The organism is Pseudomonas sp. FYR_2 (genome assembly GCF_043106425.1).
Taxonomy (GTDB): domain Bacteria; phylum Pseudomonadota; class Gammaproteobacteria; order Pseudomonadales; family Pseudomonadaceae; genus Aquipseudomonas; species Aquipseudomonas monteilii.
This window is the reverse complement of the sequence record NZ_JBICMM010000012.1, coordinates 506,949-615,443: the sequence shown is the minus strand read 5'-3', so window position 1 is coordinate 615,443 and position 108,495 is coordinate 506,949. Positions and strand designations below refer to the sequence as shown.

Sequence of the window (108,495 nt, the reverse complement as noted above, 5' to 3'; positions counted from 1 at the left end):
TTGAATTTCAAGGAGTTTTTCGTTCCGATGTCGCTGGAAGTGGGGCGCATTATAAGGGGATTCGAAAGCGCGTCAACCCTTAATTTCAAGAAACCTTAACATCGCTGAAAAGCAAAGCGGGGCGGCCTGGCGGCCACCCCGCTTTTCAATAGCATCACGCGCCTCTAGAGCACGCCTGCATCGCGCAAACGTTGCACCTCACCCGCTTCCAGCCCCAATACCTCCTCAAGCACCACCTCAGTGTGCTCACCCAGCAGGGGAGGAGCCCGTCGATACTCCACTGGCGTCTCCGACAACCTTATAGGGCTGGCCACCTGCGGCACGCTACCCGCCAGCGGATGCGCAATGCTCACCGCAAGCCCCCGCGCCAGCACCTGGGGATCCTGGAACATCTGCGCCAGATCATTGATAGGCCCGCACGGCACGCCGGCAGCCTCCAACTGGCTAACCCATTCGGCTGTTGTCTTGAATACCGTGGCCTGGCGGATCAGTGGAATCAGCTCAGCCCGGTTGGCCACCCGCTGCTTGTTGGTCACGAAGCGTGGATCGTCCGCCCATTGCGGCTGCCCAGCCACCTCTGCAAACTTGCGAAACTGGCCATCGTTGCCCACGGTAAGAATGAAGTCGCCATCCGCCGTTGGGAAATCCTGGTAAGGCACGATATTAGGATGCGCATTGCCCAAGCGGCGAGGCGGGTTACCCGTCGTCAGGTAATTCATGGCCTGGTTCGCCAGGCAGGCCACCTGTACATCGAGCAGCGCCATGTCGACATGCTGCCCCACCCCGGCCTGATCCCGGTGGGCGAGGGCAGCGAGCATCGCCACCGTGGAATACAGCCCGGTAAGGATGTCGGTAAGCGCCACACCCACCTTGACCGGCCCTGCACCTTCCTCGCCCTCCGGGCGGCCGGTCAGGCTCATCAGCCCGCCCAGCCCCTGGATCATGAAATCGTAACCCGCACGCTTGGCGTAGGGCCCGGTCTGGCCAAACCCCGTGATGGAGCAATAGATAAGCTGTGGATTAACCGCCTTCAGGCTCTGGTAGTCCAAACCATAAGCAGCCAGACCGCCCACCTTGAAGTTCTCGATGACGATATCGGACTTGGCTGCCAGCTCACGCACCAGGCGCTGCCCCTCAGGCTGGGTGAAGTCGATGGTCACCGAGCGCTTGTTGCGGTTAGCCGACAGGTAATAAGCCGCCTCGCTGGTATTGTCACCCGCAGCATCCCTCAGGAAGGGCGGGCCCCACGCGCGCGTATCGTCACCACTGCCTGGACGCTCGACCTTGATCACGTCAGCGCCCAGGTCAGCGAGAATCTGGCCAGACCAAGGGCCGGCCAACACGCGCGAAAGGTCCAGCACCCGCAGATGTGATAGCGCGCCCATGGGCTGGCTCCTTATTAATAGAAGGCCTGGATACCGGTTTGCGCACGCCCCAGGATCAATGCATGCACATCGTGCGTGCCTTCGTAGGTGTTGACCACCTCCAGGTTGACCAAATGACGGGCCACGCCGAACTCGTCGGAGATGCCATTACCACCCAGCATGTCACGCGCCATGCGGGCAATATCCAGCGCCTTGCCGCAGGAGTTGCGCTTCATGATCGAAGTGATCTCCACCGCAGCCGTCCCTTCGTCCTTCATGCGCCCCAAGCGCAGGCAGCCCTGCAGTGCCAGGGTGATTTCGGTCTGCATGTCGGCCAGCTTCTTCTGGATCAGCTGATTGGCAGCCAGCGGGCGACCGAATTGCTGGCGATCCAGCGTGTACTGACGCGCAGTGTGCCAGCAGGCTTCCGCAGCACCCAGCGCCCCCCAGGAGATGCCATAACGGGCTGAGTTCAGGCAGGTGAACGGACCTTTAAGGCCGCGCACATCCGGGAAGATGTTCTCTTCGGGCACGAACACATTGTCCATGACGATTTCACCGGTGATCGAGGCGCGCAGGCCAACCTTGCCATGGATAGCCGGCGCACTCAGGCCTTCCCAGCCCTTTTCCAGCACAAAGCCGCGGATATCACCGGCATCGTCCTTGGCCCAGACCACAAACACATCAGCGATCGGGCTGTTGGTGATCCACATCTTGCTGCCGGTCAGCCGATAGCCGCCATCGACCTTCCTGGCGCGGGTAATCATCGACCCTGGGTCAGAGCCGTGGTTAGGCTCAGTCAGGCCGAAACAACCGATCCACTCACCACTGGCCAGCTTGGGCAGGTATTTCTGCTTTTGTGCTTCGGTACCGAACTCATTGATCGGGACCATGACCAGCGACGACTGCACACTCATCATCGAGCGGTAGCCCGAGTCGATACGCTCCACTTCACGCGCAATCAGGCCATAGCACACGTAGTTCAGGCCGCTGCCACCATACTGCTCCGGGATGGTGGCCCCCAGCAGGCCGACTTCACCCATCTCGCGGAAGATCGCCGGGTCAGTCTGCTCGTGGCGGAACGCTTCAAGTACACGAGGGGCCAGCTTGTCCTGGGCGAACTGATAAGCGCTGTCACGCACCATGCGCTCTTCTTCAGTGAGCTGCTGATCCAGCAGCAGCGGGTCGATCCAGTTGAAGCTTGCTTTACCGGCCATGAGCGAAATCCTCGAAATAGGGGGCAGTTTCTTGTGCCTTTGAGCCTAGGCCTGATCGGCCGCCGGGACAAACGAGGATTGCGCACCAATTAGTGATAGTTTGTCACTTCGTAAATCGGCAAAACGCCATATTGACAGCCTTACAAGTGAGGTTGACGTACATGCGCCGCAAGATCCCCAGTACCGCTGCCCTGGTTTGCTTCGAGGCGGCAGCACGCAACGAGAGCTTTACCAAGGCCGCCCAGGAACTGGCCCTGACCCAGGGCGCCGTTTGTCGCCAAGTTGGCGGCCTGGAGGCCTTTCTCAATGTGGAACTGTTCCGCCGCTCGCGCCGCGGCGTGAAGCTGACCGAAGCCGGCCTTTCCTACAGCCGTCAGGTTGCCGCCCAACTGGACGCCGTGGAGCGCGATACCTTGTCTGTGATGGGCCAGCAGGGGGCCAGCGTAATCGAACTGGCGGTGGTGCCTACATTCGGCACTCAATGGCTGCTTCCGCGCCTCAAGGACTTCCAGCAACGCCAACCGGAGGTCACGGTCAACCTCACCAACCGAACCCGGCCATTCCTGTTCGCCGACACTTCGTTCGATGCCGCGATCTATTTCGGTGATGCCGACTGGTCCGGCACCCAGTCTCACCGGCTGATGGGGGAAAACCCGGTCCCCGTCTGCAGCCCGGCATTGCTGGCCGGGCAGGGCATGCTTGAAGCACAGCGCGTCGCCCAACTACCCCTGTTGCAGCAAAGCACGCGCCCCTATGCCTGGCGGCAATGGTTCGGCAGCTTGGGGATGAATGTGGAGCGCGACATGACAGGCCCGCGTTATGAACTATTCTCGATGCTCGCCCAGGCGGCCATCCATGAAATGGGGATCGCGCTGATTCCGCCGTTCCTGATCCAGCGCGAACTGGAGGAGGGTAGGCTGGTGGTCGCTAACAGGCATGCCCTCGATAGCGACAAGGCCTACTATCTGATGATTCCTGAGCGCAAGGTGGAGTCGGCATCACTACGCGCCTTCCGGGACTGGCTGGTAAGCCAGGCCCACGCCTACACCGCAAGAAAATGAGCAATGCGACAAGTTGACCCTGTAGTCAATTATTTTAAACACCTACAGATGTATGTATTTGTCGCATATGCGTAAACTGTTATGCAAGCCAGAAAATACCCTTTAACCCTGCTAAGCACGCGGGCTTGCGGGTTATTTTGCGACACTTACCGTGCCGTAAGCGAAATGACCGAAAAATTTTTGTTTTTTTCTCCTAATCTGCCAATAGCCCATGTTTGACGGGCTACAGCCTTATTACTGCGACAAGCGGTCACAGGGTGACTTGTAGTTTTAACTTCGTTTCGCTCCAGAACCGGTTGAAGGCCCCTTGGTTCGTCTGCAAAATGCTTCGCCCGCCCGGGAACTGGCGGATCGGCGCTCCACAGCCGCCCCAGCGCACCATCCGAAGTGTGCTGGCTTTTACAAAGACAAAAGGTCACCGCAGGAGAAAAGTCGTGCACATAGGTGTTCCTCTCGAGACGCAGACCGGTGAGACAAGGGTCGCTGCGACCCCGGAAACCATCAAGAAACTGATTGGCCAGGGCCATCAGGTCACCGTCCAACGGGGGGCAGGGCTTAACGCCGCCATTCCGGACAGTGCCTATGAGGCCGTGGGTGCTTCCATGGGGAATGCCGCCGACGCCTACGGCGCCCAATTGGTACTCAAAGTGGTCGCCCCCAACGACCAGGAACTGGCCCTGATCAACAGTGGCAGCCTTCTGGTGGGCATGCTCAACCCCTTCAACAGCGAACTCATCGGCAAAATGGCCGAACGCGGCATTACCGCCTTCGCCCTGGAAGCCGCACCGCGTACATCGCGGGCGCAAAGCCTGGACGTGCTGTCGTCGCAAGCCAACATCGCCGGTTACAAGGCTGTGTTACTGGCGGCCCATCACTACCCGCGCTTCATGCCCATGCTGATGACCGCTGCCGGTACCGTTAAGGCCGCGCGCGTGTTGATTCTGGGTGCGGGCGTTGCCGGCCTGCAGGCCATTGCCACGGCCAAGCGCCTGGGCGCAGTGATCGAAGCGTCCGACGTACGCCCGGCGGTGAAAGAGCAGATCGAGTCGCTGGGCGCCAAGTTCATCGACGTGCCCTACGAGACCGATGAGGAGCGCGAATGCGCCGAAGGGGTGGGTGGTTACGCCCGCCCGATGCCGGCCAGCTGGATGCAACGCCAGGCCCAGGCCGTGCATGAGCGCGCGAAGCAGGCGGATATCGTCATCACCACCGCACTAATCCCCGGCCGCAAGGCGCCGACCTTGCTCAGCGCCGAAACCGTCGCGCAGATGAAGCCCGGCTCGGTGGTCATCGACCTCGCTGCTGCCCAGGGCGGCAACTGTCCGCTGACGGTTGCTGACCAAGTGGTGCAGGAAAACGGCGTGACCATTGTCGGCCCGACCAACCTGCCAGCCCAGGTGGGTGCCGATGCCTCGGCGCTGTATGCACGCAACCTGCTGGACTTCATGAAGCTGCTGTTCGACAAGGACGGCGCACTGGTCATCAACCTCGAAGACGACATCGTCGCGGCCTGCCTCATGTGCCGCGATGGCCAGGTCGTCCGCAAGAACGGCTAAGGAGCACGACAATGGAAGATATGCTGATTTCCCACGGCATCTACAACCTGATCATCTTCGTGCTGGCCATCTATGTGGGCTACCACGTGGTCTGGAACGTCACCCCGGCACTGCACACCCCATTAATGGCGGTCACCAACGCCATCTCGGCAATCGTTATCGTCGGCGCCATGCTGGCCGCGGCCCTGACCGTTACCCCGGCAGGCAAGCTGATGGGCACCCTGGCCGTGGCCCTGGCTGCGGTCAACGTGTTCGGTGGCTTCCTGGTCACCCGCCGCATGCTTGAGATGTTCAAGAAGAAAGCCAAGAACGAGGGGCAGAAGTAAGCATGAGCATGAATCTGGTAACACTTCTGTACCTGGTTGCGTCGATCTGCTTCATCCAGGCGCTCAAGGGCCTGTCGCACCCGACCACTTCGCGGCGCGGCAACCTGTTCGGCATGATCGGCATGGGGATCGCCATCCTCACAACCGTCGGCCTTATCTATAAGCTGGGGGCAGAGCTTGCTACTGCCGGCATCGGCTACGTAATCGTCGGCCTGCTGGTTGGTGGTACCGCCGGTTCGATCATGGCCAAGCGCGTCGAAATGACCAAGATGCCGGAGCTGGTCGCCTTCATGCACAGCATGATCGGCCTGGCTGCGGTGTTCATTGCCATCGCCGCCGTGTTGGAGCCGCAGTCGATGGGCATCGTTGCCGCCATCAGCGACCCTATCCCTACCGGCAACCGCCTGGAGCTGTTCCTGGGTGCTGCAATCGGTGCCATTACCTTCTCCGGTTCGGTAATCGCCTTTGGCAAACTGTCGGGCAAGTACAAGTTCCGCCTGTTCCAGGGCGCACCGGTACAGTTCGCCGGCCAGCATAAGCTGAACCTGATCCTCGGCCTGACCACCATTGCCCTGGGCCTGCTGTTCACCTTCACCGGCCACTACAGTGCCTTCACCCTGATGCTGGTTCTGGCCTTCATCATGGGTGTGCTGATCATTATTCCGATCGGTGGCGCCGACATGCCGGTGGTGGTGTCGATGCTCAACAGCTACTCGGGCTGGGCTGCGGCCGGCATCGGTTTCTCGCTGAACAACTCGATGCTGATCATTGCAGGTTCGCTGGTCGGTTCGTCCGGTGCCATCCTTTCGTACATCATGTGCAAGGCGATGAACCGTTCGTTCTTCAACGTCATCCTTGGCGGCTTCGGCGGGGACACCGATACGGGTGCGGCGCAAGGCTCCAAAGAGCAGCGCCCGGTGAAGTCCGGCTCGGCCGACGACGCCACTTTCCTGCTCAGCAACGCCGACAGCGTGATCATCGTGCCGGGTTACGGCCTGGCGGTGGCCCGTGCCCAGCACGCGCTGAAGGAGCTGACCGAAAAGCTGACCCACAACGGCGTAACCGTGAAGTACGCGATCCACCCAGTGGCAGGCCGCATGCCCGGGCACATGAACGTACTGCTGGCCGAGGCCGAAGTACCTTACGACCAAGTGTTCGAAATGGAAGACATCAACGCCGAGTTCGGTCAGGCCGACGTGGTGTTGGTGCTGGGTGCCAACGACGTGGTCAACCCGGCGGCGAAGAACGATCCGAAATCGCCCATTGCCGGCATGCCGATCCTCGAAGCCTTCAAGGCCAAGACCATCATCGTCAACAAACGCTCCATGGCCAGCGGCTACGCCGGCCTGGACAACGAACTGTTCTACCTGGACAAGACCATGATGGTGTTCGGTGACGCCAAGAAAGTGATCGAAGACATGGTCAAGGCGGTGGACTGATACCCACGGCTGAAAACCAGCTGATATAAAGGAAGCCCCGGTCAGAATCTGCCGGGGCTTTTCTTTTATTGATCCGGATCAACGGCTCTACTTCAAGCCTTCTCATACGACCATGGTCGTGGGACGGCAATGGGCGAAATCTCTAGACTGCGCTGCAGTAGTTTCAGTAGCCCGAGATAACAATCCATGTACCGTGATCGTATCCGCTTGTCCTCCCTGCACAGCAAGGTAATGAGTGCGGCTGATGCCGCTGGTCTGATCGAGGACGGCATGACCGTCGGCATGAGCGGTTTCACCCGCGCCGGCGAAGCCAAAGCCGTACCGCATGCACTGGCCGAACGTGCCAAGCAGTCGCCACTGAAAATCAGCCTGATGACCGGCGCCAGCCTGGGCAACGACCTGGACAAGCAACTGACCGAGGCCGGCGTGCTGGCTCGCCGCATGCCATTCCAGGTCGACAGCACCCTGCGCAAGGCCATCAACGACGGCCAGGTGATGTTCATCGACCAGCACCTGTCGGAAACCGTCGAGCAACTGCGCAACCAGCAGCTGAAACTGCCGGACATCGCCGTCATCGAAGCCGTGGCCATTACCGAGCAAGGCCACATCGTGCCAACCACATCGGTAGGCAACTCGGCCAGCTTCGCGATCTTCGCCAAGCAGGTGATTGTCGAGATCAACCTCTCGCACAACCCCAACCTGGAAGGCCTGCACGACATCTATATCCCGACCTACCGCCCGACCCGCACGCCAATCCCGCTGGTCAAGGTCGACGACCGTATCGGCAGCACCGCCATCCCGATCGACCCGGCCAAGATCGTCGGCATCGTCATCAGCGACCAGCCGGACTCCCCATCCACCGTGCTGCCGCCGGATGACGAAACCCAGGGCATTGCCGACCACCTGATCAACTTCCTCAAAAAAGAAGTTGAAGCTGGCCGCATGACCAACAAGCTCGGCCCGCTGCAGGCCGGTATCGGCAGCATTGCCAACGCCGTAATGTGCGGCCTGATCGAATCGCCGTTCGAAGACCTGACCATGTACTCCGAAGTACTGCAGGACTCCACCTTCGACCTGATCGATGCCGGCAAACTGAGCTTCGCTTCGGGCAGCTCGATCACCTTGTCCACTCGCCGTAATGCCGACGTATTCGGCAACTTGGAGCGCTACAAGGACAAGCTGGTGCTGCGCCCGCAAGAAATCTCCAACCACCCGGAAGTGGTGCGTCGCTTGGGCATCATCGGTATCAACACCGCACTGGAGTTCGATATCTACGGCAACGTCAACTCCACCCACGTGTGCGGCACCAAAATGATGAACGGGATTGGTGGCTCGGGTGACTTCGCCCGTAACGCCCACCTGGCTGTGTTCGTCACCAAGTCGATTGCCAAAGGCGGCGCGATTTCCAGCGTGGTGCCGATGGTCAGCCATGTCGACCACACCGAGCACGACGTGGACATCCTGGTCACCGAGCAGGGCCTGGCCGACCTGCGTGGCTTGGCACCACGTGAGCGGGCACGGGCGATCATCGACAACTGTGTGCACCCAGACTACCGCGCTGCGCTGAACGATTACTTCGATCGTGCCTGCCAGCGTGGCGGCCATACCCCGCACATTTTGCGTGAAGCGCTGAGCTGGCACGAAAACCTGGAAGAAACCGGGCGCATGCTGGCGAGCTGATCAATTCGTGATCCGGAACAGCGTGTGCTGTTCCGGTCACGCTCCCTGTAGGAGCGGCTCTAGCCGCGAATACCGGCACAGCCGGTGCCATCCTGCTTGTCGCCTGATTCGCGGGCAAGCCCGCTGCCGCAACACTCTCACAATCATCATTAAAAACTGTTCTACTGTACTGGTATTTCTGCCAGTCCCTTCCTCGTGAAATCATCCTGTCAGCCAAAAATGCACCAATACCGTGCAGACCAGTACAGTTGCGCTTGTTTCGGGTGCAACAGTAGGGTTACACAGTTAACTGAGCCATCGTCTTTCAACTGAACTGTATCTACTGTTATGGACGACAGAGGAGGATCATTGGCATCAGTTAAATCACTACCTAATCCCGCCATAAGCGGAAGGATGAAGCATCATGGAACGTACCCTCAGTTCCGGTCTGGTTTTTGAAAGCAACGCCCAGCAATCCAACGCCTCGCTGCCGCTGCGCGCACTGTCTACCCTGCTGCTGTGGCAGCGCCGTATGGCTAGCCGCCGTCAACTGGCTCGCCTGGACGCCCGTCTGCTGGCCGACGCTGGTATCAGCGAGTCGCAACGTTACGAAGAGCTGAGCAAGCCTTTCTGGCGCTAAGCACCGGCTTGCCGGCTTCGGCCGGCACCGCGAATTCCCAAAACCCGTTGCAGGTAACTGCAACGGGTTTTTTGCATCCAGGCCGCATGCTAGAGCTTCTCTCAAACGAACAGGTACAGTTTTGATAATCCAAAAAACATATAGGTACAGTTTGTTGGCGCGCTTTTCATTAACATCCGGAAACACCGGCGCGTGATACGCTTGGCTTCACAGTCTGGTAGAACCCACTGTTAAAGTACCGTGACGAGCTGTGCGAGCGTCCGATAAGCAGAACCACCCGACCCTAGTCCAGGAGTCCACGATCATGTCCCGTAAATACCTGATTGGCGCCGCCCTGATGCTGAGCCTGGCCGGCACCGCAAACGCCACCAGCTTCGTTGTCACCACCGACGCCGTCGTTGGCGCGGTAGCCGCGTCCACCGATGCAACTTCCGATATTTCCTCCTCGTTCAAAGACGACAAGATCGTCAAGGCCGCCCGCGACGATGCCGCTGCCTTTGTTGGCAGCCATGGCGACATCCGCGGTGCCAAACTGGAAAGCGCCTTCTTGCACATCCGCTCGCAAGCACCCGCGTTGCAGGCCAGCGATGCCCAACTGGCCCAGGCCATCCTGGCTCTCTGACGCCAGCTGAGCCCTCTGGCTGTGCTGGTCACTACCAGCACAGTCATCCAGCCTTTGCGCCCCATCTTTCCAGCTGTTGTAGAGCCCATGCGTTATCTGTTGCCGCTGCTGTTTTCCGTTGCAGGCATGGCCAGCGCCCATGCCATGGATACCACCACGCAAAGCCTGGTCATTACCGGCTATGTCACCAGCCAGGTCACCACTGCACCCTTCGATCGCAAACTGGTCCGCCAGGCGCGCGACGATGCAGCGGCCTTCGTGGCCAGCGACGGCCAGATCCGCGGTGTGCGGCTGGAAGCTGCGCTGGAATCATTACGCCACAATTGTGCACGGCACGCCGTCGGCGATCTGGAACTGGCGCAGGCAATTCTCGTCCAATAACTACATCTGACTCCCTGTATTTTTCGGAGATGCTCCATGCGTAAACCGCTGATTGCCGCTACCCTCGGCATGCTGCTGCTGGCCGACCTGGCCCAGGCACAGACCCTGGTGGCCACCAGCAATATCATCGTGCGTGCCTTTGGCCGCTCGATCGACTTCACCTCGGACACCACCACCTCGATTCGCGACTCCAAAGTGGTGCGCGAAGCCCATGACGACGCTGCCAGCTTCGTCGCCAGCAACGGTGACATTCGCGGCGCCCAGCTTGAGGCGGCCTTCAACACCTTGCGCGAGCGCGTGCCAGAAGCGCGTGGCGCCAGCGACCAGGTACTGGCCGAAGCCATCCTCGCACTGTGAAACGCGTGCGTGCCTGGCTGCTCGGCTGCGCCCTGACGCTGCCCGGCACGCCCGTATTGGCCGACCTGCAGCTTCAGCTGCAGGCAACCGGCCTGGACCCGCAGCAAACCCAAGCCACCCAGGCCCTGCTCGATGAGGCCTTGGGCAAGCTGCCTCCCCGATTCAAGCAGCAGCTGGACCGCCGCGTGCGGGTCAGCTGGAGCGACAGCATGCCGGCGGATGCCTACGGCCAGGCATCGCTGGTGTCCACCCTTGAGCTCAATCGACGCCTGCTGCCCGGACTCACCGACGGCAGTGCTGCTACCGAACGCACCCACCGCCCCCATGGCACAGCGCGCGAAGAATTGCTGGCCACCGTGCTGCACGAGCTTACCCATATCTACGACCGTGCCCGCCTGTGGCCCACTGCCGAGCATTCGCTGATTGCCCGCTGCAAGCGCCAGCAAGGCACGCTGGGCAAAATCGGCCTGCCCGAAGCGTGCCGGGGCCAGGCCGAGCGCCGCTTCACCCTTAGCGACGACCCGCGCTTGCTCGACCTGGCGGGTTGGCAACAGTACGTAGGCCGTCGTGGCGAGCGCGAGCAGCACAATGGTCAGTTCGTGCGCAGCCCAGACAGTTATGAGCTGAGCAGCCCCAAGGAGTTTATCGCGGTCAACATGGAGTACTTCCTCCTCGACCCGAGCTACGGTTGCCGCCGCCCGGCGCTGAACCAGTACCTGCGCGAGCACTTCGGCTGGGCACCGCAACAGGACACCTGCGCCAAGGGCCTGCCGTTCATCAATGCCGGCAGCGACTTTGCCCGCCAGCCGCTGGGTGAAATCGACCCTGAGCGGGTCTATGAAGTGGACTACCTGCTGGCTGAAGCCAACCAGAACCTGGTCAGCCGCTGGGGCCACAGCATGCTGCGCCTGGTGATCTGCAAGCCGGGCCGCCCGCGCGGGCCGGACTGCCGCCTGGACCTCGACCAGAGCCTGGTGCTGTCGTACCGCGCCTTCGTCAACGATGTACAGCTGTCCAGCTGGGACGGCCTGGTCGGCAACTACCCCTCGCGGCTATTCGTGTTGCCGCTGGGCCAGGTAATCGACGAATACACCAAGACCGAGTTGCGCAGCCTTGCCTCAGTACCGTTGAAGCTCAGCCGCAACGAAATCGAGGAGCTGGTACGCCAGGCCGCCGAAATGCACTGGAGCTATGACGGCAACTACTGGTTCCTGTCCAACAACTGTGCCGTGGAGTCTTTGAAATTGCTGCGCAGCGGTACCGCCAACCCACGCCTCAACGACCTCGACAGCATCATGCCCAACGGCTTGCTGGCGGTGCTCAAGGGCAGGGGACTGGCAGACACCAGCGTGCTGGATGACCCGCGTGAGGCGCTGCGCCTGGGCTACCGGTTCGATTCCTATCGCGACCGCTACCAGGCCATGTTCGAGGTGCTGCGCAAACAGCTGCCGATCAAGCAGGCCCTGGTCGAAGACTGGCTGGCACTGGATGCCGAGCAGCGCCGCCCATGGTTTGCCAAAGCCGACCTGCGCACCAGCGCCGCGTTACTGCTGCTCGAACAGGCCAGCTTGCGCCGGCAACTGCTGCTGGCCCAGGACGAGGTCAAGCAGCGCTACCTGAATGCCGCTGCCTTGAAAGATGGCAGCGTCAGCAAGGCCGATGCGACCCTCAAGCAGATGCTCGCCAACAGCGGCTTTCTCAGCCGCCCGGCAGAACTGCTCGATGCCAAGGGCTACGGGCTGCCGCAGCCCGAGGAGCGCAAGCACCTTGAGCAGGTGAGCAGCGAACGCCAGGCACAGTTGTTGCGTTTGAGCACCAGCCTGGACAAAGAGGTGAGGGCGCTGCTGGAGCCGTCGCGAGCCAAGGAAATTGCGGCTGTCGAGGCCAACGTGAAGCAGATTGGCGAACATTTGCGGGCACTGCACAAGGCTGCGGGTGGCCTGCAGTTGTAAGTGTTGTCTCTACGGGCCTCTTCGCGGGCAAGCCCGCGAAGAGGCCCGCACAGGCTACACAAGGCCTAGAGATTTTCCTCTGCCTCCGAAGGCAAATCCTCATCCAGATGCAACCAAGGCAACCGGCTACCCACCCAGATATGCCGGTTGGCCCTGACCCGCTCCGGGTGATCCAGCGTCGCCACCGTCACATCGACCGTTTCCGGGCTATGGGTAGTCATCAGCGCCACATGCGCCCCGCACTGCCCACAGAAGTACCGGCTGCAACTGGCCGGCGCCACATAGCAGCTCGGCTCACCCGCCAACCACTGAAACCCGGAGCGGGGCAGGGTGAGCCAGGTCACTACCAACCCTCCGCTTACCCGCCGGCAAATCGAACAATGGCAGTGGGCGATGTCTGTCAGGTCACCCACCAGCCGGTAACGCAAGGCGCCACAATGGCAGCCCCCTTCGCTTACATACTGCATCACCTACCTCTCGTCGCCTTTGCTTCGGCGAAAGCTGGCTGAAAGCTTGCGCTCATAGGATAGCCCCCACTACCGGCACAAGACCGGTCAGCCAGGGCACCCGGTAATTGCCGAGCCCGGCCCAATCAACAACAACAATGGTGATTCTGATGTATTCCTGTGCCCGCCTTTCTGTAGCTCCCCTCCGCATGCTCCCTGCGCAGCGCCCGACGCGCTGATCCGCCCGAATCGACATTCCTTTCGCCGCGCCACGCCTGGAGTATTGCCATGCTGACCTTCCTCGGCTTTGCCATGGTCATCACCTTCATGTACCTGATCATGACCAAGCGCCTGTCGGCCTTGATCGCGCTGATTCTGGTACCGATCCTGTTCGCCGTGTTCGGCGGTTTCTCCGCCAAGATCGGCCCCATGATGCTCGAAGGCATCAGCAAGCTCGCGCCAACCGGTGTGATGCTGATGTTCGCCATCCTCTATTTCGCCTTGATGATCGACTCCGGCCTGTTCGACCCGGCCGTACGCAAGATCCTCAAACTGGTCAAGGGCGACCCGCTCAAAGTTTCTGTCGGTACCGCCGTGCTGGCCCTGGTGGTCTCGCTCGACGGTGATGGCGCCACCACCTACATGATCTGCTGCGCCGCCATGCTGCCGATGTACAGCCGCCTGGGTATGAGCCCGCGGATCATGGCCGGCCTGATCATCCTGGCCGGTGGGGTGATGAACATGACCCCGTGGGGTGGCCCGACCGCCCGCGCCGCCAGTGCCCTGCACGTAGACCCGTCGGACATTTTCGTACCGATGATCCCGGCCATGCTGTTCGGCGTGCTGGCAATTCTGGCCATCGCCTACATGTACGGTAAACGTGAACGTGCCCGCCTGGGTGAACTGCACCTGCCAACTGACGACATCGACCACAGCGAAATCACCGTTTCGCAGTACCCTGACGCGCGCCGGCCCAAGCTGCTGTACTTCAACGGTGCCCTGACTGCTGCCCTGATGGTCGCACTGATTGCCGGTGTGCTGCCGCTGCCCGTGCTGTTCATGATTGCCTTCAGCATCGCGATGATCGTCAACTACCCGTGCCTGCAGCAGCAAAAGGATCGCATCGCCGCCCACGCTGGCAGCGTGCTGGCCGTGACCGGGCTGATCTTCGCCGCCGGTATCTTTACTGGCATCCTGTCGGGTACCGGCATGGTGGATGCCATGTCCAAGAGCCTGCTGGCCGTCATCCCGGAAGCACTGGGCCCTTACCTGGCGGTGATCACCGCGATCGTGAGCATGCCGTTCACCTTCTTCATGTCCAACGACGCGTTCTACTATGGCGTGCTGCCGGTACTGGCCGAAGCCGCCAGCCACTACGGCATCACCCCGGTGGAAATGGCCCGTGCATCGATCGTCGGGCAACCGGTACACCTGCTTAGCCCCTTGGTGCCGTCGACCTACCTGCTGGTGGCCCTGGCCGGCATCGAGTTTGGCGATCATCAGCGCTTCACGCTCAAGTGGGCAGTGCTGGTATGCCTGTGCATAATGTTCGCCGCGCTGCTGATGGGCATTTTCCCGCTGTTCAGTAGTCTTTAATAAACACGTATTAGTCTGACGCGACGCGCCTCGACAGGGGCGCGTCGCCTTTATCGTTCGAAGGAAAACACATGGAATGGCTGACCAGCCCGGAAATCTGGGTTGCCTTTTTCACCCTTACCGCGCTTGAGATCGTCCTCGGTATCGACAACATCATCATGATCTCGATTCTGGTCAGCCGCATGCCCAAGCACATGCAGCCGCGCACCCGGATCTTCGGCCTGGCCCTGGCCATGGTCACCCGTATCATGCTGCTGCTATCGATTACCTGGGTCATGCGCCTTACCGCCGACCTGTTCGTGGTATTCGGCCAAGGCATCTCCGGACGTGACCTGATTCTGTTCTTCGGTGGCCTGTTCCTGCTGTGGAAAAGCTCGCAAGAGATCTACCACGGCCTGGAAGGCGAGGACGAAAACGCCGAGGAGCCGAAAGGTGCGGGCGGCAAATTCTTCTACACCATCATCCAGATCGCCATCATCGACATCGTGTTCTCGCTGGACTCGGTCATTACTGCGGTGGGTATGGTTTCCCACGTACCGGTGATGATTGCCGCCATCGTCGTTGCCGTGCTGGTGATGATGTTGTGCGCCGGCGCCATCAGCGATTTCATCGACAAGCACCCGTCGCTGAAGATGCTCGCGCTGTCATTCCTGATCGTGGTCGGTACCGTGCTGATCGCCGAAGCATTCGACGTGCATGTGCCAAAGGGCTACGTCTACTTCGCCATGGCCTTCTCGCTGGCGGTGGAGGCCATCAACATCCGCATGCGCACCGCCCTGGCCCGCAAGGAAGGCAAAGAGCATGACCCGGTGAAACTGCGCAAGGACATTCCGGGTCAATAAGACCAGGAAGCGCAAAACACAAAGGGCCCTTCGCAGGGCCCTTTTTCATGTCTGATCGGTTTCAAACACATGACAGCCATGCGAAGCTGGCGACAGCTGCGCAAAACAACTAAAGCTTTGAGTGAGCACCGAAAATTCTTCAAACGCTCACGTTTCTTTTCTTGGCCTACTGGGCCAGTGCAACAGGGGGCTTTCGCCATGCTGACCCTGCTCAACCTACTCTCGGCCGTGACGCTTCTGGTCTGGGGCACCCACATCGTACGTACCGGCATTCTGCGCGTGTTCGGCTCAAACCTGCGGCGCATCATCAGCCAGAACATGGACAAGCGCCCGCTGGCGTTCATTGCCGGCATACTGGTCACGGCCATGGTGCAGAGCAGTAACGCCACGGCCATGTTGGTCACGTCCTTCGTCGGCCAGGGCCTGATGGCCATGACCCCGGCCCTGGCGATCATGCTGGGTGCCGATGTGGGTACCGCGCTGATGGCCCGGGTACTCACTTTCGACCTGTCCTGGCTATCACCCTTGCTGATATTCCTGGGTGTGATCTTCTTCCTCTCGCGCAAGCAGACACGGGCTGGCCAGCTGGGCCGTGTCGGTATTGGGCTTGGCCTGATCATCCTGGCACTGGAGCTGATCGTGCAGGCAGCTGCGCCAATCACTCACGCCCAAGGCGTTAAAGTGCTGTTTGCTTCGCTGACCGGCGACATCATGCTCGACGCCCTGGTCGGCGCCATGTTCGCCATGATTTCCTATTCCAGCCTCGCCGCCGTGCTGCTTACCGCAACATTGGCCGGTGCCGAGGTCATCAGCCTGCCAGTGGCCATCGGCCTGGTGGTCGGTGCCAACATCGGTAGCGGGTTGCTGGCCTTTATCAGCACCAGCATGCAGAACGCTGCCGGGCGCCGCGTGGCGTTGGGCAGCTTGCTCTACAAGCTGATCGGCCTGCTGCTGATCATCCCTGTGCTGCACCCCTTGGTGGAGTGGATGGACTCGCTCAGCTTCAGCCCGCAAGAGCTGGTCATCGGCTTCCATCTGCTCTACAACACCCTGCGCTGCCTGCTCATGCTGCCCACGGTCAAACTGATGGGCCGGCTGTGCAACAGCCTGCTGCCCGAGCGGGAAAACGGCAACGGCCAGATCCGCCCGCGCCACCTCGACGCCTCGGCGCTGGAAACACCCAGCCTGGCGCTTGCCAACGCTGCCCGCGAAACCCTGCGCCTAGGCGATATCGTCGACAGCCTGCTTGAAGCCATGCTGGGTGCCCTGCGCGGCACCCAGACCGCCTTGCCACAGCAGGTTCGCGCCCTGGGTGAAGATGCCGAGGCCCTTTATAGCGCCATCAAGCTCTACCTTGCGCAGATGTCGCGCGAAGACCTCAGCGAGCAGGACAACCGTCGCTGGGCCGAGATCATCGAGCTGGCCATCAACCTCAAGCTCGCCTGCGACCTCATCGAGCGCATGTTGCGCAAGGTCCAGCAGCAGAAAACCAGCCAGCGCCGGGAGTTTTCCCAGGTGGGGCTGGAAGAACTGACCGGGCTGCAAGAGCAATTGTTAGCCAACCTGCGCCTTGGCCTGTCGGTATTCCTTAGCGCCGACCCGGAAAGCGCCCGTTTGCTACTCAAGGAAAAACGCCGTTTTCGCGCCCAGGAACGGCGCCTGGCGCATGCCCACGTCAGCCGCTTGCAGCGTAAGGTGGTGCAAAGCATCGAAACCAGTTCGCTACACTTGGAGCTGATCGCCGACATGAAGCGGTTGAACTCTTTGTTCTGCAGCAGTGCCTATGTGGTACTGGGCGGCTCCGACACCGGCGGGCTGATGCTCGACAGCGTGCCGGACGAAGCCCGTCTGCCGTGAATGCCTACCTGAGGACCGAAGCTCGCCCATGCGTTGCCTGATGTTCGTTTGCCTGCTGATCTGCAGCCTGCCCTCATTGGCCCTCGACCGCTCGCGGGTTGAGGGCTACCTGCTGCCCAACGGCCTGCAGGTCATTCTGAAAAACGGCTACGAACGCGACCATGTGGCGATTCGCCTGGTGGTCGGGGTGGGCCTGGACGACTTCAATTGCGAACAGAAAGAGCTGCCGCATCTGCTTGAGCACCTGCTGTTCAGCGGCATCGACGAAACCGGCGAGGGCGGCCTGGAAGAGCGCCTGCAATCGCTCGGCGGCGAGTGGAATGCCTACACCAGCAGCGCCGACACCACGTTTGTCATCGAAGCCCCCGCACGCAACCAGCGCAAAGTGCTCGACCTGCTGCTGGCGGTAATCCGCGACACCCGTATCGATGCCAAAGCCCTGGCCACCGCCAAGCGCATCATCGAGCGCGAGGATGGCGGCCACTATGGGCACCTGCAGCGCTGGCTCGACCGCCAGGATATCGGCCACCCTGCCAGTGACCAGCTGGCGACCGAGCTGGGCCTGAAATGCCCCGAGCGCTCCAATATCGACGACATGACCCTGGAGCAGGTACAAGCCTTGCGTGACCGCTGGTACGCCGCCAACAACATGACCCTGATCATGGTCGGCGGCCTCGATCGCTTGCTGCCAGCCTACCTGGAACGCACCTTTGGCGAACTGCCAGCCACCGAGCCGGAGGAACGCCGCAACCTGGAAAGCATCACCCATCAGGCCGAGCAGCGCCGCGACCTGACCCGGGGCTGGTTGGGCGATAGCGTCAAGCTGCATTGGCTGTTCATCGAGCCGGTGCTGGACAACGACCACCAGGCCACGCTCGACCTGCTGTCACGTTACATGGACTGGGCGCTGTACGACCAGCTACGCCTGCGCAACGGGCTGTCCTACGGGCCATCGGTGCAGCGTGAAAGCTTTGGCGATACCGGCCTGCTCAGCCTCAATGCCGACCTGGAACGCGATGACATCGACAAGGCGGTGAAGGTGATGCAGGCATTGTTCGAGCACCTGCGCAAGGAAGGCCTCGACCCGGACACCTTCGCCCGCGTCAAGGACGCCAGCGTTGCCAAGGAAAGCTGGAGCACCCAGGGCAACAGCGCCTTGGCCGACTACTACTGGGGGGCACTGAACGACTACACCGACGGGCGCTTTGCCAACCCGGTGCGCAAGTTGCGGCAGGTTAGCCTGGAGCAGGCCAATGAGGCGCTGAAGGCGTTGCTGAAGGAAGAGGGTTACTTGCGTATCGAGAAGCCATTGCTCGGCTATGACGAGCTGTACGGGCTGGCCGCCTTGCTGATGGGCCTGGTCCTGGCGGCGGGTCTGCTGCGTTGGCGACGGCATGGCCCTGAACGGCCCAGTGGTGCTACACGACAGCGGTGAATCGGCGGTATCCTTTTGCCAGTACCGGCCCTTTGGCGGGTAAACCCGCTCCCACAGGATCACCACAACCTCAAAACCTGTGGAGACTCTGTGGGAGCGGGTTTACCCGCGAAGAGGCCGGCACAGCCACCTAATCCTCTCCTGTTGCAGACCCAATGCCCCAAATCCCCCATATCGTCCAACGCATCATCGAACTGCTCAAACGCTACCCCGGCATCATCGCGCTCTGTGGTTTCCTCTCTGGTATCGGCAGTTTCATCCTGGTCGACCGCCAGGCCGGCCTGGCCAGCTGGGTAGCTGTGCTCATGCTGGTCAGCTGGGTCTGGCTGATGCTGGAGAACACCCTGACCGGCCTCTTCGCCCGCACCTTCAATCGCGAAATCCCGCAGCCGCTGCTGCGCTACGCGACGCAGATGATCCACCAGGAAACGCTGTTCTTCGTGCTGCCGTTCTTCTTCATCACCACCACCTGGAACAGCGGCCAGCTGGTGTTTACCGGTTTGCTCGGCGCCGCAGGCCTGATTTCGATCACCGACCCGCTGTACTACAAGTGGCTGGCGCCTCGGCGCTGGCTGTTCCTGGCGCTGCATACCCTGACATTGTTTGCCGCCCTGCTGACCGCGCTGCCGATCATCCTGCACCTGACCACCGCGCAAAGCTTCAAGCTGGCGCTGATCGCCGCCATGGCCCTGTCGTTCCCCAGCCTGGCCAGCAGCTTCCCGATCAACACCTGGCGGCGTGGCATCGCCCTGGTGCTGGTTACCCTGTCCGTGGGTGCCGGGGGCTGGCTGCTGCGTTCCTGGGTACCGCCGGCCACCCTGTGGATGACCGAAGTGGCGGTGAGCACCGAAGTGCTGAATCGCCAACCGGGCGACTCGCTGGACGAAATTGCTGCCAGCCGCATTCGCAACAGCGGCCTGTACGCCTACACCGCCATCAACGCACCACGCGGCCTGAACGAGCGGATTTACCACGTGTGGCAAAAAGATGGCAAAGAGGTCGACCGCATTGCCCTGGACATCCACGGCGGACGCAAGGAAGGCTACCGAGCCTGGACCCACAAGCAGAACTTCCCGCCAAACCCGGTGGGCAAATGGCAGGTGCGGGTGCTGACCGAGGATGGCCAGGTGATTGGCGTGCTGCGCTTCAAGGTGGTCGATGACGCACCGGCACAGTGATTGAAAGGGGGCCGCTTTGCGGCCTCCAAACCCAACAGACAGCACATAATCACCAAACAGCCCATGCCTGCTGCGCTATGATCAGCCCCTAAGCCTTAGCGCCGAGTCAATTGCATGGAGCCTATGACCCCCCCCAGCGCCACCCTGGACGCCAGCAGCCAACCGCCCTGCCTGCGCATAACCGGTGACTGGACCCTGGCGCACTACGCCAGCCTCAGGCGCGAGAGCGAGCAACTGCGCGCGCAATACCCTGCCGACACCGTCGCCGACCTCAGCCAGCTGGGCCGCCTGGACACTGCGGGCGCCTCGTTGCTGGCCGAACTGCTGGGTTCCGAGCGCCTGTCCCACTGCACCCAAGACCTGCCCGAAGCCAGCCGTGCGCTGCTCAAGAACGTTTACTGCTCGGTGCAGGACTACTGCATCCCGGTCAAGGAACCCGAGCGCAATGTGCTGATGTTGCTGCTGGAACGCATCGGCTGCGCCGTCGGCACGTTGTGGCAGGACAGCATGCAATTGCTGGGCTTTGTCGGCGTAATCCTCGAAACCTTGCTGCGTCGTGCCCTGCAACCACACCGCTGGCGCATTACCCCGGTTGTGGCCCACATCGAGCAGACCGGCCTGGACGCGGCTCCTATCGTCGCCTTGCTGACCTTCCTGGTGGGGGCGGTGGTGGCCTTTCTCGGCGCCACGGTGCTGGCCGACTTCGGTGCAACGGTCTTCACGGTCGACCTGGTGGCATTCTCGTTCCTGCGCGAGTTCGCCGTGCTGCTCACCGCCATCCTCATGGCCGGCCGCACCGCCAGCGCGTTCACCGCGCAGATCGGCTCGATGAAGGCCAACGAGGAAGTCGACGCCATCCGCACCCTGGGCCTGAACCCGATGGAACTGCTGGTGGTTCCAAGGGTACTTGCACTGCTGATCTCACTGCCACTGCTCACCTTCGTCGCGATGATTTGCGGCATTGTCGGTGGCGCAGTGGTATGCGCCCTGACGCTGGATATCTCACCGGCCATGTTCCTGTCACTGCTGCAAAGCGACATCGGCGTGCAGCACTTCCTGGTGGGCCTGGCCAAGGCGCCGTTCTTCGCCTTCCTTATTGCGGCCATCGGCTGCCTGGAAGGCTTCAAGGTCAGTGGCAGCGCCGAGTCGGTAGGCGCGCATACAACATCGGCAGTGGTGCAGTCGATTTTCGTGGTCATCGTGCTGGACGCGGTGGCTGCCCTGTTCTTCATGGAGATGGGCTGGTGAGTGGCCAGGAAACCGTTATCGAGGCGCGCGGCATCTGCAACCGCTTCGGCCGCCAGGGGGTGCATGAAAACCTCGACCTGGACCTGTACCGCGGCGAAATCCTCGCCGTGGTAGGCGGTTCGGGCAGTGGCAAGTCGGTGCTGCTGCGCAGCATCATTGGCCTGCGCCGGCCCAATGAAGGGCAGATCAAGGTGTTTGGCCAGGACCTCGCCGGCCTGCGTGAAGAGGAACGCTCTCTGGTCGAGCGGCGCTTTGGCGTGTTGTTCCAGAAGGGCGCGCTGTTCTCTTCGCTGACCGTTACCGAGAACGTGGCCTTGCCGCTGATCGAGCACGCCGGGCTGTCCCGCGCCGACGCCGAACACCTGGCCGGCGTGAAGCTGGCCCTGGCCGGGCTGCCGATATCCGCCGCCGACAAGTACCCGTCTTCGTTATCGGGGGGCATGATCAAACGTGCCGCGCTGGCCCGAGCCCTGGCACTGGACCCTGACATCCTGTTCCTCGATGAACCCACCGCAGGCCTGGACCCGATCGGCGCTGCCGCGTTCGACCAGCTGATCCTTACCCTGCGCGATGCCCTTGGCCTGTCGGTGTTCCTCATCACGCACGACCTCGACACCCTGTACACCATCACCGACCGCATCGCGGTGCTGTCACAAAAGAAGGTTTTGGTGGCCGGCCCGCTGGCTGAAGTCGAGCAGACCAACGACGCCTGGATTCAAGAATACTTTCATGGCCCCCGCGGGCGTGCAGCCGAGCAGGCCGCCACCCGTGCCGGGCAGGAGCGCTGAGCAATGGAAACCCGAGCCCATCACGTACTAATCGGCCTGGTCACCGTCCTGGTGGTAGCCGGCGCCATGTTGTTTGGCCTGTGGCTGACCAAGTCCAGTGTCGACGACGCGTTCAAGGACTACGAAGTGGTGTTCAACGAGGCCGTTTCCGGCCTGTCCCGTGGCAGCCCGGTGCAGTACAACGGCATCAAGGTGGGCGATGTGTCCACCTTGCGCCTGGACCCGAAAGACCCGCGCCGGGTACTGGCCCGCGTTCGCCTGAGCGGGGATACCCCGGTGAAGGAAGACACCCAGGCCAAGCTGACCCTGGCCGGCGTGACCGGCAACGCGTTCATCCAGCTCAGCGGCGGTACGCCACAGAGCCCCGAGCTGAAGGGCAAGGACGGCAAGCTGCCGGTCATCATCGCCTCGCCGTCGCCCATCTCGCGCCTGCTCAATGACAGCAGCGACCTGGTCACCAACATCAACATGCTGTTGCACAACGCCAACCAGATGTTCTCCGAAGACAATATCGGCCACCTCAGCAGCACCTTGGCCAACCTCGACAAGACCACCGGTGCCTTCGCCGGCCAGCACGGCAGCATCGCCGAGGCCATCGAGCAACTGGTGCAGGTGGGCAAGCAGGCTAGCGCCACCCTGGCCGAAACGCAGGCGCTGATGCGCAATGCCAACGGCCTGCTGGGCAGCGAAGGCAAACAGGCGATCGGCAGCGCCGAGCAGGCCATGCAGTCGCTGGCCGAAAGCACTGCCACCATCAACAATCTGCTGAAAAACAACAGCGAGGCTATCGGCGACGGCGCCCAGGGCCTGAACCAGCTCACCCCTGCCATTCGCGAACTGCGCGAAACCCTTAACGCACTCAAAGGTATTTCCCGGCAACTGGAGGCCGACCCCAGCGGCTACCTGCTCGGCCGCGACAACAACAAGGAGTTCCAGCCATGAAACCGTCGCTGCGCCTGCTGGCCCTGGCGGCCGCGCTGAGCCTGGCCAGTGCCTGCTCGATCCTGCCCAAGAGCGAACCCGTCGACCTCTATCGCTTGCCGGTTAACCAGCCCAGCCGCACGGCAGCGCCGCTGGACTGGTCATTGCGGCTGAACAAGCCGCTGGCCAGTGAGGTGCTGGCCGGCCCGCGCATTGCCGTGATTCCACAGGGCGATGTGGTCAGCAGCTACAAAGGTGCGCGCTGGAGCGATGCGGCCCCGGTGCTGCTGCGCAACCGCTTGCTCGATGGTTTCCAGCGTGATGGCCAGGTACAGCGCCTGAGCGCCGACGACAGCAACCTGCAGGCCGACTACGAGCTGGCTGGCGAGCTGCAGGCATTCCAGAGTGAGTACCGCCCGGGCGGCGCGGTGGAGGTGGTGATTCGCTATGACGCTCGGCTGGTTCAGGGCCGCAACCAGCGTATCCTCGCCAGCAAGCGTTTCGAGATCCGCCAGCCGCTGGCCGACAAACAGGTGTCAGCGGTGGTCGCCGGTTTCGGCCAGGCCAGCGACCAGCTGGTGGGGCAGATTGTGACCTGGACCGTCGACCAGGCCAGCCAGGCACAACGCAAGGTTCAGGCGAAGAACCAGTAGCAGACGAAGATCGCAGCGACCACGCCTGAGAACTCGGCCAGCAGTGCGCAACCGACCGCGTGGCGCACGCGCTGGATACCCACCGCGCCAAAGTACACGGCCAGCACGTAGAAGGTCGTTTCAGTACTGCCCTGGATGGTCGCCGCCACCAGGGCCGGGAAGCTGTCTACACCCTGCGTCTGCATGGTCTCGATCAGCATGGCCCGCGCTGCGCTGCCAGAGAACGGCTTGACCAGTGCTGTGGGCAGGCCCTCGACGAAGCGGGTGTCCAGGCCCAGCCAGTTCACCGCATGGCGGATACCGTCCAGGGCCAGCTCCAGGGCGCCTGAAGCACGCAGTACACCCACCGCCACCAGCATCGCCACCAGGTAGGGCAGCAGGTTCTTGGCCACATCGAAGCCTTCCTTGGCCCCTTCGACAAAGGCTTCATACACCTTCACCCGCTTCAGTGCGCCAATCACCAGGAACAGCATGATCACGCCAAACAGTGTGAGGTTGCCCAGGACCGACGACAGGCTGGCCAGCGCGGCGGCCGACAGGGTGCCGAGAAACGCCATGAAGCCTCCCAGCAGCAACGCGCCGGGAATGAAGTAGGCGAGCACCACCGGGTCCCACAGGCGCAGGCGCTGCATCACCGCCACCGACAGCAGGCCGACCAGGGTCGAGACACTGGTGGCCAGCAGGATGGGCAGGAACACCATGGTCGGGTCTGGCGCGCCTTGCTGGGCCCGGTACATGAAGATGGTCACCGGCAGCAGCGTCAGCGACGAGGCGTTGAGCACCAGAAACAGGATCTGCGCGTTGCTGGCTGTGGTGCTACTGGGGTTGAGCTCCTGCAGCGCGCGCATGGCCTTCAGGCCAATCGGCGTAGCGGCATTGTCCAGCCCCAGGCCGTTGGCCGCGAAGTTCATGGTGATCAGGCCCAGGGCAGGGTGGCCGGGCGGCACTTCCGGCATCAGGCGGGCGAACAGCGGGCCTAGCATTTTGGCCAGCCATTCGACGATACCGGCCTTTTCGGCGATCTTGAGAAAGCCCAGCCACAGGGTCAGTGTGCCGAACAGCAGCACCATCACCTCGACCGACAGCTTGGCCATGGCGAAGATGCTTTCGACCATTGCCGCGAAGATCCCGGCATTACCACCCACCAGCCATTGGGCCAGGGCGGACACTGCCGCCACCAGGAAAAAGCCAAGCCAAAGGCCGTTGAGCATCCGCGTATTCCCCCTGAAAAATGCCCGAATGATAGCGGAAGTTGCCTGGACCGGCCTCATTGCCGGCGATGAGGCCGGTGCAGGTGCCCGCGATCCTTACAGACAGCAAAAAGCCCCGACAAGTCGGGGCTCTTCGTCATACAGCTATCAGGCTTAGCGCTTGGCGGCTTCGCCAACCACTGCGGCTTCCTGCTTGTTGGCCATCAGCGAGGCGTAGTACTTCTCGCCCTTGGCGGCGTCGTACATGCCTTCCCAACGCGCGATGACCAGTGCTGCCAGGGCGTTGCCTACAACGTTCAGCGCGGTACGGGCCATGTCCATGATGCGGTCGACACCGGCGATGAAGGCCAGGCCTTCCAGCGGGATACCCACGCTGCCCAGGGTGGCCAGCAGCACCACGAACGATACGCCCGGCACACCAGCGATGCCTTTGGAGGTGACCATCAGGGTCAGCACCAGCAGCAGCTGCTGGCTCCACGACAGATCGATACCGTAGAGCTGGGCGATGAAGATGGCCGCGATGCTCTGGTACAGGGTCGAACCGTCGAGGTTGAAGGAGTAGCCGGTCGGTACCACGAACGAGCAGATCGACTTCGGCGCACCATACTTCTCCATCTTCTCGATCACGCGCGGCAGCACGGTTTCGGAGCTGGAGGTGGAGTAGGCCAGAATCAGCTCATCTTTCATGATGCGCATGATCTTGATCACCGAGAAGCCGAACACGCGGGCAACCAGGCCCAGCACCATGAAGGCGAAGAAGGCGATGGCGAAGTACACCAGCAGTACCAGCTTGGCCAGTGGCAGCAGCGAGCTGAAGCCGAAGTTGGCCACGGTCACGGCGATCAGGGCGAACACGCCGATCGGGGCGTAGTTCATGATCATGTGGGTGACCTTGAACATGGTTTCCGATACGGCCTGGAAGGTGCGTACCAGTGGGTCGCGCAGCTCGGCCTGCAGGCTCGACAGCCCCAGGCCGAACATGACCGAGAAGAAGATGATCGGCAGCATTTCGCCACGCATCAGCGCTGCGAAGATGTTCGACGGAATGAGGTTCAGCAGGGTCTCGATGAACGCGTGCTCATGCTGCACCTCGGCCGCAGTGGCCTGGTACTTGGAGATGTCCACGGTACCCAGGGTGCTCATGTCGATGCCGGCGCCCGGGTGGAACAGGTTGGCCAACACCAGGCCCACGACGATGGCGATGGTGGTCACCACTTCGAAGTAGATGATGGTCTTAAGGCCGATGCTGCCGAGTTTCTTCGCATCGCCAACCCCGGCGATACCCACGATCAACGACGAAATCACGATCGGGACGACGATCATCTTGATCAGGCGAATGAAGATGTCACCGGCGGGCTGGAGGACGTTGCTGATCCACCATGCCTTTTCTGCACTGAAATGATTCAGTAGCGCGCCGATTGCAACGCCCAGGACCAGACCGATGACGATCTGCCAGGCGAGGCTAAGTTTTGCCTTCTTCATGTCTTTACCCTTTGTTCTAGTGGTCATGGCACCCGACGAAAACACGCGTAACAGAGCCATTGGCAAGGCCTCTGGCTTCAAGCGCACTCGTCTGGCGACTTCATGTAAGGACACCGCAGGCGAGCGACAGGGCGCTCTGACCAGCGAAAAAGGCGGCAACTATTGCGATGGGAAAGGGGGAAATCTAATGCCGGAAGCGCATGCCCCATACCGATTATGCATAATATTTCATGCCAAAACAGAGGGTTCGCAAGTGCTTGATTTATAACGTTCGGAATCCCGAACAAGACCAAACCGCCATATTTCGGCAGATTTGACGGTACACAAAGGGCATGAAAGATGGCTTGTTCGACAATCCGAATGGCCGAAATGCCACTTGAAGAAGGACCCGCAAGGCCGAAAAAAATTTGATGTACGGTCGAGACAAAATGTGTCTCAGGGATGAAATCGCGCAAGGAAGAGGGCGATTCCTACATGGCTCCTCGGAAGTCAGGTCTGGAAAGGTATCCCTGTGACACCGCCGACCTGATACTTCCGATTCCGCCTTTCCTGACCCGGCCCATCGCTGGAGGCACTCCCTGTACCCCTAGGCCACTCCGATCCTGCAACAATCAGAACAGCCCGGCCCCTTGGTCATGTGCTGCCCCTCCTCGGGGCGGCGCATCATAGAAGGCTGAAATATAGAAAGGTTCAGCTTCTATTACGTGACAGTCGATGACCTTTCATCCTTACCGGCAATAAATGCTCAGTACCAGTTCGGGTCACGCTTTAGCTGCTCCTGCAGCATTGCCTTCATGCCGTCGTCAGGGTCGCCCAGCCAGCGATATTGCGCATGGCGTGTAGGCGACTTGTCGCTCGGCAAGCCTTCGGGTACCTCCACGAGCATCCCGTAGGCATCCTCCTTGTCCCAGCTGAACGCAACGATCAGCCGCTTGTACGTGCAGTTGTCCTGCGCCTCGCACAACGGGCCGACCAGGTACTTGTCTCCATCTTCGGTAGTGGCGGACATCTGGTGCTGGGCACTGCCGGTGAGATTAACCACCCAATCGGGCAGGCGTTCCTCGCCTTTGATCGTGTCCTGCCAGGTTTCCCGGTACTCCGGGTCCGAGCCGAGCAACTGGTCGACCCGGACCTGGCCGTCATTGGCCGCCATCGCCGCCGCACTGCCGCCCAACAATAGGGCGGCAGCCAGGGCTGTACAAAGCTTCCTGCCCATCTTCAACCTCGTCCACGTCCAAAGAAGAAGGAGGCTACGAACAACACTAGGAAGACAATGAACAGGATCTTCGCGATACCCGTTGCAGCGCCCGCGATACCACCGAAGCCCAGTACGGCAGCGACAATGGCGATGATGAGGAAAGTGATAGCCCAGCTCAGCATGGTGGTTCTCCTTTCTTTTTCAGAATCGGTGCGGCCGGCAGGTCAGAAGACCCAACGGTCCTGGGGTACGACATTTTCCAGGGTGGCCGGTGAGGCAGAGGCCTGGCCGGCCGGCAATGGGTCAGCTGCCTTGACCAGGGTATTGGCACGGGTTGCCTGAATCTGCGTCAACAGCGCAGTCTGCGCGGCCACTTGCTCAGCCAAGCGCGCGGTCTGCCAGCTGTAATAGAAGAGGCCAGCGGCCAAGGTCAGCAGCAGCGCCATGCCGACAGACAACATCTGGCGCAGGGGCAGGGCGACGTTCTGCGAGCGGTTGACGGATTGGCGGTTCATGCCGGCTCCTCCTGCTGTAATTGTTGTTCAAACCTGAACAGGTAATTGCAGCCTGCATGCCAGCCTTTTGATTTTAAAAAATACCTTTAAAATCAATAAGTTAGTAGTTACATAACCGTTCGACAGGGACGTATCCTGCACGATGCCGCCTGTATGGTCGTGCGAATTGCACGATCGGCCCTGGAAGTCAGCATCACGGGCGGAACAAAGCGAGAGGCCGTTTTTTGTAGGCAAAAACAAAAAACCTCCGCAACCAATGTGCCATCCCGTGCCTCTAAGCAAATCATCGGGTTAACGCAGCTTCCAGGCGTCAATTGGCCATTGGCTAGCATGCAGAGGACAGAATCCTTCAGAATCGACCATGCAACTTGCCCGATTTTTCCCACACTAAATGAAGATCTATCCCTAAGGAGCGTAGGAAATGGAATCAGCCCAGGACAACCAAGGCCGCATTCTGCTGGTGGATGACGAGTCCGCGATCCTGCGCACCTTCCGCTACTGCCTGGAAGACGAAGGCTACAGCGTGGCCACAGCCAACAGCGCCGCCCAGGCCGAAACGCTGTTGCAGCGCCAGGTGTTCGACCTTTGCTTCCTGGATTTGCGCCTGGGCGAGGACAACGGCCTGGACGTACTGGCGCAGATGCGCATTCAGGCACCCTGGATGCGCGTGGTGATCGTGACCGCGCATTCGGCAATCGATACAGCGGTGGATGCCATCCAGGCCGGCGCCGCCGACTACCTGGTCAAGCCATGCAGCCCCGATCAGTTGCGCCTGGCCACCGCCAAGCAGCTGGAAGTGCGCCAGCTTTCAGCACGCCTGGAGGCCCTGGAAGGCGAAATGCGCAAACCCAAGGACGGCCTGGACTCGCACAGCCCGGCCATGATGGCGGTGCTGGAAACTGCCCGCCAGGTCGCCACCACCGATGCCAACATCCTCATTCTTGGCGAGTCCGGTACGGGTAAAGGCGAGTTGGCCCGGGCCATCCATGGCTGGAGCAAACGTGCCCGCAAAGCCTGCGTGACCATCAACTGCCCGTCGCTGAACGCCGAGCTGATGGAAAGCGAACTGTTCGGCCACACCCGCGGCGCCTTTACCGGTGCCAGCGAAAGCACGTTGGGGCGGGTCAGCCAGGCTGATGGGGGTACGTTGTTCCTCGACGAGATCGGCGACTTCCCGCTGACCCTGCAACCCAAGTTGCTGCGGTTCATTCAGGACAAGGAATACGAGCGCGTGGGCGACCCCGTGACACGGCGTGCAGATGTGCGCATCCTGGCCGCCACCAACCTAAACCTCGAAGAAATGGTGCGCGAAAGCCGCTTCCGCGAAGACCTGCTATACCGCCTGAACGTCATCACTCTGCACCTGCCGCCCCTGCGCGAGCGCAGTGAAGACATCCTGACCCTGGCCGACCGTTTCCTTGCCCGCTTCGTCAAGGAATACTCCCGCCCCGCCCGGGGCTTCAGCGACGAAGCGCGCACCGCCCTGCTCAACTACCGCTGGCCCGGCAACATTCGTGAACTGCGTAACGTAGTAGAGCGGGCCAGTATCATCTGCCCGCAGGAGCGCGTGGAAATCAGCCACCTCGGGATGGGCGAACAGCCGGCTGGCAACGCCCCGCGCGTGGGTGCCGCGCTAAGCCTGGACGAGCTGGAGCGCGCCCACATCGGCGCGGTGCTGGCTGCCAGCGACACCCTCGACCAGGCCGCCAAAACCTTGGGCATCGACGCCTCCACCCTGTACCGCAAGCGCAAGCAGTACAACCTATGAAGGGGCCGCCCATGAAGCTGCGCACGCGGCTTTTCTTGAGTATCTCGGCACTGGTCACGGTGGCCTTGCTCGGGCTGCTGCTGGGCCTGGTCAGCGTGCTGCAGATGGCAACCGTGCAACAGCAGCTGGTGCGTGACACCACCCACGCCCTAGAAGTGGGGCTGAAGTTGCGGCAGAACCTTGGCGAACAGTTGACCCTGATCCTTGATGAAGACACGGCCCCGGAAAACCTGCGGCTGCTGCAAGAAAATTTCCAGGCCTTGCTGAACCAGGGCCTGGAACAAGGCGGAGAGCGCACTGGCTTCAGCAAGGCGGGCAGTAACTACCAGGCGTTCCTGCAAGCCTACCGTGACAGCCCCGCGCCCGCGCGTAGCATGGGTGTCGACCAACCCTTGGGGGCCGCCTTCAACCAGGTGCGTACCGACCTGATCGATTCCCACAAGCAGACGCTGGACCTCATCACCCGCAGCGAGGAATACAGCCGTGACCGCGCCCTGCTGGTCAGCGGCGTGCTTGGCCTGACGGGCCTGGTGGTGCTGGTGCTGGGCTTCATTACTGCACACAACATCGCCCGACGTTTTGGCCAACCGATCGAAGCCTTGGCCAAAGCAGCCGACCAGCTGGGCAAGGGCAACTTTGACGTCACCCTGCCAGTCACCCAGGCCACCGAGCTGAACCAGCTGACCCGCCGCTTTGGCCTCATGGCCGATGCCTTGCGCAAGCACCAGGCCACCAACGTCGACGAATTGCTGGCCGGGCAGCAGCGCCTGCAGGCCGTGCTCGACAGCATCGACGATGGCCTGCTGATCATCGACCGCCAAGGTCGCCTGGAACACCTCAACCCGGTAGCGCAGCGCCAGCTCGGCTGGAATGATAGCCGCGTGGGCAGCAGCCTGGCCGAAGCCCTGCGGCGGCCGGAGCTGGAGCAGCAGCTGCGTCAGGTGCTGCGCGGTGGCAGTTTGGACCGCCCGCCGGAAGACCTGACCATGGAGGTGGATGAAGAAACGCGCCTGCTGACTTACAGCCTGACCCCGGTGAGCCATCCGCAAGGGCCGATCCTTGGCGCGGTGATGGTGCTGCACGATGTGACCGAGCAACGGGCCTTCGAACGCGTGCGCAGTGAGTTCGTGCTACGCGCGTCCCACGAACTGCGCACCCCGGTAACCGGCATGCACATGGCCTTCGGGCTGTTGCGCGAGCGGGTCAAGTTTCCGCCTGAGGCACGCGAGAATGACTTGCTGGACACCATCGGCGAAGAAATGCAGCGGCTTACCCAGCTGATCAACGACCTGCTCAACTTCTCTCGTTACCAGAGCGGGCTGCAGAAACTCGACCTGGCCCCCTGTGCCATCGACGAATTGCTGGAGCGCGCACAACTGCGTTTTGCCGAACAGGCAGCAAACAAGCAGGTTGAACTGATTAAGGCACTCGAACCACCGCTCCCACGTATTCAGGCCGACGTTGCGCAACTTGATCGGGTGCTGGACAACCTGCTGCACAACGCCATCCGCCATACCGCCAACGGCGGGCGTATCCGCCTGCATGCGCGGCGGCATGCGGAGCGGGTGATCATCAGCGTCGAAGACACAGGCGAAGGGATTGCCTATGGGCAGCAGGGTCGCATTTTCGAACCGTTTGTGCAGGTAGGGCGCAAGAAGGGCGGTGCAGGGCTAGGATTGGCGCTGTGCAAGGAAATCGTGCAACTGCATGGTGGGCGCATGGGGGTGTTTTCCCGGCCGGGGCAGGGGACACAGTTCTACATGGCGCTGCCAGTTTGAGTATCGCCTGTACAGGCCTCATCGCCGGCGATGTGGCCGGGGCAGGATCACTCAGTGCTCCACCCGCCGGGGCAGCTGCCCCCGGGTTACCAGCTCGGCAAACTGCCGGGCGTTTAGCGGTCGGGCAAACAGCCAGCCCTGGCCGTAATTGACCCCTTCACTGTTCAGCAACACCGCCTGGTCCTCGCATTCGATGCCTTCGGCAATCACCCGCAGGTGCAGGTCATGCGCCATGCGGATGATGTGCGGGGCAACGCCGCTGCTAGCGGCATCATGGCCCAGCGCATCGATGAAGGCCTTGTCGATCTTCAGGCAGTCCACCGGCAGGGTTTGCAGATAGGCCAGGCTGCAATAGCCGGTACCGAAGTCGTCGATCAGCACCTGATGCCCCACGGCGCGCAGCGCCTGCAGGTTGTCACGAGCCACCACCACGTCGATCAAACCGCGCTCGGTCACCTCGAACGCAATCTGGCTAGCGGCCACCCGGTGCAGGGCCAGCAGGCGTGCCGCCACCCGGCCAATACGCGGCACCATCACATCGCAGGCGGCGAGGTTCACCGATATGTACAGTTTGGGGTGCGAGCGCAGAAGCTGCCCCAGCTGTTCAAGGACGCGCTGCAGAACAAAGTCAGTGATCTGGCGTATCTGCCCGGTATTTTCCGCCAACGGGATAAACAGGTCCGGGCTGGTCAGCGTGCCATCCGGGCGGCGCCAGCGCACCAGGGCCTCGGCGCCTACACAGCGCCGTGTGTCGAGCTCGAAGATCGGCTGGTAGAGCACCTGCAGCTCTCCACGGCGCAAGGCATTCTGCAACTCCGAGCTCATCGACCGCCGTTGCAGGATCAACTGCAGCACCAGCCAGCCGATGCAGCAGGCAGCCAACACGCTGCCAGGGAACAGCAGCCAGAGCATGCCATTCATTCTCAGCGGAAGGCTGGCCCGTGGGGCAATCAGCACCAGTTGGTAATCCGGCGACTTGGTGGGCATGCGGTAGATTAGCCGGTCACTGAGTTGGAGCAATGACTTGTGGCTGGTCGACCAGGCCGAGGGCGGCGGCCACACCTGTGGCGGGCCGAGCACGGGTATGGCCCGGGCACCGTTGTCCAGCACCACCACCAGGCTGCCGCCCGGTGGCAGGTCGACCACGTCGGTCAGGTGCCCACGCGAGGTGGAGACCACGAATTTGCCCCGGCCCAGCATCAACGCAGCCAGGTTCTCGTTCGGCTCGGTCGTGGTGTTCAACCAGTAGCTGTAGGTCGGCCCCTGGATGTCGGGTGCCCGCAAAGGCTCGAATGCCCGCTCATCGCCACGGTTGGAGCAGGCGACGTCACCATCCACATAGGCCGCTTCATAAATGAACCGCGAACTCAGGCCAACCTGCTGCAACGCCGCCAACATCGCCGGGCTGCAGCCACGCAAGGGCTGAGCCTGCAGCAGGTCGACCCCTTCGCGCAGCTGGCCGAAAACCTGCTCGAGGCGGTCGAGAAAACGCTCGCCCTGGGCGTTCATCTGTTCGCTCTCGCTTTGCTTCATCTGCTGCAGGGCAATGCCGATGCTGGCAGTGAGCAAAAGTGCTGCGCTGGCCAATGCTGCCAACGTGGCCAGCATCCAGGGACGGTAAAAAAATTGGCGCAGCGTAGAAATGAGAGCTGACATCGAAGGCATCCAGTTGATTACCAAGGTATAGCAACTGGATCAAAAATCATCCTCGCCGTTTAGCGCCTCGCTGCAGGCTCAACGCATCCGGTTGAGCACCTGCAACATCGCCGCCGTCTGCGCATCGGGCATGCCGTCGAAACGCTGCGGACGGAAGCGCATCTGGAACGCAGCAATCACGTGGCGGGTGGCGACATCCAGCACCCCGGTCTGCTCGACTTGATAGCCAAACCGCGCCAGTTCCTGCTGGTACCAGCCAACGCTTGGCGGGTTGACGCTGAAGTAGGCCTGTTGGCGTGCCACGGCATTGGCATCAGGCCAGATACCCAACCCGGCATCGGCCAGGCGCTTCCACGGGAACAGCGGGCCCGGGTCCAGCTTGCGTGATGGTGCGATATCACTGTGGCCAATGATGTGCCGAGGCTCGATGTTGTTACGTTTGACGATGTCCTTGAGCAGCGCGATCAGCGACTGGACCTGCGCTTCGCTGTAAGGGTGCCAGACCCGGCCATTCGGCGTGTCGGTGAAGCCCGGGTTGACGATCTCGATCCCGATGGACGACGAGTTCAGCCAGGTGCGCCCCTGCCACTGGCTGTCGCCGGCATGCCAGGCACGACGGTTTTCATCCACCAGTTGATACACCGTGGCCGGGCCGTCGCCGATCAGGTAATGGCTGCTCACCTCACCCTGGGTAAGCAACGCCAGGGAGCGCTCCAGGGATGCATTGGTGTAATGCAGTACAACGAACTGGATGCGGTTATCCTGGTTGGCCGAGGGGTGGCTGCGGTCGATGCGCAACCCCGTCGAACATCCGGCAACAGACAACAGCAAAAAGGAAATCAGCGTTATTTTAAGCGTGGAAAGCACGTCAATGGCCTCAGTTAATGAGCGCTACAGTATAACGTGCTCCCCATGGCCGCGCTTATCGTGAGTCAGTGTCAGCAAACGCTAGCTCTGCTCGACGCGGTTACGTCCCAGCGCCTTGGCCCGGTACAGCGCCGCATCGGCGCGTTTGAGCACCTGGTCGCCACGCTCGCCAGAGCGAAACGCCCCCAGGCCGATCGAAGTGGTGATCACCACCCGCTCACCCTTGAAGTGGAACGGGCAGGCCTCCACGGTGGCGCGCAGTACTTCCGCCATTTGGGCCGCTGCCGCGGGTGACGTCTGCGGCAGCAACAGGACAAACTCCTCGCCCCCGAAACGGGCAATGAAGTCACGACCACGCAGGCGTTTGCTCAGCTGGTCAGCGACAATCTTGAGTACCTTGTCCCCGGCCAGGTGCCCATAGCTATCGTTTATGCGCTTGAAGTGGTCCAGGTCGAGAATCGCCATGGCCAGATGGCCGCCGGCCTCTTGCCATTCAAGTATTTCGCGTTCTACCCGCTCGCTCCAGGCCGCACGATTGGGCAAGCCGGTGAGCGGGTCGAGCAGGGCTTTCTGCCGTTGCTCTTCCAGGTGTTCACGGTAACCGAGCGCTTCATGCTCCATGTTCGCCACCCGCTCCGACAAGCCTTGCAGGCGGCCTGCCAGCTCCTGCTCGCGGCGATCACGCTCAAGCTTGTGCTCGTCCATGGTGACCAACAGGCCTTCCAGCCGGTTTTCCAGGATGTGCTTGAGGCTGTCCACATCGGCGGCGCCTTGCACACTGCTTTGCAAGCCGTCGACGTGCTCGCGCAGCTGGGTATCCAGTTCACGGGCAGCACTGCTGTTGTCGGCATGGCCGGCGCTGGCCTCCTGCAGGTGGCTCTGGAAGCCTTCCAGGCGTTCGTTGAGCTGTTGCAGGTAGGTTTCGAATTCGTGCTGGCCGCTGTCGGTTATTGCCAGCATCAGCACAGCCAGGTCATCCAGCACCGGGATCAGCTCGTACCAGTTCAGGCCACGGGCAACCCGCTCGCGCATTTCCAGCGCCTGGGCCTTGTGCCGCTCGGGCAGGCTGAGGTCATCAAGCAGCCCGATCAGGGTCTGCTCGATGTGGGAGGCAACCTGGCTGTAGGGGGGTTCGACGGCATAGGGCAGGGCATAAGGGCCGTCTTCGCCGAACGTCTCTTCGAGCGTGGGTGTCGATTGTGCTGCTGCCACGGGTTCGCTGGCGGTCGCGTCGGGCTCCGACACGTTTTCCTGCAGCGGTTGCTGGGCGGCGGGTGTTTCAGCCGTTTCGATCAGCGCTGGGCCCTGTAGCTCCGGCTCGGGTTCGACCGCTGCGCTCGCTTCAGGGACAAGGGCCGGCAACGGTTGCAGCGCATCCATATCGTCGGGCTGCGGGGCTTCGAGAGGGGGCTGCGCAACCTGAGGCGGCGCTTCGGCAGCAGGCACTGGCACCGGCTCAGGTATTGGCTCGCCTTGCGGGTCATCCTCGCGGCTACCGAACAAGCGCTGCAAGAAACCGGGCCGGGCCTCATCCTCCGGCTTACCAAGCGCCGACAGGGCGCGGCCCTGCAAGCCACTCAACTCGCCCAGCAGCGGCGGCAGATCGCGGGACTGGGCAACGCCACCCTCGAGCTTCTTCGCCAGTTTTTTCAGCGCACGCGAGATATCGCTGGGCAACGACAGGCCTTGCAATTGGCCAACCAGCGCGGCGAGCGCATCACTGACCTGGTTCATGCGGGTTTCACGGCGCTGTTCGGAGTCCAGCACCGCCTTTTCAAGGCGCGGGATCAAACCGGCGAGGCCGGCGTCCATGTTGTCACTGCGGATGACTTCGCGCATTTCCTTCATGCACGCGTCCACCACCTTGTCACTGCCTTCTGCAGCCAGGCTGCTGCGCACCAGGCCACGACGAAGCAGGTCGAGACGGGCGTCCCACCGGCGTTCGAGCTTTTCTTGCTGCTCGATGCTTTTAAGGTATTTTTCTTTCCAGCGCTCAGCGTCTTCAGTCATGCCCGGGTCCGCAAACGGTGATGGCAATTAGCTCAAGACCGGCAGCGTATCCACAGTCAATGCATCAGGCAATCGAATCTCGACTGCAACGGGAAGGTGGTCGGAAATTGGCCGTGCCAGCACCTCGACACGCTCCAGCGTGAGGCTTGGGCTGAGCAGGATATGGTCCAGGCAACGCTGTGGTCGCCAGCTGGGGAAGGTGGCCTCGACTTGCGGGGCAATCAGGCCCAGGTCGCGCAGCGGCGAGTGTTCCAGCAGGTCGGTGGCATGGGTGTTCATGTCGCCCATCAGCACCTGATGACGATAACCACCAATCAGCTCGCGGATATAACCCAGTTGCAGGGCTCGCGTCTTGGCGCCGAGCGCCAGGTGCATCATCACCACGACCAGCGCATCTTCGCCTTCGCCAAAGCGCACAAGAATCGCCCCGCGACCGGCCGGGCCAGGCAACGGGTGGTCTTCGAGCACCTGCGGCTTCAGGCGGCTGAGGACGCCATTGCTGTGCTGGGCGAGACGCCCGAGGTTGCGGTTGAGCTGCTGGTACCAGTAGGGAAAGGCCCCCAATTGCGCCAGGTGCTCGACCTGGTTGATGTAACCCGAGCGCAGGCTGCCACCGTCGGCTTCCTGCAAGGCCACCAGGTCGAAGTCGCCCAGCAGTTCGCCGATTTTCTGCAGGTTGCCGGCCCGACCATTGTGCGGCAGCAAGTGCTGCCAGCTGCGGGTCAGGTAATGCCGGTAGCGCTCGGTGCTGATGCCGACCTGAATATTGAAACTGAGCAGCCGCAGCCGACCATCCTCGGGCAGGCCAGAAGCCTGCAAGTGATGCTCGTTGACCTGCGGCTGGTGCAGGCCAATGCCACGCGTGGCTCGGAAGCGGGGCATGGGTTACGCCGCTTACTTAGCGGCGCGCTCCTTGGCGATCAGTTGGTCGGCAACGTTCAGCACGCCTTCCGGCCCGCCAGCGGTGCCCAGGTCGAAGCGGTACTTGCCGTTGACCACCATGCTCGGTACGCCGGTGATTTCGTACTTTTTCGCCAGTTCTTTGGCCTGGTTGACCTGGCCCTTGATGGCGAACGAGTTGAAGGTGGCGAGGAACTTGTCCTTGTCCACGCCTTGGGTGGCGAGGAAGTCGGCCATGTCGTTAGGGTCGGTCAGGCGCTTGCGCTGGTTCTGGATGGCATCGAACACTGCCGCGTGAACATTGTGCTCGACGCCCATGGCTTCGAGGGTGAGGAACATCTGGCCGTGTGCGTCCCATGGGCCGCCGAACATGGCCGGTACGCGCTTGAAGTTGACGTCCTTGGGCAGTTTTTCGACCCATGGATTGATGACCGGCTCGAAGTGGTAGCAATGTGGGCAGCCGTACCAGAACAGCTCGACCACTTCGACTTTGCCAGGCACGGAAACCGGAACAGGGTTGCTCAGCTCGATGTATTCCTTGCCGGCGACAGGCTCGGCGGCCTGGACGGCAGTCATACCGAACACGCTGGCGGCGACCAGCGCAGCGCTGAGAATCAGTTTACGCATGCTTTACTCCTGAGCAGTCATGGGTCGCCACGACGCGACCTGCACTAGGACAGGCCGGGAAGGGCTCGAGTTCTGTAGTGTAACGGCTGCGGACTGAAAAAAGGGCGGCCCGGCCGCCCTTTCATCATTGGCCTACAACATTAACTGAAAGTTAATGCAGGCCCTGGATGTAGCTGGCCAACGCTTCGATGTCGTGGTTGCTCAGCTTGCCGGCGATGGTGCGCATGGTCATCGCATCGCCATCGTTGGTGCGGTTGCCTTCGCGGAAGTCCGTGAGCTGCTTGGTCACGTACTGCGAATGCTGCCCGCCCAGGTGCGGGAAGCCAGCCAGGGCGATGCCCGCGCCATTCGGCGAGTGACAGCCTGTGCAGGCCGGCATTCCTTTTTCCAGGTCGCCGCCGTTGAACAGCGCACGGCCACGCTCGACCAGCTTGGGATCGGCGGCCCCCACGCTGCCTTTCTGGCTGGCGAAGTAGGCGGCAATGTCAGCCAGGTCCTGGTCGCTGAACGCGGCCAGCATGCCGGTCATTTCCAGCACGGTGCGCTTGCCCGACTTGATGTCGTGCAGTTGTTTTTCCAGGTAACGCTGGCCCTGGCCGGCCAATTTGGGGAAGTTCGGTGCCAGGCTGTTGCCGTCGGGGTTGTGGCAGGCGCCACAAACGGCGGTCTTGGCCTGGCCGGCGGCGGCATCGCCTTTGATAGGTTGCGCAGCAGTGGCCGCACCTGCGACACCCAGGGTCAACAGCAGACTCACGACTAGTTTGTTCATCAGCTAATCCAACACGGCTAAGGGTGAAATGTTATGTATCGGGACTGCCGCTCATCCAAAGGATGACCAAACGGTAGTCCTCGGCACTGCAGTCCATGCACAATCCACGCGGCGGCATAGCCTTGAAACCCTGGGTCACGTGCTTCACCAGTACCTCCATGCCTTGCGCCAGCCTTGGCTCCCATGCTGCCCGGTCACCCCGTCTGGGTGCCTGTGGCAACTGCCCGGTGTGACAGGCCGCACACGTGCGGTTGTACAACACCTCGGGATCCTGTGTAGCCTGTGCGCTGAAAACCGGCAGGAACATACCGACAGCAAGCAGCCATTTCGCCATGCGGAACGACCTTCAGGGTTGGGGGCCGCGCTGCGTTCTGTTGCGCGAGCTATTGTTCGACACCCCATGCTCCTTCCCCTTCGCTGGGAGAATGAGCACACAAAAACTGGGGCATTATATACTTCCGCCATCCAAACGGAAACGACACCGCTTGCCAGGCTCGGGCCTTCAGAGTCAGGCAACACCCACATCGGATATCCCATGCAAGTCAAGAACCCCATCCTCGGCCTCTGCCAGAAAGCCAAATTCGCCCTCAGCGCAGCCAAGGTCGAACAATGCCCGGACGACCAGGGTTACGAGGTGGCTTTCGCCGGCCGCTCCAACGCCGGCAAATCCAGCGCCCTCAACACCCTGACTCATGCCAGCCTGGCGCGTACCTCGAAAACCCCCGGGCGCACCCAGCTGTTGAATTTCTTCAGTCTGGACGATGAACGGCGTTTGGTCGACCTGCCGGGCTACGGTTATGCAAAAGTGCCGATCCCGCTCAAGCAGCACTGGCAGAAACACCTGGAAGCCTACCTGGGCAGCCGTGAGTGCCTGCGTGGCGTGATCCTGATGATGGACGTGCGCCACCCAATGACCGACTTCGACAAAATGATGCTCGACTGGGCCAAGGCCAGCAGCATGCCGATGCACATCCTGCTGACCAAGGCCGACAAGCTGACCCACGGCGCGGGCAAGAACACCCTGCTGAAAGTGCAGTCGGAAATCCGCAAGGGCTGGGGTGATGGCGTGACCATCCAGCTGTTCTCGGCGCCCAAGCGCCTGGGCGTGGAAGACGCCTACCGGGTGCTGGCGGATTGGATGGAGCTGGAAGACAAGCCGGTAGCCTGAAGGCGAGGGCGACCACCCTGTGGGAGCGGGCGTGCCCGCGAAGAATCCAGCGCGGAGCATGGCCTGGGCTTCGCCCAGGTTCGCGGGCACGCCCGCTCCCACAGGGTTCTTCACCAGGCCTAGGTCAAATTCCGGGCAAAAAAAACCCCGGACTTCGTATGGGGAGGGGGAAGTTCGGGGTCCAAGTCCGGACCGCTAGGGCGGGGTCCAGATATCTGCCAACACTTAACACAACATAGGAGCATCGAAGGGCTTCACCAGCCATTCAGTTACTCTGAGTTCCGGTTCACCGGTTTAGTTCCAAATCCCTGAAAACTATTTGCGATAGTTTCATGAAACTTCAGCACCAATGGCACTGAGCAGTGCCAGGATCCGCGTCACTCCGCCGCAGATCCTACACAGCTTTCCCCGCTCAATCAGTGAGCTTCGTCCCAATTCGCGCCAATTCCTGCTTCCACCAGCAGCGGCACATCCAGTTCCGCCGCCTTGCTCATGTGCTGGCGAATTTCATCTTTCACCTGCTGAACCAGGTCCTCACGCACCTCAAGTACCAGTTCGTCGTGTACCTGCAGGATCACCCGGGCATCCAGCCCGCTCTCGCTCAGCCAGTTGTCCACATTGACCATGGCCCGCTTGATGATGTCGGCTGCGGTACCCTGCATCGGTGCGTTGATCGCCGTGCGCTCGGCGCCTTTGCGCAGGGCCGGGTTCTTGGCGTTGATGTCCGGCAGGTACAGCCTGCGGCCGAACAGGGTTTCGACAAAGCCTTGCTCGGCAGCCTGGGCGCGGGTGCGCTCCATGTAGGCCAGTACGCCCGGGTAGCGGGCGAAGTAACGGTCGATGTAGTCCTGCGATTGCTTGCGGTCGACACCAATCTGCTTGGCCAGACCAAAGGCGCTCATGCCATAGATCAGGCCGAAGTTGATGGCCTTGGCCTTGCGGCGTTGGTCGGTTGTGACGTCTTCCAGGGCCACACCGAACACTTCCGCCGCCGTGGCGCGGTGTACGTCCAGGTCATTGCGGAAGGCATGCAACAAGCCTTCGTCCTTGGCCAGGTGGGCCATGATGCGCAGCTCGATCTGCGAGTAGTCCGCCGCCAGCAGCTTGTAGCCCGGGCTGGCAATGAACGCCTGGCGGATGCGGCGGCCTTCGGCGGTGCGGATCGGGATGTTCTGCAGGTTCGGGTCGCTCGACGACAGCCGGCCAGTGGCTGCCACTGCCTGCTGGTAGGAGGTGTGGATACGCCCGGTGCGCGGGTTGATCTGGCCCGGCAGCTTGTCGGTGTAGGTGCTCTTGAGCTTGCTCAGGCTGCGGTACTGCATCAGCACCTCAGGCAGCGGGTAGCCTTGCTCGGCCAACTCGTCGAGTACAGCTTCGGCGGTGGATGGCTGGCCTTTGGCCGTCTTGCTCAGTACCGGCATGCCCAGCTTGTCGTAAAGGATCGAGCCCAGCTGCTTGGGCGAGCCGAGGTTGAATTCCTCACCGGCCAGCTCATAGGCGCGCTGTTCAAGTTCGGCCATCTTCACACCCAGCTCACCACTTTGTACCTGCAGCAGTGCGGCATCGACCAACGCCCCCTGGCGCTCGATCTTGGCCAGCACCGGCACCAGCGGCATTTCGATGTCCATCAGCACCGGCTGCACACTCGGCGTCTGCGCCAGACGCGCTTGCAGTGCGTGATGCAGGCGCAGGGTGATGTCGGCATCTTCGGCGGCATAGGGGCCGGCCTTGTCCAGGTGGATCTGGTTGAAGGTGAGCTGCTTGGCACCTTTGCCGGCGATGTCCTCGAAGGCGATGGTGGTGTGATCGAGGTACTTCTGCGCCAGGCTGTCCATGTCGTGGCGGGTAGCCGTGGAGTTCAGCACATACGACTCGAGCATGGTGTCGTAGGCCACGCCGCGCATCTCGATGGCAGGCGAGCCGTTAGCCAGAATGTTGATGTCGTACTTGGCGTTCTGCCCGACCTTGGCCTTGGCCGGGTCTTCCAGCAACGGCTTCAGGGCCAGCAGCACGGCCTCGCGGTCCAGCTGGGCCGGCGCGCCTTCGTAATCGTGGGTCAAGGGCACATAGGCTGCTTCATGTGGCTCGACGGCGAACGACAGGCCAACCAGCTGCGCCTGCTGGGCGTCCAGGCCGGTGGTCTCGGTGTCGAAGGCAAACAGCGGCGCCTGGCGCAGCTTTTCCAGCCAGGCATCGAAACGGGCCTGGTCGAGGATGGTTTCGTACTTGGGTTCGGCCTTGGCGGCTGGCACCTCGACCGGTGCCACGTCATCACCGGCCTTGGCCGCGTCACGCTGCACCTCGGCGACCCAGCTCTTGAACTCCATCTCGGTGTACAGCGCCAGAAGCGCTTCACGGTCCGGCTCGCCACACACCAGTGCATCCACTTCGACATCCAGCGGCACGTCGACCTTGATGGTGGCCAGCTCATAGGACAGAAACGCCGCATCGCGGTGCTCTTCCAGCTTGGTCGGCAAGGTCTTGGCGCCCCGAATGGCCAGCGCCGGCACCTTGTCCAGGTTGGCGTACAAGTCGCTGAGGCCACCACCGATGCCGGTCAGCAGGCCCACGGCGGTCTTTTCGCCCACGCCCGGCACGCCGGGAATGTTGTCGACCTTGTCGCCCATCAGGGCCAGGAAGTCGATGATATGTTCCGGGCCGACGCCAAATTTCTCGTGCACGCCAGCCACGTCCAGCACACTTCCGGTCATGGTGTTGACCAAGGTAATGTGCCCGTCCACCAGCTGTGCCATGTCCTTGTCACCGGTCGAGATGATCACCGGGCGCCCTTGTGCGGCGCTGCTGCGGGCCAGGGTGCCGATGACGTCGTCAGCCTCGACACCCTCGACGCACAGCAACGGGTAGCCCAGCGCCTTCACGCTGGCATGCAGCGGCTCGACCTGCACCCGAAGGTCGTCCGGCATGCTGGGGCGGTTGGCCTTGTACTCGGCGAACATGGCATCGCGGAAAGTGCCGCCTTTGGCGTCGAACACCACCGCGAACAGGCTGTCGGGGTATTGCCTGCGCAGGCTCTTGAGCATGTTCAGCACACCCTTCACCGCACCGGTCGGCATGCCCTTGGACGTGGTCAGCGGCGGCAGCGCGTGGAAGGCGCGGTACAGGTAGGAGGAACCGTCCACCAGGACGAGGGGCGCTTGGCTCATGAGCAGAATCAACCTTTTCGACGGGTCCGGCGCTAGAATAGCCAGAATCATTGACGACAAAGGGACTAGGTTATCATGCGTACACTCAATCGCCTGTTACTACTCGGCCTATTGGCAACCATGCCTGTCGTTACCCTGGCGGCGGACGACGCCCCCTCGGCCGATCCCGAGGTGACCATTCGCACGGAAGGCGACAAAACCATCCAGGAATACCGGCAGAACGGCTTCCTGTATGCGATCAAGATCACGCCGAAAAACGGCAAGCCTTATTTCCTGGTACGCGCCGATGGCTCTGATGGCAATTTCATTCGTTCCGACCAGCCGGACATGCTGATTCCGTCCTGGAAGATCTTCGAGTGGTAATCTGACGCGCACCGTTCACATCAACCCGGCACTTCCCGGCGGAAGTGCCCGTATGGGCAATTTTTCATCATGTCAGTCTTCACCCCCGTGACCCGGCCTGAGCTGGAAACCTTTCTGGCGCCGTACGAGCTGGGCCGTCTGCTCGACTTCCAGGGCATTGCCGCCGGCACCGAGAACAGCAATTTCTTCGTCAGCCTCGAACAGGGGGAGTTCGTCCTGACGCTGATCGAGCGTGGGCCGAGCGAAGACATGCCGTTCTTCATCGAGCTGCTCGACACCCTGCACGCGGCCGACATGCCGGTGCCCTATGCCCTTCGTGACCGCGACGGCAACGGCCTGCGCGAACTGTGTGGCAAGCCTGCGCTGTTGCAGCCACGGTTGTCGGGCAAGCACATCAAGGCGCCGAACAACCAGCACTGCGCCCAGGTAGGCGAACTGCTGGCGCATATTCACCTGGCCACCCGCGAGCACATCATCGAGCGCCGCACCGACCGGGGCCTGGACTGGATGCTGGCCTCGGGTGCCGAGCTGCTGCCACGCCTGACTGCCCAACAAGCCGCACTGCTGCAGCCGGCACTGGATGAGATAACCGCGCACAAGGCGCAGATCCTGGCCTTGCCACGGGCCAACCTGCATGCCGACCTGTTCCGCGACAACGTGATGTTCGAAGGCACCCACCTGACCGGTGTGATCGACTTCTACAACGCCTGCTCCGGCCCGATGCTGTATGACATCGCCATTACCGTGAACGACTGGTGCCTGGATGAACACGGCGCGATCGATGTGCCACGCGCACAGGCGCTGCTGGCGGCCTATGCGGCGCTGCGGCCGTTCACGGCGGCCGAGGCCGAGCTGTGGCCGGAGATGTTGCGGGTAGGGTGTGTGCGCTTCTGGCTGTCGCGCTTGATTGCGGCGGAATCGTTTGCCGGGATGGATGTGATGATCCATGACCCGAGCGAGTTCGAGGTGCGTCTGGCGCAGCGCCAGCAGGTGGCTTTGCACCTGCCGTTCGCTCTCTAGACCGCGTCTGCTTCTTCGCGAGCTTGCTCGCGAAGGGCCGGAACAGGCTTACAACTGCTCCAGACACCCAGCCAGGTCACCACCCAGCTTCTCCAGCAAGCGCTCATAGCCCTTGCCATCCACCGGGTCTGTCCCGCCCAGCGCATCCAGCTCGGCCAGGCGTACCGGCAACCCGGCGGTCAGGGTCTCGGCCAGCCGCGGCCGCAGCGGCGGTTCGCTGAACACACAAGTTTTACCCACTTCCTGCAAGCGCTTACGCATAGCAGCAACATGTTGCGCGCCCGGCTGTACCTCGGAGGCCACGCTGAACACGCCCGTGTGTTTCAGGCCGTACTCGGCCTCGAAGTAGTCGAACGCTTCGTGGAAAACGAAGTACGGTTTGTCGGTGATACCCGCCACACGGGCCTTGATACGACCATCCAGCGCATCCAGGCGCTCATCGAACGCCTTGAGGTTACTCTGATAGCGGGCAGCGTTGGCCGGGTCTACCTGAGCCAGGTCCGCAGCCATTTTCGCCGCGATTACCCGCGCATTGACCGACGACAGCCACAAATGTGCATCGAGACTACCTGGGCGGTGATCGTGGTCATGATCGTCGTGATCCTCTTCCTCATGGGAGTGGCTGTCCTCGCCAAAATGACGCAACTTCATGCCCGTCAGCGACTGCACCGCCACCGTGGGCTTGCTGCGGCTGCCCAGCACCCGCGGCAGGAAGTTCTCCATGTCCGGGCCGACCCAGTACAGCAGGTCGGCATCGCCTACCCGCCGCACATCGGAAGGGCGCAGCGCGTAGTGGTGGGGTGAAGCGCCTGGCGGCAACAGCACATCAGGGCTGCCAACGCCATCCTGCACAGCGGCGGCAATCTGCTGCAGGGGCTTGATACTGGTGAGCACACGCACATCGGCCTGAGCGGAAAATGCGATGAAAGCGACAAACAGAGCTAGGAATCGGGACACGGTGGATACTCGAGTCGTCAGAAACAGGTAACATAATAACGTCTCCATCCAGAACCGTCGCTGCCCATGTCCATCACGCCGCTGGCCAACCGTCCTCACGATCACTCCCATTGCGTACACAGCGCACTGGCTGAAGCCGACGCCTTGTGCACCCGCCAGGGCCTGCGCCTGACCGCGCTGCGCCGCCGTGTGCTGGAGCTAGTGTGGCAAAGCCACAAGCCGCTGGGCGCCTACGACATCCTCGCCGTGCTCAGCGAGCAGGACGGCCGCCGCGCCGCCCCGCCTACGGTATACCGCGCGCTGGACTTCCTGCTGGAAAACGGCCTGGTGCACCGCATCGCCTCGCTCAACGCCTTCATCGGCTGCAGCCACCCCGAGCACGTGCACCAGGGCCAGTTCCTGATCTGCCGGGCCTGCCATGTGGCCATCGAGCTGGAGCAAAGCAGCATCAGCGAAGCCATCATCAACAGCGCCAAGGGCGTGGGCTTCACGGTCGAGACCCAGACCGTGGAAGTGGTCGGCCTGTGCGGCAATTGCCGGAGCGCGGCATGAGCGATGCGCTGATCCGCCTGGAACAGGTGGGCGTTACCTTTGGCGGCGAGGCAGTGCTCGACAGCATCGACCTGTCGGTCGCACCGGGCCAGATCGTCACCCTGATCGGTCCCAACGGGGCGGGCAAAACCACCCTGGTGCGCGCCGTGCTAGGGTTGCTCAAGCCGCACCGCGGCAAGGTATGGCGCAAGCCGAAACTGCGCATTGGCTACATGCCGCAGAAGATCCAGGTCGACGCCACGCTACCGCTGTCGGTGCTGCGCTTCCTGCGCCTGGTGCCCGGCGTAGACCGCGCGGCAGCCTTGTCGGCGTTGCAGGAAGTGGGCGCGGAGCAGGTCATCGACAGCCCGATCCAGACCATTTCCGGTGGCGAGATGCAGCGCGTGCTGCTGGCCCGTGCTTTGCTGCGCGAACCTCAATTACTGGTACTCGACGAGCCGGTGCAGGGCGTGGACGTGGTCGGCCAGACCGAGCTGTACAACCTCATCACCCGCCTGCGCGACCGCCACGGCTGCGGCGTGCTGATGGTGTCCCACGACCTGCACCTGGTGATGAGCGCCACCGACCAGGTGGTGTGCCTGAACCGCCATGTGTGCTGCTCGGGCCACCCTGAGCAAGTCAGCAACGACCCGGCCTTCGTCGAACTGTTCGGCCAGAACGCCCCGAGCCTGGCCGTTTACCACCACCATCACGACCACAGCCACGACCTGCACGGCTCGGTCGTCGCCCCCGGCACCCATGTTCACGGAGAGCACTGCAAGCATGGCTGATTTTCTTCTTTACGCCTTGCTTGCGGGATTGTCCCTGGCAGTAGTTGCGGGCCCACTCGGTTCTTTCGTGGTGTGGCGGCGCATGGCGTATTTTGGCGATACCCTGTCCCACGCCGCGTTGCTGGGCGTGGCAATGGGTTTCGTGCTGGACGTGAGCCCAGCCTTGGCGGTAACCGTCGGCTGCCTGCTGCTGGCGATCCTGCTGGTGACCCTGCAGCAACGCCAACCGCTGGCCTCCGACACCCTGCTCGGCATCCTCGCCCCCAGCACCCTGTCGCTGGGCCTGGTGGTACTGAGCTTCATGCACGATGTGCGCATCGACCTGATGGCCTACCTGTTCGGCGACTTGCTGGCCATCAGCAGCACAGACCTGGCCTGGATTCTCGGCGGCAGTGCGCTGGTCCTGCTACTGCTCGCCGTGCTGTGGCGGCCGCTGCTGGCGGTCACCGTGCACGAGGAACTGGCCATGGTCGAAGGCCTGCCCGTTGCCGGCCTGCGCATGGCATTGATGCTGCTGATCGCAGTGGTCATTGCCGTGGCCATGAAGATCGTCGGCGTGTTGCTGATCACTTCGCTGCTGATCATCCCCGCCGCTGCGGCGCAACGTCACGCCCGCTCCCCCGAGCAGATGGCCCTGGGCGCCAGCCTACTGGGCGTCACCGCCGTCTGCGGTGGCCTGGCCATGTCCTGGTTCAAGGATACCCCCGCCGGCCCGTCGATCGTGGTCTGCGCGGCGGTGCTATTCTTGCTGAGCCTGGCCCTGCCAAAACGCTGAAAGACAGGGCGTGTGATGGCACGCCTTGCAACCTTTTGCCGGGTAAAGGGTTTGTAAGACCTGTTTTCGAGCGTGCGCACCTGGGTGTAGACTTGCTCGCTTTTTGCGCAAATAGAGAGTCGCAGGAATGAAGCCGTTCGCCTCCCGTTATCTGCTTGTTGCCGCGTTTTCCCTGTTCCTGGCTGCCTGCTCCAGCGCGCCGGTCGAACAGGCCGCGGTACCTGCCCAAGCCGATGCATGGCAGCAGTTGCAACAAAACATCGCCAGCAATGAGCTGGCCACCGCCGAAGACCAGCTGGCAGCCCTGCAGGCCCAGTCGCCTGATGACGCGCGCCTGGAGCAATACCAGCGTCAGCTGGCCGAAGCCTATCTGCAACGCAGCCAAATCGTCCTGCAAAAGGGCGATGTGAACGCAGCAGCTACCGCCCTGGCTCGCGCCCGCGCATTGATGCCACAAGCCCCGGCAGTAACCGGTGGCGACCCACTGTCCCAGGCACGCAAGGCCGAACTGGAGAAGGCAGAGGCTGCCTTGAAAGCCGCCGAAGCCAGGCCCAAGGCACGCATCATCGACCCGACAGCGCCAAGCACGGTGGTGGCCTTGAAGACCACCGATAGCCGGGCCATGCGCCGCCAACTCGATGACATTGCGGCCGATGTTGTGAGCTATGACTGCGAGGTGGTGTTCCAGGTACCGCGCACCGGCGACGCGCCGTGGCTGAAGACCTTGCTGGAGAAGCGCGTGCGCAAGATCGACAGCGAGTACGAGCTGAAGCAGAAACATGAAATCCAGCGTTCGCTGCCGGCCCAAGTGGTATTGGTACCGCACCAGCAGTAAAAAACTTCGCGGGTAAACCCGCTCCTACAGGGTTAGCGTTATCCCTGTAGGAGCGGGTTTACCCGCGAAAGGACCCTATCAGGCAGGAATAGATTCCGCAGCTGCCTCCCGCTCCCAGACCCGATGCCCCTCAACGGCTTTGACAAAGGCATCCACGGCTTTCTGGTCATCCCCCAGCAGCAACCCCTTGTCCTCCTTGAGCCCCAGACCAGTCGCCAGCTCTTTGGTCAACACCAGCGCCTTCAGGTGCTTGTAGCCTTCCAGCAAGAAGTGCTTGGCAAGCCCGCTAGCTGCCAAGGCATCCGTCGAAGCCTTACCTGATGGCACGACAATCCCGTCGAACATGATCGATGGCATCCCCTCCATCGATGCATCCACCGGCAGTTGCTTGCCATCCGTCGCCGTTACCGGCGCCGAGGTCGGCCCCAACAGCATCGGCCGGGCACTGCGCGCCTCCAGGGCTTTGACCAATTTGTCCACGCTTGCAGCGTCCACGCCATTAGCCACCAGCACGGCAATCTTGCGCCCCTTGATACCCACTGAACCTGGGTGGTTCATCTGGCTCAAGGCCGGTGATTGCGCCAGCTGGCTGCCCTTCACCTGCACCGTACCCGCTTTCGGCGCAGGCAGGCCCAGGTTCGCTGCAACCGCCGCCGCCAGCTTCAAATCGATATTGGCGAGAATTTCATTCACTTCCCGGGCGCGGATATGTTCGCGCTCCACTTTGCCCAACTCGAAGCTGTAAGCCTTGATGATGTGCTGCTGCTCGGTCGGGCTCATGCTCTGGAAGAACAACCGGGCTTGCGAGAAGTGATCACCGAACGACTCGCTGCGCTGACGGATCTTGTGCGCATCGATACGCTCCTGGTAGCTCTCGAAACCCCCGTCCTGCGCCGCTGCCGGGGTTTCCTTTGGCCAACCACCGTCGATCGAGTTTGGCTCGTAGGACGCCCGCCCCTTGTGCACGACATGCTGGTGCAGGGCATCACGCTGGTTGTTGTGGTTAGGCGCTACCGGGCGGTTGATCGGGATCTGATGGAAGTTCGGCCCGCCCAGGCGGCTGATCTGGGTATCGGTGTACGAGAACAGCCGGCCCTGTAGCAATGGGTCATTGGTAAAGTCGATTCCCGGCACGATATGGCCTGGGCAGAACGCCACCTGTTCGACCTCGGCAAAGAAATTGTCCGGGTTACGGTTCAGCACCATCTTGCCCAAGGGCGTTACGGGCACCAGCTCTTCCGGGATGATCTTGGTAGGGTCCAACAAGTCGAAGTCAAACTTGTGCTCGTCGGCCTCCGGCACGATCTGCACGCCGAGTTCCCATTCCGGATAATCGCCGGTCTCGATCGCCTCCCACAAGTCACGGCGCTGGAAGTCAGTGTCCTTGCCCGCCAGTTTCTGCGCCTCGTCCCACAGCAGCGAATGCACGCCCTGGCGCGGCTTCCAGTGGAACTTGACGAAACTGGCCACGCCCTCGGCGTTGATCAGCCGGAAGGTATGCACCCCAAAGCCTTCCATCATGCGCAAGCTGCGCGGGATAGCCCGGTCTGACATGGCCCACATCACCATGTGGGCCGATTCCGGCACCAGTGAAACGAAATCCCAGAACGTATCGTGGGCCGAGCCACCGGTAGGAATCTCGTTATGCGGTTCGGGTTTGACCGCATGCACAAAATCGGGGAACTTGATGGCATCCTGGATGAAGAACACCGGCATGTTGTTGCCGACCAGGTCGAAATTGCCCTCGTCGGTATAGAACTTGACCGCGAAGCCGCGCACATCACGCACGGTATCCCCCGAACCACGGGGCCCCTGCACGGTGGAAAAGCGTACAAACACGGGTGTGATCTTGTCGGGGTCTTGCAGGAAACCGGCTTTGGTCAGATCCGCATGCTTGCCATAACTCTGGAAGTAGCCGTGCGCCCCGGTACCACGGGCATGCACGATGCGCTCCGGAATGCGCTCATGGTCGAAGTGGGTGATCTTCTCGCGCATGATGAAGTCTTCGAGCAGCGAAGGCCCGCGTGCGCCAGCCTTGAGGCTGTTCTGGTTGTCGGCAATCTTCACCCCCTGATTGGTGCGCAGGGCCTGGCCGGTAGCGTCGCTGCGGAAGGTTTCCAGGCTCTGCAACTTGGCATTGGTATTGGCCCGGTCCGGGGTCTGGGTGCCAGCGGCTTCACTCTGCTTGGGCGCGTCCGTTTTCTTGCTGGGCATGGTCGGCTCTCCTCATCAGTCTTCAGGCGTGCCCGTTGCGGGCGTGTTCAACTAGTGACTGGCAGGCTTTGCCGAGCGTTCAATCAGGATTACCGGTTGTCGCGATATGCCCGATGGATTGGTGCATTACGAAATAAATGCTAAGAACAGCTATGGGAAAAGGCTAAAATGCGCGACCCCAGCTAACCGCTGACCCAAATTTCATGCGCCCCACAAGGTTCGCTACGTGATCGAGTTCCAACAGGTACATAAAACCTACCGCGTTGCCGGTAGGGAAATCCCCGCACTGAATCCGACCAGCCTGACCATCGAAGATGGCCAGGTGTTCGGCCTGATCGGCCATTCCGGCGCTGGCAAAAGCACCATGCTGCGCCTGATCAACCGCCTGGAAGAACCTTCCGGCGGCAAGATCATCGTCGACGGCGAAGACGTCACCGCGTTCAACGCCAGCCAGCTGCGCGGCTTCCGCCAGCAGGTCGGGATGATTTTCCAGCACTTCAACCTGCTGGCCTCCAAGACGGTCGCCGACAACGTCGCCCTGCCACTGACCCTGGCCGGCGAGCTGTCGCGCAGCGCAATCGACAAACGCGTGACCGAGCTGCTGGCCCGTGTCGGCCTGCAAGACCACGCCAAAAAGTACCCGGCGCAGTTGTCTGGCGGCCAGAAGCAGCGTGTCGGCATCGCCCGCGCCCTGTCCACCAACCCGAAGATCCTGCTGTGCGACGAGGCCACCAGTGCCCTCGACCCGCAAACCACGGCCTCGGTCCTGCAATTGCTGGCCGAGATCAACCGTGAGCTGAAGCTGACCATCGTGCTGATCACCCATGAAATGGACGTGATCCGCCGTGTCTGCGACCGCGTGGCAGTGATGGACGCCGGCCAGATCGTCGAGCAAGGCTCGGTGGCCGATGTGTTCCTGCACCCGCAGCACCCCACCACCAAGCGCTTTGTCCAGGAAGACGAGCAAGTCGACGAAGGCGAGCAGCGCGACGACTTCGCTCACGTACCGGGCCGCATCGTGCGCCTGACCTTCCAGGGCGACGCCACCTACGCGCCGCTGCTGGGCACCGTAGCCCGCGAAACCGGTGTGGACTACAGCATCCTCGCCGGGCGTATCGACCGCATCAAGGATGTCCCCTATGGCCAGCTCACCCTCGCCCTGATCGGCGGTGACATGGAAGCGGCATTCGCCCGCTTCAAGGCAGCTGACGTACATATGGAGGTACTGCGTTGATGGACGCCCTGAATTTCTTTGCCAACGTCGACTGGGCCGAAATCTGGCTGGCCACCGTCGATACCATGATCATGCTGTTCGGCTCGCTGTTCTTCACCGTGCTGCTGGGCCTCCCGCTGGGCGTGCTGCTGTTCCTCTGCGGGCCTAAGCAGATGTTCGAGCAAAAGGGCGTGTATGCATTGCTGTCGCTGGTGGTGAACATCCTGCGTTCGCTGCCGTTCATCATCCTGCTGATCGTGATGATCCCGTTCACCGTGCTGATCACCGGCACCTCGCTGGGCGTTGCCGGCGCCATTCCGCCGCTGGTGGTAGGTGCCACGCCGTTCTTCGCGCGCCTGGTGGAAACCGCCCTGCGTGAAGTGGACCGCGGCATCATCGAGGCTACCCAGTCGATGGGCGCCACTACCCGCCAGATCATCACCAGCGCGCTGCTGCCCGAGGCCCGCCCGGGCATCTTCGCGGCCATCACCGTCACCGCCATCACCCTGGTGTCGTACACCGCCATGGCCGGTGTGGTCGGTGCCGGTGGCCTGGGCGACCTGGCCATCCGCTTCGGTTACCAGCGCTTCCAGACCGATGTAATGGTGGTGACCGTGGTACTGCTGCTGGTACTGGTTCAAGTACTGCAGAGCGTGGGCGACAAACTGGTCGTGCATTTTTCCCGTAAGTAACCCCAATGGGGTCGGCCCGGCCGACCCGTTCGGGGGCCGTCGCGGCCCTCACAAGGAGTGATTGATGAAGAAGCTGCTTGCTGTTGCTGCCGCTGTCGCGGCCTTCTCGGCCCACGCCGATACCCTGACCGTTGCCGCCACACCGGTGCCGCACGCCGAGATCCTCAACTTCGTCAAACCACAGCTGGCGAAAGAGGGCGTGGAGCTGAAGGTGAAGGAGTTCACCGACTACATCCAGCCGAACGTGCAGGTGGCCGAAAAGCGCCTGGACGCCAACTTCTTCCAGCACCAGCCGTACCTGGATGAGTTCAACAAGGCCAAGGGTACCCAACTGGTGAGCGTAGCCGGCGTGCACATCGAGCCGCTGGGCGTGTACTCGACCAAGATCAAGAAGCTGGACGAGCTGTCTTCCGGCGCCACCGTGGTCATCCCCAATGACGCCACCAACGGCGGCCGCGCCCTGTTGCTGCTGGACAAGGCCGGTGTGATCAAGCTGAAGGACAACAAGAACATCCTGTCCACCGTGAAGGATGTGGCCGAGAACCCGAAAAGCATCAAGTTCCGTGAGCTGGAAGCGGCCACCATCCCGCGCGTGCTGACCCAGGTCGATGCCGCCCTGATCAACACCAACTACGCGCTGGAAGCCAAGCTGAACCCGGAGAAGGACGCGCTGGCCATCGAAGGCAGCGACTCGCCTTACGTGAATATCCTGGTTGCCCGCCCGGACAACAAGGACTCGGAAGACATGAAGAAGCTGGCAGCTGCGCTGCACTCGCCTGAGGTGAAGCAGTTCATCGTCGAGAAGTACAAGGGCGCTGTGGTTCCGGCGTTCTAAGCCGAACATCGCGCTGGATTCTTCGCGGGTAAACCCGCTCCTACACAAATCGTTGTAGGAGCGGGTTTACCCGCGAAGCTTTTGGGGCCCACTCAATCCCGCTTCACAAGCCCGGGCAACTGCGCCACCAGCTTCTGGTTGTTGAACGGCGCACGAATGAACCCGCGCTGACGCCCATCCGGCCCCACAACCGCCAGGTTACCGCTGTGATCCACGGTATACCCCGGCTTGCTGGTATCCGCCGGAATGAATGGAATGCTCAAGGCATTGGCCAACTTCTGGGTATCCTCGATCGACCCGGCCACGCCGACAAAATCCTTGTCGAAATAGCCCAGGTACTGCTTCAGCTGGTTCGGCGTGTCGCGGTTCGGGTCCACACTCACCAATACCACCTGCAGCCGGTCAACGGCTTCCTTGGGCAGCTCGCTCTTCACCTGGCGCAACTGGGCCAAGGTAGTCGGGCAGATGTCCGGGCAGTAGGTGTAGCCGAAGAACAGCAGCGACCATTTGCCCTTCAGGTCATCCAGTTGCACTGGCTGGCCATCCTGGTTGGTCATGGTCACATCCGCCACGGTACGGCTCTGCGGCAGCAGGATGATGCCGGCGTCGATCAGCTCGGTAGGGTTGGGCTGGTCGCGGCCATTGAGCACCTTGTTGACGGTCAGGCCCATGATCAGCGCGACCAGGGCAACGAGGATGAAGACGGTTTTCTGGGTTCGGGTCATAGGTTCAGCAACAGGTAGTGGTCGAGGAGCAACGCGATGAACAGCACGAACAGGTAGCCGATAGAGTACTTGAAGGTGCCGATCGCCGCGTGCGGCCGGCTGCCACGGTACAACACCCAGGCCCATTGCAGGAAGCGCAGGCCCAGTGCCAGGGCACAGGCCAGGTACAGCGGGCCGCTCATGTGGATGGCATACGGCAACAGGCTGACCGCCAGCAATACCAGGGTATACAGCAGGATATGCAACTTGGTGTAGCGCTCGCCGTGGGTCACCGGCAGCATCGGGATATCGGCTTTGGCGTATTCTTCCTTGCGGTGGATGGCCAAGGCCCAAAAGTGCGGTGGCGTCCAGGCGAAGATGATCAGCACCAGCAGCAAGGGTTCGGCGCTGACATGGCCGCTCACGGCCACCCAGCCGAGCAGCGGCGGGGCGGCGCCGGCCAAGCCACCGATAACGATGTTCTGTGGCGTGGCACGCTTGAGAAAGCCGGTATAGAGCACCGCATAGCCGAGCAAGGACGCCAGGGTAAGCCAGGCGGTCAGGGCGTTGGTGAACACCAGCAGCAGCGCCATGCCCAGCAGTGCCAGCGCCAAGGCGAACGACAGTGCGGGCAGTGGCTCGACCCGGCCCTGGGCCAGCGGCCGCTTGTGGGTGCGGGCCATCAGCGCATCGATGCGCCGATCCACCACATGGTTGACCACCGCTGCACCACCTGCACACAAGCCGATGCCCAGGTTGCCGAACAGCAGCACGCTCCAGCTCACGCCCGCGCGGGTGGCTAGGAACATGCCAGCCAGCGAGGTAATCAGCATCAGCACCACCACCTTGGGCTTGGTCAGCTCCAGGTAATCGCGCCAGCTGGCCCGCCGTGCGCTCAGAAGCGTCGCCACGAATCATTCCTCATGTGATGGGAAGTGCCCACGCCGGCCACCGGCCGCAGGCGCCAGCCGTGGCCGACACCCACGCGCACCTTGTCGACCACGCGAATGCGGTAATTCACCAGCACCATGCTCAACAGCAAGAGCGCCCCACCCACGTTGTGTGCCACGGCCACCGCCAGCGGCAGGTGGAACAACACGTTGCTGATGCCCAGGCCCACTTGCAAGGCCAGCGCCAGCAGCACCAGCCGCGCCAGGCCGGGAAGGCCACAGCGGTACAGCTTCCAGCTCAGCATCAAAAGCACGCAAGTCACCAACAATGCCCCCAGCCGGTGGCTGATGTGGATGGCCGTGCGTGCATCACTGTCCAGTTGCCCGCCCAGGTAGTTGGGGCCCACATGCTGGGTCAGGTGAAAGCCGTTGCTGAAGTCCGCCGCCGGCCACCACTGGCCATGACAAGTGGGCAGGTCAATGCAGGCGACCGCTGCGTAGTTGGCACTGACCCAACCGCCCAAGGCGATCTGGCCGATCACTACCAGCAGGGCCAATGCAGCGATCCGGCGCAAGCTCAACGGCAACTTGGGCAATGGCGCAAAAGCCCGGGATAGACGCAGGGATAGCAGGAAAAGCAGGCTCAACGTGGTGAACCCGCCGAGCAAGTGCGCGGTGACCACCTGTGGCCACAGCTTCAGGGTAACCGTCCACATGCCGAAAGCCGCCTGGGCAAGCACCACACCCAATAGCAACACAGGCAAGCGATAGGGCTGGCCATCGCGGGCATGCCGGCGCACCGCCTGGAAGGCGAGCAGGGCAATCACCACGGCCAGCGTGCCGGCGAAGTAGCGGTGGACCATCTCGGCCCAGCCCTTGGCCTCTTCCACGGGGTGATCAGGGAAGTGCAACTCGGCATGGGCCAACTGGGCCTCGCTCTTGGGCACGCTGATGAAGCCGTAGCAACCCGGCCAGTCCGGGCAGCCCAGGCCAGCGTGGGTCAGGCGGGTATAGGCGCCGAGCAGGACGACCAGCAGTGCCAGAAGGGTGGCGAATACAGCCAAGCGGAGTCCAGGTCTGGCCATGGCAGGCTCCTAGCCGATGTTGGACAGCTTGAGCAGGTGGCGCAGGTCGTCCAGCACATGCTTGCCGTTGACCTTGCCGTCGTAGCGCAGCACCAGGTTGCCGTGCGGGTCGACGATCCACAGCTGCGGGCCAGGCTCGCCAACCTTCTGCGAGTAGTGCCGGACATCCAGCGGGTAACGTTGCAGTTGCGGGTACTCACGGCCAAGCAGCGCCTGGTAGTCGGCGCTCAGCGGCTGGGCGGCGGCCAACGCATGGCTGGCGCGGCTGGCATCGCGGCCCAGGCCGACCTGGATCTGCCGGGCCAGGTACACCAGGCGCTGGCAGTCTTCGGCGCAGGCCTCGGGCGCGCTGACCAGCAGCTGCCAGCGCTCGTCTTCACCTGCCACGCCGATATCGGCACGGCTTTCACCATTGCCGATCATGGCGCCGTGGTAGCTGCGGCCTTCCGGTACCCAGAACTTGAGCTTGTACATGCTGGTGGCCAGAATCATCGGCCCGAGCACCACCAGCAAAATCAGCAATAGCTGCAAACGCCCGCGGGCTCTGGGTTTGCCACGTTCAGGCACGTCCAGTGGAGTGGCGGTGGCCATGGCGTTTCTCCTTGTTGTGGTGCCAGCCGAAGTAGAGGTAAAGCAGAACCAGCGCAGTCGCCAGGGCAAACCACTGCACGGCGTACCCCAGGTGTTTTTCCGGGCCCATGGCAACCACCGGCCATTCCAGCCGGTAGGTTGCCGGGCCGGGCTCCAGGCGCAACTCATGGGCATAGCCTTCGCGGCCTAGCTGTGGCCATAGCTGCGCGGCATCAACGGCAGTAAGCAGATGGGGCCATTGGCCACCTTCAGGGTCGGGATGCAGCTGAAACGTGCTGCCGGGTGATACGTAGACTGAAGCGTCCAGTGCCAAGGCGTTGGAGGGGGTATCGAAATGCACCGGCACGCGACGGTCTGGCCATGGCAGCCAGCCGCGATTGACCAACAGCCACAGGCCGCTGGGCTGGTCATGGAAGGGTTGCAGCAGTTCGACACCGGCCTGGCCGTCGCGCATGCGGTTGTCCAGCAGCAGGCTGTGTTCGGCGTCGAAGCGGCCAAAGAGGTGCACGCGGCGGAAGGCGTTGTCTTCGTTCGATGCCAGCTGAGCCGTGGCGATTGGCGCGTCGACCCGCCGCTCGGCATAGGTGGCCAGCAGCACGCGCTTTTCCTCGGCGCGGCCCAGTTGCCAGCAGCCAAGCGCAATCAGGCCCGGCAGCAGCGCAAGCACCACCAGGGTCGGTACCCAACCTGGGCGAAACGGCCTCACGGGCGCCTCGCTATACTTATCCACATCACCGCATCCCCCCGGAGTAGCGCCATGCTCAAGGCCGCGATTGTCCTGATGCTGTTGGCCACGATTGCCAGCCTGTTCAGTGGCCTGGTGTTTCTGGTCAAGGACGATGAAAACTCGACCCGTTTGCTGAAAGCGCTGACCGTGCGGGTGACCCTGGCGGCCCTGACCATCGGCCTAGTGGCCTGGGGCTTTATCAGTGGTCAGCTGGTTTCACATGCTCCCTTCTGACATTCACATCTAACCCTGTGGGAGCCACTGTCTTGCACAAACCTAAAAGCTGACGCTCCCACAGGGTTCTCTATTCGCCTTCAAAGCACATATACAAAGATGAACAACCCCACCCACACCACATCGACGAAGTGCCAGTACCAACTGGCCGCCTCGAAGCCGAAGTGTTTATCCGGGTTGAAATGCCCACGCAAAATGCGCACGAACATCACGATCAGGATGATCGTGCCCAACGTCACGTGGGCGCCGTGGAAGCCGGTCAGCATGAAGAACGTCGCCCCGTAGATCCCCGAACCCAGCGTCAGCCCCAGCTTGGTATAGGCCTCGTGGTACTCGTAGGCCTGCAACGTAATGAAGCTGATACCCAGAAGAATGGTCAGCGTCATCCAGAATTTCAGCGGTCCTCGGTGATCACGGCGCAGCGCATGGTGCGCGATGGTGATGGTCACACTGGAACTGACCAGCAGGATGGTGTTGATCAGCGGCAGGTGCCACGGGTCGATCACTTCCTTGGGCGGCGGGAACAGTTTCGGGTCGGGCGTGTGCAGCAGCGGCCAGGTGAATTCGAAGGTCGGCCACAGCATGTGCGCAACCCCTTTGGCCCCTTCGCCCCCCAGCCAAGGCCCGGCCAGCACTCGCACGTAGAACAGCGCACCGAAAAAGGCCAGGAAGAACATCACCTCGGAGAAGATGAACCAGCTCATGCCCCAGCGGAACGAGCGGTCCAGCTGCGGGCTGTACAACCCCGCGCGGCTCTCCTTAACCACAGCGCCGAACCAGCCGAACAGCATGTAGGCCAGGAACAATGCACCCACGAAGAAAATCAGCGGCCCGTGCGATTCCGGGTGGCCGGCCTTCATGTCATTGAACCAGGTGCCCAGGCCGAACACCGTGATGAACATGCCGATGGTGGCGATGATCGGCCACTTGCTCTGCGCCGGGACGTAGTAGTGCTCATGACTTGCCATTGCTGTTCTCCTTCCCTTAACGGGCGCCCTGGACGTCCTGGGCCGCAACATGCGCGACCGGCGGGTGGCGAGCGGTGATGTCGAACAAGGTGTAGGCCAGTGTCAGGTGCTTCACGCTGGCCGGCAGGTCGCGGTCGACGATGAAGCGCACCGGCATCTCGATGCGTTCGCCGGGCTGCAGCACCTGCTGGGTAAAGCAGAAGCACTCGGTCTTGTGGAAATACGCCGCGGCCTCGGCCGGGGTAATGCTGGGTATCGCCTGCGCACTCATCGGCCGGTCGGTCGGGTTGTGGGCAATGAAAATCATCTGGTTTACCGCACCCGGGTTGACCTCCAACTGGTCAGCCGTTGAGTAGAAGTCCCAGACCATGTCGCTGGCATTGGTCGACATGAACTGCACCCGCACCGAACGCGACGGGTCGCTGACCTGGCTGCCTTCGTATTGCCCGCCAGTCTTGCCGTTGATGCCAAACGCCTTGCACATCACGTCGTAGATCGGCACCAGGGCGAAGCCGAAGGCGAACATCACCACCGTCAGCATCAGCAGGCGCGTTACCAGGCGTTTGAGCGACAGGCCGTTCATGGCGGGCTTCCTATTTCACTTCCGGTGGCGTCTGGAAGGTGTGGTAGGGCGCAGGCGAGGGGATCGACCACTCCAGGCCCTCGGCACCATCCCAAGGCTTGGCCGGTGCCGGCGCGCCGCCACGGATGCACTTGATGACGATGAACAGGAAGAAGATCTGCGTGGCGCCGAACATGAAGGCCCCGATCGACGACACCATGTTGAAGTCGGCGAACTGCAGGTTGTAGTCCGGAATGCGCCGTGGCATGCCGGCCAGCCCCACGAAGTGCATCGGGAAGAAGGCCATGTTCATGCCGATGAACGATAGCCAGAAGTGCAGCTTGCCGAGGGTTTCGTCGTACATGTGGCCGGTCCATTTCGGCAGCCAGTAGTAGGCCGAGGCAAAGATGCCAAAGATCGCCCCGGGCACCAGCACGTAGTGGAAGTGTGCGACCACAAAGTAGGTGTCGTGGTACTGGAAGTCTGCCGGGGCGATGGCCAGCATCAAGCCGGAGAAGCCGCCGATGGTGAACAGGATGACGAAGGCGATGGCAAACAGCATCGGCGTCTCGAAGGTGAGCGAGCCTTCCCACATGGTGCTGACCCAGTTGAACACCTTCACCCCGGTGGGCACGGCGATCAGCATGGTGGCGTACATGAAGAACAGTTCGCCCACCACCGGGATGCCGACCACGAACATGTGGTGGGCCCAGACGATGAACGACAGGAAGGCAATCGCGCCGGTGGCGTACACCATCGAGGTGTAGCCGAACAGCGGCTTGCGCGAGAACGCCGGGATGATCGAGCTGACCGCACCGAAGGCCGGCAGGATCATGATGTACACCTCGGGGTGGCCGAAGAACCAGAACACATGCTGGAACAGCACCGGGTCACCGCCGCCAGCGGCACTGAAGAAGCTGGTGCCGAAATGGATGTCCATCAGCATCATGGTCACCACACCCGCCAGCACCGGCATCACCGCAATCAGCAGGAACGCGGTAATCAGCCAGGTCCAGACGAACAGTGGCATCTTCATCAGGGTCATGCCGGGGGCACGCAGGTTGAGGATGGTGGCGATCACGTTGATCGCGCCCATGATCGAGCTGATGCCCATCAGGTGGATGGCAAAGATGAAGAAGGTGACGCTGGCCGGTGCATAGGTGGTGGACAGCGGGGCGTAGAAGGTCCAGCCAAAATTCGGCCCGCCGCCAGGGCTGAACAGGGTCGACACCAGCAACAGAAACGCCGCCGGCAACAACCAGAAGCTGAAGTTGTTCATGCGTGGCAGGGCCATGTCGGGCGCGCCGATCATCAACGGGATCATCCAGTTAGCCAGGCCGACGAAGGCCGGCATCACCGCACCGAACACCATGATCAGGCCATGCATGGTGGTCATCTGGTTGAAGAACGCCGGCTCCACGATTTGCAGCCCGGGCTGGAACAGCTCGGCGCGGATCACCATGGCGAACGAGCCGCCAAGCAGGAACATGAGGAAGGCAAACCACAGGTACATCGTGCCGATGTCTTTGTGGTTGGTGGTCAGCACCCAGCGCATCAGGCCCTTGGCCGGGCCGTGCGCATGGTCATGGCCGTGGGCGTGGTCGTCGATCACTGTGCTCATGTCCTGTCTCCTGCAACCCATTGATTGCCGCGAGTAACCCGGTTCACTTGGCTTCTGCCTGCTTCAGCGCCAGCACGTCCTTCGGCGTGACCATGTCGCCCTTGTTGTTGCCCCAGGCGTTGCGCTCGTAGGTCACCACGGCGGCAATGTCCACTTCCGAGAGCTGCTTGCCGAACGCCGCCATGGCGGTGCCTGGCTTGCCGTGGAAGACGATGCTCAAGTGGCCTTCCTTCGGCCCGGTTGCGATCTTCGAGCCCTTTAGCGCCGGGAACATCGGCGGCAGACCCTGGCCTTCGGCCTGGTGACAGGCCACGCAAGTGGTGTGGTAGACCTTGTCGCCACGCTCTACCAGTTCTTCCAGGGTCCATTCCTTGCTGGTCAGCTCCTTGAGCTTGGCGGCTTCGGCTTTGCGCTCACCCAGCCAGGTGTCGTAGTCGGCCTTGGATTTCACCTCGACCACCACCGGCATGAAACCGTGATCCTTACCGCACAGCTCGGTGCACTGGCCACGGTAGATGCCGGGCTTTTCGATACGGGTCCAGGCTTCGTTGACGAAGCCGGGGATGGCATCGCGCTTGACCGCAAAAGCCGGCACCCACCAGGAGTGGATAACGTCGGCGGCTGTTACCAGGAAGCGCACTTTGGCACCTACCGGCAGCACCAGCGGTTGGTCGACTTCGAGCAGGTAGTGCTCGTCTTTGGGGGCCTTGTTGTGAATCTGGTCAGCGGGGGTGGCCAGGTTGCTGAAGAACTCCACGTCCTGGCCCAGGTATTTGTAGTGCCACTTCCACTGGTAGCCGGTGACCTGAATGTCGATGTCCGACTCGCTGGCGTCGTAGATGTCGATCAGGGTCTTGGTGGCCGGGATGGCCATGGCCACCAGAATCAGGAAGGGCACCACGGTCCAGAGGATTTCCACCCAGGTATGCTCGTGGAAATGCGCGGCCTGCTGGCCGGTGGAACGGCGGTGGATGACCATCGACCAGAACATCGCGCCGAATACCACGATGCCGATGATCACGCAGATCCAGAAGATGGTCATGTGCAAGTCGAAGACGGCGTTGGAGACATCCGTCGCCCCCGGGTGCATGTTCACGGTCCAGGCCGCATTGGCCTGACCAAAAACCGACCACAACAGGAGGCCCATCCAGACATGTGGATGTCGCATCATTGCGGGTTCCCCTTCTAATTCTTGTTGTCCCGGAGGCGTGGCCTGCGGCAAGAGGGAACGGCGGTCAAGACTGCCTGGCTTCGACGACCGAGCCCCTGCTAAAAGCAGTCGGGCCTCATCAACGAATCACGTTCACCGGGAGTATAGACAGCGACCAATGGCACGCAATGAAGCCTGTGAAATGAACTTCACGAAATGGCCAAATTGCCTGAAAACCGCACGCTTGAGAGGGTATGACGCAATAATGGCACCTTGATATACCTGAGAGCGCACACGTTTGCGAAATTTATAACAAATAGGTCTTAGGTATTCTGTATACCGAGCTAATTTAGTGTCTTCCGTTTGAAACGTAATGTCCCTGGAGTTGTCATGAACATCGCTGCTGTACGCGAGCAGGTAAGCCAAGCCCATCAACACGAAGGCCAGACTGGCCAATTGAAACAGCGTCTCGAGCTGCAACTGCCCCACCTGCACCCCTCGATCCAGCTGCCCGAGCAGGACGCCCAGGGTACTTTGGCGCGCTTCGTCAGCGCCTACATCGACCAGGTACCGGAACTGCTGGAGGCCGCACATGCGGTTGCCCGCGAGGCCGGGATCGAGTCGCAGATCAAACCGGTACTGAAAATTGCCGAAGCCTACTTCCTGCAGCCGCCCAGTGTGATGGAAGGGCATGTGGGCCTGGACTGCCTGCTGGACGAGGCCTATCTGGCGCACCGGCTGGTGGAGGAAGTGAATGACTTGTACATCCGTCACTTCCAGCAGCCGCTGATCCCGGTCGACACCACCGTCGCCAACCTGATTGCCCACCAGTTGATCGGCGAGGAATTTGCCAACCAGCTGGATGAAGTGGTGCATCACTCGGTTGACGAAATGCTCAATGACGAGAGTTTTGCGGTGGAGTCAGTGGAGGCTTATCGCGAGAAGCTAAGCAGCCCGGCGACCGGCGAGGCGTGGAAGCGCTGGCCGTGCCTGTCTCGGCAGCTGGGTGTCGAGCTCGGCCAACCGGCCTGATTATCCTGTTCCGGCCTCTTCGCGGGCACGCCCGCTCCCACAGGTTCTGCGCTGGTTTGAGCTAAAGCGCAATCCTGTGGGAACGGGCGTGCTCGCGAAAGGGCCAGATCAGACAACTAATCCCTCGGCTCTATGCCCCAACCCCCGCAGTAGTGCGCAACCGCCCCTCGATCCGCCGCTTCAACCGTCGCTGTTCTATCAGCAACCGCGACCCATTGGCCGCATTACTGCGGTTCCAGTCCTCCAGCAGCTCAAGGCACGAATGGTCGATGTAGCTCAGGTTACCCAACGGCACATGCAACGTAGTGCCCGCCGGTACGGTATCCAGCACCTGGGTCAGCGCCGGCACCTTCAGGAACGTTGCCGCACCACTTAACCGCAGCTCCATATGCCCAGCCTTCTCCAGGCCCACCAAGTTGATCTTCAGCCGCGCCGCCTTGAACGCCAGTTTCAGCAGAGTCAGGGCAAAGCCCAGCAGCACGCCGGTCAGCAGGTCGGTAAAGATGATCGCCAGCGCTGTCGCCGCGTAGGTAAACATCGGCATGCGGCCATAACGGCCCAAACCTCGAAACGCCTTGAAATCAACCAGCTTGACCCCGGTGAACACCAGCACACCCGCCAGACTCGCCACCGGAATCTGCTGCAGCACGCTGCTCAACACCACCACGAACGCCAGTAGCCACAAGCCATGGAAGATCGCCGATGCCCGTGTCTGTGCCCCCGCCTGCACATTGGCCGAGCTGCGCACGATCACACCCGTCATCGGCAAAGCACCCAACACACCGCAGAGCATGTTGCCGATCCCCTGGGCCGACAACTCACGGTCGAAGTCCGAGCGCTGGCCGCTGTGCATGCGGTCCACCGCCGCAGCCGACAGCAGGGTTTCCGCACTGGCAATGAAGGCCAGGGCGAAGGCAGCGACCAGCAGGGTAGGGTCGGCCAGCTGCATCAGGTCATCCGGGCGGATCCAGTCGATGGCCTGGGAAAGGTCTGCCGGTACTTGCACTCGGTTGACCGGCAAGGCCAGCCACATACTGATGCCGGTCATCGCCGCAACACCCAGCAGGGCACCCGGGACGAAGCGCAGCCGCTGCGGCCGCAAGCGCTCCCAGCCCCACATGATGGCGATGGTACCCAGGCCCAGCGCACCGGCCATCCAGCCGGTACCGGCGCTTTCCTGTGGCAGGGCTGCGACCACGGTTGCCGGGAACTCCACCAGGTTCTGCATACCGGAAGGCTGGGGCGCGGTGTCGAACATGACATGCACTTGCGACAGCACGATCAGCACGCCAATCCCCGCCAGCATGCCGTACACCACCGCTGGCGCAGTAACGCGGAACCAGCACCCCAGGCGCAGGCGCCCGGCCAGCAGCTGCAGCACCCCGGCCAACAGCAAAATCGGCCCAAGCATGGCCATGCCATGTTGGCGCACCAGCTCGAACACCAGCACTGCCAGGCCGGCAGCCGGGCCGCTGACTTGCAGCGGCGAACCGGCGAGGAAACCCACGACAATGCCGCCGATAATGCCGGTAATCAGGCCTTTGGCCGGCGGCATGCCCGAGGCGATCGCAATGCCCATACACAACGGCAAGGCCACCAGAAAGACCACCACCGACGCCAACAACTCACGCGGCAGGGCCGCTTTCAACTGTGTAATGTTCACCGTGTTTCTCCATTCTCAGTCACACGGCCATTCCCCTGGCCGTGGGCACGTTTGCCCCTGACGAGCGTGCAGGCGCGGGCCGCCAGCGAGCGTGCCGGCAGGGCAGTCAGGGAATTCAAGGCAGCAGAAGGCCGTGCCACACCCTGAAGGGTGCAGCCGGCTATCAAGGTTCTAGCGGTGGATGGGTCGCTTAGTAGCGGCCTCTCGGGGTAGCGCAGGGGACCGGCTCGCCAGCAGCCAGGGGCAGGAAGCTGTCGCTGGCGGCATCGTAAGCTTCGATCTTGCTGGTCTCGATGTCGTAGACCCAGCCATGGATGTACAGCTCACCGGCTGCCAGGCGCGAGGCAACCGAAGGGTGGGTACGCAAGTGATGCAATTGGGCGATGACGTTTTCCTTGGTCAGTACCTGCATCGTCTCGTGTTCGCTACCGCACGAGCAGTTGTTCTCGACCACGGTACGCGCCACTTCTGCATGGCGTAACCAGGCGGAAACGGTTGGCATCTTGGTCAGCGATTGCGGGTTCAGTACCGCACGCATTGCGCCGCAGTCGGAGTGGCCACACACGATGATGTGGTGCACTTTCAGTGCAAGTACGGCGTACTCGATCGCACTCGATACACCACCATTCATCTGGCCATAAGGCGGTACCACGTTACCGACGTTACGGGTCACGAACAGGTCGCCTGGCGAGCTCTGGGTGATCAGCTCGGGGACGATGCGCGAGTCGGCACAGGTGATGAACATGGCGCGTGGCGTTTGCGCGGTGGCGAGCTTCTTGAACAGCTCTTGCTGCTCGGGGAAGACGTCATGGTGAAAGCGCAGGAAGCCGTCGACGATGTGCTTCAGGGCAGCATCGGCGCTTTCCGCGGGGACCTGCGGGACGACCTTGGATGGGTCCTTGACGGGCATGATTCATCCTCTTGACGGTGTGTAGGTAAATCCATTTTACCGGTGAAAGATTCTGGCTATGCAGGGATTTAGATGACACGCACGGGCCATTGATCACAGTCGGTGTGGACTGATTTACTACGCTAGCGGGGAAAACTTAACTGAAACTTAATTCGAAGGCTCTAGAACGGGCGTTCCAGACAAGAAAGGCGGGATCTGGATAATAGCAAAAAAGCATCAGTTGCCAATATGGATTAGCAAAATTATTGGGTGTTATTAGCTGAGTTGCAGCCATCAGAACAACGCCATCTGGCCCCCCGGTGGGCAGAATGCCGAGCAATCCAGTGCCTGCGCTTCCCGCCCCTCAAAGTTCAGCCGCTTCATGGCCTTGGCAAAACGCTGGGCCAACAGCTCGGCAAACACCCCTTCACCGCGCATGCGGGTACCAAACCGGCTGTCGTACAGCTCGCCGCCCCGGCTCTGGCGGATCAGGCTCAGTACATGCGCCGCCCGTTGCGGGTAATGGTCCTGCAGCCACTGCTCGAACAGTGGCGCCACTTCCAGCGGCAGGCGCAGCATCATGTAGGCCGCGCTCTGCGCGCCGGCTTCCCTGGCAGCCTCCAACAGGCGTTCCAGTTCGCTGTCGTTGATCATCGGAATCATCGGCGAACACAACACACCCACCGGCACACCCGCTTCGCGCAATACCCGGATGGCCCTCAACCGGGCGCCGGGAGAGGCCGCGCGTGGCTCCAGCACCCGCTTGAGATCATCGTCCAGCGTGGTCAGGCTGATCATTACCCGCGCCAGGCGCTGGCGGGCCAGCTCGGCCAGCAGGTCGAGGTCACGCAACACCAGCGAACCCTTGGTGACAATGGTCACCGGATGGCGAAAACGCAGCAATACCTCAAGCAGGCGCCGGGTGAGCATGTGCTCCCGCTCGATCGGTTGGTAAGGATCGGTATTGGAGCCCAGGTTGATCGGCGCGCACACGTAGCCCGGTTTGCTCAATTGTTGCGCAAGCACCTCGGCGGCGTTGGTCTTGGCAATCAGCTTGGTCTCGAAATCGAGGCCGGGGGAAAGGTCCCAATAGGCGTGCGAGGGGCGGGCATAGCAGTAGATGCAACCATGCTCGCAGCCACGGTAAGGGTTGATGGAACGATCGAAGGGCAGGTCTGGCGAGGTGTTACGACTGATCACCGACTTGGCGGTCTCGACCCGCACTTCAGTGCCTTGCGTCTGTGGCACTTCCTGGTACCAACCATCATCCACTGCCACCGAATGGCTCGGGGCAAAGCGGTTATGGGGGTTGTGCGCCGTGCCACGGCCCTTTAGCGGTGCTGGCGGAATCATGGCTCACCTCTATACTGTATCTATATACAGTATAATGCGCGCCAGAATCTTTCCAGCACCTCTGGTCTGGCTACTTCAGGCCATGCCAGCTCAGGTGCGCTGCCTGGTCAGATTGCCGACCAAGGAACACCTTGATGCCTTCGCGCAATGGGCGCGATGCGCCTGGGGATAACAGCGCAGGCCTCGAAGCGCGTGAACACGTCAAAGGCATGCACATCCGACCACAGGTAGGCGTAGTAACCCGCATCGTAACCATTCACCAGGTGGTCGAAGGATCACGGATCATGCGCTCGATCCCTTGCTCATGCGCCAGTAGCACATGGTCGAAAGCCGCACGCATGTTTTCAAGGGTGACGGAAGGGTAATCGACGGGGATGTGGCTAGCTTGCAGCAGGGGGTTGTCCATGGCGCGTCACTTTGCTCGTGGAAAGGAGCAAGAGAGCGTGCATGGCCAGCGTAGGCCAGCAGGCCTGACTATCTACCACCCGGGCCTTGCACCCGGGTGGCACCACAGCATTACTCAGCCGGTTTCTTCAGCTTCGGATTCGGGAAGAACTGCACCGTCTGTACCTTGGCCGGCGAAGCCTTCGGCGCCAGGTGATTAACCCGGGTGCCAAGCTCCTTGGGCACCGAAAGCCCCTGCTCGTTGAGGGTATCGGTGAAGCCACAGGCAACACACTCGCGGTGCGGGGTGTCGTCTTCGCTCCACATCATCAGCTTGTCAGGCTCGCTGCACGCCGGGCATACCGCCCCAGCAATGAAGCGCTTCTTGGTCTTGATCACGGCTACCTCGCTCATGCTGCAGCGCTCTCGGTGAGGCCACTGTGGCGCAGCAACGCATCGATGGAAGGCTCACGCCCACGGAAGTCGACAAACAGCTCCATTGGCTCGCGCGAACCACCACGGGCCAGGATCGCCTCACGGAACGCGCGGCCAGTTTCGGCATTCAGCACGCCTTCTTCCTCGAAACGCGAGAAGGCGTCGGCCGACAGCACTTCAGCCCACTTATAGCTGTAGTAGCCGGCTGCGTAACCGCCCGCGAAAATGTGCGCAAAGCTGTTAGGGAAGCGGTTGTACGCCGGTGGGCGCATCACCGACACCTCGTCGCGCACCCCTTCGAGCACCTGCAGCACACTGCGGCCGTCGCCATGGGTGGCATGCAGTTCGAAGTCGAACAGCGAGAACTCCAGCTGGCGCACCATCATCATGCCCGACTGGAAGTTCTTCGCCGCCAGCATCTTGTCCAGCAGGTCCTGGGGCAGGGGGGCGCCGGTTTCGTAGTGGGCGGAGATCAGCGCCAGGCCTTCCGGCTCCCAGCACCAGTTTTCCATGAACTGGCTCGGCAGCTCGACCGCGTCCCAGGCCACGCCGTTGATGCCGGAGACACCGGCATGCTCGATGCGGGTCAGCATGTGGTGCAGGCCATGGCCGAACTCGTGGAACAGGGTGGTGACTTCATCGTGGGTCAGCAGTGCCGGCTTGCCGGGTGCGGCCGGGGTGAAGTTGCACACCAGGTTGGCCACCGGGCTCTGCAGCTCACCAGCGGCAGTGCGACGACGGTCACGGGCGCCGTCCATCCAGGCGCCGCCGCGCTTGTTGGCGCGGGCGTACAGGTCGAAGAAGAAGCGACCGACGTGCTGGCCGTTTTCCTTGATCTCGAACAGGCGCACATCCGGGTGCCAGCTGTCGAAGCCCTTGAGCTCCGCGATTTCGATGCCATACAGGCACTGCACGATACTGAACAGGCCGTTCAGCACCTTGTCGATCGGGAAGTAAGCACGCAGGGCTTCCTGCGACACGCTGTAGCGTTGCTCGCGCAGCTTCTCGCCAAAGTAGCCGGCGTCCCAGCTGGCCAGCTCAGGGCAGCCTTGATCGGCGGCGTAGGCCTTCAGCTGTTCCAGGTCCTGGGCGGCAAACGGCTTGGAACGCTTGGCCAGGTCACGCAGGAAGTTCAGCACCTGGTCGCTGGACTCGGCCATCTTGGTGGCCAGGCTCAGCTCGGCGTAGTTCTTGTAGCCCAGCAGCTCGGCCAGCTCCTGGCGCAGGCCGAGGATTTCCTGCATCACCGGGCCGTTGTCGAACTGGCCGGCGTTCGGGCCCTGGTCCGAGGCGCGGGTGCAGTAGGCGGCGTACAGCTCTTCGCGCAAAGCGCGGTCGCTGGCGTAGGTCATGACTGCGTAATAGCTGGGGAATTCCAGGGTGATCAGCCAGCCGTCGAGGCCCTTGGCCTGGGCCGCGGCGGCCATCTGCGCCTTGGCCGAGTCGGTCAGGCCAGCCAGCGCGGCTTCGTCAGTGACATGCTTGGTCCAGGCCTGGGTAGCATCGAGCAGCTGGTTGGAGAAGCGGCTACCCAGCTCGCTGAGCTTGCTCTGCACTTCGGCGTAACGCTGCTGCTTGTCTGCCGGCAGGTCGATACCCGACAGGCGGAAGTCACGCAGGGCGTGCTCGAGGATAGTCTTCTGCGCCACGTCGAAGCTTGCGGCTTGCGGGCTGTCGATCAAGGCCTGGTAGGCTTCGAACAGCGCACGGTTCTGGCCCAGTTCGGTCGAGTAGGCGCTCAACGCCGGCAGGCATGACTCATAGGCCTCGCGCAGTTCAGCGCTGTTGCACACCGCATTCAGGTGGCTGACCGGGCTCCAGGCTGCGCCCAGGCGGTCGTTCAGTTCATCCATGGCCAGCACCAGGCCAGCCCAGGAGGGGTGCTTGCCCTGTTTTTCGAGGATCTCGGCAATGGCTTTACGGTTGTCGGCCAGGATCGCTTCGATCGCCGGCAACACGTGTTCGGCACGGATTTGCGAGAAGGGCGGCAGATCGTGGGATTGCAAAAGCGGGTTGTTCGCAGTCACGGTTTGGATACCTTGGCAGAAGAAACACTGCCCCATCTTAATTACAATCGACGCCGACCGCAGCAGGCAGCCTGCCTATCGGCACAGATGAGAGACGCTATCATGGCCATCCGAAGCTTCCAGCAACACACTCCGAAAGTTGGATCACGGGCCTTTATCGACCGTTCGGCGGTAGTGCTGGGCGATGTGGAGATTGGCGAAGACAGCTCGGTCTGGCCGTTGACCGTGGTGCGCGGCGACATGCACCGCATCCGCATCGGCGCACGCACCAGCGTGCAGGATGGCAGCGTGCTGCACATCACCCATGCCGGCCCTTTCAACCCGGACGGTTTCCCGCTGATCATCGGCGACGAAGTGACCATCGGCCACAAAGTGATGCTGCACGGCTGCACCCTGGGCAACCGCATCCTGGTCGGCATGGGCAGCACCATCATGGACGGCGCCATCGTCGAGGACGAAGTGATCATCGGCGCCGGCAGCCTGGTGCCGCCCGGCAAACGCCTGGTCAGTGGCTACCTGTACATGGGCAGCCCGGTGAAACAGGCGCGCCTGCTGAACGACAACGAGCGCGCCTTCTTCTCCTACAGCGCCGGCAACTACGTGAAGCTCAAGGACCAGCACCTGGCCGAAGGCTACGACCAACCGGAATGATCCCGATTACCGAGACGAACATGTACCAGCAAAACATCCTTTTCGACCTCGACGGCACCCTGACCGACCCACGCCTGGGCATCACCCGCTCGATCCAGTACGCCCTGGCCAAGCTGGGTATCGATGAACCGGACCTGACCCGCCTGGAGCACTTCATTGGCCCACCCTTGCTGCAAGCCTTCATGCAGTTCTACGGCTTCGACGAAGCCAAGGCCTGGGAGGCGGTGAACTTCTACCGGGAGCGCTTCCGCGTCACCGGCCTGTACGAGAACCTGGTGTTCCAGGGTGTGCCGGAGTTGCTTGAAGCCCTGAACGGGCAAGGCCGCACGCTGTACATCGCCACCTCCAAACCCTGGGAGTTCGCCCGTGAAATCGCCCGGCACTTCGCCTTCGACCACCACTTCAAGGTGATCTACGGCAGCGAGCTGGACGGCACCCGCACCAACAAGGTCGAGCTGATTCGCCACCTGCTGGACGAAGAAGGGCTGGACCCGGCACAGACGCTGATGATCGGCGACCGCAAGCATGACCTGATTGGCGCGCGCAGCAATGGCGTGCAGGCCGTGGCAGTAGGGTATGGGTTTGGTAGCCAAGAGGAGTTGAAGGCGGAAGAACCGGCCTACCACTTTGCGACCTTGGCCGAAATGCATCAGGCATTTCTCAAGGCTTGATGGCCCTGGGGGCTGCTTTGCAGCCCATCGCGGCCCCAAAATCTCACTGGTTAACCATCAAGCGCTGCAACGCCGCCTTCCTGTCAGCAATCGGCAACCGCCCCAGTTGCTCGACCCGCTCATAAAACCGCCCCCAATCCCTGCCCACCTCGCGGAACAGCGCCTCAAACGCCGGCACCCATTGGTCATAAAGCCCGAACGGCAACAATTTGGCATTGTTCAGCGGCCCATACACCCAGGCGTCATAGCGTTTGTCACCCCCCCACTGGCCATCACGCACCTGCCGGTACTCGCGCCTCAAGCGCTCGAACTCGGCCCGCTTGGCCTGCCGCTTGTGCGCTTCATCCAATGGGCCTGCATAGATCGCCTGCAGCCGGTCACGGCTGGCCAGCACCAGCCGGATGAACTGCTCACGCGGCTGTCCCTGATCCCCGCCAATGGCGGCAAGCCCACGCGCCACGCGCCATTGCCGCGTGCCTTCCTGCTCGACGAAGGAGGCAAACGACTCGTTGAGCTCGGTGTCGTTCTGCACATAAAAGCGCTGGTGAGCCAGTTCATGGAAGATCAGCGTGGCCAGGCGCTCGTCGCCCCAGCCCACCATCGAAGAGAGAATCGGGTCATCGAACCACCCCAGCGTCGAGTACGCCTCCACACCGCCAACGTACACATCCAGCCCGTCTTGCCGCATCAGCGCCGCCGCCCCACGGGCCGCGCCTTGCTGGTAGTAGCCGCGATACGCCACGCACCCCGCAATCGGGAAGCAGTGCGTAACAGGCTGCAACGACAACTCGGGCGTGGCAAAGACGTTCCACACCACATAAGGCCGGCCAATGTCGGCGTACACCCGGTAGCTTCGGTTATCCGGCAGCTTCAGCTGCTGGCTGGCGAAGACCCGCGCCTGTTCAGCGTGCGCCAGGTGCGTTCGTAATTGCGGGGGCGTCGCCGGGTCGGCTATCACCTGCGCGACAGGCTGTCGTGCACGCAGCAATTGCCACTGCCCCTCAGCCAACTGCCCATAGTAGGCAACGCTGCTGCAACCGTTCAGCAGGAGCGCGGCCAGCAGGGGAACCAAACGAATGAAAACGCGGTCGAGTGCCCCAGGGCCTGAGCGCTGCATAGGAAAAAGTCGAAGCATCCGGGACTGTCTGACTCGCTCAAGGCCGATTCACTCCAAGACTATCTCGCCAAGGGGGAGTTTCGCCATGCGTGCATTGTTGGTCGCCGGTTCACTGTTGCTGCTTTGTGCCTGTTCAACGTTGCCAGACCCGGACCCGAACCAGGCCTGGATCGACCTCACCCCCTACGACAACACGTCGCTGCACGCCGTGCAGGTCGACGAACGAGAGTGGGTCGACAGCCGCTATTTTGAGGTACCACCTGGCAGCCACGAGCTGACCGTGCGCTACCAGTTTCCGGTTACCCCCAGCAATATCGGCCCGGTCGATGAGCCGCTGTGGCGCGATTGCCAGGTCAAGCTGACCTTCAAGGACTTCAGCGCCGGGCAGCGCTACCAGCTGCAAGCCGGCAGCATTGGCTTCCGCCCCTGGATCAAGCTTTACGACCAGCAGCAAAAACTGCTCGGCCAAGGCCTGCCTGCAGGCTGCCAACGCACCTGAACCCCGCAAACGGCGCTATGCTTGTACCGTGTACATCGCAAGTGGGAGTCTTGCCATGCGCCAGCCCATGATGCTGATCGCCCTCAGTGCACTGGGGGCTTGCGCCAGCCCCTTGCCGCCCGTCGACCCCAAGCAGGCCTGGGTCGACCTCTACACCATGACCCCCGGCCGGGTGATCATGGCCGACCGCTTGGACGGAAAACGCCTGGAGGATGGCCGTTACTTCCAGGTAACGCCCGGCAAGCACGAACTGGTGGTGCGCTTCGACTATGAGATCTACTCCGGCGGCATCATGAGCCAGCCCCGGGACCGCACCTGCTACCTGACCGTGCGCTTTGACAACTTCAAGGCCGGCGAGCGCTATCGCCTGGAGGCACGGGCTCCGGTGATGGAGCCGCAGGTGCTGCTGTACGACGCCAGCCGCAAGGTGCTGGTGAACGAGCCTAGCGAAGTGTTCTGTATTCCGTGAAAGCCGGGGCTGCCAGGCAGCCCCGGGTCTCAAAGCTACTGGTCATTCTTTTGGTAGATGATCTTCTTCGTCCCGCCATCGCAGGTCCCGACCACCATATTCGGGTCCTTGACCTCGCTGTTGGGCACGATCTCCAAGGTGTAGGAAGGCACGCCCTGCGCCTGGATCTTGGCCTCGATCTCGGCTTTCAGCTCCTCGCACGGTTTCACTGCCGCCAACGTGGAGGTGGCAACCAGGGAAGCCAACACGGCGATTGCTACGCGAATCATGGAACGGCTCCTGAAGAGGCAGCGTGCTGCCGACGCTGGTTAGACTACAGCAAACCGCCACCGTTGCGCCGCTTCAGCCAACCAGCGCGGCATCCAGGCTGATCTTCGCGTTCAGCACCTTGGACACGGGGCACCCTTCCTTGGCCTTGTTGGCTATCTCCAGAAACTGCGCTTCGCTTGCACCAGGCACCTTCGCCCTGAGCACCAGATGCACGGCGGTAATGGCAAACCCATCGGGCAGCTTGTCGAGCGTCACTTCGGCAGCGGTGTCGATCCGGTCGGCAGTAAGCCCGGCTTCGCCCAGCATCATCGACAATGCCATCGAAAAACAGCCCGCATGCGCTGCACCAATCAACTCTTCCGGGTTGGTGCCCGGCGAGCCTTCAAAACGGGTATTGAAGCCGTAAGGGTTCTGCTTGAGCGCGCCGCTTTCGGTAGAAAGCAGGCCGGTGCCGTCCTTCAGGCCACCTTGCCAGATCGCTGATGCTGTCTTTTTCATGCTGCCTCCTAGTCTTTCGGTTACGAGCTTATGGGTTCAGAGGCCTGTCGCCTGCAGCAAGTTCAGACCAATCGCACGGCAAGCATTGAATCCCCCGAATGTGCCCATACAGAGTTGAAAAGGCCGCTGGCCAACCACCTTTGCGGAGGCTCCAATGACGCAGCTGCGTGACCTGAAGATTTCCACCCTCGACCTGGTGCCCGTGCGCGCCGACGCCGGCCCGGCGCAATCGCTGCGCAATTCGCTGGACCTGGCGCAACACGTCGAGCGCTTTGGCTACAACCGCTTCTGGGTGGCCGAGCACCACAACATGGACGGCATCGCCAGTTCGGCCACCTCGGTGCTGATCGGTTACCTGGCCGGGGGGACGTCGACCATTCGCGTGGGCTCAGGTGGAGTGATGCTGCCCAACCACGCGCCACTGGTAATCGCCGAGCAGTTCGGCACCCTGGCCAGCCTGTACCCCGGGCGAATCGACCTGGGACTGGGCCGTGCACCAGGTTCCGACCAGATGACGGCTTACGCCTTGCGCCGCGACCGCGCCGGTGGCCCGGACGACTTCCCTGACGATGTCGAGGAGCTGTCGCGCTACCTCGGCCCACGCACCGATGATCAAAAAGTGATCGCCGTACCGGGGCATGACACCGACGTACCCCTGTGGTTGCTGGGCTCCAGCCTGTTCAGCGCCCAGCTGGCCGGGATGCGCGGCATGCCCTATGCCTTCGCCTCGCACTTCGCACCGCGCTACATGCACGAGGCCATCCGCGTTTACCGCAACCACTTCAAACCATCGACCACGCTGGACAAGCCGTATGTGATGCTGGGCATCCCCATGGTGGTGGCCGAAACCGATGAAAAGGCCGAGTACCTGGCTACCTCGGTTTACCAGCGCATTCTGGCGCTGATTCGCGGGCAGAGCCTGATGCAAAAGCCGCCGGTCGAAAGCATGGATGGATTGTGGCTGCCCCATGAGCGGGATGCTGTGGGCAGCTTCCTGGGCCTGGCGATGATCGGCAGCCCGCAGAAGGTACGGGCCAAGGTGGAGGTGCTGCTGGAGCAAACCGGAGCGGATGAGCTGATCTTTACCTGTGACCTGTATGAACATGCAGACCGGGTGAGATCTTATGAGCTGTTGGCGCAGGCCTTGAAGACCGCATGAACTTCTTCGCGGGCTTGCCCGCGAAGAATCCAGCACAGTTAGCCGCGGCGGTACACAATCTCCTTGGTACCGGCCTCGCAGCTACCAATTACCTTGCCCGCCGGGTCCCCCTTGTTGACGATCTCCAGGGTGTACCCCTTCACGCCCTTGGCATCGAGCTTGGCCGCAATCTCCGCCTTCAGCTCTTCGCACGGCTTGCCCGCCGCCATGGCACCGCCAGCCAGGGTCATCAGGCCCAGGGCCAGAATCAGTTTGTTCATCGATCGCTTTCCTTGTGCAGATGAAATCAGAAAGGGCGCCCGCCAAGGCGCCCCCTTCCTAAATACCCCATCAAGACGGGATCATCTACCCCGGTGCAACATCAGCTGTTGGCGATACGGAAACCGACTTTCAGCGTGACCTGGAAGTGCGCGGCCTTGTTATCGCGGATATGGCCACGGGTATCGACCACCTCGAACCACTCCAGGTGCTTGATGCTCTTGCCCGCTTCGGCCAGGGCATTGTTGATCGCCTCTTCGATGCTGGTAGGCGAAGACCCCACCAGTTCGATCTTCTTGTACGTGTGATGATCGGTCATGAGCGCTCTCCTTGGGTGACGATGAAATTGAGCCTAGCAGCGCAGGCCTGGTTTATCTGCGAACCGTCACCCATGCACAAAGTTCGATCGCACTTTCACGCAAGCCAACGGTCGCACTTCTTACAGCCCATACTGCAAAGGAGAGTCAACATGCACCGTAATTCGCTGCGTAAAACGTCCCTGGAAAGCATGGAAGCGGAGATCGAGAGCCTTCTGAAAAGCCTGGAGAACCTCAAGCACGATGCGTCGGAAGAGTCCCAGAAGTCGGTGAAGGCAATCCGCAGCAACGCTGAAAGTGCCCTTCGTCATTCGCGCAGCCTGCTGAGCGATGCCTACGAAGAGGTGAAACAGCGCACCCGTCAGACCGGCATCGCCACCCGCGACTACGCCCAGGAACACCCGTACACCACCGCTGGCGTGGCCATTGGCGCACTGGGCCTGCTGGCGGCCTACCTGATGTGCAAACGCAACTAGGCGCTCTGCCGCGCCAATTCGGCACGTAGCCACTGCGCCAACTGCTCGGCGCGCCCGTCTGCGGCGCGCCTGGGCACCCACAGCGCCAGCGCGGCAGGCGTAGGGGAAAAGCCCCACGGCGCACTCAAGCGGCCCGCACGCAGGTCATCAGCGACCAATGGCTGTGGCGCAATCGCCACACCCAAACCTGCCACAGCGGCTTCCAGCAAGTAATACAGGTGCTCGAACGCCTGGCCATAGTGAATGGTTGCAGGGTCCAGCCTCTGTTCCAGCGCCCAGGTGGGCCAGGCCTGCGGGCGCGAGGTGGTGTGCAGCAGAGCTTCACCCAGCAACGCCTTGGCGGGCGCCCCCTGCAAGCGTTCAAAGCCGGCGTAATGGGGGCTCACCACTGGCCCGATACGTTCCTCGGCCAGTACATACACCTGCATGTCCGCAGGCCACGGTGGCTCGGCATACACCAACAGCGCGTCCAGCCCGGGTCGTCGCGGGTCGAGGTCTCCTTCACCCGCCGACAGGTGCAGGCGCAGCTCGGGCAAATCCGCCTGTAGCCGCCCCAGCCGTGGGATGAACCAGCGCGCCAGCAGGCTACCGGAGCAACCCAACACGAACGGCGCTTCGCTGACATCACGGCTGAGCTCGGCACACACGCTGCGCAGCCGGTCGAAGGCTTCGCCACTGGCATCGCGCAGGCGCACCCCGGCATCTGTGAGTTTGATGCCGCGCCCGTCCTTGACGAACAGGGCCACGCCCAAGTGCTCTTCAAGCACCTTGATCTGCCGGCTGACGGCACCGTGGGTAACATGCAGGGCTTCGGCCGCCTGGCTGACACTGTTCAGCCGGGCGGTGGCTTCGAATGCCCGCAGTGCGTTGAGGGGAGGGAGGTCGTGGGCCATTTTACCTGTGAGTTTTTCTGACAAGTTTGCGCAATCTTATCGGTTTTCAGCCGGGCTTGCCGTGGTTAGAGTAAAGCCCATCACTCATCCATTACGCCCTGGAGCGCCCCATGACCCAGTCCCAATACCGCCCCGGCCCCGACGCCAACGGCCTGTTCGGCTCGTTCGGCGGCCGCTACGTGGCCGAAACCCTGATGCCACTGGTGCTGGACCTGGCCCGCGAATACGAAGCGGCCAAGGCAGACCCCAAGTTCCTCGAAGAGCTGGCCTACTTCCAGCGCGACTACATCGGCCGCCCGAACCCGCTGTACTTCGCCGAGCGCCTGACCGAACACTGTGGCGGCGCCAAGATCTTCTTCAAGCGTGAAGAGCTCAACCACACCGGCGCACACAAGGTGAACAACTGCATCGGTCAGGTGCTGCTGGCCAAGCGCATGGGCAAGAAGCGCCTGATCGCCGAAACCGGCGCCGGCATGCACGGCGTGGCCACCGCCACCGTCGCCGCCCGCTTCGGTCTACCTTGCGTGATCTACATGGGCGCCACCGACATCGAGCGCCAGCAGGCCAACGTGTTCCGCATGAAATTGCTGGGCGCCGAGATCGTCCCGGTCACGGCCGGCACCGGCACCCTGAAAGACGCCATGAACGAAGCCCTGCGCGACTGGGTCACCAACGTCGAAGACACCTTCTACCTGATCGGTACCGTGGCCGGCCCACACCCGTACCCGGCCATGGTCCGTGACTTCCAGTCGATCATCGGCAAGGAAACCCGCGCCCAGCTGCAAGAAAAAGAAGGCCGCCTGCCAGACAGCCTGGTTGCCTGCGTGGGGGGTGGTTCCAACGCCATGGGCCTGTTCCATGAATTCCTCGAAGAGCCAAGCGTGCAGATCATCGGCGTCGAAGCCGGTGGCCACGGCGTGCACACCGACAAGCACGCCGCCAGCCTGAACGGCGGTGTACCGGGCGTGCTGCACGGCAACCGCACCTACCTGCTGCAGGACGAAGACGGCCAGATCACCGACGCCCACTCGATTTCCGCAGGCCTGGACTACCCGGGCATCGGCCCTGAGCACGCCTACCTGCACGAAGTGAAGCGCGTCGAGTACGTCAGCATCACCGACGACGAAGCGCTGGATGCGTTCCACGCCACCTGCCGCCTGGAAGGCATCATCCCGGCCCTGGAAAGCTCCCACGCCCTGGCCGAAGCGATCAAGCGCGCACCGAAGCTGCCCAAGGACCACCTGATGGTCGTGTGCCTGTCGGGCCGCGGCGACAAAGACATGCAAACCGTCATGAACCACATGGCCGCCCAGGAGAAACAGGCATGAGCCGTCTTGAACAACGCTTCGCCGAACTGAAAGCCGAAGGCCGTTCGGCACTGGTCACCTTCGTCACCGCAGGCGACCCGGGCTACGACGCCTCGCTGCAGATCCTCAAGGGCCTGCCGGCCGCTGGCGCCGACGTGATCGAACTGGGCATGCCGTTCACCGACCCGATGGCCGACGGCGTGGCCATCCAGCTGGCCACCCTGCGCGCCCTGGAAGCTGGCCAGACGCTGGCCAAGACCCTGCAGATGGTTCGCGAATTCCGTGTGGATAACCACACCACGCCGATCGTGCTGATGGGCTACTACAACCCGATCCACCGCTTTGGCGTGGAAAAGTTCGTGGCTGAAGCCAAGCAAGCCGGGGTAGATGGCCTGATCATTGTCGACCTGCCGCCAGAGCATGATGCCGAATTGGCTACCCCGGCCCAGGCCGCCGGCATCGACTTCATCCGCCTGACCACCCCGACCACCGACGATGCGCGCCTGCCGCGCGTGCTGGAGCGCAGCTCCGGGTTCGTCTACTACGTGTCGGTGGCGGGTGTAACCGGTGCCGGCTCGGCGACCACCGAGCACGTGACCGAGGCCATTGCCCGCCTGCGTCGGCATACCGATTTGCCGATCAGCGTTGGTTTCGGCATTCGTACGCCGGAGCAGGCCGCGAACATCGCCCGCTTGGCGGATGGTGTGGTGGTGGGGTCGGCGCTGGTCGACAAAATTGCCCAGGCCACTAGTGCCGACCAGGCAGTGAATGATGTGTTGAGCTTGTGCTCGGCATTGGCAGAAGGCGTGCGCGCCGCTCGTCGCTAAACCGCATCGCCTTCTTCGCGGACAAGCCCGCTCCCACAGGGACTACACAGATGCTGAATTTTGTGGAGGACTTGTGGGAGCGGGCTTGCCGGCGATGAGGTCATCACAGGCAACTGAGATTTACCCACCAAAAATTGACAGATCCAAAGGCCGCACAGCCCCCATCCAGATCGCATGGTCCCGGTGATCCGCCAGCTCATCCCCGGTGAGCGGGTGCATGAACACCACCAACCCCTTGCGGTACAGCGCCAACCAAGGCAACACCACCCCGATAAATTCCGGCTCGAACGCCAGCTGGCAACTCCAGTCCGGGTGCGGCCCAACCGGCTTCTGGTGCATACGCCCCATGGTCACAGGGAACAGCCGCGCCGCCTCCTCACACAGCTCACGTGCCTGATCCATCGTTGCCGCGTCGTAATAAACATGTGCGTGGTAACCCTTGATTCTTTGCACGATAACTCCCGATTACACCGCCATCAGCCACTGCGCTCCTGCTCCAGCCAGCTGACGAACCGCTCGATCAACGCCCCGCGCCGCTTGCGCGGTGGCAAAACCAGAAAATAGCCCCGACTCGACGTCAGGCTCCCCTCTAATGGCCGACATAGCAAGCCTTGATCCACCAGGCCATCCACCAGGTGCCGCCAACCAATCGCCACACCCTGACCGGCAATCGCCGCCTGGATCAGCAAGGTGTAGTTGTCAAAGCGCAACTGCCCCGCAGGTGGCGGACTGGCCACGCCAAACCCGCGAAACACCCCCGCCCAATCGAACCAGCGGCTGGCCTGCTCGCCCTTCAAATGCAACAGGGGCAACTGTTGCAAAGCCACGGCTGAAAAGGGTTTTCCATGGGTCAGGCGGGGGCTGCACACCGGGAACACTTCCTCATCGAACAGCCAGCGGCTTTCGCCCTGGTGAAAGCGCCCATCGCCAAACAGCACCGCCACATCGATGTCCGGCCGCAACATGCCCTGGCTGCGCTCACCGGTCACCAGGCTCACATCCACCTGTGGATAAGCTTCGTGAAAGCGCTGCAATCGGGGCATCAGCCAAAACGCCGCAAAAGCAAAGTCGGTGGCCACCTGCAGCACTTCGCGCTGGCCACGCCCGCTGACTTGGGCAATGCCATCATCCATCGCCTGCAAACCCTGATGCACCTGCTCGAACAGCACCTGTCCGGCTTCGGTCAGCTCGATGCCCCGGTAGATCCGGTCGAACAGGCGCGTGCCCAACTGCGCTTCCAGGCGCTTAACCTGCTGGCTCACGGCCGGTTGTGTGGTACCCAGCTCCAGCGCGGCGGCAGTAAAGCTGCGCAGACGTGCTGCCGCCTCGAACACGCGCAAGGTATCCAGTGACAGCTCGGCGATGTGCTCAAACATAAGCTTGGCTAATCCCAGTCATTGCCCGCCATGGGCTTTACCCATGTTAGCCACAGTCGCATCTTGGTAGGCAAGCGGTTCGCATAACCCTCAACGATGGAAGCCACCATGACGCGCCCGAATATCCTGTTCATCATGGCCGACCAGATGGCCGCACCTTTGCTGCCGATCTACGCCCCTTCGCCCATCCAGATGCCGCACCTTAGCCGCCTGGCCGAGCAGGCGGTGGTGTTCGACTCGGCCTACTGCAACAGCCCGCTGTGCGCGCCGTCGCGCTTCACCCTGGTCAGCGGCCAGTTGCCCAGCCGCATAGGCGCCTACGACAACGCCGCCGACTTCCCCGCAGACGTGCCAACCTATGCCCATTACCTGCGCCGGCTGGGCTACCGCACGGCACTGTCGGGCAAGATGCACTTCTGCGGCCCGGACCAGCTGCACGGCTATGAAGAACGCCTTACCAGCGATATCTACCCCGCCGACTACGGCTGGGCAGTGAACTGGGACGACCCGGATGTGCGCCCCAGCTGGTACCACAACATGTCCTCGGTGCTGCAGGCTGGCCCATGCGTGCGCACCAACCAGCTGGATTTCGACGAAGAGGTGGTGTTCAAGGCGCGCCAGTACCTGTACGACCATGTGCGCGAGAGCGATGGCCGGCCGTTCTGCCTGACCGTGTCCATGACCCACCCGCACGACCCGTACACCATCCCCAAGCGCTACTGGGACCGCTACGAGGCTGTGGATATCCCCATGCCCCACGCCGGGTTCAGCCAGTCGGAACTCGACCCGCACTCTCAGCGCCTGCTCAAGGTCTACGACCTGTGGAACAAACCGCTGCCTGTGGAAAAGATCCGCGATGCCCGCCGCGCCTACTTTGGCGCCTGCAGCTACATCGACGACAACATCGGCCAGCTGCTGCAAACCCTGGAGGAATGCAACCTGGCAGACGATACCGTGATCGTGTTCTCCGGCGACCACGGCGACATGCTCGGCGAGCGGGGCCTCTGGTACAAAATGCACTGGTTCGAGATGTCGGCACGGGTGCCATTGCTGGTTCATGCGCCGAAGCGCTTCGCAGCAAGCCGGATCAGTGCCTCGGTTTCCACCTGCGACCTGTTGCCAACCCTGGTCGAACTCGCTGGCGGCGCTGTGGATAACCACCTGCACCTGGATGGCCGCTCGCTGGTAAACCACCTGCAAGGGCAGGGCGGCCACGACGAAGTGATCGGCGAATACATGGCCGAAGGCACCGTCGGCCCGCTGATGATGATCCGCCGTGGGCCGTACAAGTTCGTGTACAGCGAAGACGACCCATGCCTACTCTATGACCTGAGCCGCGACCCGCACGAGCGGGAGAACCTCACCGGCAGCCCGGACCACCAAGCGCTGCTGCAGGCATTGGTCGATGAAGCACAGCAGCGTTGGGATATCCCCAGCCTGCGCCAGCAGGTGCTGGCCAGCCAGCGCCGCCGCCGCCTGGTGGCCGAAGCGCTGGCCATCGGCAAGCTGAAAAGCTGGGACCACCAACCGCTGGTGGACGCCAGCCAACAGTACATGCGCAACCACATCGATCTCGACGACCTCGAGCGCAAGGCACGTTATCCACAGCCCGCACCCATGGATTGAGAAGAGAGGCCGCCATGCACACGTTCTCCACCGCAGTATTCGCCCTGGCCCTGGGCGCCGCCACGGCCCACGCCGCCGACAGCGACGCGCAATGCAGCACCGTGAAAATGGCCGACCCCGGCTGGAGCGATATCGCTTCGACCAATGCCGTGGCCCGCCTATTACTGGAAAGCCTGGGCTACCAGGTGAAAATCGACAGCCTGGCCGTACCGATCATCTACGGTGGCTTGAAGGATGGCCGTGTCGACGCCTTCCTTGGCAACTGGATGCCAGCCCAGCAGGGTTTCCATGACAAGTTCATCGCCAACGGCGATGTGCAGCAGCTGTCACGCAACCTGGAGGGAACAGAGTTTACCCTGGCGGTGCCCGACTATGTGTGGAATGCCGGGGTGAAAGACTTTGCCGACCTGCAGAAGCACGCCGACCAGTTCGACAAAAAGCTGTATGGCATCGGCTCCGGCGCACCGGCCAATCTGTCACTGAAGGGAATCATCGATAAGAATGAATTCAACCTTGGTCAGTGGAAGCTGGTGGAGTCCAGTGAGCAGGCGATGCTGGCGCAGGTCGACCGGGCAGTGAAGAAGCAGCAGTTCATTACCTTCCTCGGCTGGACACCGCACCCGATGAACGTGAAGCTGAAGATGCATTACCTGACCGGCGGGGAGAAGTGGTTCGGCAGCAAAGGCGAGGTGTATACGCTGACCCGCAAGGGTTATCCACAAGCCTGCCCGAATGCGGCGAAGCTGTTGGGTAACCTTAGGTTCACGCTGGACATGGAAAACAGCATCATGGCTGAGGTTGTGGACAAGAAGATCAGTTTTGATGATGCGGCCAGGGCTTGGGTGAAGACGCATCCCGAGTTGCTGGATGGGTGGCTGGCTGGGGTGACCACAAAAAGTGGCGCCGATGCCCGCCAAGCAGTAGATAAAAAGCTGTAAACCGATCCCTGTGGGAGCGGGTTCACCCGCGAATGCGATGGTTGGGCCACAGACGCATTCGCGGGTGAACCCGCTCCCACAGGGAGGACAGTGCACCTCTAGGAATCTGGGTAACCCATGCATCGCATCATCCACCTGCTGCCCTTCCTCACTTGGCTCCCCCGCCAATCGGGCCGCAGCCTGCGCCAGGACCTGCTGGTGGGCCTGAGCGGTGCCATCCTTGCCCTGCCGCAATCCATCGCCTACGCCCTGATCGCCGGCCTGCCCGCCGAATATGGCCTGTACGCCGCCATCGTGCCGGTGCTGATCGCTTGCTTATGGGGTTCATCCTGGCACCTGATCTGCGGCCCGACCGCTGCCATTTCCATCGTCCTCTACGCCAGCATCAGCCCGCTGGCCGTGGCGGGCAGCGCCGATTACATCACCCTGGTGCTGCTGCTGACGTTCCTCGGCGGCATCTTCCAGCTACTGCTGGGGCTTTTGCGGTTTGGCGCGCTGGTCAATTTCGTCTCCCATTCCGTCGTGCTCGGTTTCACGCTGGGTGCTGCCATCGTCATTGCCCTGGGTCAGATGCCCAACCTGCTGGGCATGGACTTGCCCAGCCAGGCTACTGCACTGAAGACCGTGCAGGATCTGGCCAGCCACGCCGGAGAAGTCGACCTGCCTTCACTGGTGCTTGGCCTGGCCACCGTGCTGCTCGGCGTGACCTTGAAACTCTGGCGCCCACGCTGGCCGAGCCTGTTGATAAGCCTGATCCTGGTCAGCCTGCTGGCGTGGCTGTTGCCGGGCTTCTTTGGCCATGTACCACGAGTAGCGGCCTTCACCGGGCAACTTCCCCCCTTTAGCCCGCTGCCCCTGCTGGACGTGGAACTGTTGCTGCGCCTGCTGCCCAGCGCCGTGGCAGTGGGCATGCTGGGGCTGGTCACCAGCCTGTCGATTGCCCGCTCTCTCTCGGCACGCTCAGAACAGCTGATCGACCCGGATCAGGAAATACGTGCGCAGGGCCTGTCGAACATCGCAGGGGCGTTTTTCTCCGGTTACCTTTCTGCCGGCTCCTTCACCCGCTCGGGCCTGAGCTATGAAGCGGGTGCCCGCTCGCCCATGGCCGGGGTGTTTTCGGCGCTGTGGGTAGCGTTGTTCGCCGTTACCGGCGCCGGGTTGATCGCACACCTGCCGATACCCGCCATGGCCGGCAGCATTTTGCTGATCTGTTGGGGGTTGGTGGACCATCGGGGGATTCGCGCGCTGTTCCGGGTCAGCCGCTCGGAGTTTCTGGTAATGGCACTGACGGCGGCGGCGACCTTGCTGCTGGAATTGCAGACGGCGATATATGCCGGGGTGCTGGCGTCGCTGTTCTTCTATCTGAAGCGCACGTCACGGCCACGGGTACAGCAGAGCCGTGAAGGTGATGCGGATGTATTGCGGGTGGGCGGGTCGATCTTCTTTGGTGCGGCGCATTACCTGCAGGTGCGCTTGCAGCGTTGCCAAGGGCCGCATGTGGTGATCGATGCGCGGCAGGTGAATTTTATCGATTACTCGGGTGTGGATATGTTGCACCGCGAGGCGCGGCGGTTGCGGCGGTTGGGCGGGAGTTTGACCCTGCACCGGGCCAGGCCGCAGGTGATCGAGGAATTGCAGAAGCTGGAAGGGGTGGCGTTGTGCCCGATACGGTTTGAAGAGTGAGGTTGGGTTGAGATCTTGGGGCCGCTTTGCGGCCCCGACAATCTCAGCCTCGAGCCAGTTGCCGGCGCAGTTCAGCCAAAACCGGCGCCGTATCCGGCCGAACCCCACGCCAGATAAAGAAGGCTTCAGCCGCCTGCTCCGCCAGCATCCCCAACCCATCCAGCACCTTGGCCGCACCCAGCTTGGTAGCCCATTGGCAAAACGGCGTCGGCTCCTTGCCATACATCATGTCGTAGCAAACCGTACGCCCCGCCTCGACCAGGCTATCCGCAATCGGCGGCAATTCACCGGCCAGGCTCGCCGAGGTGGCATTGATGATTACATCCACCGGCTCCTGCAACCAGGCAAACCCACTGGCCACTACCGGCCCCAGTTCATCGAACTCATGTGCCAGTTGCTCGGCTTTTTCCACGGTACGGTTGGCAATCACCAGCGACTGCGGCTGGTGCGCCAGTATCGGCTCCAGCACGCCACGCACGGCGCCACCGGCCCCCAGGATGAGAATGCGCTTACCGGCAAGCTCGACCCCGGCATTCACCGTCAAGTCGCGCACCAGGCCAGCGCCATCGGTATTGTCGCCCTGCAGGGTGCCATCAGCCAGCTTGCTCAGCGTGTTCACTGCGCCAGCGCGCTGGGCACGCGGGGTCAGGCTGTCGCACAGGCGGTAGGCCTCTTCCTTGAACGGCACCGTGACGTTGCCGCCACTGCCTTGCTTGAAGAAGCCGCGCGCGCAATCGCTGAACTCGTCCAGTGGCGCCAGCAGGGTGGCGTATTCCAGGTCCTGGCCGGTCTGCTCGGCGAACAGGCGGTGGATCAGCGGCGACTTGCTGTGGCCGATGGGGTTACCGAAAACGACGTACTGGTCCATGGCGGCTCCTTGGTTGTCCACAGGCTTACTGGCCAAGCCAGTCGCGGTCTTGCAGGAAGTACTCGGTCAGGCGAGCTTCTTCGCTGCCGGGCGCAGCCTTCCAGTCGTAGCCCCAACGTACCTGCGGCGGCAGCGACATGAGGATGGACTCGGTACGGCCACCAGACTGCAGGCCGAACAGGGTGCCACGGTCGTAGACCAGGTTGAACTCCACGTAGCGACCGCGACGATATTCCTGAAACTCGCGCTGCTGCGGGGTGTAGGGCGTGTCCTTGCGGCGCTGGATGATCGGCAGATAGGCGTTGACGTAGGCATCGCCGATGGCGCGGATGAAGGCGAAGCAGGTGTCGAAATCCCACTCGTTCAAGTCATCGAAGAACAGCCCGCCAATGCCGCGTGGCTCACCCCGGTGCTTGAGGTGGAAGTAGCGGTCGCACCAGGCCTTGTAGCGCGGGTACACGTCGGCGCCGAACGGCGCGCAGGCCTGCTCGGCCACGCGGTGCCAGTGGATGCAGTCTTCTTCATTGCCGTAGTACGGGGTCAGGTCGAAGCCACCACCGAACCACCACACGGCTTCTTCACCTTCCTTTTCGGCGATAAAGAAGCGCACGTTGGCGTGAGAAGTGGGCACATGCGGGTTGTGCGGGTGAATCACCAGCGACACGCCCAAGGCCTCGAAGCCACGGCCCGCCAGCTCAGGGCGGTGGGCACTCGCCGAGGGCGGCAGACCCGCACCGAACACATGGGAAAAGTTGACCCCGCCTTTCTCGATCACCTTGCCGTCGCCGATCACCCGCGTGCGGCCCCCGCCACCGGCTTCGCGCACCCAGGCGTCCTCGACGAAGCGGGCGCCGCCGTCTTCTGTTTCGAGGGCAGAGCAGATGCGGTCTTGCAGGTCGAGCAGGTAGGCTTTCACGGCCTCGGTGCGGCTAGTCATCGGGTCACCAGGAACGGGCAGGGAAGAATTCGCCGCGTAGCATACCACCGCCAGCGCGCGCGCCGCAGTTGACGGCGATCAAGCAAAGGCGTCCGATAGAAGGCCTTTTCCCGATCCCGACGACAGGAGTGCGAGATGGCCAAGCGTATCCAGTTCAGCCAGCATGGCGGCCCGGAAGTGCTGCAGTTTGTGGAATTCGAACCCGCCCCACCGGGGCCGCAGCAGGTGCGCGTGCGTAACCATGCCATCGGCCTGAACTTCATCGATACCTACTTCCGCAGCGGGTTGTATGCGCCGCCGACCCTGCCTTCGGGCCTGGGCACCGAGGCCGCAGGTGTGGTCGAGGCCGTGGGCGAAGGCGTTACTCGGTTGAAGGTAGGGGATCGCGTGGCCCATGCCGGTGGCCCGCTGGGTGCGTACAGCGAGGTGCATACGCTGCCGGAGGCCAACCTGGTCAAGCTGCCCGACAGCATCAGCTTCGAGCAGGCAGCGGCGGTGATGCTCAAGGGTTTGACCGTGCAGTACCTGCTGAAGCAGACCTATGAGGTGAAGGCGGGTGACGTGATCCTGTTCCACGCGGCGGCTGGCGGTGTGGGTTCGCTGGCGTGCCAGTGGGCCAAGGCCTTGGGTGCCAAGCTGATCGGAACCGTGAGTTCTGCCGAAAAGGCCGAGCGGGCCAAGGCGCTGGGGGCGTGGGAAACCATCGACTACAGCCGTGAAGATGTCGCCAAGCGCGTGCTGGAGCTGACCGATGGCAAGAAATGCCAGGTGGTGTACGACGGCGTGGGCGCGGATACCTGGCTGACCTCGCTGGATTGCCTGCAACCACGTGGGTTGATGGTGAGCTTTGGCAATGCCTCGGGCGCGGTGAGCGGGGTGAACCTGGGGATTCTGGCGCAGAAGGGCTCGCTGTATGTGACCCGGCCAACCTTGGCGAGCTATGCCAACAATGCCGAGAACACCCAGGCCATGGCCGATGACCTTTTTGCGATGATTGCGAGTGGGAAGCTGGTTGTGGATATCCAGCAGCGGTATCCGCTGAGTGAGGCGGCCAAGGCGCAGGCGGAGCTGTCGGCGCGCAGGACGGTGGGGTCGACTGTACTGATCCCCTAAGCCGGGCACTTCACCCTGTGGGAGCGGGCATGCCCGCGAACACGGGCGAAGCCCGTGCCAAGCACCGCGTTGGATTCTTCGCGGTGTACGCCCGCTCCCACAGGTACTGTGTCGGCTTCTATAGCTGCGCTATGCCTGTGAGGGGCGGTTTGCCGGTGGTGGTGTCGACTCGATGCCATCCAGGATCGCCTCAACTACCCCTTCTGCCATTTCAATCGCATGCAGGTTCGACCAGAACATGCCACGGCCTTCTTCACGCATGTAGTCCAGGGCTTTGTAGCCGGTCTCGTAGGCGCTGCGCAGGTACAGGGCTACGTGGACCAGAGCGTCCTCGGCGGAAATGTTCGGGTTGACGGTGAAGAGTGGGTCATGGCCGGCATCGCAACGGCCGAAGGGGCGGGTGGAGGTACAGGGTAGGGGTGGATCAGGAACAATCTTCTTCATCATTAGATCTCGCTTCATGGCCCCACCCAGTCGTTACCACACGAATGGGTGGCAGCTGTACGCAGGGTGGTAAACCGGGTGGGAGATCTAAAACCCAGCAGGCACGAAGCCTCCTGCGAACAGCCGCCATGGACTGCCAAGATCACCCTGAACCCGGGTTACCACACCCGATCGCCAAGTTGTTCAGCGACGGTTGAAGCCTAAGGGCAGAGGTTCCCACTGAGAAGGTGATGGCAGAGGACGCGGGTCGTAGGATATTTCCGAAGTGGCTAGCTGGACAGCTATTTTGGCAATAATCAGAAAACCCTGACCCAGTGAAAGCCAACATCAGGCTCATGCACAGTGCGTGAGAAAAACGTCCCACCTTGACCATGCCGATTCGGAAGCATAGCCTTTCTGCTTGAGGATGTGCTGGTGCGCCGGTTGAGTTTCAAGTTATCCGGGCGAGTACATCCCCACCATTTAGGCCGCTTAAGCGGCCTTTATTTTTTGGATGAGCTTCAATTATGCTGCGAAGCTCAGACCTATGCGTGATGCTTTACCAAGCTCAAGATCGCTGCCAAGGCCAAATTGATATTTAATTCTATTTCATCAATGGGATTATCGCCTTTTATTATATTTACCTATGAGGCGACCTGTCATTTTTGCCAGTTTCAGCCCCCCCTTGGGCTCTTGTATTATTTTTCCACAAAGCCTCTGCCGAGCGAGAACTAACCCATGGGCAATACACCGTATTCAGTTTATGGCTATTTTTCATTGGCGGATATTGGATTCTCAACACTCAGCTTTACTGGCCAGCTGCGTGATAAGCTGACGGGATGCTATCTTCTAGGAAATGGATACAGAGGTTTCAGCCCGACACTCATGCGTTTCATCATCCCTGATATCTTCAGCCCTTTTGATATTGGAGGGATTAACCCCTACTGTTACTGCTCGGGCGATCCGATTAATAAATATGATCCAACCGGTGAAGCGGGTGTACCCAAACAGCCAAGTTCATTCCCACCTGCCGGCGGATTTCGTTTTAAAGGAAGGGCTGAAAATATAAATAAAGTTCAGGTTTTTTATAGCCCCGACCCAGAAAATCCCGGTTCAACTATTCTAAATATCAATATGCACGGCAGTAGGGGTTTTTTCTGGGACGGATACCGCCCGATGAGAGTGAAAAAATTTTTCAAAACCCTTGAAAAGCGTGGATACCCTCTGAGCAATCAGCGAACTCACTACATAACTTGTCACTCAGCAAATAAACCTTTTTTTGGCTTGTTTGGAAAGTCAGTCATTGAGCAGACGGTGAAAATCACAAAGGCACCCTCAACCGGTTATAAGGGGCCGGTTACAAGCTATCCTGACCGACCTAAATCGGAAGGTCAATTTTCAGATATAACCATTAACATTGATGTTAAAAACCCATTTCGGCCAGACCATCCGTCACATCATAAGTTCAGATACAAGCCTGTTACAGCATTCCCCAAAACCATGGGTAGCATTCGCCAGCCAGATGCGGGTGAATAACAGAATTGATAGGGAGCCTCGAAACTTAAATCTGAAATAACTAAATATCCTCCTAACTATGATGAAACGTTCGCCAACACCATAGTCAGAAGGAATATTTGAAAGCGTTAACCTGGACGAACGACTTCGCCAGTAGCCAGATTCCGAATCACACTCGGGTTCTTCCGCCCACCCAGCGCGCCGCCCAGCACCATGTCCAGCTGGCCATGGAAATACTGCTCCACCCGCAACCGGGTCTTCGCCGCCGGGCGCCCGCCCGGGTTGCACGAGGTGGAAATCAGCGGCCCCACCAGCGCGCACAGCTCACGCACCACCGGGTGATCGCTGACCCGCAGCGCCACGGTGTCATGCTGCCCGGTCACCCATTCAGGCAACAGGTCCTGATGCGGCACCAGCCAGGTGTTCGGCCCCGGCCAGGTGCTGCTCATGCGGTCGATCCAGTCTTCGGGGAAGTCCTCGAACAGGAAGTCGAACTGGCGGATGTTGTCGGCGATCAGGATCAGCCCTTTATCCACAGGCCGCGATTTCAGCGCCAGCAGGCGATACACCGCGTCCTCGTTCCACGGGTCGCAGCCCAGGCCCCAGACCGCTTCCGTCGGGTAGGCGATCACCGCGCCCGCCCGTACCTCACGTGCGGCTTGTTGCACACGAAAACTGCTCACCATTGCTGTCTCTCCGCCTGAATACCTTGCTTGTGTGCAGTGTACTTAGCCCGCACGGGCAAACCAACGCCCGGCTTCATTGCTGACCCGGCCTTCCAGCTCCAGCTCGGTCAGTTGCGCCAGCACTTCGGCCAGCGGCAGCTCGCTGCAATGCGCCAGGCTTTCGCTGGTTTGCGGCGCGGCATGCAGCAGGGCAAGCAGGGGATGGTCGAATTTGTCCACAACGGCGGGCGGCAGGTTTCGCCAACCCTGCAAGCTCTCCAGGATCTGATCCACGCTTTCCACCAGCAGCGCGCCATCACGGATCAACTGGTGGCAGCCCTTCGAACCCGGGTGGTGAATGGAACCCGGTATGGCATACACCTCACGGCCATGCTCGGCCGCCAGCCGGGCAGTGATCAACGAACCGCTTGCAAGGCTGGCTTCGACCACCAGTACGCCCAACGACAGCCCACTGATGATGCGATTGCGCCGCGGGAAGTTGCCGGGCAATGGCCCGGCATTCAGCGGGTACTCGGAAACCAGTGCGCCGCCATGGTCGATCATCGCCTGCGCAAGCTCCAGGTGCCGCTGTGGATAAAGTTTTTGCAACCCCGTGCCAAGCACGCCAATCGTACCCCCACCAGCCTGCAACGCAGCCCGATGAGCGGCACCATCGATACCCACAGCCAAGCCGCTGGTGATAGTGAAACCGGCCTGCGCCAGGTAGCGGGAAAATGCCGCAGCGGTGTCGAGCGCCGGTGGTGTGGCACGCCTGCTGCCCACAATGGCCAGCTGTGGACGTTCGAGCAACGCAGGTTCGCCAGCCACGAAAAGCAGCGGCGGCGCATCGTCGATTTCCGCCAACAATGCAGGGTAATCGGGGCCGTCCCACATCAGTAAATGCTGGCCAGGTCGCTCTAGCCAGGCCATTGCGGCCAGTGCGCCATCGCGCACTTCGGCACTGCGCCGCGCGTCGATGGTGATCTGTGGGATGCCCAGTGCACGCCAGGCCGAACCCGGTGCACTGAGTGCAGAGCAGGCACTGCCAAAGGCATCGAACAATATGCGAAAACGTCGCAGTCCCATCCCGGTAAGGCAGTGCAGGCGTAATCGTGCATCCAGTTCGGCAGGCGAACAGAGCGACGAATGGTGAATTGGCATAGGGATCATCCTTGATCGAAACAGGGCCATTTACGTGGCACAACCTGTGGATAACTCTGTGAGTAACACTTTGAAAAGCTGTCCATTGATTGAAGGCTATCAAGCCCATAAACACCCTAGACGAGCTTGCCAGGTGCCGAAATCCCCGTTTCCCTTTATTATGTGTGCTCAGTTTTCAACCGAACGCACAGTGACTGCCTGACCTTATGGCCATCTTGAACATTCTCGAATTCCCGGACCCGCGCCTGCGCACCATCGCCAAGCCGGTGACGGTGTTCGACGACGCCCTGCGTCAGCTGATCGACGACATGTTTGAAACCATGTACGAAGCCCCTGGCATCGGCCTGGCCGCCACCCAGGTGAACGTGCACCTGCAGGTCGTGGTCATGGATCTCAGCGAAGACCGCAGCGAGCCGCGCGTCTTCATCAACCCCACGGTCGAAGAGCTGACCCATGACATGGGCCAGTATCAGGAAGGCTGCCTGTCGGTACCGGGCTTCTACGAGAACGTCGACCGCCCGCTGCGCGTACGGGTCAAGGCCCAGGACCGCGACGGCAAGCCGTACGAGCTGGAATGCGAAGGCCTGCTGGCGGTGTGCGTGCAGCACGAATTCGATCACCTCAACGGCAAGCTGTTCGTTGACTACCTGTCGCAGCTCAAGCGCGACCGGATCAAGAAGAAGCTGGAAAAGCAGCACCGCCAGCAAGCCTGATCCCCACCTTCCAGAAGGCTTGCTCCGGCAAGCCTTTTTCTTTTTGAAGCGAGAACTCCATGCGCATCGTCTTTGCAGGCACTCCAGAGTTTGCCGCCGAACACCTCAAGGCCCTGCTCGACAGCCCGTACGAAATCGTGGCTGTCTACACCCAGCCAGACCGCCCTGCCGGCCGTGGCCAGAAGCTCATGCCAAGTGCGGTCAAGGCGCTGGCCGTGGCCCATGACATCCCGGTGTTCCAGCCACAGACACTGCGCAATGCCGAAGCGCAGGCTGAACTGGCCGCGCTCAAGCCAGACCTGATGGTGGTGGTCGCCTACGGCCTGATCCTGCCCCAGGTGGTGCTGGATATCCCGCGCCTGGGCTGCATCAATAGCCATGCCTCGCTGCTGCCACGCTGGCGCGGTGCCGCACCGATCCAGCGTGCCGTGGAAGCTGGCGACGCCGAGAGCGGTGTAACCGTGATGCGCATGGAAGCAGGCCTGGACACCGGCCCGATGCTGCTCAAGGTGGTGACCCCGATCAGCGCCGACGACACCGGCGGCACCTTGCACGACCGCCTGGCCGAAATGGGCCCGCCTGCCGTGGTACAGGCCATTGCCGGCCTGGCCGACGGCTCGCTGCAAGGCGAAGTGCAGGACGATGCCCTGGCTACCTACGCGCACAAGCTGAACAAGGACGAAGCCCGCATTGACTGGAGCCGCCCGGCTGTCGAACTGGAGCGCCTGATCCGCGCCTTCAACCCGTGGCCGGTGTGTCACAGCACCCTTGATGGCGAAAGCGTCAAAGTGCTGGCCGCCAACCTGTCCACCGGCAAGGGCGCCCCTGGCGAAATTCTGTCAGCCAGCAAGGACGGCCTGGTCGTCGCCTGCGGTGACCGGGCGCTGAGCCTCACCCGCCTGCAACTGCCCGGCGGCAAGGCGCTGAACTTCAGCGACCTGTTCAACAGCCGCCGCGAGAAGTTCGCCGCCGGCAAGGTGCTGGGCCAATGAACCCACGCCTCGCCGCCGCCCGTGCCCTTGCCGCTGTACTTAGCGGCAAGGCTTCGCTGAACAGCTCGCTGCCGGCGCAGCTGGACAAGGTCGACGAGCGCGACCGTGGCCTGACCCAGGACCTGGCGTTCGGCACCGCGCGCTGGCAGCCTCGCCTCGACCTGCTGGCCGCGCAACTGCTGCAAAAGCCGTTCAAGGCCGCCGATGCCGATGTGCAGGCGCTGCTGCTGGTCGGCCTGTATCAGTTGTTCTACACCCGTATTCCCGCCCACGCCGCCATCGGCGAAACCGTCGGCTGTGCCGACAAGCTGAAGAAGCCGTGGGCCAAAGGGCTGCTCAATGCCGTACTGCGCCGCGCCCAGCGCGAAGGCGAGGAGCTGTTGGCAAGCATGGAGCGCGACCCGGTGGTACGCACCGCCCACCCGCGCTGGCTGCAAAAGTTGCTGAAAGCGTTCTGGCCGGAGCAGTGGGAAGCCATCTGCGCCGCCAACAATGCCCACCCGCCGATGATCTTGCGGGTCAACCGCCGCCACCACAGCCGCGATGCCTACCTGGCATTGCTGACCGAGGCGGGCGTCAGCGCCAGTGCCTGCCAGTACAGCCGTGACGGCATCGTGCTGGCCGAAGCTTGCGACGTACGCGGCCTGCCAGGCTTCGCCGAAGGCTGGGTGAGCGTGCAGGACGAAGCTGCGCAGCTGTCCGCCGACCTGCTCGAACTGGCTCCCGGTCAGCGCGTGCTGGACGCCTGCTGCGCCCCGGGAGGCAAAACCTGCCACCTGCTCGAAGCCGAAGCCGGCCTGGCCCACGTAGTGGCCATCGACCTGGAAGCCAAGCGCCTGACCCGCGTACGCGAGAACCTTGACCGCCTGCAACTGGACGCCGAGCTGATCGCCTGCGATGCCCGTGACACCGCCAGCTGGTGGGACGGCAAGCCATTCCAGCGCATCCTTCTCGACGCCCCGTGCTCGGCCACTGGCGTGATCCGCCGCCACCCGGACATCAAGCTGACTCGCCAGGCCGACGACATTCCGGCCCTGGCTTCACTGCAAGGCGAGCTGCTGGATGCCCTGTGGCCGACCCTGGAAGTAGGCGGCATGCTGCTGTACGCCACCTGCTCCAGCCTGCCGACCGAGAACACCGAAGTGATCGACGCCTTCCTGGCCCGCACCCCGGGCGCCCGTGAGCTGGGCCTGGCCACCGAGGCCGGGCTGCGCCAGCCCCACGGTCGCCAGCTGCTGGCCCAGGAAGGCGGCCACGACGGTTTCTACTATGCCAAGCTGATCAAGATCGCCGCCTCGCGCGGATAAGAACAAAAGGTAGGGAGTAGCGGATGAAGATCATCATCCTCGGCGCAGGCCAGGTAGGCGGTACGCTGGCAGAGCACCTGGCCAGCGAAGCCAACGACATCACCGTGGTCGACACCGATGGCGACCGCCTGCGCGACCTGGGCGACCGCCTGGACATCCGCACCGTGCAAGGCCGCGGCTCGCTGCCGACGGTGCTGCGCCAGGCCGGTGCTGACGATGCCGACATGCTGGTAGCGGTGACCAACAGCGATGAAACCAACATGGTCGCCTGTCAGGTAGCCTATTCGCTGTTCCACACCCCGACCAAGATCGCCCGTGTACGCGAGTCGGCCTACCTCACCCGCGAAGAGCTGTTCGACAACGACCATATCCCGGTCGACGTGCTGATCAGCCCTGAGCAGGTGGTGACCAACTACATCAAGCGCCTGATCGAACACCCGGGCTCGCTGCAGGTGATCGACTTCGCCGAAGGCAAGGCCCAGCTGGTGGCGGTAAAGGCTTACTACGGTGGCCCGCTGGTCGGCCAGCAACTGCGCCAGATTCGTGCCCACATGCCTAACGTCGATACCCGCGTGGCAGCCATCTTCCGCCGCGACCGGCCGATCACCCCACGGGGCGACACGGTAATCGAAGCCGACGACGAAGTGTTCTTCATTGCCGCGAAGAAGGACATCCGCGCCGTGATGGGCGAGCTGCGCCGCATCGACGAAACTAACAAGCGCATTGTCATCGCCGGGGGCGGGCAGATCGGCGAACGCTTGGCCGAGGCCATCGAAAGCCGCTACCAGGTGAAGATCATCGAGATGAGCCCCGCCCGTTGCCGGCACCTCTCCGATACCCTGGAAAGCACTGTGGTGCTGCAGGGCAGCGCTTCGGACAAGGACCTGATGCTCGAAGAGAACATCGCCGACGCCGATATTTTCCTGGCGCTGACCAACGACGACGAAGCCAACATCATGTCGTCGCTGCTGGCCAAGCGCCTGGGCGCGGGCAAAGTGATGACCATCATCAACAACCCGGCCTATGTCGACCTGGTGCAGGGCGGCGATATCGACATTGCCATCAGCCCGCAGCTGGCCACCATCGGCACCCTGCTGGCGCACGTGCGCCGTGGCGACATTGTCAGCGTGCACTCGCTGCGCCGTGGCGCGGCCGAGGCCATCGAAGCGGTGGCGCACGGGGATTCGAAGTCAAGCAAGGTGGTGGGCAAAGCCATCGAAGACATCGCCCTGCCACCGGGTACCACCATTGGCGCAATCATTCGTGACGAAGAAGTAATGATTGCCCACGACGACACCATGATCGAGTCGGGTGACCATGTGATCCTGTTCGTTGTGGATAAAAAGCATATTCGGGATGTGGAGAAGCTGTTCCACGTCGGCTTGAGTTTCTTCTAGGAGAAGAAGGCATGCGCGAATCGCTGGAGAAGATGCTGGCCAAGGGTGTGGATAACCCGCTGCTGAGGTTTGGCCTGGGCAAGGCCTGGCTGGATGAAGGCAACGGCGCTGAAGCGGCGGAGCACCTAGCCCGGTGTGTTGAGCAGGATCCGAAGTACTCCGCAGCCTGGAAGCTGCTGGGCAAGGCGTATCAGTTGCAGGGCGACCTGACGGCGGCGCGCAAGGCCTGGGAGGAGGGGATCGAGGCAGCGCTGGCCCATGGGGACAAGCAGGCCGAGAAAGAGATGGCCGTGTTTCTGAAGAAGCTCAACAAAGTCTGAAATTACCGGGGCGGCTTTGCCGCCCATCGCAGCGGTTCGTCGCCACGACAAGCCAGCTCCCACAGGGACCGAGTGGGAGCTGGCTTGCCTGCGAATGGGGCGCGAAGCGCCCCGAAAATCTCAGTACCAGCGCGGCTCGCCCGCCGGGCGCTTCTTGAAGCGCTTCATGCTCCACATGTACTGGCTCGGGTACTCGCGCACATAACGCTCGACCACCTTGCTCATTGCCGCGGCCGACACGTTCACGTCGGTGCTGTACATCTCTTCTGGCGCAGCTTCCAGGAACACTTTGAAGCCCGAGCCATCCGGCAGCCGCAGCGCATGCAGGAACACCCCCACCGCCTTGCCACCGGCCAGCATGTTCGGCACGAACTTGCTGGTCAGCGCCTGGGTGCCGAGGAACGGTACGAACACCCCCGCCGATTCCGCTGGCTCCGGGTCGGCAGGAATACCCACCTGGCCACCCCGGCGCACTTCCTTGATCACGCTGAGAATGCCTTCCTTGGTCGAAGGCGCCACGCGGTTGCCCATCTGCACGCGCTGCTCGCGCAGCAGGTCATCCACTGCCTTGAGCTTGGGTGGGCGGTAGAAGATGATCGGTTTGCACTGGTTGCAGTAGAAGTGGTTCAACACCTCCCAGTTGCCCAGGTGGCTGGTGATACCCACCACACCCTTGCCCGAGGCCAAAGCCTGTTCCAGCACTTCCAGTCCATGCACTTCCTTGACCAGCTCCAGCGAACGCTGCGGCGGCCAGATCCAGGCACAGGCACTTTCGACAAAGGACTTACCAATATCCCGTAGCGCCTGGCCGACCAGTTGCTCACGGGCAACCGGGTCCATCTCCGGGAAACACTTGGCCAGGTTGATGCGCACCACGTTGCGCGAACTGTTGGGGATCTTCCACATCAGCCAGCCAATACCCGCGCCGACGCGCTGCACAGCACCCCAGGGCAGCTTGGCAAACAGGCGCAGCACCCCGACCATCAGGGCGCCCTTGAACTTTTCCACAGGCGAATTCCTTATTTCAGCAAGGCGCGCATTGTAACCCCTCAGCGCAGCAAGGCGGCGTAGCGATCGCAATCGGTGGTGTGGTCCATGACCATGCCGGTAGCTTGCATGAAGGCGTAGCAGATGGTCGGGCCGACGAACGTGAAGCCGGCTTTCTGCAGGGCCTTGCTCATGGCCTTGGCTTCATCGGTGACCGCCGGCACATCGCTACGGCCCGCGAAATGGTTGACCTTCGGCTCCCCGCCAACGAACGACCATAACCAATCGGCGGGGTTATCCACAGCCAGCCAGGCCTGCGCGTTGCGCCGGGCGGCCTTGAGTTTGAGCCGGTTGCGGATGATGCCAGCATCCTGCATCAGTTCTTCGATACGTTCGTCGCTCATGGCCGCCAACTGCACAGGGTCGAAGCCGTACATCACCTCGCGATAACGCGCGCGTTTGCGCAAAACAGTGATCCACGAAAGCCCCGCCTGGAACCCTTCGAGCAAAAGCATCTCGAAGAGCAACGCCGGGTCGCGCTGTGGCGTTCCCCATTCCTGGTCATGGTAGGCCTGGTACAACGGATCGTCGGTACACCAAAAGCAGCGTGGCATAAGGCTCCAATGAGTAGAGGGCGAGGCGAATCAGGTTATACTCCCGCTCTTTACATCCGCATCCCCAGATACAGGTGAATTTCGTGAGCCAGCCTACGCCAGCCGTGCGTACCTTCCAAGACCTGATCCTCGCCCTGCAAAACTACTGGGCAGCTCAAGGTTGTGTGGTGCTTCAGCCCTACGATATGGAAGTAGGCGCCGGCACTTTCCACACCGCTACATTCCTGCGCGCCGTGGGTCCAGAAACCTGGAACGCCGCCTATGTGCAGCCTAGCCGTCGCCCTGCCGACGGGCGGTATGGCGAAAACCCCAACCGCCTGCAGCACTACTACCAGTTCCAGGTGGTGCTCAAGCCGAACCCGGCCAACTTCCAGGAGCTTTACCTCGGCTCGCTGAAAGCCATCGGCCTGGACCCGCTGGTGCACGACATCCGCTTCGTCGAAGACAACTGGGAATCGCCAACCCTCGGCGCCTGGGGCCTGGGCTGGGAAATCTGGCTGAACGGCATGGAAGTGACCCAGTTCACCTACTTCCAGCAGGTAGGCGGCATCGAGTGCTACCCGGTCACCGGTGAAATCACCTACGGGCTGGAGCGCCTGGCCATGTATATCCAGGGCGTCGACTCGGTGTACGACCTAGTGTGGGCCGACGGCCCGTTCGGCAAGGTCACCTATGGCGACGTGTTCCACCAGAACGAAGTGGAGCAGTCGACCTACAACTTCGAACACGCCAACGTCGACAAGCTGTTCGAACTGTTCGACTTCTACGAAAGCGAAGCGAACCGCCTGATCAAGCTGGAGCTGCCGCTGCCGACCTACGAAATGGTCCTGAAGGCCTCGCACACCTTCAACCTGCTGGACGCCCGCCGCGCCATCTCGGTTACCGAGCGCCAGCGTTACATCCTGCGTGTACGTACCCTGGCCCGGGACGTGGCGCAAAGCTATCTGCAAGCCCGCGCACGCCTGGGCTTCCCGATGGCCACCCCTGAACTGCGTGACGAAGTGTTGGCTAAGCTGGAGGCTGCACAATGAGTGCTCAAGATTTCCTGGTAGAACTGGGCACCGAAGAGCTGCCACCGAAAGCCCTCGCCAGCCTCGGCGAAGCCTTCCTGGCCGGTATCGAGAAGGGCCTGCAAGCTGCTGGCCTGAACTACACCGGCAAGCAGGTGTATGCCGCACCGCGTCGCCTGGCCGTGCTGATTCGCCAGCTGGATGTGCAGCAGCCTGACCGCAGCATCAACATCGACGGCCCGCCCCTGCAGGCTGCTTTCAAAGACGGCGAGCCGACCCAGGCTGCCCTGGGCTTCGCCAAGAAGTGTGGCGTGGAACTGGCCGAAATCGACCAAAGCGGCCCCAAGCTGCGCTTCTCCCAGCACATCCCGGGCAAGGCCACTGCCGGTCTGCTGCCAACCATCGTCGAAGATTCGCTCAACGACCTGCCAATCCCCAAGCGCATGCGCTGGGCGGCCAGCCGTGAAGAGTTCGTGCGCCCAACGCAATGGCTGGTGATGCTGCTGGGCGACCAGGTGGTCGACTGCACCATCCTGTCGCAGAAGGCCGGCCGTGAATCCCGTGGTCACCGCTTCCACCACCCGGAGAACGTGGTCATCACCACCCCGGCCAACTACGTCGAAGACCTGCGCAAAGCCTACGTGCTGGCCGACTTCGCCGAGCGGCGCGAGCTGATCAGCAAGCGTACCGCCGAGCTGGCCATGCAGCAGGAAGGCACTGCCATCGTGCCACCGGCGCTGCTGGACGAAGTGACTGCCCTGGTCGAGTGGCCGGTGCCGCTGGTGTGCTCGTTCGAGGAGCGCTTCCTCGAAGTGCCGCAGGAAGCCCTGATCACCACCATGCAGGACAACCAGAAGTACTTCTGCCTGCTGGACAGCGAAGGCAAGCTGCTGCCGCGCTTCATCACCGTGGCCAACGTTGAAAGCCGCGACCCGAAGCAGATCGTGCAGGGCAACGAGAAGGTCGTGCGCCCACGCCTGACCGACGCCGAGTTCTTCTTCAAGCAAGACAAGAAACAGCCGCTGGAAACCTTCAACGAGCGCCTCAAGAACGTGGTGTTCCAGGCCCAGCTGGGCACTGTATACGACAAAGCCGAGCGCGTTTCCAAACTGGCCGCCTTCATCGCCCCGCTGATCGGCGGCGACGCCCAGCGCGCCGGCCGTGCCGGCCTGCTGTCCAAGTGCGACCTGGCCACCGAGATGGTTGGCGAATTCCCTGAAATGCAGGGTGTTGCCGGTTACTACTACGCGCTCAACGACGGTGAGCCGGAAGATGTGGCCCTGGCCCTGAACGAGCAGTACATGCCGCGCGGTGCTGGCGCCGAGCTGCCGCAGACCCTTACCGGGGCTGCCGTGGCCATCGCCGACAAGCTCGATACCCTGGTGGGTATCTTCGGCATCGGCATGCTGCCAACCGGCAGCAAAGACCCGTACGCCCTGCGCCGTGCTGCCTTGGGCGTGCTGCGTATCCTGATCGAGAAGCAGCTGGACCTGAACCTGACCGGCGCGGTCGAGTTCGCGGTCAAGCAGTTCGGTGCCAAGGTCAAAGCTGCCGGCTTGTCGGAGCAGGTGCTGGAGTTCATCTTCGACCGCCTGCGTGCACGTTACGAAGACGAAGGCATCGACGTGGCCACCTACCTGTCGGTGCGTGCCCTGCAGCCAGGCTCTGCCCTGGACTTCGACCAGCGCGTACAGGCCGTGCAGGCCTTCCGCAAGCTGCCGGAAGCCGAAGCCCTGGCCGCGGTGAACAAGCGTGTGTCGAACCTGCTGAGCAAGGCCGAAGGCGCCATCGCCGAACAGGTCGAGCCCAAGTACTTCGACAATGCCAACGAGTTCTCCCTGTACTCGGCCATTCAGCAGGCCGACCAGGCCGTGCAACCGATGGCTGCTGCACGCCAGTACAGCGAATCGCTGGCCCGCCTGGCGGCCCTGCGTGACCCGGTGGACGCCTTCTTCGAGGCGGTGATGGTCAACGCCGAAGACGCCAAGGTACGCGCCAACCGTTATGCCCTGCTCAGCCGCCTGCGCGGTCTGTTCCTGGGCGTGGCCGACATTTCGCTGCTGGGGTAAGCCTTGAAACTGCTGATTCTCGACCGTGACGGGGTGATCAACCATGACTCCGACGCCTATATCAAGACGCTGGAAGAGTGGGTACCGATCCCGGGTTCGGTCGAAGCGATCGCGCAGTTGAGCAAGGCGGGCTGGAAGGTGGCCGTGGCCACCAACCAGTCCGGTATTGCCCGTGGCTATTACACGCTGGCAACCCTTCAGGCCATGCACGCGCGCCTGCGCGCGCTGGTGGCCGAGCAGGGCGGCGAGGTGGGCCATATCGTGTATTGCCCGCATGGGCCGGACGAAGGCTGCGGTTGCCGCAAGCCCAAGCCTGGCATGCTGCGGGCTATCGCCGAGCATTACCAGGTCGGCCTTGAGGGCGTCTGGTTTGTTGGCGATAGCAAAGGTGACCTGGAGGCCGCCCTGGCCGTCGGTGCACAACCCGTGTTGGTGAAAACCGGCAAGGGCGAGCGGACCCTGGAAAAAGGTGTCCCGGAAACTACACTGATTTTCGACGATCTGGCAGCTATCGCCAGAGAACTAATTTAAACAGTGCGCTTCTGGCGCACTTTTCTCAGGCGGGCATGCCCCGCAATGGTACAAGCCACTATGTCGATCCTGCAGGCGATCAGAATCTTTCTTTTTTACCTGCTGCTGGGCACCAGTTCGCTGCTGTGGTGCTCGCTGAGCTTTTTCGTCGCGCCGTTCCTGTCGTTCCCCAAGCGCTACAAGTTCATCAACGTATATTGGTGCCGCTGCGCGCTGTTCCTGGTGCGCACCATCCTCGGCATCGACTACAAGATCACGGGTGCCGAGAACGTGCCCAATGAGCCTTGCGTGATCCTGTCGAACCACCAGAGCACCTGGGAAACCTTCTTCCTGTCCCAGTACTTCTCGCCGTTGAGCCAAGTGCTCAAGCGCGAGCTGCTGTATGTGCCGTTCTTCGGCTGGGCCATGGCCATGCTGCGACCGATCGCGATCAACCGCGACAACCCCAAGGAAGCCCTGCGCCAGGTAGCGAGCAAGGGTGACGAGCTGCTCAAGCAGAAGACCTGGGTGCTGATTTTCCCGGAAGGCACCCGCGTGCCCTTCGGCACGGTGGGTAAGTTTTCCCGTGGCGGTACCGCTCTGGCGGTAAATGCCGGGCTGCCGGTGCTGCCGATTGCCCACAACGCGGGCAAGTTCTGGCCAAAGACGGGTTGGGGCAAACGCTCTGGCACCATCGAGGTGGTCATTGGCGAACCCATGTACGCCAACGGCAGCGGGCCACGTGCCATTGCAGAGCTCAACGACCGCGCCGCAGCGTGGAACGAGACGACTCAGCGGGCCATGGGTTCGCTGCCGCCAGCAGCGGAAAAACCCCAGGAACAGACAGCTTGATTTTCTGTGGATAACTTGTGAGCAGTTTTTCGATCGAATGCTTCAAGTGATCTCTAAGTAATTGAATTAACTGTTTATTTCTACGTATGACATTTTTCTTAAAATCGTGCATAAGTTTTTTCGGGGCATAAAAAAACCGGCTTTTACAGCCGGTTTTTTTATGGCGTGTGGACAGCATCAGACCTTGTCGATATCCACATCCTTGGTTTCTTTGAGGCAGAAGATACCCACCACCAGGCTCACCCCGGTCACCAGAATCGGGTACCACAGCCCGTAGAAAATATCCCCGGTGTACACCACCAGCGCGAACGAAACCGTCGGTAGGAAGCCGCCGAACCAGCCGTTGCCAATGTGGTAGGGCAGTGACATCGAGGTGTAGCGGATACGGGTCGGGAACAGTTCGACCATTACCGCCGCCAAGGGGCCGTAGGTCATGGTCGCGATCAGAATCATCGCCACGATCAGCACCACCACCATCACCTGGTTGACCTGCGCCGGGTCGGCCTTGGCTGGGTAGCCCGCCTGCTCGATTGCCGCGCGCATGGCGGTTTCGTCGAAGCCATTGATGGCCTTGTCGCCAATATTCACCACTACATCACTGCCCGCCACGCTTACCGATTTGTACGGCAAGCCCTGCTTGACCAGGAACGTCTTGACCTTGTCGCACGGGCTGTCGAAACGCGCTTTGCCCACCGGGTCGAACTGGAAGGTGCAGCCTTGCGGGTCGGCGGTTACCACGATCGGCGCCTGGCGGCTGGCGGCATCAATCTGCGGGTTGGCGTAGTGGCTCAGCGCCTTGAACAGCGGGAAGTACAACACGGTGGCCAGCAGCAGGCCGAGCATCAGAATCGGCTTGCGACCGATACGGTCGGACAACCAGCCGAAGAACACGAAGAACGGCGCACCAATCACCACACTGATGATCAGCAGGGTGTTGGCCTGTGCCGGGTCCATCTTCAGCATCTGGGTCATGAAGAACAGCACGTAGAACTGTGCCGTGTAGAAGGTCACGGCTTGCCCGGCGTTGATGCTGAACAGAGCGGTAAGTACCACTTTCAGGTTTGGCCAGGAGGTGAACGACTCACGGATCGGCGATTTGCTCACCTTGCCCTGGGCCTTCATTTTCACGAACGCCGGCGATTCGTGCATGCTCATACGAATCCAGGTGGAGATGGCCAGCAGCACGATCGACAGCAGGAACGGCAGGCGCCAGCCCCAGGTTTCGAACTGGTCGCCGCTGATATAGCGGCTGCCCAGTACCACCAGCAGCGACAGCAGCAGCCCAAGGGTGGCGGTGGACTGGATGAAACCGGTGTGGAAGCCACGCTTGCCAGGCGGTGCGTGTTCAGCCACATAAGTGGCAGCACCGCCGTACTCACCGCCCAGTGCCAGCCCCTGCAACATCCGCAAAATCACCAGGATGATCGGTGCTGCGATGCCGATGCTGGCATAGGTGGGCAACAGCCCCACTGCGAAGGTGGACAGGCCCATCAGCACGATGGTGACCAAAAAGGTGTACTTGCGCCCGATCATATCGCCCAGGCGGCCGAACACCAGCGCACCGAAGGGCCGCACCAGAAAACCGGCGGCGAAGGCCATAAGGGCGAAGATGAAGGCAGTGGTGTCGTTCACACCCGCAAAAAACTGCTTGCTGATGACCGCTGCCAACGCGCCATAGAGAAAAAAGTCATACCACTCGAAAACTGTCCCGAGGGATGACGCGAAAATGATCTTGCGTTCTTCACGGCGGCTGGAGCTGCTGGCCGCCGCACCCTGCTCTTGGATGTAATCCGACATCGTTGCTGTCCTCGGCCCGCAGGCCACAGTGATTATTCTTGTTGTTCCACTGTCGGCAGCCTCTGACCGCAAGCCGCCGGTACTGCACGCACCCGGTCAGGGCGTCGGTAAGGCGTCTTCATTCAGATAGGTTTGGGTCGCAGCTCCTTTGAGAATCAGTTGCGCCGCCTTTTCGGCGATCATGAGGGTGGGTGAGCAGGTATTGCCCGAAGTGATCTGCGGCATGATCGAGGCATCCGCTACGCGCAGGCCGGGGATGCCGTGTACGCGCAGCTGGTTATCCACAACGTCCAGGGCGCCGGTGCCCATGCGGCAGGTACCGACCGGGTGGAAGATGGTGGTGCCGATTTTGCCGGCGGCCTCGAACAGTTCTTCCTCGGTTTGCAGGGCCGGGCCCGGCAGGTATTCCTTGGGCTCGAACGCCGCGAGGGCAGGGGCCTGGACGATGCGCCGGGTAAGACGAATGGCTTCGGCAGCGACGCGCAGGTCTTGTGGGTCACTGAGGTAATTGGGGTCGATCAGCGGCGTGCTGTTCATGTCGGTGCTGCGGATATCGATACGCCCGCGGCTGGCCGGGCGCAAGTTACACACCGAAGCGGTGAACGCCGGGAACGGATGCAACGGCTCGCCGAAGCGCTCCAGTGACAGCGGCTGCACGTGGTACTGCAGGTTGGCAGTGGCCTGATCCGGACTTGAACGCACAAATGCACCCAATTGACTCGGCGCCATGGCCAGCGGGCCACTGCGGTCATAGAGATAACGCAGGCCAATTCCCATCTTGCCCAACAGGCTGTTGGCCATCTGGTTCAAGGTGCGGGTGTTGCGGATCTGGTAGATCAGGCGCAGTTGCAGGTGGTCCTGAAGGTTGCCGCCAACGCCCGGCATGTCGTGGCGAACGCCGATACCCAGGCTTTCCAGCAGCTGTCGCGGGCCGATGCCGGAGCGCTGCAGAATGCCTGGTGAACCAACGGCGCCGGCGCAAAGGATAATCTCGCGGCGCGCCGCAAACTCGTGCCAAGCGCCTTGCCAAAATGCTTTCACCGCCCGCGCCCGGGTATTGTTGAGCAGTACCTGATCAACCTGAACGCCGGTCAGCACGGTGAGGTTGGCGCGGTCCTTGATCGGTCGCAGGAAGGCTTTGGAAGCATTCCAGCGCACGCCGCTGCGCTGGTTGACCTGAAAGTATCCACAGCCTTGGTTGTCGCCGGTATTGAAGTCATCGACCTTGCCGACGCCGCTTTGCTCGGCGGCATCGCGGAAAGCATCGAGAATCGGCCAGCTGTAGCGCTGGCGTTCGACCCGCCATTCGCCATCACCGCCGTGGTGCTCGCTGGCGCCGGCAAAGTGGTTCTCGCTGGCCTTGAACAGCGGCAATACATCTTTCCAGGCCCAACCGTCGTTACCTTGCTCGGCCCAAGCATCATAGTCGGCCGCCTGGCCGCGCATGTAGATCATGCCGTTGATCGAGGAGCAGCCACCAAGCACCTTGCCGCGCGGGTAGCCCAGTGCGCGACCGCCAAGACCAACCTGGGCCTCGGTCTTGAAACACCAGTCCGTGCGCGGGTTGCCTATGCAGTAGAGATAACCCACGGGAATGTGGATCCAGGGATAGTTATCGCGGCCACCCGCTTCCAGCAGCAAGACGCGGCAGGAAGGGTCGGCGGACAAACGATTGGCCAGCAGGCAACCGGCGGGACCGGCCCCTACGACCACGTAGTCGAAGACAGAATCGGCTGATGGCATGTGCAACCTCGGGCCTGTTTTTTATTCTTGTCCCGATCCATCTTAGTGAGTAATTTCGTGGAGGAAACACGAGATTTCGCGCAGCCGCTGTGCGTTTTAGCACAGTGGTAAGCCTGTACTGGCCTCTTCGCGGGCACGCCCGCTCCCACAGGGATCGCGTTACCTTGGGAGCGGGCGTGCCCGCGAAGAGGCCGGAACGAACTGCCAAAAAGGACAAGCATGTTCGACTGGAACGATCTGCGGTTTTTCCTCGAGTTGCAGCGCAGCGGCCGCCTACTCACTGCCGCCAAGCGCCTCAACACCACCCACAGCACCGTGGCTCGGCACATCGAGAGTATCGAGCAAAGCCTGGGTACCGCACTGTTTGTACAACATGCCCAAGGTTATGAGCTGACCCCTTCAGGCCAGGCCCTGCTCAAGCACGCCGAGGCCATGGAAAATGTCGCGCTGCTGGCGCAGGAAGAAATCACCCAGGCCATCACTCCGTTGGGCAAGATTCGCCTGGGGGTGACCGAAGGCATCGGCATCATGTTCTTCACCCCGCGCATGAACGCACTGTTCGAGCGTTACCCCGGCCTGGAAGTGGAGCTGGTCGCCGTACCGCGTTTCGTCAGCATCCTCAATCGCGAGGCAGAAATCAGCATCCACCTGGAACGGCCCAATGCCGACCTACTGATTACCCGCAAACTCACCGATTACCGCCTGGCCCTGTACGCCAGCCAGGACTACCTGGACCGCGCGCCGCCCCTGCGCAACCGCGAAGACCTGGCCAGGCACAGCTGGATCGGCTACGTAGACGACCTGCTGTTCAGCCAGGAACTGCTGTTTCTGAACAGTTTCTGCCGGGCGCCGAATGTGGTGTTTCGCAGTACCAGCGTCATCGCCCAACAGGCCGCTGCCCGTGCCGGCCTGGGCATCGCCGTGCTGCCCAACTACATGGCTCGCCACGACCCGACACTGGTGCGCGTGCTGCCGGGCGAAACCATCCAGCGCAGCTACTGGATCTGCACCCGGCGCGAGTTGCACAAGTCGGTGCGCCTGCGGGTGGTGTGGGACTACCTGCTGGCGCTATGCGCGGCAGAACAGCACGAGCTGCTAGCCCAATAGTGCCTTGCCGGCCAGCAGCAAGGCCGCCACCCAACCAGCCGCTGCAAACATCTGCTGCAAACGCGGCCCGGCCAGCCTGGCCGTCAATGGCCGTGCCAGCAGCAAACCAAGCACCGCGCCGGCAGCGAACGGGGCGCCTACCTGCCAATGCATGACCCCCGCCAGGCTGGCGCTGACCACACTTCCGGTGGATACCAAGGCGATTACTGCCAACGAAGTGGAAACGATGCTGGCCATGCGCAGGTTGGTATAGCGGTTCAACGCAGGGATGATGACGAAGCCACCACCCACACCCAACAGGCCGGACAGTAACCCGGACAACGCCCCGGTAAATGCCAGGGCACGCGCGCAGGGAAGGGTCCAGCGCAAACGGCCCTGCAAAGGGTTCAACACACAGGGTTCGATGTAGCGATGGGCGTCATTGGCCTCACCGCGCAGCTCCTTGGCAGCCTTGCGCCAGATACGCAGGCAGGCATACACCAACACACCCGCGAACACCAACTGCAAGGGTGTGTTCGGCAAGCGGTGCGCAAGCATCAGCCCGAACGGCGCGGCAACCACACCCACCATCGCAATGAACAGCGCCGCCCGATAACGCACCAGCCCCTGTCGTAGCCCCAGCACCGCGCCAACCGCTGCAGCCAGGCCTACGGCCAGCAGGCCGACCGGAGCCGCCTCGACCATCGACAGCCCCAGCCCGAACACCAACAAAGGCACTGCGAGAATGCCACCGCCTGCGCCGGTCAATGCCAGGACCGCGCCGATGATCGCGCCCAGGCCCGCCCCCAACAATTGATGCTCGATCACTTCCCACCCTCGGCACCCAACGGCTGCGGCCGAGCCAGCCACTCGCGGCCCTTCAGCATGCCTTGCCAGTACAACGGTGGCAGCGCTTGCGCCTTCAGCAACCAGGCCAGGCGCGTTGGTTTGCGGCCATCCAGCAACCAGCTGGGGAAGCTCGGTGCCAGCTTGCCGCCATAGGTGAACTCGGCCAGGACGATTTTGCCGCGCTCTACAGTCAGCGGGCACGAGCCATAGCCGTCGTACTGGGCGAGGGTAGGCAACCTGCCCAATGCCACCAACACGTTGTTGGCCACGACCGGCGCCTGCTTACGGGCAGCCGCAGCAGTCTTGGCATTGCTGGTGTTGGCCACATCACCCAGGGCATGGATGTTGATGTATTTGCGGTGGCGCAGGGTATGCGGGTCGACATCGACCCAGCCAGCGTTATCGGCCAACGGGCTTTCACGAATGAAGGCCGGCGCCACCTGGGAAGGGACCACATGGAGCATGTCAAAAGCCTCGATGTGCGTTTCGCTGCTGCCGTCGGGCAGGGTGCACACGAAGGTGGCGCGCTTGTTCGGACCATCCACGGCCACCAGTCGGTGGGAGAAATGGAGGTCCACGGCGTATTTGTCTATGTACTTCATCAGCGCAGGCACATAGTCCGCCACACCGAACAACACAGCGCCAGCATTGAAGAAGCTGGCTTTCACGGCCCCCAGATGGCCGTGGCGTAACCAGTGGTCGCAAGACAGGTACAACGCCTTCTGCGGCGCGCCCGCACATTTGATCGGCATGGGCGGCTGGCTGAATATGGCCCGGCCTTGCTTGAGCTTGTGCACCAGCTCCCAGGTATAGGGCGCCAGGTCGTAGCGGTAGTTGGAGGTGACACCGTTGCGGCCCAGGGTTTCGCTGAGCCCATCAATGGCCGCCCAGTCCAGCGTAAGGCCGGGACAGACTACCAGCTGTTCATAGCTGATGGCGCGACCGTCCTCGAGGACGACCAACTGGCCCAGCGGATCGAAAGCCTGCACCCGCGCCTTGACCCAGCGTACCCCGCGCGGAATGGTCGAGGCCATGGTGCGGGCAGTGCTCGGTGCCTTGAACACACCGGCACCGACCATGGTCCAGCCGGGTTGGTAGTAATGCACTTCGGCGGGGTCGATCACGGCAACGTCCAGCGACGGGTCACGGCTGATCAGGCTGGCAGCGGTAGCGATACCGGCGGCACCGGCACCGACGATGACCACTTTGTGATGGTCGGTATTGGCAGGGGACAACAAGGCAGGCATGGCGGTAAATCCTGGAAATCTGATTATGGGGCAGGGCGGTTACAGCGTGTTCAGCGGAATCTTCAGGTAGCTCACGCCGTTCTCCTCCGGCGC

The 108,495-nt window shown here is 62.0% G+C and carries 109 protein-coding genes and 1 pseudogene (1 of these 110 cut by a window edge); 56 read left to right on the top strand and 54 right to left on the bottom strand.

Annotated elements, in window-relative coordinates; genetic code table 11:
* Positions 1-164: 164 nt before the first annotated feature.
* Complete coding sequence (locus ACF8R4_RS04775; RefSeq protein WP_156867430.1) at positions 165-1,385, bottom strand: CaiB/BaiF CoA-transferase family protein; 1,221 nt, start codon at positions 1,383-1,385, stop codon at positions 165-167.
* A 14-nt stretch (positions 1,386-1,399) separates the two neighbouring features.
* Positions 1,400-2,581, bottom strand: a complete 1,182-nt coding sequence (locus ACF8R4_RS04770) for an acyl-CoA dehydrogenase (RefSeq protein ID WP_016712875.1) — start codon at positions 2,579-2,581, stop codon at positions 1,400-1,402.
* Between the two features lie 161 nt (positions 2,582-2,742).
* Between ACF8R4_RS04770 and ACF8R4_RS04765 the strand changes: the two genes are divergently transcribed.
* The 10 genes from ACF8R4_RS04765 to ACF8R4_RS04720 all read left to right on the top strand — a co-directional run bounded on the left by ACF8R4_RS04765 (position 2,743) and on the right by ACF8R4_RS04720 (position 12,574).
* Positions 2,743-3,642, top strand: a complete 900-nt coding sequence (locus ACF8R4_RS04765; RefSeq protein ID WP_060499800.1) for a LysR family transcriptional regulator — start codon at positions 2,743-2,745, stop codon at positions 3,640-3,642.
* A gap of 434 nt (positions 3,643-4,076) precedes the next feature.
* Positions 4,077-5,198: a Re/Si-specific NAD(P)(+) transhydrogenase subunit alpha gene (locus ACF8R4_RS04760; RefSeq protein ID WP_028699520.1), complete on the top strand. Its 1,122-nt coding sequence runs from the start codon at positions 4,077-4,079 to the stop codon at positions 5,196-5,198.
* Positions 5,199-5,209: 11 nt separating this feature from the next.
* Positions 5,210-5,524, top strand: a complete 315-nt coding sequence (locus ACF8R4_RS04755) for an NAD(P) transhydrogenase subunit alpha (protein WP_016484308.1) — start codon at positions 5,210-5,212, stop codon at positions 5,522-5,524.
* A 2-nt stretch (positions 5,525-5,526) separates the two neighbouring features.
* Complete coding sequence (locus ACF8R4_RS04750) at positions 5,527-6,963, top strand: NAD(P)(+) transhydrogenase (Re/Si-specific) subunit beta (protein ID WP_105947046.1); 1,437 nt, start codon at positions 5,527-5,529, stop codon at positions 6,961-6,963.
* 186 nt (positions 6,964-7,149) lie between these two features.
* Positions 7,150-8,643: an acetyl-CoA hydrolase/transferase family protein gene (locus ACF8R4_RS04745; RefSeq protein ID WP_016712872.1), complete on the top strand. Its 1,494-nt coding sequence runs from the start codon at positions 7,150-7,152 to the stop codon at positions 8,641-8,643.
* Positions 8,644-9,046: 403 nt separating this feature from the next.
* Positions 9,047-9,262, top strand: a complete 216-nt coding sequence (locus ACF8R4_RS04740; RefSeq protein ID WP_003256968.1) for a DUF1127 domain-containing protein — start codon at positions 9,047-9,049, stop codon at positions 9,260-9,262.
* Positions 9,263-9,566: 304 nt separating this feature from the next.
* Positions 9,567-9,884, top strand: coding sequence for a DUF2388 domain-containing protein (locus ACF8R4_RS04735; protein WP_060499802.1), 318 nt, complete (start codon positions 9,567-9,569; stop codon positions 9,882-9,884).
* Between the two features lie 87 nt (positions 9,885-9,971).
* The gene (locus ACF8R4_RS04730; RefSeq protein ID WP_016712870.1) at positions 9,972-10,265 is read left to right on the top strand and encodes a DUF2388 domain-containing protein; all 294 of its coding nucleotides are present in this window, start codon (positions 9,972-9,974) and stop codon (positions 10,263-10,265) included.
* Positions 10,266-10,301: 36 nt separating this feature from the next.
* A complete protein-coding gene (locus ACF8R4_RS04725) occupies positions 10,302-10,622 on the top strand; it encodes a DUF2388 domain-containing protein (protein WP_012316830.1) in 321 nt (106 codons plus the stop codon).
* Positions 10,619-12,574, top strand: coding sequence for a DUF4105 domain-containing protein (locus tag ACF8R4_RS04720; RefSeq protein ID WP_060499803.1), 1,956 nt, complete (start codon positions 10,619-10,621; stop codon positions 12,572-12,574). Before ACF8R4_RS04725 ends, ACF8R4_RS04720 begins: the two co-directional genes overlap by 4 nt.
* A 65-nt stretch (positions 12,575-12,639) precedes the next feature.
* Here the strand turns inward: ACF8R4_RS04720 and ACF8R4_RS04715 are convergent, their stop codons facing one another.
* Entirely contained in the window at positions 12,640-13,041 is a 402-nt protein-coding gene (locus tag ACF8R4_RS04715; protein ID WP_164524011.1) for a GFA family protein, read from the bottom strand.
* Between the two features lie 267 nt (positions 13,042-13,308).
* Between ACF8R4_RS04715 and ACF8R4_RS04710 the strand changes: the two genes are divergently transcribed.
* The 9 genes from ACF8R4_RS04710 (at position 13,309) to ACF8R4_RS04670 (ending at position 23,538) form a co-directional block, all read left to right on the top strand.
* Positions 13,309-14,616: a CitMHS family transporter gene (locus ACF8R4_RS04710; RefSeq protein ID WP_164524010.1), complete on the top strand. Its 1,308-nt coding sequence runs from the start codon at positions 13,309-13,311 to the stop codon at positions 14,614-14,616.
* Between the two features lie 71 nt (positions 14,617-14,687).
* Entirely contained in the window at positions 14,688-15,458 is a 771-nt protein-coding gene (locus tag ACF8R4_RS04705; RefSeq protein ID WP_060499805.1) for a TerC family protein, read from the top strand.
* A gap of 198 nt (positions 15,459-15,656) precedes the next feature.
* Positions 15,657-17,315, top strand: coding sequence for a Na/Pi cotransporter family protein (locus ACF8R4_RS04700; protein ID WP_060499806.1), 1,659 nt, complete (start codon positions 15,657-15,659; stop codon positions 17,313-17,315).
* 28 nt (positions 17,316-17,343) lie between these two features.
* The gene (locus ACF8R4_RS04695) at positions 17,344-18,750 is read left to right on the top strand and encodes a M16 family metallopeptidase (protein WP_392491766.1); all 1,407 of its coding nucleotides are present in this window, start codon (positions 17,344-17,346) and stop codon (positions 18,748-18,750) included.
* Between the two features lie 155 nt (positions 18,751-18,905).
* Positions 18,906-19,928 carry a DUF5924 family protein gene (locus tag ACF8R4_RS04690; RefSeq protein WP_104833646.1) on the top strand — a complete coding sequence of 341 codons (1,023 nt, stop codon included), beginning with the start codon at positions 18,906-18,908 and terminating at the stop codon, positions 19,926-19,928.
* 114 nt (positions 19,929-20,042) lie between these two features.
* A complete protein-coding gene (locus ACF8R4_RS04685) occupies positions 20,043-21,176 on the top strand; it encodes an ABC transporter permease (protein ID WP_392491764.1) in 1,134 nt (377 codons plus the stop codon).
* Complete coding sequence (locus ACF8R4_RS04680; RefSeq protein ID WP_060499810.1) at positions 21,173-21,964, top strand: ABC transporter ATP-binding protein; 792 nt, start codon at positions 21,173-21,175, stop codon at positions 21,962-21,964. The genes ACF8R4_RS04685 and ACF8R4_RS04680 overlap by 4 nt, the downstream gene beginning before the upstream one ends.
* Before the next feature lie 3 nt (positions 21,965-21,967).
* The gene (locus ACF8R4_RS04675; protein ID WP_060499811.1) at positions 21,968-22,906 is read left to right on the top strand and encodes an MlaD family protein; all 939 of its coding nucleotides are present in this window, start codon (positions 21,968-21,970) and stop codon (positions 22,904-22,906) included.
* A complete protein-coding gene (locus ACF8R4_RS04670; protein ID WP_060499812.1) occupies positions 22,903-23,538 on the top strand; it encodes an ABC-type transport auxiliary lipoprotein family protein in 636 nt (211 codons plus the stop codon). Before ACF8R4_RS04675 ends, ACF8R4_RS04670 begins: the two co-directional genes overlap by 4 nt.
* Here the strand turns inward: ACF8R4_RS04670 and ACF8R4_RS04665 are convergent.
* The 5 genes from ACF8R4_RS04665 to ACF8R4_RS04645 all read right to left on the bottom strand — a co-directional run bounded on the left by ACF8R4_RS04665 (position 23,520) and on the right by ACF8R4_RS04645 (position 27,944).
* Positions 23,520-24,749, bottom strand: coding sequence for a nucleoside recognition domain-containing protein (locus ACF8R4_RS04665; protein ID WP_060499813.1), 1,230 nt, complete (start codon positions 24,747-24,749; stop codon positions 23,520-23,522). The genes ACF8R4_RS04670 and ACF8R4_RS04665 overlap by 19 nt on opposite strands.
* 153 nt (positions 24,750-24,902) lie before the next feature.
* Positions 24,903-26,231: a glutamate/aspartate:proton symporter GltP gene (gene gltP, locus ACF8R4_RS04660; protein WP_060499814.1), complete on the bottom strand. Its 1,329-nt coding sequence runs from the start codon at positions 26,229-26,231 to the stop codon at positions 24,903-24,905.
* 745 nt (positions 26,232-26,976) lie between these two features.
* Positions 26,977-27,447 (bottom strand): inhibitor of vertebrate lysozyme family protein, encoded by a 471-nt coding sequence (locus ACF8R4_RS04655; protein ID WP_060499815.1) that lies wholly within the window; start codon positions 27,445-27,447, stop codon positions 26,977-26,979.
* A gap of 2 nt (positions 27,448-27,449) precedes the next feature.
* Positions 27,450-27,611 carry a DUF1328 domain-containing protein gene (locus tag ACF8R4_RS04650; protein WP_003252966.1) on the bottom strand — a complete coding sequence of 54 codons (162 nt, stop codon included), beginning with the start codon at positions 27,609-27,611 and terminating at the stop codon, positions 27,450-27,452.
* Between the two features lie 42 nt (positions 27,612-27,653).
* Positions 27,654-27,944, bottom strand: coding sequence for a hypothetical protein (locus ACF8R4_RS04645; protein WP_060499816.1), 291 nt, complete (start codon positions 27,942-27,944; stop codon positions 27,654-27,656).
* A 421-nt stretch (positions 27,945-28,365) separates the two neighbouring features.
* Between ACF8R4_RS04645 and algB the strand changes: the two genes are divergently transcribed.
* Together algB and ACF8R4_RS04635 are read left to right on the top strand one after the other, a co-directional pair.
* A complete protein-coding gene (gene algB / locus ACF8R4_RS04640; protein WP_060499817.1) occupies positions 28,366-29,712 on the top strand; it encodes a sigma-54-dependent response regulator transcription factor AlgB in 1,347 nt (448 codons plus the stop codon).
* Positions 29,709-31,490 (top strand): KinB sensor domain-containing domain, encoded by a 1,782-nt coding sequence (locus ACF8R4_RS04635; RefSeq protein WP_104833647.1) that lies wholly within the window; start codon positions 29,709-29,711, stop codon positions 31,488-31,490. The genes algB and ACF8R4_RS04635 overlap by 4 nt, the downstream gene beginning before the upstream one ends.
* Positions 31,491-31,541: 51 nt before the next feature.
* Here the strand turns inward: ACF8R4_RS04635 and ACF8R4_RS04630 are convergent, their stop codons facing one another.
* The 7 genes and pseudogenes from ACF8R4_RS04630 to ACF8R4_RS04600 form a co-directional block, all read right to left on the bottom strand.
* Positions 31,542-33,146 (bottom strand): EAL domain-containing protein, encoded by a 1,605-nt coding sequence (locus ACF8R4_RS04630; protein WP_060499819.1) that lies wholly within the window; start codon positions 33,144-33,146, stop codon positions 31,542-31,544.
* Positions 33,147-33,224: 78 nt separating this feature from the next.
* Positions 33,225-34,013, bottom strand: coding sequence for an N-acetylmuramoyl-L-alanine amidase (locus ACF8R4_RS04625; protein WP_060499820.1), 789 nt, complete (start codon positions 34,011-34,013; stop codon positions 33,225-33,227).
* A gap of 81 nt (positions 34,014-34,094) precedes the next feature.
* Complete coding sequence (locus ACF8R4_RS04620) at positions 34,095-36,023, bottom strand: GGDEF domain-containing protein (RefSeq protein WP_104833648.1); 1,929 nt, start codon at positions 36,021-36,023, stop codon at positions 34,095-34,097.
* 27 nt (positions 36,024-36,050) lie between these two features.
* A pseudogene (locus tag ACF8R4_RS04615) lies at positions 36,051-36,883 on the bottom strand (endonuclease/exonuclease/phosphatase family protein).
* 34 nt (positions 36,884-36,917) lie between these two features.
* Positions 36,918-37,550, bottom strand: a complete 633-nt coding sequence (gene dsbA / locus ACF8R4_RS04610) for a thiol:disulfide interchange protein DsbA (protein ID WP_060499823.1) — start codon at positions 37,548-37,550, stop codon at positions 36,918-36,920.
* Positions 37,551-37,701: 151 nt separating this feature from the next.
* Positions 37,702-38,319, bottom strand: coding sequence for a cytochrome c (locus ACF8R4_RS04605; RefSeq protein WP_016712846.1), 618 nt, complete (start codon positions 38,317-38,319; stop codon positions 37,702-37,704).
* A 31-nt stretch (positions 38,320-38,350) separates the two neighbouring features.
* Complete coding sequence (locus ACF8R4_RS04600) at positions 38,351-38,653, bottom strand: cytochrome c5 family protein (protein WP_016712845.1); 303 nt, start codon at positions 38,651-38,653, stop codon at positions 38,351-38,353.
* Positions 38,654-38,854: 201 nt separating this feature from the next.
* Here ACF8R4_RS04600 and yihA point away from each other — a divergent pair, with 201 nt between their 5' ends.
* Positions 38,855-39,487: a ribosome biogenesis GTP-binding protein YihA/YsxC gene (gene yihA / locus ACF8R4_RS04595; protein WP_019099202.1), complete on the top strand. Its 633-nt coding sequence runs from the start codon at positions 38,855-38,857 to the stop codon at positions 39,485-39,487.
* A gap of 416 nt (positions 39,488-39,903) precedes the next feature.
* On the opposite strand, the gene polA is transcribed toward yihA, so the two are convergent.
* Positions 39,904-42,651: a DNA polymerase I gene (gene polA / locus ACF8R4_RS04590; RefSeq protein WP_060499824.1), complete on the bottom strand. Its 2,748-nt coding sequence runs from the start codon at positions 42,649-42,651 to the stop codon at positions 39,904-39,906.
* Between the two features lie 75 nt (positions 42,652-42,726).
* Between polA and ACF8R4_RS04585 the strand changes: the two genes are divergently transcribed.
* Both ACF8R4_RS04585 and ACF8R4_RS04580 read left to right on the top strand, forming a co-directional pair.
* Positions 42,727-43,014, top strand: coding sequence for a DUF2782 domain-containing protein (locus tag ACF8R4_RS04585; protein WP_013970316.1), 288 nt, complete (start codon positions 42,727-42,729; stop codon positions 43,012-43,014).
* Positions 43,015-43,083: 69 nt separating this feature from the next.
* Complete coding sequence (locus tag ACF8R4_RS04580; RefSeq protein ID WP_060499825.1) at positions 43,084-44,034, top strand: homoserine kinase; 951 nt, start codon at positions 43,084-43,086, stop codon at positions 44,032-44,034.
* Positions 44,035-44,082: 48 nt separating this feature from the next.
* On the opposite strand, the gene ACF8R4_RS04575 is transcribed toward ACF8R4_RS04580, so the two are convergent.
* The gene (locus ACF8R4_RS04575) at positions 44,083-45,039 is read right to left on the bottom strand and encodes a zinc ABC transporter substrate-binding protein (RefSeq protein WP_060499826.1); all 957 of its coding nucleotides are present in this window, start codon (positions 45,037-45,039) and stop codon (positions 44,083-44,085) included.
* 18 nt (positions 45,040-45,057) lie between these two features.
* On the opposite strand from ACF8R4_RS04575, the gene zur reads away from it, so the two are divergent.
* The 4 genes from zur (at position 45,058) to ACF8R4_RS04555 (ending at position 47,923) form a co-directional block, all read left to right on the top strand.
* The gene (gene zur / locus ACF8R4_RS04570) at positions 45,058-45,543 is read left to right on the top strand and encodes a zinc uptake transcriptional repressor Zur (protein WP_003253002.1); all 486 of its coding nucleotides are present in this window, start codon (positions 45,058-45,060) and stop codon (positions 45,541-45,543) included.
* Positions 45,540-46,313, top strand: coding sequence for a zinc ABC transporter ATP-binding protein ZnuC (gene znuC / locus ACF8R4_RS04565; protein ID WP_016712841.1), 774 nt, complete (start codon positions 45,540-45,542; stop codon positions 46,311-46,313). Before zur ends, znuC begins: the two co-directional genes overlap by 4 nt.
* The gene (gene znuB / locus ACF8R4_RS04560; protein ID WP_060499827.1) at positions 46,306-47,088 is read left to right on the top strand and encodes a zinc ABC transporter permease subunit ZnuB; all 783 of its coding nucleotides are present in this window, start codon (positions 46,306-46,308) and stop codon (positions 47,086-47,088) included. The genes znuC and znuB overlap by 8 nt, the downstream gene beginning before the upstream one ends.
* Positions 47,089-47,215: 127 nt before the next feature.
* Positions 47,216-47,923, top strand: a complete 708-nt coding sequence (locus ACF8R4_RS04555) for a PA5502 family lipoprotein (protein ID WP_060499828.1) — start codon at positions 47,216-47,218, stop codon at positions 47,921-47,923.
* A gap of 78 nt (positions 47,924-48,001) precedes the next feature.
* Here ACF8R4_RS04555 and katE read toward each other — a convergent pair whose 3' ends face one another.
* Complete coding sequence (gene katE / locus ACF8R4_RS04550) at positions 48,002-50,137, bottom strand: catalase HPII (RefSeq protein WP_060499829.1); 2,136 nt, start codon at positions 50,135-50,137, stop codon at positions 48,002-48,004.
* A gap of 226 nt (positions 50,138-50,363) precedes the next feature.
* On the opposite strand from katE, the gene ACF8R4_RS04545 reads away from it, so the two are divergent.
* The 3 genes from ACF8R4_RS04545 to ACF8R4_RS04535 all read left to right on the top strand — a co-directional run bounded on the left by ACF8R4_RS04545 (position 50,364) and on the right by ACF8R4_RS04535 (position 52,877).
* Complete coding sequence (locus tag ACF8R4_RS04545; RefSeq protein WP_060499830.1) at positions 50,364-51,371, top strand: methionine ABC transporter ATP-binding protein; 1,008 nt, start codon at positions 50,364-50,366, stop codon at positions 51,369-51,371.
* Positions 51,371-52,042, top strand: a complete 672-nt coding sequence (locus tag ACF8R4_RS04540; RefSeq protein WP_010951513.1) for a methionine ABC transporter permease — start codon at positions 51,371-51,373, stop codon at positions 52,040-52,042. Before ACF8R4_RS04545 ends, ACF8R4_RS04540 begins: the two co-directional genes overlap by 1 nt.
* A gap of 64 nt (positions 52,043-52,106) precedes the next feature.
* Entirely contained in the window at positions 52,107-52,877 is a 771-nt protein-coding gene (locus ACF8R4_RS04535; RefSeq protein ID WP_016712836.1) for a MetQ/NlpA family ABC transporter substrate-binding protein, read from the top strand.
* Positions 52,878-52,969: 92 nt separating this feature from the next.
* Here ACF8R4_RS04535 and ACF8R4_RS04530 read toward each other — a convergent pair whose 3' ends face one another.
* Genes ACF8R4_RS04530 through ACF8R4_RS04510 form a run of 5 tightly spaced genes read right to left on the bottom strand, consistent with a single transcriptional unit; the run spans position 52,970 to position 56,853 of the window.
* Positions 52,970-53,602 carry an SCO family protein gene (locus ACF8R4_RS04530; protein ID WP_060499831.1) on the bottom strand — a complete coding sequence of 211 codons (633 nt, stop codon included), beginning with the start codon at positions 53,600-53,602 and terminating at the stop codon, positions 52,970-52,972.
* Positions 53,599-54,492, bottom strand: coding sequence for a heme o synthase (cyoE, locus tag ACF8R4_RS04525; protein ID WP_060499832.1), 894 nt, complete (start codon positions 54,490-54,492; stop codon positions 53,599-53,601). The genes ACF8R4_RS04530 and cyoE overlap by 4 nt, the downstream gene beginning before the upstream one ends.
* Positions 54,477-55,556: a heme A synthase gene (locus tag ACF8R4_RS04520; protein ID WP_392491752.1), complete on the bottom strand. Its 1,080-nt coding sequence runs from the start codon at positions 55,554-55,556 to the stop codon at positions 54,477-54,479. The genes cyoE and ACF8R4_RS04520 overlap by 16 nt, the downstream gene beginning before the upstream one ends.
* 9 nt (positions 55,557-55,565) lie before the next feature.
* Positions 55,566-56,147, bottom strand: a complete 582-nt coding sequence (locus tag ACF8R4_RS04515; RefSeq protein ID WP_200928924.1) for a hypothetical protein — start codon at positions 56,145-56,147, stop codon at positions 55,566-55,568.
* On the bottom strand, positions 56,116-56,853 hold the full coding sequence (locus tag ACF8R4_RS04510) for an SURF1 family protein (RefSeq protein WP_182408723.1): 738 nt from the start codon (positions 56,851-56,853) through the stop codon (positions 56,116-56,118). The genes ACF8R4_RS04515 and ACF8R4_RS04510 overlap by 32 nt, the downstream gene beginning before the upstream one ends.
* 51 nt (positions 56,854-56,904) lie before the next feature.
* Between ACF8R4_RS04510 and ACF8R4_RS04505 the strand changes: the two genes are divergently transcribed.
* Positions 56,905-57,108 (top strand): twin transmembrane helix small protein, encoded by a 204-nt coding sequence (locus tag ACF8R4_RS04505; protein ID WP_003258925.1) that lies wholly within the window; start codon positions 56,905-56,907, stop codon positions 57,106-57,108.
* 80 nt (positions 57,109-57,188) lie between these two features.
* On the opposite strand, the gene ACF8R4_RS04500 is transcribed toward ACF8R4_RS04505, so the two are convergent.
* The 4 genes from ACF8R4_RS04500 to coxB are packed head-to-tail and all read right to left on the bottom strand — an operon-like array spanning position 57,189 to position 61,430.
* Positions 57,189-58,076: a cytochrome c oxidase subunit 3 gene (locus ACF8R4_RS04500; RefSeq protein ID WP_060499836.1), complete on the bottom strand. Its 888-nt coding sequence runs from the start codon at positions 58,074-58,076 to the stop codon at positions 57,189-57,191.
* 16 nt (positions 58,077-58,092) lie between these two features.
* Positions 58,093-58,659 carry a cytochrome c oxidase assembly protein gene (locus ACF8R4_RS04495; protein WP_016712829.1) on the bottom strand — a complete coding sequence of 189 codons (567 nt, stop codon included), beginning with the start codon at positions 58,657-58,659 and terminating at the stop codon, positions 58,093-58,095.
* Between the two features lie 10 nt (positions 58,660-58,669).
* Positions 58,670-60,259, bottom strand: a complete 1,590-nt coding sequence (ctaD, locus tag ACF8R4_RS04490) for a cytochrome c oxidase subunit I (RefSeq protein ID WP_104833654.1) — start codon at positions 60,257-60,259, stop codon at positions 58,670-58,672.
* Between the two features lie 43 nt (positions 60,260-60,302).
* The gene (gene coxB, locus ACF8R4_RS04485; protein WP_104833655.1) at positions 60,303-61,430 is read right to left on the bottom strand and encodes a cytochrome c oxidase subunit II; all 1,128 of its coding nucleotides are present in this window, start codon (positions 61,428-61,430) and stop codon (positions 60,303-60,305) included.
* A 369-nt stretch (positions 61,431-61,799) separates the two neighbouring features.
* Between coxB and ACF8R4_RS04480 the strand changes: the two genes are divergently transcribed.
* Positions 61,800-62,441 carry a hypothetical protein gene (locus tag ACF8R4_RS04480; RefSeq protein ID WP_060499839.1) on the top strand — a complete coding sequence of 214 codons (642 nt, stop codon included), beginning with the start codon at positions 61,800-61,802 and terminating at the stop codon, positions 62,439-62,441.
* 130 nt (positions 62,442-62,571) lie between these two features.
* On the opposite strand, the gene ACF8R4_RS04475 is transcribed toward ACF8R4_RS04480, so the two are convergent.
* From ACF8R4_RS04475 to prlC, 7 genes are all read right to left on the bottom strand, one after another.
* Positions 62,572-64,104, bottom strand: a complete 1,533-nt coding sequence (locus ACF8R4_RS04475) for a SulP family inorganic anion transporter (protein WP_392491748.1) — start codon at positions 64,102-64,104, stop codon at positions 62,572-62,574.
* A gap of 190 nt (positions 64,105-64,294) precedes the next feature.
* Positions 64,295-65,014 (bottom strand): carbonic anhydrase, encoded by a 720-nt coding sequence (locus ACF8R4_RS04470; protein WP_060499841.1) that lies wholly within the window; start codon positions 65,012-65,014, stop codon positions 64,295-64,297.
* Between the two features lie 273 nt (positions 65,015-65,287).
* Positions 65,288-66,346: a PA0069 family radical SAM protein gene (locus ACF8R4_RS04465; protein ID WP_060499842.1), complete on the bottom strand. Its 1,059-nt coding sequence runs from the start codon at positions 66,344-66,346 to the stop codon at positions 65,288-65,290.
* Positions 66,347-66,453: 107 nt separating this feature from the next.
* Positions 66,454-66,606: a M3 family metallopeptidase gene (locus ACF8R4_RS04460; protein WP_256219278.1), complete on the bottom strand. Its 153-nt coding sequence runs from the start codon at positions 66,604-66,606 to the stop codon at positions 66,454-66,456.
* Entirely contained in the window at positions 66,603-66,752 is a 150-nt protein-coding gene (locus ACF8R4_RS04455; RefSeq protein WP_156342164.1) for a hypothetical protein, read from the bottom strand. The genes ACF8R4_RS04460 and ACF8R4_RS04455 overlap by 4 nt, the downstream gene beginning before the upstream one ends.
* A gap of 110 nt (positions 66,753-66,862) precedes the next feature.
* Positions 66,863-67,144: a YheV family putative zinc ribbon protein gene (locus ACF8R4_RS04450; protein ID WP_060499843.1), complete on the bottom strand. Its 282-nt coding sequence runs from the start codon at positions 67,142-67,144 to the stop codon at positions 66,863-66,865.
* Positions 67,141-69,228, bottom strand: a complete 2,088-nt coding sequence (gene prlC / locus ACF8R4_RS04445) for an oligopeptidase A (protein WP_164524000.1) — start codon at positions 69,226-69,228, stop codon at positions 67,141-67,143. Before prlC ends, ACF8R4_RS04450 begins: the two co-directional genes overlap by 4 nt.
* Before the next feature lie 66 nt (positions 69,229-69,294).
* Between prlC and ACF8R4_RS04440 the strand changes: the two genes are divergently transcribed.
* Together ACF8R4_RS04440 and ACF8R4_RS04435 are read left to right on the top strand one after the other, a co-directional pair.
* The gene (locus ACF8R4_RS04440) at positions 69,295-69,843 is read left to right on the top strand and encodes a gamma carbonic anhydrase family protein (RefSeq protein ID WP_016712820.1); all 549 of its coding nucleotides are present in this window, start codon (positions 69,295-69,297) and stop codon (positions 69,841-69,843) included.
* Positions 69,844-69,863: 20 nt separating this feature from the next.
* Positions 69,864-70,514, top strand: a complete 651-nt coding sequence (locus ACF8R4_RS04435) for an HAD family hydrolase (protein WP_060499873.1) — start codon at positions 69,864-69,866, stop codon at positions 70,512-70,514.
* A 43-nt stretch (positions 70,515-70,557) separates the two neighbouring features.
* On the opposite strand, the gene ACF8R4_RS04430 is transcribed toward ACF8R4_RS04435, so the two are convergent.
* Positions 70,558-71,631, bottom strand: a complete 1,074-nt coding sequence (locus tag ACF8R4_RS04430; protein ID WP_392491744.1) for an aminopeptidase — start codon at positions 71,629-71,631, stop codon at positions 70,558-70,560.
* Positions 71,632-71,716: 85 nt separating this feature from the next.
* Between ACF8R4_RS04430 and ACF8R4_RS04425 the strand changes: the two genes are divergently transcribed.
* The gene (locus ACF8R4_RS04425) at positions 71,717-72,130 is read left to right on the top strand and encodes a hypothetical protein (protein WP_104833660.1); all 414 of its coding nucleotides are present in this window, start codon (positions 71,717-71,719) and stop codon (positions 72,128-72,130) included.
* A gap of 55 nt (positions 72,131-72,185) precedes the next feature.
* On the top strand, positions 72,186-72,599 hold the full coding sequence (locus tag ACF8R4_RS04420; RefSeq protein WP_104833661.1) for a hypothetical protein: 414 nt from the start codon (positions 72,186-72,188) through the stop codon (positions 72,597-72,599).
* 35 nt (positions 72,600-72,634) lie between these two features.
* On the opposite strand, the gene ACF8R4_RS04415 is transcribed toward ACF8R4_RS04420, so the two are convergent.
* Both ACF8R4_RS04415 and ACF8R4_RS04410 read right to left on the bottom strand, forming a co-directional pair.
* Positions 72,635-72,868: a DUF1161 domain-containing protein gene (locus tag ACF8R4_RS04415; RefSeq protein WP_060499848.1), complete on the bottom strand. Its 234-nt coding sequence runs from the start codon at positions 72,866-72,868 to the stop codon at positions 72,635-72,637.
* A 73-nt stretch (positions 72,869-72,941) separates the two neighbouring features.
* Entirely contained in the window at positions 72,942-73,367 is a 426-nt protein-coding gene (locus ACF8R4_RS04410; protein ID WP_016712814.1) for an OsmC family protein, read from the bottom strand.
* Between the two features lie 154 nt (positions 73,368-73,521).
* Between ACF8R4_RS04410 and ACF8R4_RS04405 the strand changes: the two genes are divergently transcribed.
* Positions 73,522-74,526 (top strand): LLM class flavin-dependent oxidoreductase, encoded by a 1,005-nt coding sequence (locus ACF8R4_RS04405; protein ID WP_060499849.1) that lies wholly within the window; start codon positions 73,522-73,524, stop codon positions 74,524-74,526.
* Between the two features lie 38 nt (positions 74,527-74,564).
* Here ACF8R4_RS04405 and ACF8R4_RS04400 read toward each other — a convergent pair whose 3' ends face one another.
* Positions 74,565-74,786: a DUF1161 domain-containing protein gene (locus tag ACF8R4_RS04400; RefSeq protein ID WP_019098081.1), complete on the bottom strand. Its 222-nt coding sequence runs from the start codon at positions 74,784-74,786 to the stop codon at positions 74,565-74,567.
* Between the two features lie 101 nt (positions 74,787-74,887).
* Entirely contained in the window at positions 74,888-75,103 is a 216-nt protein-coding gene (locus ACF8R4_RS04395; protein ID WP_003253076.1) for a dodecin, read from the bottom strand.
* 150 nt (positions 75,104-75,253) lie between these two features.
* Between ACF8R4_RS04395 and ACF8R4_RS04390 the strand changes: the two genes are divergently transcribed.
* Positions 75,254-75,577, top strand: coding sequence for a YqjD family protein (locus tag ACF8R4_RS04390; protein ID WP_016712811.1), 324 nt, complete (start codon positions 75,254-75,256; stop codon positions 75,575-75,577).
* On the opposite strand, the gene ACF8R4_RS04385 is transcribed toward ACF8R4_RS04390, so the two are convergent.
* Complete coding sequence (locus tag ACF8R4_RS04385; RefSeq protein WP_060499850.1) at positions 75,574-76,470, bottom strand: LysR family transcriptional regulator; 897 nt, start codon at positions 76,468-76,470, stop codon at positions 75,574-75,576. The two genes, ACF8R4_RS04390 and ACF8R4_RS04385, sit on opposite strands and share 4 nt — an antisense overlap.
* A 110-nt stretch (positions 76,471-76,580) precedes the next feature.
* Between ACF8R4_RS04385 and trpB the strand changes: the two genes are divergently transcribed.
* Positions 76,581-77,798 (top strand): tryptophan synthase subunit beta, encoded by a 1,218-nt coding sequence (trpB, locus tag ACF8R4_RS04380; protein ID WP_015268451.1) that lies wholly within the window; start codon positions 76,581-76,583, stop codon positions 77,796-77,798.
* Positions 77,795-78,604 (top strand): tryptophan synthase subunit alpha, encoded by an 810-nt coding sequence (gene trpA, locus ACF8R4_RS04375; protein ID WP_060499851.1) that lies wholly within the window; start codon positions 77,795-77,797, stop codon positions 78,602-78,604. The genes trpB and trpA overlap by 4 nt, the downstream gene beginning before the upstream one ends.
* Positions 78,605-78,724: 120 nt before the next feature.
* Here the strand turns inward: trpA and ACF8R4_RS04370 are convergent, their stop codons facing one another.
* Positions 78,725-79,057, bottom strand: coding sequence for a DOPA 4,5-dioxygenase family protein (locus tag ACF8R4_RS04370; RefSeq protein ID WP_060499852.1), 333 nt, complete (start codon positions 79,055-79,057; stop codon positions 78,725-78,727).
* 23 nt (positions 79,058-79,080) lie between these two features.
* Positions 79,081-79,980 carry a choline sulfate utilization transcriptional regulator gene (locus ACF8R4_RS04365; protein ID WP_060499853.1) on the bottom strand — a complete coding sequence of 300 codons (900 nt, stop codon included), beginning with the start codon at positions 79,978-79,980 and terminating at the stop codon, positions 79,081-79,083.
* 108 nt (positions 79,981-80,088) lie between these two features.
* Here ACF8R4_RS04365 and betC point away from each other — a divergent pair, with 108 nt between their 5' ends.
* The 3 genes from betC (at position 80,089) to ACF8R4_RS04350 (ending at position 84,227) form a co-directional block, all read left to right on the top strand.
* Positions 80,089-81,606 carry a choline-sulfatase gene (gene betC, locus ACF8R4_RS04360; RefSeq protein ID WP_104833663.1) on the top strand — a complete coding sequence of 506 codons (1,518 nt, stop codon included), beginning with the start codon at positions 80,089-80,091 and terminating at the stop codon, positions 81,604-81,606.
* 14 nt (positions 81,607-81,620) lie between these two features.
* The gene (choX, locus tag ACF8R4_RS04355; protein WP_104833664.1) at positions 81,621-82,544 is read left to right on the top strand and encodes a choline ABC transporter substrate-binding protein; all 924 of its coding nucleotides are present in this window, start codon (positions 81,621-81,623) and stop codon (positions 82,542-82,544) included.
* 117 nt (positions 82,545-82,661) lie between these two features.
* On the top strand, positions 82,662-84,227 hold the full coding sequence (locus tag ACF8R4_RS04350) for a SulP family inorganic anion transporter (RefSeq protein ID WP_060499856.1): 1,566 nt from the start codon (positions 82,662-82,664) through the stop codon (positions 84,225-84,227).
* Positions 84,228-84,270: 43 nt separating this feature from the next.
* Here ACF8R4_RS04350 and aroE read toward each other — a convergent pair whose 3' ends face one another.
* Together aroE and hemF are read right to left on the bottom strand one after the other, a co-directional pair.
* A complete protein-coding gene (gene aroE / locus ACF8R4_RS04345; RefSeq protein ID WP_223625223.1) occupies positions 84,271-85,095 on the bottom strand; it encodes a shikimate dehydrogenase in 825 nt (274 codons plus the stop codon).
* Between the two features lie 25 nt (positions 85,096-85,120).
* Entirely contained in the window at positions 85,121-86,032 is a 912-nt protein-coding gene (gene hemF, locus ACF8R4_RS04340; protein ID WP_104833667.1) for an oxygen-dependent coproporphyrinogen oxidase, read from the bottom strand.
* Positions 86,033-86,167: 135 nt separating this feature from the next.
* Between hemF and ACF8R4_RS04335 the strand changes: the two genes are divergently transcribed.
* Positions 86,168-87,145 (top strand): NADPH:quinone reductase, encoded by a 978-nt coding sequence (locus ACF8R4_RS04335; protein ID WP_392491741.1) that lies wholly within the window; start codon positions 86,168-86,170, stop codon positions 87,143-87,145.
* A gap of 129 nt (positions 87,146-87,274) precedes the next feature.
* On the opposite strand, the gene ACF8R4_RS04330 is transcribed toward ACF8R4_RS04335, so the two are convergent.
* Positions 87,275-87,592 carry a hypothetical protein gene (locus ACF8R4_RS04330; RefSeq protein WP_392491781.1) on the bottom strand — a complete coding sequence of 106 codons (318 nt, stop codon included), beginning with the start codon at positions 87,590-87,592 and terminating at the stop codon, positions 87,275-87,277.
* A 714-nt stretch (positions 87,593-88,306) separates the two neighbouring features.
* Between ACF8R4_RS04330 and ACF8R4_RS04325 the strand changes: the two genes are divergently transcribed.
* Positions 88,307-89,104 carry an RHS repeat-associated core domain-containing protein gene (locus ACF8R4_RS04325; protein ID WP_392491740.1) on the top strand — a complete coding sequence of 266 codons (798 nt, stop codon included), beginning with the start codon at positions 88,307-88,309 and terminating at the stop codon, positions 89,102-89,104.
* 107 nt (positions 89,105-89,211) lie between these two features.
* On the opposite strand, the gene ACF8R4_RS04320 is transcribed toward ACF8R4_RS04325, so the two are convergent.
* Both ACF8R4_RS04320 and dprA read right to left on the bottom strand, forming a co-directional pair.
* Positions 89,212-89,769, bottom strand: a complete 558-nt coding sequence (locus ACF8R4_RS04320) for an L-threonylcarbamoyladenylate synthase (RefSeq protein WP_156867440.1) — start codon at positions 89,767-89,769, stop codon at positions 89,212-89,214.
* A 42-nt stretch (positions 89,770-89,811) separates the two neighbouring features.
* Positions 89,812-90,909, bottom strand: a complete 1,098-nt coding sequence (gene dprA / locus ACF8R4_RS04315) for a DNA-processing protein DprA (protein WP_164523994.1) — start codon at positions 90,907-90,909, stop codon at positions 89,812-89,814.
* 206 nt (positions 90,910-91,115) lie between these two features.
* On the opposite strand from dprA, the gene def reads away from it, so the two are divergent.
* From def to ACF8R4_RS04290, 5 genes are read left to right on the top strand one after another with little or no spacing between them, the layout of a single operon-like run.
* Entirely contained in the window at positions 91,116-91,622 is a 507-nt protein-coding gene (gene def / locus ACF8R4_RS04310) for a peptide deformylase (protein WP_016712797.1), read from the top strand.
* Between the two features lie 59 nt (positions 91,623-91,681).
* Complete coding sequence (gene fmt, locus ACF8R4_RS04305; protein ID WP_060499861.1) at positions 91,682-92,614, top strand: methionyl-tRNA formyltransferase; 933 nt, start codon at positions 91,682-91,684, stop codon at positions 92,612-92,614.
* Positions 92,611-93,921, top strand: coding sequence for a 16S rRNA (cytosine(967)-C(5))-methyltransferase RsmB (gene rsmB / locus ACF8R4_RS04300; RefSeq protein WP_060499862.1), 1,311 nt, complete (start codon positions 92,611-92,613; stop codon positions 93,919-93,921). The genes fmt and rsmB overlap by 4 nt, the downstream gene beginning before the upstream one ends.
* A 23-nt stretch (positions 93,922-93,944) precedes the next feature.
* Positions 93,945-95,318 carry a Trk system potassium transporter TrkA gene (gene trkA, locus ACF8R4_RS04295; protein ID WP_016712794.1) on the top strand — a complete coding sequence of 458 codons (1,374 nt, stop codon included), beginning with the start codon at positions 93,945-93,947 and terminating at the stop codon, positions 95,316-95,318.
* 11 nt (positions 95,319-95,329) lie between these two features.
* On the top strand, positions 95,330-95,638 hold the full coding sequence (locus tag ACF8R4_RS04290) for a tetratricopeptide repeat protein (protein ID WP_060499863.1): 309 nt from the start codon (positions 95,330-95,332) through the stop codon (positions 95,636-95,638).
* A gap of 120 nt (positions 95,639-95,758) precedes the next feature.
* Here the strand turns inward: ACF8R4_RS04290 and ACF8R4_RS04285 are convergent, their stop codons facing one another.
* Together ACF8R4_RS04285 and ACF8R4_RS04280 are read right to left on the bottom strand one after the other, a co-directional pair.
* Positions 95,759-96,646 carry a lysophospholipid acyltransferase gene (locus ACF8R4_RS04285; RefSeq protein ID WP_003253121.1) on the bottom strand — a complete coding sequence of 296 codons (888 nt, stop codon included), beginning with the start codon at positions 96,644-96,646 and terminating at the stop codon, positions 95,759-95,761.
* A gap of 41 nt (positions 96,647-96,687) precedes the next feature.
* Entirely contained in the window at positions 96,688-97,239 is a 552-nt protein-coding gene (locus ACF8R4_RS04280) for a DNA-3-methyladenine glycosylase I (protein ID WP_060499864.1), read from the bottom strand.
* A gap of 83 nt (positions 97,240-97,322) precedes the next feature.
* Between ACF8R4_RS04280 and glyQ the strand changes: the two genes are divergently transcribed.
* From glyQ to ACF8R4_RS04260, 4 genes are read left to right on the top strand one after another with little or no spacing between them, the layout of a single operon-like run.
* Positions 97,323-98,270 (top strand): glycine--tRNA ligase subunit alpha, encoded by a 948-nt coding sequence (gene glyQ, locus ACF8R4_RS04275; protein WP_003253126.1) that lies wholly within the window; start codon positions 97,323-97,325, stop codon positions 98,268-98,270.
* Positions 98,267-100,318, top strand: a complete 2,052-nt coding sequence (gene glyS, locus ACF8R4_RS04270; RefSeq protein ID WP_016712790.1) for a glycine--tRNA ligase subunit beta — start codon at positions 98,267-98,269, stop codon at positions 100,316-100,318. The genes glyQ and glyS overlap by 4 nt, the downstream gene beginning before the upstream one ends.
* 3 nt (positions 100,319-100,321) lie before the next feature.
* Positions 100,322-100,849 carry a D-glycero-beta-D-manno-heptose 1,7-bisphosphate 7-phosphatase gene (gmhB, locus tag ACF8R4_RS04265; protein WP_060499865.1) on the top strand — a complete coding sequence of 176 codons (528 nt, stop codon included), beginning with the start codon at positions 100,322-100,324 and terminating at the stop codon, positions 100,847-100,849.
* A gap of 45 nt (positions 100,850-100,894) precedes the next feature.
* A complete protein-coding gene (locus ACF8R4_RS04260) occupies positions 100,895-101,680 on the top strand; it encodes a lysophospholipid acyltransferase family protein (RefSeq protein WP_392491737.1) in 786 nt (261 codons plus the stop codon).
* A 177-nt stretch (positions 101,681-101,857) separates the two neighbouring features.
* Here the strand turns inward: ACF8R4_RS04260 and ACF8R4_RS04255 are convergent, their stop codons facing one another.
* Together ACF8R4_RS04255 and ACF8R4_RS04250 are read right to left on the bottom strand one after the other, a co-directional pair.
* The gene (locus tag ACF8R4_RS04255; RefSeq protein ID WP_028699544.1) at positions 101,858-103,477 is read right to left on the bottom strand and encodes an MFS transporter; all 1,620 of its coding nucleotides are present in this window, start codon (positions 103,475-103,477) and stop codon (positions 101,858-101,860) included.
* 96 nt (positions 103,478-103,573) lie between these two features.
* A complete protein-coding gene (locus ACF8R4_RS04250) occupies positions 103,574-105,220 on the bottom strand; it encodes a GMC family oxidoreductase (protein ID WP_392491735.1) in 1,647 nt (548 codons plus the stop codon).
* Between the two features lie 219 nt (positions 105,221-105,439).
* Here ACF8R4_RS04250 and ACF8R4_RS04245 point away from each other — a divergent pair, with 219 nt between their 5' ends.
* Positions 105,440-106,327, top strand: a complete 888-nt coding sequence (locus ACF8R4_RS04245; RefSeq protein WP_060499867.1) for a LysR family transcriptional regulator — start codon at positions 105,440-105,442, stop codon at positions 106,325-106,327.
* On the opposite strand, the gene ACF8R4_RS04240 is transcribed toward ACF8R4_RS04245, so the two are convergent.
* The 3 genes in view from ACF8R4_RS04240 to ACF8R4_RS04230 are tightly spaced (at most 39 nt apart) and all read right to left on the bottom strand, a layout consistent with a single transcriptional unit that may run on beyond the window.
* Positions 106,316-107,134, bottom strand: coding sequence for a sulfite exporter TauE/SafE family protein (locus ACF8R4_RS04240; protein ID WP_060499868.1), 819 nt, complete (start codon positions 107,132-107,134; stop codon positions 106,316-106,318). The genes ACF8R4_RS04245 and ACF8R4_RS04240 overlap by 12 nt on opposite strands.
* The gene (locus ACF8R4_RS04235) at positions 107,131-108,402 is read right to left on the bottom strand and encodes an FAD/NAD(P)-binding oxidoreductase (protein ID WP_392491733.1); all 1,272 of its coding nucleotides are present in this window, start codon (positions 108,400-108,402) and stop codon (positions 107,131-107,133) included. The genes ACF8R4_RS04240 and ACF8R4_RS04235 overlap by 4 nt, the downstream gene beginning before the upstream one ends.
* 39 nt (positions 108,403-108,441) lie before the next feature.
* Positions 108,442-108,495 carry the final stretch of an MBL fold metallo-hydrolase gene (locus tag ACF8R4_RS04230; RefSeq protein ID WP_060499870.1) on the bottom strand. Its footprint extends 831 nt past the window's final position, so 54 of the gene's 885 nt are visible here — the last part of the coding sequence; the start codon falls outside the window, past its right edge; the stop codon is at positions 108,442-108,444.

Bases quoted from the DNA above. Each gene is read 5' to 3' on its own strand.
- ACF8R4_RS04430 (WP_392491744.1), bottom strand. From the start codon at position 71,631: ATGCAGCGCTCAGGCCCTGGGGCACTCGACCGCGTTTTCATTCGTTTG.
- ACF8R4_RS04665 (WP_060499813.1), bottom strand. From the start codon at position 24,749: ATGCTCAACGGCCTTTGGCTTGGCTTTTTCCTGGTGGCGGCAGTGTCC.
- glyS (WP_016712790.1), top strand. From the start codon at position 98,267: ATGAGTGCTCAAGATTTCCTGGTAGAACTGGGCACCGAAGAGCTGCCA.
- ACF8R4_RS04740 (WP_003256968.1), top strand. From the start codon at position 9,047: ATGGAACGTACCCTCAGTTCCGGTCTGGTTTTTGAAAGCAACGCCCAG.
- ACF8R4_RS04435 (WP_060499873.1), top strand. From the start codon at position 69,864: ATGTACCAGCAAAACATCCTTTTCGACCTCGACGGCACCCTGACCGAC.
- choX (WP_104833664.1), top strand. From the start codon at position 81,621: ATGCACACGTTCTCCACCGCAGTATTCGCCCTGGCCCTGGGCGCCGCC.
- yihA (WP_019099202.1), top strand. From the start codon at position 38,855: ATGCAAGTCAAGAACCCCATCCTCGGCCTCTGCCAGAAAGCCAAATTC.
- rsmB (WP_060499862.1), top strand. From the start codon at position 92,611: ATGAACCCACGCCTCGCCGCCGCCCGTGCCCTTGCCGCTGTACTTAGC.
- ACF8R4_RS04655 (WP_060499815.1), bottom strand. From the start codon at position 27,447: ATGGGCAGGAAGCTTTGTACAGCCCTGGCTGCCGCCCTATTGTTGGGC.
- ACF8R4_RS04420 (WP_104833661.1), top strand. From the start codon at position 72,186: ATGCGCCAGCCCATGATGCTGATCGCCCTCAGTGCACTGGGGGCTTGC.
- ACF8R4_RS04725 (WP_012316830.1), top strand. From the start codon at position 10,302: ATGCGTAAACCGCTGATTGCCGCTACCCTCGGCATGCTGCTGCTGGCC.
- coxB (WP_104833655.1), bottom strand. From the start codon at position 61,430: ATGATGCGACATCCACATGTCTGGATGGGCCTCCTGTTGTGGTCGGTT.
- prlC (WP_164524000.1), bottom strand. From the start codon at position 69,228: ATGGGGCAGTGTTTCTTCTGCCAAGGTATCCAAACCGTGACTGCGAAC.
- ACF8R4_RS04750 (WP_105947046.1), top strand. From the start codon at position 5,527: ATGAGCATGAATCTGGTAACACTTCTGTACCTGGTTGCGTCGATCTGC.
- ACF8R4_RS04335 (WP_392491741.1), top strand. From the start codon at position 86,168: ATGGCCAAGCGTATCCAGTTCAGCCAGCATGGCGGCCCGGAAGTGCTG.
- ACF8R4_RS04455 (WP_156342164.1), bottom strand. From the start codon at position 66,752: ATGGACAACCCCCTGCTGCAAGCTAGCCACATCCCCGTCGATTACCCT.
- ctaD (WP_104833654.1), bottom strand. From the start codon at position 60,259: ATGAGCACAGTGATCGACGACCACGCCCACGGCCATGACCATGCGCAC.
- ACF8R4_RS04400 (WP_019098081.1), bottom strand. From the start codon at position 74,786: ATGAACAAACTGATTCTGGCCCTGGGCCTGATGACCCTGGCTGGCGGT.
- ACF8R4_RS04650 (WP_003252966.1), bottom strand. From the start codon at position 27,611: ATGCTGAGCTGGGCTATCACTTTCCTCATCATCGCCATTGTCGCTGCC.
- ACF8R4_RS04705 (WP_060499805.1), top strand. From the start codon at position 14,688: ATGGAATGGCTGACCAGCCCGGAAATCTGGGTTGCCTTTTTCACCCTT.
- ACF8R4_RS04290 (WP_060499863.1), top strand. From the start codon at position 95,330: ATGCGCGAATCGCTGGAGAAGATGCTGGCCAAGGGTGTGGATAACCCG.
- ACF8R4_RS04385 (WP_060499850.1), bottom strand. From the start codon at position 76,470: ATGGCCCACGACCTCCCTCCCCTCAACGCACTGCGGGCATTCGAAGCC.
- ACF8R4_RS04495 (WP_016712829.1), bottom strand. From the start codon at position 58,659: ATGAACGGCCTGTCGCTCAAACGCCTGGTAACGCGCCTGCTGATGCTG.
- ACF8R4_RS04535 (WP_016712836.1), top strand. From the start codon at position 52,107: ATGAAGAAGCTGCTTGCTGTTGCTGCCGCTGTCGCGGCCTTCTCGGCC.
- ACF8R4_RS04540 (WP_010951513.1), top strand. From the start codon at position 51,371: ATGGACGCCCTGAATTTCTTTGCCAACGTCGACTGGGCCGAAATCTGG.
- ACF8R4_RS04325 (WP_392491740.1), top strand. From the start codon at position 88,307: ATGGGCAATACACCGTATTCAGTTTATGGCTATTTTTCATTGGCGGAT.
- ACF8R4_RS04605 (WP_016712846.1), bottom strand. From the start codon at position 38,319: ATGAACAAACTAGTCGTGAGTCTGCTGTTGACCCTGGGTGTCGCAGGT.
- ACF8R4_RS04675 (WP_060499811.1), top strand. From the start codon at position 21,968: ATGGAAACCCGAGCCCATCACGTACTAATCGGCCTGGTCACCGTCCTG.
- ACF8R4_RS04410 (WP_016712814.1), bottom strand. From the start codon at position 73,367: ATGAAAAAGACAGCATCAGCGATCTGGCAAGGTGGCCTGAAGGACGGC.
- ACF8R4_RS04260 (WP_392491737.1), top strand. From the start codon at position 100,895: ATGGTACAAGCCACTATGTCGATCCTGCAGGCGATCAGAATCTTTCTT.
- ACF8R4_RS04630 (WP_060499819.1), bottom strand. From the start codon at position 33,146: ATGTCAGCTCTCATTTCTACGCTGCGCCAATTTTTTTACCGTCCCTGG.
- ACF8R4_RS04600 (WP_016712845.1), bottom strand. From the start codon at position 38,653: ATGGCGAAATGGCTGCTTGCTGTCGGTATGTTCCTGCCGGTTTTCAGC.
- ACF8R4_RS04250 (WP_392491735.1), bottom strand. From the start codon at position 105,220: ATGCCATCAGCCGATTCTGTCTTCGACTACGTGGTCGTAGGGGCCGGT.
- ACF8R4_RS04670 (WP_060499812.1), top strand. From the start codon at position 22,903: ATGAAACCGTCGCTGCGCCTGCTGGCCCTGGCGGCCGCGCTGAGCCTG.
- zur (WP_003253002.1), top strand. From the start codon at position 45,058: ATGTCCATCACGCCGCTGGCCAACCGTCCTCACGATCACTCCCATTGC.
- ACF8R4_RS04775 (WP_156867430.1), bottom strand. From the start codon at position 1,385: ATGGGCGCGCTATCACATCTGCGGGTGCTGGACCTTTCGCGCGTGTTG.
- ACF8R4_RS04695 (WP_392491766.1), top strand. From the start codon at position 17,344: ATGCGTTGCCTGATGTTCGTTTGCCTGCTGATCTGCAGCCTGCCCTCA.
- ACF8R4_RS04465 (WP_060499842.1), bottom strand. From the start codon at position 66,346: ATGATTCCGCCAGCACCGCTAAAGGGCCGTGGCACGGCGCACAACCCC.
- fmt (WP_060499861.1), top strand. From the start codon at position 91,682: ATGCGCATCGTCTTTGCAGGCACTCCAGAGTTTGCCGCCGAACACCTC.
- polA (WP_060499824.1), bottom strand. From the start codon at position 42,651: ATGAGCCAAGCGCCCCTCGTCCTGGTGGACGGTTCCTCCTACCTGTAC.
- ACF8R4_RS04690 (WP_104833646.1), top strand. From the start codon at position 18,906: ATGCCCCAAATCCCCCATATCGTCCAACGCATCATCGAACTGCTCAAA.
- ACF8R4_RS04555 (WP_060499828.1), top strand. From the start codon at position 47,216: ATGAAGCCGTTCGCCTCCCGTTATCTGCTTGTTGCCGCGTTTTCCCTG.
- ACF8R4_RS04405 (WP_060499849.1), top strand. From the start codon at position 73,522: ATGACGCAGCTGCGTGACCTGAAGATTTCCACCCTCGACCTGGTGCCC.
- znuC (WP_016712841.1), top strand. From the start codon at position 45,540: ATGAGCGATGCGCTGATCCGCCTGGAACAGGTGGGCGTTACCTTTGGC.
- ACF8R4_RS04470 (WP_060499841.1), bottom strand. From the start codon at position 65,014: ATGCCCGTCAAGGACCCATCCAAGGTCGTCCCGCAGGTCCCCGCGGAA.
- ACF8R4_RS04330 (WP_392491781.1), bottom strand. From the start codon at position 87,592: ATGATGAAGAAGATTGTTCCTGATCCACCCCTACCCTGTACCTCCACC.
- ACF8R4_RS04770 (WP_016712875.1), bottom strand. From the start codon at position 2,581: ATGGCCGGTAAAGCAAGCTTCAACTGGATCGACCCGCTGCTGCTGGAT.
- ACF8R4_RS04700 (WP_060499806.1), top strand. From the start codon at position 15,657: ATGCTGACCCTGCTCAACCTACTCTCGGCCGTGACGCTTCTGGTCTGG.
- ACF8R4_RS04620 (WP_104833648.1), bottom strand. From the start codon at position 36,023: ATGACTGAAGACGCTGAGCGCTGGAAAGAAAAATACCTTAAAAGCATC.
- ACF8R4_RS04520 (WP_392491752.1), bottom strand. From the start codon at position 55,556: ATGGCCAGACCTGGACTCCGCTTGGCTGTATTCGCCACCCTTCTGGCA.
- ACF8R4_RS04515 (WP_200928924.1), bottom strand. From the start codon at position 56,147: ATGGCCACCGCCACTCCACTGGACGTGCCTGAACGTGGCAAACCCAGA.
- ACF8R4_RS04730 (WP_016712870.1), top strand. From the start codon at position 9,972: ATGCGTTATCTGTTGCCGCTGCTGTTTTCCGTTGCAGGCATGGCCAGC.
- ACF8R4_RS04415 (WP_060499848.1), bottom strand. From the start codon at position 72,868: ATGATTCGCGTAGCAATCGCCGTGTTGGCTTCCCTGGTTGCCACCTCC.
- dsbA (WP_060499823.1), bottom strand. From the start codon at position 37,550: ATGCGTAAACTGATTCTCAGCGCTGCGCTGGTCGCCGCCAGCGTGTTC.
- algB (WP_060499817.1), top strand. From the start codon at position 28,366: ATGGAATCAGCCCAGGACAACCAAGGCCGCATTCTGCTGGTGGATGAC.
- gltP (WP_060499814.1), bottom strand. From the start codon at position 26,231: ATGAAGAAGGCAAAACTTAGCCTCGCCTGGCAGATCGTCATCGGTCTG.
- ACF8R4_RS04425 (WP_104833660.1), top strand. From the start codon at position 71,717: ATGCGTGCATTGTTGGTCGCCGGTTCACTGTTGCTGCTTTGTGCCTGT.
- betC (WP_104833663.1), top strand. From the start codon at position 80,089: ATGACGCGCCCGAATATCCTGTTCATCATGGCCGACCAGATGGCCGCA.
- ACF8R4_RS04390 (WP_016712811.1), top strand. From the start codon at position 75,254: ATGCACCGTAATTCGCTGCGTAAAACGTCCCTGGAAAGCATGGAAGCG.
- ACF8R4_RS04480 (WP_060499839.1), top strand. From the start codon at position 61,800: ATGAACATCGCTGCTGTACGCGAGCAGGTAAGCCAAGCCCATCAACAC.
- ACF8R4_RS04710 (WP_164524010.1), top strand. From the start codon at position 13,309: ATGCTGACCTTCCTCGGCTTTGCCATGGTCATCACCTTCATGTACCTG.
- ACF8R4_RS04575 (WP_060499826.1), bottom strand. From the start codon at position 45,039: ATGGAGACGTTATTATGTTACCTGTTTCTGACGACTCGAGTATCCACC.
- ACF8R4_RS04365 (WP_060499853.1), bottom strand. From the start codon at position 79,980: ATGTTTGAGCACATCGCCGAGCTGTCACTGGATACCTTGCGCGTGTTC.
- hemF (WP_104833667.1), bottom strand. From the start codon at position 86,032: ATGACTAGCCGCACCGAGGCCGTGAAAGCCTACCTGCTCGACCTGCAA.
- ACF8R4_RS04745 (WP_016712872.1), top strand. From the start codon at position 7,150: ATGTACCGTGATCGTATCCGCTTGTCCTCCCTGCACAGCAAGGTAATG.
- ACF8R4_RS04350 (WP_060499856.1), top strand. From the start codon at position 82,662: ATGCATCGCATCATCCACCTGCTGCCCTTCCTCACTTGGCTCCCCCGC.
- ACF8R4_RS04635 (WP_104833647.1), top strand. From the start codon at position 29,709: ATGAAGGGGCCGCCCATGAAGCTGCGCACGCGGCTTTTCTTGAGTATC.
- ACF8R4_RS04280 (WP_060499864.1), bottom strand. From the start codon at position 97,239: ATGCCACGCTGCTTTTGGTGTACCGACGATCCGTTGTACCAGGCCTAC.
- aroE (WP_223625223.1), bottom strand. From the start codon at position 85,095: ATGGACCAGTACGTCGTTTTCGGTAACCCCATCGGCCACAGCAAGTCG.
- ACF8R4_RS04755 (WP_016484308.1), top strand. From the start codon at position 5,210: ATGGAAGATATGCTGATTTCCCACGGCATCTACAACCTGATCATCTTC.
- ACF8R4_RS04500 (WP_060499836.1), bottom strand. From the start codon at position 58,076: ATGGCAAGTCATGAGCACTACTACGTCCCGGCGCAGAGCAAGTGGCCG.
- ACF8R4_RS04645 (WP_060499816.1), bottom strand. From the start codon at position 27,944: ATGAACCGCCAATCCGTCAACCGCTCGCAGAACGTCGCCCTGCCCCTG.
- ACF8R4_RS04395 (WP_003253076.1), bottom strand. From the start codon at position 75,103: ATGACCGATCATCACACGTACAAGAAGATCGAACTGGTGGGGTCTTCG.
- ACF8R4_RS04255 (WP_028699544.1), bottom strand. From the start codon at position 103,477: ATGTCGGATTACATCCAAGAGCAGGGTGCGGCGGCCAGCAGCTCCAGC.
- dprA (WP_164523994.1), bottom strand. From the start codon at position 90,909: ATGCCAATTCACCATTCGTCGCTCTGTTCGCCTGCCGAACTGGATGCA.
- def (WP_016712797.1), top strand. From the start codon at position 91,116: ATGGCCATCTTGAACATTCTCGAATTCCCGGACCCGCGCCTGCGCACC.
- ACF8R4_RS04245 (WP_060499867.1), top strand. From the start codon at position 105,440: ATGTTCGACTGGAACGATCTGCGGTTTTTCCTCGAGTTGCAGCGCAGC.
- ACF8R4_RS04530 (WP_060499831.1), bottom strand. From the start codon at position 53,602: ATGACCCGAACCCAGAAAACCGTCTTCATCCTCGTTGCCCTGGTCGCG.
- ACF8R4_RS04735 (WP_060499802.1), top strand. From the start codon at position 9,567: ATGTCCCGTAAATACCTGATTGGCGCCGCCCTGATGCTGAGCCTGGCC.
- ACF8R4_RS04235 (WP_392491733.1), bottom strand. From the start codon at position 108,402: ATGCCTGCCTTGTTGTCCCCTGCCAATACCGACCATCACAAAGTGGTC.
- znuB (WP_060499827.1), top strand. From the start codon at position 46,306: ATGGCTGATTTTCTTCTTTACGCCTTGCTTGCGGGATTGTCCCTGGCA.
- ACF8R4_RS04685 (WP_392491764.1), top strand. From the start codon at position 20,043: ATGGAGCCTATGACCCCCCCCAGCGCCACCCTGGACGCCAGCAGCCAA.
- ACF8R4_RS04765 (WP_060499800.1), top strand. From the start codon at position 2,743: ATGCGCCGCAAGATCCCCAGTACCGCTGCCCTGGTTTGCTTCGAGGCG.
- trpB (WP_015268451.1), top strand. From the start codon at position 76,581: ATGACCCAGTCCCAATACCGCCCCGGCCCCGACGCCAACGGCCTGTTC.
- trkA (WP_016712794.1), top strand. From the start codon at position 93,945: ATGAAGATCATCATCCTCGGCGCAGGCCAGGTAGGCGGTACGCTGGCA.
- ACF8R4_RS04505 (WP_003258925.1), top strand. From the start codon at position 56,905: ATGCTCAAGGCCGCGATTGTCCTGATGCTGTTGGCCACGATTGCCAGC.
- ACF8R4_RS04320 (WP_156867440.1), bottom strand. From the start codon at position 89,769: ATGGTGAGCAGTTTTCGTGTGCAACAAGCCGCACGTGAGGTACGGGCG.
- ACF8R4_RS04715 (WP_164524011.1), bottom strand. From the start codon at position 13,041: ATGCAGTATGTAAGCGAAGGGGGCTGCCATTGTGGCGCCTTGCGTTAC.
- katE (WP_060499829.1), bottom strand. From the start codon at position 50,137: ATGCCCAGCAAGAAAACGGACGCGCCCAAGCAGAGTGAAGCCGCTGGC.
- trpA (WP_060499851.1), top strand. From the start codon at position 77,795: ATGAGCCGTCTTGAACAACGCTTCGCCGAACTGAAAGCCGAAGGCCGT.
- ACF8R4_RS04450 (WP_060499843.1), bottom strand. From the start codon at position 67,144: ATGAGCGAGGTAGCCGTGATCAAGACCAAGAAGCGCTTCATTGCTGGG.
- ACF8R4_RS04440 (WP_016712820.1), top strand. From the start codon at position 69,295: ATGGCCATCCGAAGCTTCCAGCAACACACTCCGAAAGTTGGATCACGG.
- ACF8R4_RS04580 (WP_060499825.1), top strand. From the start codon at position 43,084: ATGTCAGTCTTCACCCCCGTGACCCGGCCTGAGCTGGAAACCTTTCTG.
- ACF8R4_RS04585 (WP_013970316.1), top strand. From the start codon at position 42,727: ATGCGTACACTCAATCGCCTGTTACTACTCGGCCTATTGGCAACCATG.